The following is a 115,343-nucleotide window of genomic DNA, read 5'->3' on the forward strand; positions in this document are numbered from 1 at the left end:
TAACATGTTCAAATTCTTCTCGAATACGAACCATTGCCGCTTCAATCTGCACACGACAAGAGTGCTCAGAGTCCACGCCCAACAAGTAACTGAGTCGCGACCATCCAAGCTCATCCACTGGAAGTTGCTGGGTTTGCTCGTCATTAAAGATTTGCAGGTACTGCTCCACTGTACGTAACAGCGCATAGTCTTGCCAAAGTTGCTGATACTGCGTCTGACTGAACACACCAAGATCTGTAAGCGCTATGAGTGCCGCATGCAAACCCTGCGTTTGTAATTTCGGCTCTCGTCCACCACGAATCAATTGCAGCGCCTGCACCACAAATTCAACTTCACGAATACCACCAGCACCGAGCTTGATATTATCAACTAGCCCTTTACGGCGAACTTCCTGTGCTATTAATGATTTCATTTTTCGTAGTGATTCAATCACAGAGAAATCAATATAGCGGCGGTACACAAAGGGACGTAACATCTGATAGAAGTCATCATGATGCTGGCTATGAGGACCGATTAAACGCCCTTTGAGCATGGCGCAGCGCTCCCACTCGCGCCCTTGCTCTTGGTAGTAATCCTCCATAGCGACGAAGCTCATCACCAACGGCCCACTGTCACCGAAAGGTCGTAACCGCATATCAACGCGAAACACACGACCGTCCACTGTGTGTTGGTCTAGCGCCGCTATCACTTTCTGCGCCACTTTAGTGTAAAACACCTGCGCTTCTACGCTGCGTCGCCCGCCCTGCGTTGAAACCATGCGCGGATAAGTAAAGATAAGGTCGATGTCTGAAGAATAATTAAGCTCAAAGCCTCCAAGCTTTCCCATACCCAGTATCATCATTGGCATCGGTGTACCTTGCTCGTCTAGAGGCTCACCATTAACCTTACTCACTTCGCTGTAGGCCCAGCAATTAGCGGCATCGATTAATGCGTCACTGAGCTGTGACACATAACGCATCGAGTCTGCAATCTCGTTATCACACACCAAATCCAAATAAGCGACGTGTAACCAATGCTTCTGTCGATAAAGGCGTAACTCGCGAAAACATGCTTTTTCATCGATTTCGGTGAGGGGAGCTGAAAATACCTGGCCAGGAGTATGTGACCGCTGTTGTGCGTTTTCTTGCAACCAATCTCCCCACTGGGGATGGGTACTCAATACCTTGTAGGCAAAGTCACTCAGAGCTAAAAGAGTTACTAAAGCCGCACTGTAATTTTGGTGTTTATAAATTTCTTGAAAACGTGTTTCACCAAGTTGTTGTAATGGAATGGGAATAATCTTTGATGCTGGCATGAATAGCTCTCTTTTAAGTTACGGCCAACCGTACTAGAATGAATACAAAAGTTACTCTAATGTTGCCAGTATGACGTATTTTTCCTTGTCAAACGAGTCCTTATACACCTTCGCTATTAGCTTTGTGGCTATTGCTTTGGTGCTTTTTACACTGCGCATATATACCCAAGTCAAAGCACGCCAAGCACTCGCTGTGGAATTAGCACATAGAGATAATTTTGCATTGGGGATCAGTTACGCCAGTTATCTTCTATCCTTGGTACTGATCATCGGTTATTTAATTGACGACTTTTCCTTGGCCCTAATGAAGCAAACCCCATGGAAAGTGCCACTTTTACTGGTGTTAATGTTGCTGTTTGTCAAAGTGGGCCAGGCAATTCATAGGAAATGGATACTTAGCCGCTTCAATGAAGAAAAAGCCATTTTAAAACAAAATGTCTGCGCCGCATTGGTCGATTCAGGCATGTTATTGGGAAATAGTATCGTTGTTATTGGTTTAGTTAACTGGTCACAAACCAATAGCCTATACTCATTATTAGTCGTCTTTGTTAACTTTTTAATGATTCAGGGAATATTTGCCCTAGACAGCAAAGTTCGTGAGGCACAATTTGCTAAATTTAACCAAGGCGCGTCCTTGCAGACCAATTTCACTTTAGAGAATACGTCCATCGGTATTCGCTATGCAGGCAAGTCATTAGGTTTAGCATTGGCCTTGTATGCAGGGCTCGCTAGCGCTGAGTATTACAGTGGCAAAATGGTGGAAAATGTCTTTACATTGGCAGTTCACTGCGGTTTCATGTGGCTAGCAGTAAAGGCCATGACTCGCATTGTGTTGATGATTGTACTTTACAAGGTGAACACAGGTGTAGAAGTCGACCAGCAAGACAATGTGGGCATTGCGGCTGTAGTTTTTTGTGTTTATTGCGCAATGGGCTACCTATTAATTCAATTTTTTACCTAGCAAAGAGGTAGTGAATGGACTTGAGCAACTTTCTCCTGATAGATAGCGATCCGCTGCTCAGCCGTGCCTTTTGCGCACAGGTGAACAGCGAAGAGTTGATTGTTGCTGGTGCTAATACCCGTCATATGGTGAAACTGATGTTTGATCACCAAGCCAAAGATTACTGCTACTGCGATTTTGAAAATGAAATCAGCGTTGCTGAACTTTCCAGCTATATGTCTCGTCACCACAAAATTGAAGGCGTGTTGATATTTGCTGAGATATACGAAGCAGCTGGTAACACCCTCAAATGGATTATCGACTCCCTGCATGAGAATCGCATTCTCATCGTCAAACACCCGACTCACTACGAATACAAAAAGTTAGACACTGTGTTTCGTAAGAACCACTTAAGCTGTAATCAAGACCCTGAGACACTTGCGCATTTAGGCGACTAGTTTAGACTGTCGGCAAAGCCCCGATAGAGCAAGTTTATGAGAATTCCACACATTTATGAGCCAATGCCATTGAGCTTAGGCACCGACGTTGAATTAGGTGACGATGCCGCCGGTCATGTTGGCCGCGTTCTGCGTATGCAAAGCGGCGATCAGGTGAGCTTATTTAATGGCGAAGGTGGTCAGTATCTTTGCGAAATAGTGCAGACGAGTAAAAAACAAGTCATTGTAAAGCCAATAGAATTCAGTGATTTCGAATGCGAGTCGCCACTATCAATTCACCTCGGCCAAGTCATTTCTCGTGGCGATAAAATGGATTTCACCATTCAAAAGTCAGTTGAATTGGGGGTGAGCGAAATCACTCCCCTTTTCAGTGAGCGTTGTGGGGTCAAACTCGCCGCAGACAGACTTGAGAAAAAACATCAACAGTGGCAAAAAATAGCCATCGCAGCAGCTGAACAGTGCGGTCGAAACCGAATTACCACTATTCATCCTCCCATTTCATTGGAACAGTGGCTCACTCAGCAAAGCGATGAAACCAAACTCACGTTGCACCCGCGTGCCGAACACAGCATCAAAACACTGGCGACACCCAGCACAGGCGTGCGCTTTTTGGTGGGCCCTGAAGGCGGTTTTACCGATGAAGAAATCGCAGCGAGTCACAACAATGGCTTTATTGATGTTCGTCTCGGTCCACGCGTACTGCGAACAGAAACAGCAGCATTAACGGTCTTAAGTGCATTGCAATTAGAGTTTGGTGATTTAGCCAATTGATTTTTTAACGCGCCAACCCCATAACAGAATTAGATATTTAGTAAGCGAGCACAGCAATGGCAATAAAACTCGGCATAATTAGTGACCCTATCTCAGGATTTAACATCAAAAAAGACACTGGCTTTGCCATGATGTTAGAAGCGCAAAAACGTAACTACGAACTGTATTACATTGAAATGGATGACTTGTTTTTACGCCAAGGGCAAGCCTATGCTCACGCCGCTCGCGCACAAGTATTTAACGACGTAAACAAGTGGTACGAGTTAGAGCCGCAGCAAGACATTGCTCTTGCAGACCTTGATATCATTTTGATGCGCAAAGACCCACCTTTTGACACCGAGTACATCTACGCGACGTATATGCTTGAGCGTGCTGAAATGGCTGGTACGCTTGTGGTGAATAAGCCACAAAGCTTGCGTGATGCAAACGAAAAGCTTTACACCGCGTGGTTCAGGGAATTTACACCTGACACATTAGTCACGCGCTCCGCGAAACAAATTCGTCAGTTTTTAGCAGAGCATGGCGACATTATTCTTAAACCACTCGATGGTATGGGCGGTGCGTCGATTTTCCGCGTGAAGGAAGATGACGCCAATATCGGTGTGATCATTGAAACACTTACTGAGCACGGCAGCCGCTATGCAATGGCACAAAATTACATTCCAGCGATCAAAGATGGCGACAAACGCGTATTGGTAGTTGACGGCGAAGTCATTCCTTATTGCCTTGCACGTATTCCGCAAAACGGTGAAACCCGCGGTAATTTGGCAGCTGGCGGGCGTGGCGAAGTTCGTCCGTTAACCGATGATGAGCGCCGAATCGCAGAAGCGCTGGCACCGACGCTGAAAGCCAAAGGTTTGTTGTTTGTGGGTCTAGATATCATTGGCGATAAACTGACAGAAGTGAATGTAACAGCGCCTACGTGCGTTAAAGAAATTGAAGCTGAGACCGATATTTCTATTACAGGCCAATTTTTTGATGCCTTGGAGCGTAAGCTCAAAGACGTTTAATGTGAGGTATATGCCTATGCAATCATTAACTAACCATTTTCTGGTGGCGATGCCATCACTACAAGAACCGTTTTTTAAGCATGCCGTGGCGTATATTTGTGAGCACAACGACGAAGGCGCGATGGCGCTGGTTATAAACCAGCCCATTGACGTTACCGTTGGTGAGCTGCTCGATAAGGTCGAAATCGACAACGATAAATCAGCGCAAGCGGCTGGAAATCAAGTGTTTGCCGGTGGCCCTGTAAAAACCGATCGCGGTTTCGTATTACATACGCCAAAACCTGGTTATACCTCGTCACAAAGCCTCAGCTCGGAGATTATGATCACCACCTCCAAGGATGTACTTGCAAGCCTCACCACCAGTGACGCTCCACAGGACTTTATCATCACCCTTGGTTATGCGGGCTGGTCAGAAGGTCAATTGGAGAAAGAGTTGCTCGAAAACTCTTGGCTTGTTATCGAAGCTGATCCAGCCATTATTTTTAATACCCCAGTCAGTGAACGATGGCACAAAGCTATGGCGCTGGTTGGTATAGATGCAGACAGGCTGAGCCTTGAAGCAGGACACGCATGAGCAATTCAACAAAAGAAGTCGGTCAACGCAGCGTAATGGGCTTTGACTTTGGCACCAAAAGTATTGGTGTGGCCATTGGTCAGGAACTCACAGGCACGGCCAATGCGCTAAAAGCAGTGAAAGCCCGTGATGGCATTCCCAATTGGGACGATATAAAAAACATGGTGCAAGAGTGGCAACCTGACCTATTGGTCGTGGGCTTACCCTTGAATATGGATGGCACCGAACAGGATTTAACCCACCGCGCTCGTAAGTTTGCGAATCGCCTGCACAACCAAACCGGGTTACAAGTGCAAACCCAGGATGAGCGTCTCACAACAGCAGCGGCAAAAGAGCAATTGTTCGCACAAGGCGGTTACCGTAATCTACGAAAAGACAATATCGACAACGCCTCAGCAGTGCTTATTCTTGAGAGCTTTTTTGCCCATACCCTTGGCTATTAATCACAGTTACTTTGGTTAAATCAGGGATAAAGCCTGCCTCTTTGTAGGCTTTACTTATTCTTCCTTGCTCACGCAATATCGCTAACCCCTTTTGCAAAGCGGCGAAAGCTTGTTGACCATGCGGGTGTTTTTTCGAAATAACAAAATGGCGACTGTCTTCGATAAGGACAACTAAATTTGCATTCGCTTTGAGTGCAATGTTCTCCAGTTGGTAATAGTTATTGTACTGAGGCATCATCGGCATCAACATAAAATCAACCCATTGCATCGACACCATACGCGCTTGAGCAAGCCACTCATCTTCTCTGACTAGCTTTTTCAGCGGCAATTGCTCAAGAGTCTGCCAATCACTGCGCCAACGCGGAGTAGAAACCGCACTGAGCGCAGCGAAGTCATTGATGTGCTTGCTCTGCTGAGCACCTAGATTGTCTGGGTGACTGTATACTCCAGCATAATACTCGCCAACGCGAATCACAGGGGCGGAAATATAAACATGCTCCTCAATTGCTTGCGCATCTTGCAACCAATAACTATCGAAGCTAATCAGCAATTGTCCTTGCTCAAGCATGCGGGTATTGCGAAAGTTGATCTTGCCACTGTGGTATTCGAATTGCGGCTCAAACCCACCTAACTTCAGCGCTTGTTGCGCCAAAATCATATCAACAACATCACGGCGTATACGTTTAGTGGAAAATTCAGAAATAGATAAAGGCGAGCGACCGTCTAAAAATGCCACATAATCTGTGAGCACATCGTCGCGAATATAGATATCAATCTTCGACTCAACGGCGTGAGTCATGGGCATACATAAAACAAAAATCAGCAGGCAGAGCACAACTCTGCCCACTAGATTAGAGGGTTTACTCGTCAATTTCGCTGTCGTTAAGACCATCAACAGTAACACCTTGCAAGAAACCTGAACCCTGCTGTTCGTTGTTGCGCAGTTTAATCATCAAGCGTAAGTCATTTGGCGAGTCTGCATGGTGCAGTGCATCCGCATAGTTAATACGCTTTTCTTGATAATGCTTAAACAAGGCTTGGTCGAAGGTTTGCATGCCCATCTCGGTTGATTTTGACATCACCTCTTTAATGGAACCTATCTCACCTTTCTTAATAAGTTCAGCCACCATAGGTGAGTTCAATAATACTTCGATGGCAGCAACACGACCTTCACCATCAGCCGTTGGGATCAATTGCTGAGCGATGATTGCGCGTAGGTTCAAGGCTAGATCGTATTTAAGCTTTTCATGTTTTTCTTTAGGCACAAGGTGCATGATACGGTCGATTGCTTGGTTGGCGTTGTTGGCGTGCAATGTCGCCACACACAAGTGACCTGTTTCTGCAAAGCTTAGTGCATATTCCATAGTCTCTTGCGAGCGGATCTCACCGATAAGAATCACGTCAGGAGCCTGACGCAATGAACTTTTAAGCGCCGCTTCAAAACTTTCTGTGTCTAACCCTACTTCACGCTGGGTAATAATACTCTTATTATGTTCATGGACGAATTCAATCGGGTCTTCAATCGTGAGGATGTGACCTTTTTGATGGCGGTTACGGTAACCCAATAAGGCCGCCAATGATGTCGATTTACCGGTACCTGTACCACCCACAAACAGTACTAAGCCACGCTTTTTCATGATCACATCAGTCAACACCGATGGTAAACCCAAGGCTTGAACATCTGGAATGGTCGTTACGATACGACGAATAACCATCCCGGCTTGGTCACGCTGCCAAAAAGCCGATATACGGAAACGGCCTTCCTCAGTCGAAATCGCAAAGTTACATTCTTTTGAATTGTGGAACTCATTGATTTGTTTGTCAGTCATTGCTGACTCAACCATGGTCAGAGCTTCGTCGTCACTTAAGACATAATCGTCAAGCGGCGTCAGTTCACCATTTATTTTTGCACTCACAGGCAGATGAGTGGAAACAAATAAGTCTGATGCCTCAAGGACAATCATCTGTTCTAGATAGTTTGATAACGGCTGTAACATCTTTAACCTATTCTACTGCTGGCTTGAAGCGCCAAATTGTGATTTATCATGTGCTTTTGCTTGTGCTGATTGCGTGCTAATAAGTCCGCGGTTTAGCAAGTTTTGTAAACATTGATCCATGGTTTGCATGCCGTGCGCAGCACCCGTTTGGATTGATGAATACATCTGAGCAATTTTATCTTCACGGATCAAGTTACGAATCGCTGGAATACCAATCATGATTTCATGCGCCGCAATACGGCCACCGGAAATCTTCTTCAATAGTGTTTGCGAGATAACCGCTCGTAGTGATTCTGAAAGCATAGAACGTACCATGTCTTTTTCTTCACCCGGGAATACGTCAATAATACGGTCAATGGTTTTTGGCGCTGACGTGGTGTGCAACGTACCAAATACAAGGTGACCGGTTTCTGCGGCAGTCATCGCAAGGCGGATTGTTTCCAAGTCACGAAGCTCACCCACTAGAATTACATCCGGGTCTTCACGCAGTGCGCTTCGCAGGGCTGCGTTAAAGCTGTGGGTATCGCGGTGCACTTCACGTTGGTTTATCAAGCTTTGCTTGTTTTGGTGCACGAATTCGATAGGGTCTTCAATGGTGAGGATATGGTCATGGCGCGTGTTGTTGATGTAATCAACCATGGCTGCCAAAGTTGTTGATTTACCAGAACCTGTTGGCCCAGTTACCAACACCAGACCACGCGGGTTATCAGAGATACTTTTGAAAATCTCTGGAGCGCCCAAATCTTCGAGTGTCAGTACTTCGTTCGGGATGGTACGAAATACAGCAGCTGGCCCACGGTTAGTATTAAATGCGTTAACACGAAAACGAGCAAGGTTCGGAACTTCGAACGAGAAATCCACTTCGAGGTTTTCTTCGTATTCTTTGCGCTGTTTATCGTTCATAATGTCGTAGACAAGCCCATTAACCTCTTTGGCTTCCAGCACAGGTATATTAATGCGGCGTACGTCACCATCGACACGGATCATCGGCGACACACCAGCAGAAAGGTGTAAATCCGAGGCCTTGTGTTGCACACTAAAGGCCAATAATTCGGTAATATCCATAATAGGACTCCACAACTAACTGATAACTTTATGGTTACAATAGCAGAACGACTCGATGCCGCCTATGACAGAATAGCCCAAGCGGCAAAAAAATGTGGGCGTGATTACAAAGACATCAATTTAATTGCTGTATCTAAGAAAAAACCCTTAGAAGATATTTTAGCGGCTTTTGCGCATGGTCACCGAGAATTTGCAGAATCCTATGTACAAGAGGGAGTTGAAAAAGTACTCCAACTTAAAGAACATAAGAATATAGTATGGCACTTTATCGGCCCGATTCAGAGTAACAAGACTAAGCTGATCGCCGAAAACTTTACTTGGGTGCAAAGTGTAGACCGTGAAAAAATCGCCAAACGCTTAAACGAGCAGCGTCCTAATAACCTAAAACCGCTCCAAGTGTTAATCCAGGTTAACATTGATAACGACGAAAATAAGTCAGGTTGCAGTGTTGAAGAACTTCCTAAACTCGCAGAATTTATTCATAACTGCCGCCAATTGGAGCTTCGTGGCTTGATGGCAATCCCCGCACAATCAATGAGTTTCGATACGCAATTGCAATCTTTTGCGCAATTACGTGCTTGCTTTGATAAACTAAAGACCCAATATCCACAACTGGATACCTTATCTATGGGTATGAGTGCAGATGTGGATGCGGCGATTGCCGCGGGCTCAACTATGGTTCGCGTTGGCACTGCTATCTTTGGCGAGCGTCAACAATAATTAAATTGAGTCGCACATTCGAATAACACAACAATTTGAGGGTTCTATGTCACAAAAAACCATCGCGTTTATCGGTACTGGAAATATGAGCTACGCCATCATCGGCGGTATGGTAAAAAGTGGGTTTGCGAAAGAGCAAATCATTGCCACCAATCGTAATCAGGAAAAACTCGCGAAGGTCGCTGCTGACTTTGGTGTACAAACCACCTCCGACAATATTGAAGCGTTGCAAAAAGCGGATGTTATTGTGCTGTCAGTGAAACCGCAAATGATGGCGGAGCTGGCGAAAACCTTCACCGATGCTGGCATCGACTTGGGCGACAAAGTATTTATCTCAGTAGCAGCCGGTATCACCGTCAAACGCTTACAAGAAATGCTCGCTCACCCAGTGAAGATGGTTCGCTGTATGCCAAATACACCTTCCCTTCTTGGTCGTGGCGTGTCGGGTCTATTCGCCCATGGGACAGATGAACAAGAAAACCAATTCATTGAAGAAGTGTTTAAATGCACAGGTATTGTCGTGTGGGTTGAGCAAGAGTCACAAATAAACGACATCATCGCGGTAACGGGTTCATCACCGGCATATTTCTTCTTGTTTATGGAAGCCATCGAGCAAAAAGCCATTGAGCTTGGCTTCAGCGCAGAACAAGCACGCACACTGGTTCAGCAAACCGCTCTCGGGGCTGCCGAAATGGCACTGTCACAAACCGATATCAGCATTGCTCAACTACGTGCAAACGTGACATCAAAAGGCGGCACGACACACGCAGCGGTTGAGCATTTAAAAGCTCAAGGTTTAGTGCAAGACGTAGCTGGTGCTATGGACGCGTGTATTGCACGCGCCCAAGAAATGGAAAAAGAAATTTAATTTTTTACTGAGGCTTACTAAATGAATGCCATGCATTTTCTAGTTGGAATAGTGTTTGACCTATTCCTAATGGTTGTATTACTGCGTTTTTGGTTACAAGCAGTGCGTGCTGACTTTTATAATCCATTGAGTCAGTTTGTCGTTAAGGCCACCAGCTTTGCAGTCAATCCTCTGCGCAAGGTTATCCCTGGTTTAGGCGGTTTAGACCTTGCTTCGCTAGTATTGGCATTCATCGTCGCCTTTGCCAAAGTAGCCACATTACTCCTGTTGTTTAGTAATGCGTTCAGCGTACAAGCAGTGTTAATTTCAGGCGTATTTACGCTGGTAAAAGAAGCGCTGCAATTGCTGTTTTGGGTGCTTATCATCCGCGCTATCTTGAGTTGGGTCAGTCAAGGTTACAACCCAGTTGAAGCGATTTTCCATCAACTTACAGAACCTATGCTACGCCCTATCAGAAAAATCATCCCGCCAATCGGTGGCTTGGACTTGTCTATTTTGGTGCTCATTATAGGTTTACAGTTCTTGCAATTTTTACTGATGGATTTAGTCGCATAATCATGTTGGGCAAGCACTCGCTTGCCCCACTTTCTGATACACTTAAAGAGTTCAATTCACAAAGGAGTAGCAGCTATGAAAGCTTTGCTAACCGGTCTTTTTTTAATTGCTCTGTGGGCATTGCCAAGCCACGCTGAACAGCCTAGCGAGCAAGGTGGTCAATATAAAAACCTGGGTAACTGGCAAGTGCACTACATTGCCTTCCCTTCAACCTCTATCCCAGCGCAAGTTGCACGCAGCTATAAGCTAGAGCGTGCTGGCGACAGAGCGCTGATAAATATTTCAGTTTTACAAGATGATAAAGCGCAGGCCGTTGAAATCAGCGGTGTCGCTAAGAACCTTGTTGGCCAAACAGAGGAACTCTCGTTTCAAGAGATCAAAGAAGGCGAAAGCATCTATTACATCGCGCAAATGCGCTTTGATAACGAAGAAGTATACCGCTTCGAAATTACCCTAACGCAAGGTAATACTGTTGAAGTGCTGCGCTTTCACCAAAAACTATACGAAGATTAAGGCGAATACATGACAACTTGGGTGCTTGCAACAGGCAACAAAGGCAAAGTTGCCGAGCTTAGCGCGCTTTTGAGCGACTTAGATATAACGATTAAACCGCAGAGCGACTTCAACGTTGGCGATGTAGCTGAAACAGGCACCACCTTTGTGGAAAATGCCATCATCAAAGCGCGTCATGCCAGTGCGCAAACGGGATTACCTGCAATTGCAGATGACTCAGGTTTGATTGTCGATGCACTCGATGGCGCACCAGGGGTGTACAGCGCCCGTTATGCAGGTGACGGTGCAACAGACGGTGACAATATCGATAAGCTATTACAGCAGATGCAAGGTCAGATGCACCGCAGCGCCCGTTTTTGCTGTGTACTCGTACTCATGCGCCATAAAGACGACCCATTGCCACTCATTTGCCAGGCGACTTGGGAAGGTGAGATCACTGAATCGCGAAGTGGCTTGGAAGGGTTTGGTTACGATCCTGTATTCAAAGTCGCAGGCATGAACAAAACCAGTGCTGAATTAACCAAGGAAGAAAAAAACGCCATCAGCCATCGTGGTCAGGCGTTACAACTGCTACTTTCGCAATTGCAGGGTTAACACGTGACCCTGCCTCCTCTTAGTCTTTATATTCACATCCCGTGGTGTGTACAAAAGTGCCCTTACTGTGACTTCAATAGCCATGGTCAAAAGGGCCAAAATATTCCCGAGCAAGAATACGTTCAACACCTGTTGAGTGATTTACGCAACGATGCGCACCTGAGCGCTGGTCGCCCTATTCACAGCATTTTCATCGGAGGCGGCACGCCTAGCCTACTTTCTGGCGACGCCATGCAAACCTTGCTCGACGGTGTGCGCAAACTAACACCACTCACAGATGATGCCGAAATCACCCTTGAAGCGAATCCAGGAACGGTAGAGACAGGCCGCTTTAGTGAATATGTGCGTGCTGGCGTCAATCGTATTTCCATTGGTGTGCAGTCAATGCAAGAGGATAAACTCAAAGCATTAGGGCGCATACACAGCAGTGATGAAGCAAAGAATGCCGCTCAACAAGCTCATGAAGTAGGCTTGCGCAGTTTCAACTTAGATTTAATGCACGGCTTACCCGGGCAAAGCATTGACGATGCGCTGAGCGACTTGCGCCAAGCCATTGCCTTAAATCCGCCGCATTTATCTTGGTATCAACTGACCATAGAACCCAACACCCAATTCTACTCTAAACCGCCTAAGTTGCCCGAAGACGACACCTTGTGGCAAATCCAAGAGCAAGGCCAAGCCATGCTGCGCGAGGCTGGCTACGCGCAATATGAAATATCTGGTTACGCAAAACCTGGCCATCAATGTCAACACAACTTGAATTATTGGCGTTTTGGCGATTATATAGGCATTGGCTGTGGTGCTCATGGCAAAATAACCAAACCGGATGGCACCATAATGCGTACCGAGAAGGTTAAACACCCGCGCGGCTATATGGATTTAACCAAGCCTTATTTATATCGCGATTGGACGGTTAGTGAAGAAGAGCGTCCGTTTGAGTTTATGATGAACCGTTTGCGCTTGGCGGAGCCATGCCCGATAGAGGATTTCCAAAAATACACAGGGCTGGCCTTAAGCCAAATCGAAGAGCAACTAGCAGACGCACAGCGACAAGGGTTACTGAGCCGTAATGACACCCATATTTGTGTCACAGAACGCGGTCATCGCTATCTGAATGAACTGTTGGAAATGTTTGTATAACATCCTAGGAATAACAATAATGAAAATGACAGGCTTGCTTCTTACTTTGGTTTTACTCTCTCCATTTGCACATAGCAAAGAAGCCAAGCCCGTCATTAATGGTTTTGGCAATTACTTTGATGTGCCAAAGCATGCCCCTATCACCGCTGACACCAAGTTCAAAATTGCCTTCGATGTTGCCCCTGCAGCAAAAGCCGGACAACAAAATAATTACATGAATTCCTTAGCGCGCTTTATCAATATGCACGTTGCGCATGGCGTTAAGCCAGAGAATATTGAGTTAGCCTTGGTGGTACACGGCGATGCATCGGTGGATGTACTTGCCAATGAGTACTACCAACAGCGCTTCGATGCTCAGAATAAGAATCAGGATTTAATCACCCAGTTATTGAAAAACAACACGGTGGTGTATGTGTGTGGCCAATCGGCGACATACCACAAAGTGAAGCCAGAGCAACTGATCCCTGGGGTACAAATGGCGCTTTCAGCCATGACGGCCCACGCTCAACTGCAACAACAAGGCTATACACTAAACCCATTTTAATAATGCGCGTGACTGCGCACAGAAATAATCCATTAATTTTGTGGTGCGTTTTGCACCACACAACTACAACAAGCGAAAGGATAGGTAATAAACTATGCGTAAGCTAACACTTATCGCGGCTACAATCAGTGCCGCACTTTTGGCAGGCTGTCAAAATACGCAAAGCACAAGCGCGGCAGCAGAAGCACCCGCACCGGTGCAGCAAGTTGCGCAAAGCGAAGTAGAAAAAGCCAATGCATTTTTCGAAGAAGTATTCATGCGCAACGTTATGCGCAGCCCGACTTACCAAACGTATATGGGCATTAAAAAAGATTACGATAAGTGGGATGACGAAAGCGAAGAGCGCGCATTAGAAGATCTTGCGCTTGCCAAAGCTGACCTTGAAACGCTAAAAACCATTAATCGCGCAGCGCTTGATGCAACGACACAAGTTAGCTACGACCTTATGCAGCAAAACCTTGAGCAAAGCATTGCGGATTTCCAATGGCGCTACCACAACTACCCTGTGAACCAAATGTTTGGTACTCACTCTATGGTTGCCGCGTTCTTAATCAACCAACACACAATCACCAATGTTGAAGAAGCAAACGCCTACATTTCACGTTTAAATGGCGTGCCTAAGCTTTTCGCTCAACTTGAGAAAAACTTAGAAACTCGCGCGGACAAAGGCATCATTGCACCTAAGTTTGTTTTCCCTCACGTAATTGAAGCAAGCCAAAACATCATCAAAGGCGCACCTTTCGGTGGTGAAAAAGACTCAACGCTTCTTGCTGATTTCAAACGTAAAGTGAACAAACTAGAAATCGCTGACGAGCAAAAACAAGCGCTGATTGGCGAAGCTACAGAAGCACTGAAAGTGTCAGTTAAACCAGCTTACAACAGCTTGATCAGCTACTTACAGCAGCTAGAAAAGCGTGCTGATGACCGTGATGGAGCGTGGAAATTCCCAGAAGGCAAAACTTTCTACAACACCATGCTTGAGCGCACAACAACAACCGATTTAACAGCCGATCAAATCCACGCGATTGGTCTTGCAGAAGTCGCACGTATTCACGATGAAATGCGTGAAATTAAAGACAAGGTTGGCTTTAAAGGTGATCTGAAAGCGTTCATGGAATTCATGAAAACTGACAAACAGTTCTACTACCCAGACACTGAAGCAGGTCGTGACGCATATCTTGCAGAAGCTGTGCGTGTGATTGACGATATGAAAGGCCGCCTAGACGAGCTGTTTATCGTTAAACCTAAAGCGGACCTTAACGTGAAACGTGTTGAAGCGTTCCGTGAAAAGTCAGCAGGTAAAGCATTTTATCAACAGCCTGCGCCTGATGGCTCACGCCCAGGTATTTACTACGCAAACCTCTACGATATGGAGGCAATGCCAACATACCAGCTAGAAGCACTTGCATACCACGAAGGTATTCCAGGTCACCACATGCAGTTAGCTATCTCACAAGAACTTGAAGGTATTCCAAGTTTCCGTAAATTTGGTCGCTTCACAGCCTACACCGAGGGTTGGGGACTTTACTCTGAGCTACTACCGAAAGAAATGGGCCTTTACCAAGACCCGTACTCTGATTTTGGTCGTCTAGCCATGGAGCTATGGCGCGCATGTCGTCTTGTAGTTGATACCGGCATCCATGCTAAGCGTTGGACCCGCCAACAAGGTATCGATTTCTATGTAAACAACACGCCTAACGCAACATCTGACGCCGTGAAAATGGTTGAGCGTCACGTGGTGATGCCTTCACAAGCAACCGCCTACAAAATCGGTATGCTGAAAATTGTTGAGCTGCGTGAAGAAGCGAAAAAAGCACTAGGTGATAAGTTCGATATTCGTGAGTATCACGATGTAGTTCTTAAAAATGGTCCTGTGCCATTGAACCTACTAGAAGAAATGGTTGCCCAGTGGGTTGCTAAAAAACAAGCTGCGTAATAGCGCATTGAGTTAAATTAAAACGCCGGTCCAAGACCGGCGTTTTTGTTACTTTTTTAACACCGCGTTGGCCCGCGTTATTTTCTACCGCGCCACATCACAATACCTGATACTACAAACAGCACTGGCATTAGGCTTAGCAACAACCAGACAAACTGCACTATCGGCCCAGCAAAATCACCGATATGAAACTTGTATTTGAAATTCCATACCTGAGTAGCCGCATTGGCATTCGCGCCGTCGTAGGAATTAATGATCTCAGCACTATACGGGTTTACCCACACCCAACTAAAAGCATGACTCTCTGAGGGCTGCTGTAGGCGCAGCGCCATTGGCTTATTTTCTTCCTTAGGGAAATAAATACGCTGCAAATGCGCATCGGGAAATACTGTTAAGCCCACTTCAATTGCTTGTTGTAACTGCCATTGTCCCGCTGCTTCAATGTCATCAATGCGCGGACGAGACTCTACTTCTCCGGGCGTAAAAGCACTGACCACGGCTTGAGTGGGCGTTTTCCAATTAAAGGCGATGCCTGAAAACGCAATCAACAGCAAAGGTAAAGTTGTATACACCCCCAGCACGTGGTGCACTTGGCGGTTAATGACCCTGGCCTTGGCACGCTTATTAATTTTCAAACGTTTGAGTCTGTGTTTGGGTTTCACCCACATGTAAAAGCCAACTAACATTACCAGCATAAAGCCCAAAGCCATGGTAGACACCCAATTGCGCAAGGGCATATTGCCTTTATCAGTGCGCCACAGCAGCCAGCGATGCAAGCCCATGCTAAAGCCATACAAGGTGCTGTAATAATCGTACTGATAGAGCACCTGAGCACTACTTGGGTCTATGCTTGCGTAGCTGCCATCAGATAACTGTGCCTGCCATGCCCAGCGAGGATCTTTTTCCATGCTTACTAAGTTGAGGTCATGTCCAGTTTGCTCCTTCACACGACTTCTTAATGTGTCGACATCCACTGTTTGCTCAGCAGCTGAGGCGCGCCATAGCTGCGGGTTAACTGCCAGTTGAATATCCTTGGCATAAATAAGTAGCGCACCAGTGACAGACATAATCACAAGGAAAACACTGATCACCAGCGCTAAGGTCAGATGTATTTTTCGAGATAGGCGCTTCACACTACGAATCCATTAGCGAACAAGCGGACAATACTAAATGATAATCAGTATCATTTAAACATTTTAAGATGGAATTTTATTTCTATCTTTTACAATAAGAATTGGCTGACCAAGATTTAAAGGTTTTGCTATCAGCACCTTATATGACAATAATGAGGATGAAGCGCTGTTCACCGAAATAACCGCTGCACTCTTGTGTCTCTCATAGGTCGCTGGTGCTCTGGTCTTTGAGCAGTAAGGCTGCGTGTCATTTTACGAAAAGAAGACAAGGTAAAATTCATAGGTAGGTTAATTATGAGCAAACACATTACAGGCGGTTGCTGTTGCGGTGACGTCACCTTTAAGGTTGAAGACGATTTTAAAATGTTTTTCTTTTGCCATTGTGAACAATGCCGAAAGCTTACCGGCTCAGCCCATGCATCCAACCTATTTACCGCACCCAACAATATCGAATGGACCAAGGGGCAGGAAAAAACCAAACGTTACGAGCACCCTACTCGCGCTTTTGCTCGTGTTTTTTGCACCAATTGTGGCTCAGGACTGCCCTTTTTGACTCAAAACGGAAAATTTCTTATCGTTCCAGCGGGTAGTTTAGATGAAGAACCTACCAAGTCGCCTGACGCGCAAATCTTTTGTGATGAACAAACACACTGGCACCAAAGTGGACTTGCTGCGAACAAGGTAGCTGGATTTCCAAAGTAACCGTTTAGGTCAGAAATATTAATCCTCTTAATTATGCGCTCAGATATAGCCCGCTAGGGTGATTGGCTATGCAAGTGCATTGGTATTACATCGCAAGAGCAAACAGGAAAAGACATTGAGATTTCAAGGAAAGCTAAGTAATTGGCAAGATGATAAGGGCTTCGGTTTTGTAGAGCCCAATGGTGGCGGTCAGCGCTGTTTTGTACACATAAAATCCTTTAAGCAGCGCAGCCGCAGACCAATAGACGGCGACATTATTACCTATGAGCAAATCAAAGAAAATAACGGCAAATTTAAAGCCGTAAATATCACTCTACCCAGTGATAGAAAGCGACAAACAAAGACAAAAAGCAGCCATAAATCGGTTAGTTTTGCTGGCGTTGTGGCTGCCATATTTTGGCTATCGCTAGGTGCCTTGATGTTTTTGAACTGGCTACCGATTGAGATTGCATATCTTTATGTTGGCGCCAGTGTTATCACCTTTTTTATGTATGTTTTCGACAAATCAGCGGCACAAAAAGGCCGATGGCGCACACCTGAAAGCCAGCTACATTTTTGGAGCGTGATAGGCGGATGGCCCGGCGCGCATTTTGCCCAAAGCAGACTTCGCCATAAATCCAGCAAAAAGGAATTTAGACAAGTGTATTGGGCAACCATAGTGATCAATCTGTGCGCATTTTCCTGGCTATTAACGGACCAAGGCCAAGCGCTGCTCGGCACCTTATTAATCCACTAAGTAATATTCAATGGTGCTCACCACCCGCACTTTTTTCAGGTGCGGGGAATTGGAGTCTCTGTCAACAATACTGAATTGGCCCTGACGGGCTGATTTAATCTTGCCTAGTGTGGAATCCGAGTCTGATGCGAACTTTTGTGCTACTTCGCGGGCATTATGTGTTGCTTGCTCTATCATTTGCGGCTTGATGTCGTTCAGACCTGTGAACAAGTATTCGATGCGGTTAGTATAGCGGTCACCGCCAACAGCGATGCCCTGCTTGGCCAATTCACTGATTTGGCTGCTGGCGTGGCGCACCTTTGTTGGGTCATCACTGTACACCGACATATTCGCACTCACTAAATAGCGCAGACCAATCTGCTCGGGGCCATATTGCTGAGCCTTTTTATCAATCACGGTGACTTGACCAACGGATATTTCATCGTCACTGAAACCGTGCAACTTCAAAAAGGCCACCACAGCACTTTGCTTTTCTTCCAACGCACCGGTTACTTCATCAAGTTGATTGCCCGCCTCAGTAAACACGATGGGCCAAATTGCCGTGTCTGCTTCGACTTGAATTTCTGCTAAGCCTTTTACCTCAACCGTCCTGTCCATGGCTTTAAATTCAATGATAGCGTTGTTAATCAAAATGCCGATTGAGGCAAGCCCCAACGCCAGTAAAAATGCAGGTAAAATATTGATGTGCGTTATACTTTTGTGCATTGGTGCTTCCTTTTTGCAACAAGTGTGAGACTATGATTCGGTATTCAGTGTACCAAAAAGAGTGAGCTATGAGCGTAAAACGCATTAGTCAGTTCTTCAACCCTAAATCTATCGCCGTTGTTGGCGCATCAAATAATGCATCCCGCCCGGGCTATATTGTCATGCGGAATTTGCTTCAAGGGGGCTTTAATGGGCCAATTATGCCCGTTACCCCAAAATACAATGCTGTACACGGGGTACTCGCCTACCCAGACATTGCTTCATTACCGCAAACACCCGATATCGCGATTATCTGCACCAACAAATCGACCATTTTGCCACTTATTACCGCCCTTGCTGAGCAAGGTTGTAAAAATATCATTGTCATAGCAGCAGGTTTAAGCGAACAACAAAAAGACGCACTTTCTTCGCACTGTAAAACACACAAAGTAAACTTATTAGGCCCCAACTGTTTGGGTTTGATGATCCCCCATTTAGGCGTCAATGCCAGCTTTTCCCATACAGTAACACGCCCTGGTAAAGTGGCTTTTATCTCCCAGTCAGCGGCGGTATGTTCCACCATTTTGGACTGGGCACAGCACAAAGACATTGGCTTCTCTTATTTTATTTCCGTGGGCGATTGCGTCGATATTGATTTTGGTGAGCTACTGGACTTTTTAGGCCGTGATTCGAAAACCAAAGCCGTACTGCTATACATAGATAACCTCAAAGACATTCGAGGCTTTATTTCCGCGGCGCGCGCTGCTGCCTTCTCTAAACCTGTAATTGTAATTAAAACTGGTCGTACAGAAGCCGGTGCAAAAGCGGCACATGCCCACACTGGCGGCGCCAGTAGTTCGGACGCTGTGTATGATGCCTTGATTCAACGCGCAGGGATGCTTCGCGTAAACGACTTACGCGAGCTTTTCGCCGCCACGCAAACGCTGGCCTTACACCCCAAGCTACTCAAAGTTGAGCCCCTGTGTATTCTCACCAATGGCGGTGGCCCTGCGGTTATGGCGGTTGATAGCCTAGTGCAAAGTTCGGGCAAACTGTGTGAGTTAAGTGAGCACACGCTCACAGCACTTAACCATGTTATTCCACAATCGGATAGCACGGATAACCCCGTTGATATCTTTGGCGACTCCGCGCCCGAGCGCTACCAAAAAGCGCTCAAGATTTTGCTGAATGCACCAGAAGTTGAGAACTTATTGATCATCCATACGCCCTCCGCTTTAGCACCAAGCACTGAATACGCCCGAATCATCGTCGACACCTTGTCGAAAATAGACGCGCGCAAGCGCCCGTTTGTGATGACCAACTTTATGGGCGAGGAAGCGGCGTATGAAGCGCGAAAGATTTGTGCCCAAGGTGGTATTCCAACGTATCGCACCCCTGAGGGCGCGGTGGGTGCGTACATGCACCTTATTAACTATCGCCGTAACCAAAAACACCTGACTCAAACACCGGAATCAATTGTTGATGAACTCAACATTGACCACAAGGCAGCCCAAGCCACTATTGCAGCTCATTTAAGTCGTAAAGAAAATTACTTGAGCACTCACCAAGCGGCACCCATTTTGGCTCATTACGGCATCGAAACCGTTACAACTTATATCGCCACTACGCCAAGTGAGGCTGCGGAAGTCGCCGCAGAGTGCGGCTTTCCTGTGGTGTTAAAGCTTATTAGCCCTGACATTGCCAGTAAATCGGAAGTGGGTGGTGTCGTACTTAATCTCAGCGACGAGCACGAGGTAGAGCAAGCGGCATTTGCCATTTTACTGCGTATCAATAAGGTCTATCCTGACGCTCGTATCGATGGCTTTTCAATCCAACCCATGGCTCCTCGTGCGGGCGCACACGAGCTAAGAATTGCGATTAAAACCGACCCACAATTTGGGCCGGTTATTTTACTCGGTGAAGCTGGCAGCGCACTTGATTACTCTCAAGCAGCAGTGGCATTACCGCCTTTGAACATGAACTTGGCGAAGTACCTGATTGCCAACGCCCAAGACAAAGGCGTGCTCAAAGAGCGCACCTTGCCGGAAAAAGTCGACAAATACCGGTTATGCGCGCTGTTGACGCGTGTTTCGCAACTGATTGTCGACCAACCTGACATTTCTAGCTTGGAGCTCAACCCTCTGCTGGCAACACAAGGACAATTCTTGGTGCTCGATGCCTGTATTGAAATCACGCCTTATCAACGCCTCTCTCATCGCAAACGTTTAGCTATTCGCCCTTACCCGAAAGAATGGGAAAAGACCATCACCCTCAAAGATGGTACCCACGCATTATTGCGCCCTATTCGCCCAGAGGATGAACAAGCCCATAAAAAGTTTGATGAATCACTGAGCAAAGAAGACAGATACAGCCGCTTTTTTGGTGAAATGCCACAATTTACGCATGACCAACTCGCGAAGATGACGCAAATTGATTACGACCGCGAAATGGCGTTCATCGTTAGCAAAAAAGTGGATGGTGAGGATGTCACGCTCGGCGTATCGCGGGTATTGATGGACCCAGATAACCTCGTAGCCGAGTTTGCGATTGTTGTTGGCTCCAACCAACAAGGATTGGGACTTGGCCGTATTTTGATGAATGCAGCGATAGATTATTGCCAGCGCCAAGGGGTGAGCAGTATTGAGGGGATGACGCTGTTTGAGAACTCAGGCATGATAGAGTTGGCACGTAAGTTAGGGTTTACTATCAAGCGTGACTTTGAGGAAGGAACCATTCATATGAGCAAAGCGCTAAACTAATAAAACTATGAACACATTAAGACTAAAACTAGCTGATATATTCGAGGCGCGCGGTAAATCACGGCGCTGGGGGTATTTATTCGACGGCTTTTTAATGACCCTTATTTTCGCCAACGTGATTGCCATAGTGATTGAGTCAGTACCGCACATCGCGCAGAATCACATGCGCTTTTTCGTGTATTTTGAACTCATCTCCGTGGCGATTTTCAGTGTCGAGTACTTAGCAAGGTTATGGACCAGTGTTGATTTAGACCGCTTCAAGGACACTCATTACAGCAACACCCAAAGACGTTTACGTTATATTGCATCGCCACTGGCACTTATCGACTTATTAGCGATTTTACCGTCCTTATTAACCTTCTTTGTGTCTTTCGATTTACGTTTCTTACGCGTGCTGCGACTGCTGCGTATTTTCAAGCTCACTCGCTATTCACGCGCCATGCAAATGATGTTGAACACCATTCGTGAGGAAGCAAGCTCGTTGACTGCGGCGTTTTTTATCATGACAGTGATCTTGATTATCGCCGCCAGTGGCATTTATTTACTTGAACACGATATACAGCCAGACAAGTTTGGCTCTATCCCAGCAGCCATGTGGTGGGCGCTAATTACGCTAACCACAGTCGGTTACGGCGATGTGGTGCCAGTGACCATGTTAGGGAAAATATTCGGCGGCATCATCACTATTTTAAGTATGGGCATGGTTGCTATTCCCACAGGTATTCTCGCATCAAGCTTTTCCGATCAATTAAGACAAAGGCGCAGAACCTACAGTGAAACTGTGTATCAGCTTATGGAAGATGGGGTGATCTGCCATGATGACCGCACGCACCTCGAAGAGTTAAGGCTGGAATTAGGATTAAGCTCCCAAGAAGCAGTGCAAATTGAAAAACAAGTGCGCACTACGCACCCTGTCTTAAAGCGTTTTTGCCCACAGTGTGGTCATCACTTAGAGTAAAGTGCTACCAAATAAAATCTAGCCGTTTATGCTTGCACCAGCAACTGCGCGACGTTGTCACCATGACATGGCGCATGAACGGCTTCCCCCTGCATCAAATTGCAACCAAGACTCAACAATTTACGCTGCTGAGTTGCGTTTTCAACTCCTACGGCAATAACGTCTATGCCCATCGCAGAGAAAATTGCCATATAACGTCGCACCTTTTGATTAACGGTGTTCTGTGCGCAAATGTCTTTAATAATGGTTTCTCCAAGCTTAACTTGCCCAAACAGTTCCTCGGCAAATTCCGGGATACACAAGTCGGCAATTTCTTCGATATGCAGCGACACCCGTACCCCTTCACTCACTAAATCCTGCAAAGTCTTCTTGCAGCGAGCTTCCATGCGCTGCCAATCCTTCACTGTTATTTCCAAGGTCAGATAAGGTAGTGGGAAGTCATAGCTATGCAACAAGTGAATAATGTCGCCCAAACTGCCGGGTTGAGAAAATTCGCGGCCGCTAATATTCAAACACAACCCCAACATCGGCTGCTGACGATGCCAAACTCGACATTCCATCACCGCTCGTTCAAGCGTTTGCATGAGCAATTTTGCCCATAACTCCGGTTGGCGAATATGCGGTAGGAACTCTTCAGGTGGCACAAGATTGTCACCTTGTTGCCAATACAACAGCACAGAGAACGCACTTAAATGCGAGCCATGCATGCCGTATACGCCTTGATAAAGATTAATAAAATCGAGTTGCTCGCAGGCTTTTCTGACATCACGCTCTGTATCTATGCTGCGTTGCACCGCGGCGTTGATCTCGCCTTGGAAGAAGTGACACTGATTCACCCCCGCACGCTTAGCATGATAAATAGCGAGATCTGCGCATTTGAGCAATTCTTCACTAACGCGCGCATCTTGCGGAAACAAAGAAACCCCTAAACCCACCCTCACACTAGGCTCTGTCATACGTTGTTTAAAGGGTTGCACCAGTACATCACGCACCTTTGTGCACACTGTAATAACCTGCTCAACGTCATCAATGTCCTCTAGCAACAGAGCAAATTCATCACCATGTACACGCCCGAGACTGTCTTGCGCGCGCACCGTTCTTTGTAAGCGATAAGCCAAGCTCAGTAACAGTTGATCACCACTATCAAAGCCTTTTTTATCGTTAATTGCGGTCAAGTTCGTCAGGTTAATTAAGATCAATGCACAACCGCTTCGATTGCGCGTAGCTTGTTCTAAAGCATGTTCCACACGGTCCATAAACAAGGCGCGGTTTGGGAAACCTGTGAGGCTGTCGTAATGAGCGCGCTCTCGCTTGCTCAGTAATGCACTTTTAGGCTCACTGATATCTGTCATCATCACAATAAAGCTGGTTGCATGCTGCTCGTTGTCGGCCACGGCACTCATTTTTAGTAACACGGGAACATGCTCACCATTTTTAATCACCACGACTTCTTCGCACTGATAGTGTTCCCCTACACGCAAGCCACTGAGAATACGTAAGTAATTAATGCGAGTGTTTTTCGATAAACCTAATGTAAGGCGACGCGATGAGCGACAACTCGGTGTATAGTTAAAGTGCTGACGCAGCGCCTTGTTCGTCGCGGTGATCCGTAACTTGTGATCGAGAATAATGACCCAATCACTGGTTTGCTCAAACGCAGCACCAAACAAACGTGCATTTTCTTCAAACACCAGCTCTCGCGTCATATTGGTGTAAGTACCCGCCACCTTAGTTGGGTGTGCGCCGTCCCATTCCATCACCTTGCCGAAGTCTTTATACCAACGCCACAAGCCAGAGCGATGGCGCAGACGATATACACAGTTAAAATAGCCCTTATCTGTGGAGAGAAATTCCAACCATTCTATTCTGAACTTTTGCCGCTCATCGGGATGGATCAAGGCAAGATAGTCATCCAGCTGGCAATGCTCGTAATCATAACCCAGCTCCTCACGCAGTCGGGGTTGGTAGATTTTGCTATCGAAACAATGCCAATCCCACACCCCTGAATGGCTTCCCTCTAAGGCAAGCTTTAGGCGTGCGGCAGACTCTTGGCTTTGTTTGTGTGCCGCCATCAGCATACGTTGCATGTAATTACGACGATATAGCCAAGCCGCAAACAGACTCACCATGATAATAATGTAAAGGGTAATATAGCCAGGCGAACTCCATGGCGGATACGCTACATGAATTGCCAGTCTTGCCGGTGTGGTTAATTCACCCGTAAGTGGGTCTTGCGCCCAAACCTTAAGTAAATGCTCACCAGGATTGAGCTTTGAAAAAACCACTCGGTTATTGTCTCGCGTAAAGCTCTTTTGTGAACCATCCAATTGATATTCATAGATAATTCGGTCTTGGTAATTAAATGCCATGGCACTAAAGGAAATTTCCAAACCGACGTCATCGTGTGCTAAATATACCTGCTTCAACGGACCTAGTACTGGTCTTTGTAAGTCACGATACATCAGCTCTGCAGCTGTAAAATTAACTTGTTGGAGTAATGGATGGGTGGGTTTGTTTTGTTCCGGGTAAAACAATGTGGCCCCTTGAACAGAACCAAACAACAAGCGTCCATCAGGTAAGTAACTTACTGAGCCAGGATTAAACTCATCCGTTGCGAGCCCCTCTCCTTGGGTGTAATGCATGAAGTGTTCAGTCTCAGGGTTAAACCGCCACAACCCAGTGTGACTGCTCATCCATATTTGACCTTGCTGATCACGAACCAAATCATACATCAGATTACTCAATCCACGGCGTTGCAAATCGAGATGTTTAATAACTTCAAATGTATGGGTGTTGAGGGCCACCAGCCCATAATTAGAGAAGGACATCCACAGTATATTGTTGTTATCCAAAGCATAACCATTAAGGTTAATCGCGAGGTTCTCATTGATTTTAGACACTTCAAACAACAGCTCTAAACTTTGCTGGCTTGGGTCAAAGCGCATTAGACGACCGTTAGCGAAAAATAATGGCGAGCTTGGTTGGTCAGGCAAAGGGGCACTAAAACCTAACGCTGAGAATGGCGCATAGGCTTTTAAATCCCCTTCTAATGGGGTCAGCTTAGTAGATTGGATGTCATATAAAAAATACCCATGGTTTTGATTCACACCATACAAGGCACCGTCGTCACTCACATACAAACCATGCAACCATCCTTCCAAAAAGCCCTGATGCTCTGGGTTACGGGTTACAAGTTTATTCAACTGTTGCGATTGTAAATCATAAATAAATAAGCCACGCGTGGTGTTCATAATCAATTGCTGATGGTGCAGGAGCAACGTAAATATACTGAAGACATTATCAAGCTCATCGCTTAAGAAGTTTTTAAACTTTACTTCGCTGGTCATAGTCGCGACGTCCACCAGCGTTAAACCATTATGAGTGCCTAAAAATACGGTATTGGCATTTTGCGCCGTACTCCACACATTCGCGTGAGACAGCCCTTCGCCTTTAAGTGTTTGTGGCGATAAGTTACGAAAAGCGAACTGCTTGTTGGGTAAAAAGAATGCACCATCGCGTTTGGTCCCGACCCATAAATCACCTTGTGGTGTTTGCGTGACACTGGTGACACTGGCATCAGATAAACTAAATGGGCTGTCGTCTAGCTGGCGATGACGCACTAAAGCGTGGGTGTTGATATCGTAAACAAACAAGCCCTTGTCTGTTGCCAATAATAGCGAAGATGGATCTCTGTGGGTCATTTGCCAAATATTGAGATCTGCAAGTAAAGTGCGTGATGAGAACGCCTTGTTAGGCGTTGCAAAGAACTGCTCAATGTCGCCAATATCAACTTGATAAAGGCCTTTTACCGTGCCCACAAGCAGGGTGTTGTCATCAGCCAAAGCAAAGGACTTTACGTTATCTTGGTGTATGCCACTGACTTCATCTGGAAGATGTTGCAAGCGCCTCACTGACTCACTTTTTAAATCATAAACATAAGCACCACGACTGGTACCAACAAATACGTAATCTTGATGTCGAAACAGTGAGCGCACAAGCGCTCGATTTTGTTCATTACTCACTTTAAATAAGCTAGTCACTCGGCCATTAAGGGGATTGAGTAAGGCTACGTCTTCACCTCGTCCGAGTAACATTTTATTTGGCGCAACTGACAACATTGAAAAAATAGCGGTGGCGAAACTGCTGTCAGATTCATCTTCTGGCACCAACACTTGCTCAAGCAAACCGGCTTCAACTCGGTATCTGAATAATCCATTGAGGATGGATGACACCCAAATATCACCGCTTTTATCAATGTATAAGGTGTCAATCATCGCCTCATCAAGGCGTACCTTGTCATTCGATACGGGCGTTATGGTGTAGCCATCGTATTTATTTAGCCCCCTTTCAGTGGCCACCCACAAAAAGCCTTGCTTATCGATGACAAAATTACTGATGGTATTGTGTGAAAGTCCCTCGCTGACTGACAGCCGCTGCACTTTTGCCCACGCATTGCTATGCATAAATAAGACGCAGAACAGCGTGACTAACAGCCTAACCATGTGCCTCTCCAACGAAGCAATAAGGAAGAATTTTCCGCCCTTGATTTTGATATGCATGCAACCTACTTAACAAAGGCGCTGGCAATTCTTGCTGCACTGGGATAAACCCTAACTGCAAATAGAAGTCTTCAAGATGCTGATAGATAAAGGTATAAATAGGAGCATCCAGTTCAGCACAGATTTGCCTAATTAAGTTACTTGCTTGACCTTGGTTACGATGCTCAGGTGCGACATAGACACCACATATAAAGGCATGTTCGTCGATATTTGCGACTCTAGCAGCCGCACTTATGTTGTTGTCACAGCGAATGACCCAGACTTGGTCTTGCTTCGTCGCTCTACCTCTGGCGCCTACTTCATCATAAAACTTGTTGACTAGTGGCGTAGCGAGTGGCGTCAAGCGCTGTGCCAACACTGTTGTCATCGCGCCGCACTCATCATCGCTAGATAGTGTTCAAATTGTTGTTTCAAATAGCTTTGTTCTGATACAGGGCGAGTATTGATAGTCTCATACACCTTATCTCGCGCATTCTTACCGCGCATAATTTGATACGCCCAAAATGACGCTTCGTAATCAAGCTGAATACGGTATTTCTCTTCTCTTGGAAGGTGGCACAAATTGAAACTCATGGCTTACACACTAATTATTTTTCGAATACACCCCATACTATACCAGATGCGCTTTTGATTGAATGCACACAAAGTGCGTATGATAAAGATAGTATTTCATCAATTATTTTCCTAGAATGGGAAACAATGTAGACTCACTTATAAGTGTTTTTATTAACCTTAAAGTCGCATCGCACATACTCAAGGTATAGTGCTTAATAAGGACATAACAATAACTTACAGGTAGTTATGCAACAGTCAGTCAGCCGCGTAGTGCTGTGCTTCATCGCATTCATATTAATGTTAACTTCATCCACTCAGGCGCAAGGCCATGAGCGCACAACCGTGTCTTTCAATAAGCCAATGGACACCGCACAAGCGAGGTATGTGATTGAGTTAATGTCCCGCGTCTATGATCAACTCGGTTACACCCTTGATATAGTTGATTACTCACATGCACAAGCATTAGCTGCCGCTGATCAAGGCGTGTTTGATGGCCAATTAGCGCGTATAGCCAATATCGAATCCCAATACGAAAACCTACTTAGAGTGAATTACCCGCTATTCAACTTTGAGCTATTTATGCTCACTCGTTGCCAAGATTGTGACCTCAACGCTCTAAGCAGTATTGCGATGCGTAATGGCTACCCAGTTACTGAGCAATACTTGGATGAGCATAACTACCAAGGGCAGCGGATAAAAATTGAAAATGTCTCTGCGCAACTAAATCTGCTCGCGCAGCAACAAGTCGACGGCGTTGTTTTGTTGGATTTTCACCTGCAAAGTGAAATGAATGCGGGCATAGATGAGCGTTTTCAGCGCCACCATTTAGCCAATTACCACAGTTATCACTATGTCCATAAACGACATCAACAAAGGATCCCAAAAATACTGGCAGCTTTAAAAGAGTTGGAGGAGCAAGGTGTGGTCAGTGAATTGAAGGAAAAATATGGCTTATAGGTCAAGTTCGCCCTGCTGCGAAAGTGGCGCAGGTGCAGCTTGCTCTTGCTGTTGTTTTTGCAAAAAGCGTTTATAGCGTTGGTGGCAAAGCATATTGACGTGACGCTTTTGCTCATCTGAAAACTGATTCCAGCCAAAGCGCTCTTCGCGAGAGCGGTAACACCCCCGACAATAACCACGATTGTTGACTTCACATACCCCTTTGCAGGGGCTATCAATTGAAAATATCTCTAGCTGCTGCATAGGCACTTCTCGCATAACCCTCTATTAACGTTAATGCGAGTCGCGCCGAATTGCCAGCTAAATATTGACCTTAACGGTCCATCTCTTCTTTACGCAGCACAGGTTTAGCGTAAATCGCCATCACTAAATCGCGCAGATGATCTGGAATTGCGCTCATGCGCTTATCGAACTCTTTTACATCGTTTGATTCAGAGTCAACAATGGCATCTGCATGCTGAGCCGCGATGTAGTTACCAGGGTGCAAATAGAAAGACTCGAGGATTTGTTTGTCGATGGTCTTTGCCAAGTCTTCTGGAGTATCACAATCGTGACTAATGGGCTGCCCAAAGGCTAAATGCACATGACCTTTGTCAGAGGTGAAACCATCAACAATGCTCTCTATGTCTTCACCCGCTTGTTTCACATATTCACCGTGGTGCTTCTTGTGATAAAGCTCTTTGGCTTTTGACACTGCACAAGGCTCATACTGATAAGAAATTGAAACAGGAACGATTTTTAACTCACGTACGTAGTCTGCAAATTCTTTCTTTTGCTTACGACCATTTAACTGCAACATTTTCAACAGCGCCGGATCGGTTTGGTCAAAACCATCCTTAGTACGCCCTTCTCGCTGTGCGATCCAAATACTATGGCCTTCAGTGAGTGAGTCATAAATGTAAGCGGACAGTTGTGTCAATGCACGCAGCATTTCTTTTGGCGCCTTAGCCGAGCGTTTCACGATGAAGCTTTTGTTTAAGCGCATCAATTCAGTGATATAGGGGATCTGCAACAGGTTATCGCCAATAGCAATACGTACAGTGTTCATGTCAAATTGATGCAAACCAAAGTTTACTAAGGCAGGGTCAAGTACGATATCTCGGTGGTTAGAAATAAACAGGTAAGCCCCATTCTTGTCTAATTCATCTAAACCGGAAAATGTCACTTGCGATGTAGTGTTGTTAATGATCTGCTCAAGGTAGTGCACAACTTCTAACTGCACTTGGCGTACAGATTTCACTGAGCCCCATTTGCGCTTGAGCCCAGAACGCACAAGCGGGCGCGATAAAAATGGTACTTTCGCCAACCAACTCGGCAAATTGCGCTTAGCAATCAAGTCCACAAATGCATTATCGGCAATGAGCCGAGCAACAGCATCTGCCACTTCATCATCATTGTAAGGTCTTATATCTGCATACTTATCCACGGCGTTCACCTTTTTACTGCAGGCAAAAAAACGGCGCTTATTGTATCGCGCCGCTGAATGATTCGCTAAGTTTATCAACTCTTACCAGTGGAAGGTACCCAATTTGGCTGAAATTTGAGCCAAACTAAACGCAACAATAATAACGTCAGAACAATTGCACAACCTTGCGACAACCATTGCGGCAACACTTCATCGTGATGGCCCCCCAAGGGAATAATCTCAATAGCGTACGTGTGCACTAGAAAATCAGTCAAAAAGCCGAACAGTAGCGCCACCCCAATTACACCGCCAAGATAAGCAACAATGGCACGACGGCCGAGCTCTTTGCCCACAACTCCCAAAGTTGCAATATTAGTCGCAGGGCCTGCGAGCATAAACACTAATACAGCTCCCGGTGATACACCTGCTAACAACAGACCTGCAGCGATGGGTGTTGAAGCAGTGGCACAGATATACATAGGAATACTGACCAGCACCATCACCGTCATCGCCAGTAAGCCACTGCCCCACTGACTAAGGTAGGAGGCGGGCACATAGGTTTGTACCAAGGCTGCGAAAAACAGGCCTATCAGCAGCCATACTGCAGTATCACTTAGCAACTTAGTCGCGCTAAAGTGCAGTGCTCGCTTTAATTTAGCAACCGCCGTTTCTACAGGCTCTGGGGTTACTTTGGTGCTACAGCAACTGCTTTTTTCTGCTTCAACCTTAGGTGTACAACAGCTCGAATTCGGCTCCATAGTATGTGTTGGCTGATCGAATTGGTCAGTGGCTATGTCATCTTTTATGTCACTTTGACAACACGATGACAGCACGGACGTTTGAGCCTCACTGGTGCTATTGTCGGAGCGCTTTTGTGATGAGCAACAGCTTGACTGTTCTTGGCTGAGTGCTTGAGCTGAATTTTTAAGGGGCAACTCGCTTTCTTTGCCTACCAATAAACCTGCAGTAATCGCACTGCAGATAGCAGCTATAGGCCTTATCACCGCCATAAAAGGCCCAAGTAGCACATATGAAACTGACACCGAATCAACGCCTGTTTCTGGAGTCGACACTAGAAAAGAAGTAGTTGCACTTTTTGACGCACCCGCCCTTCGAAGTCCAACTGCCGCGGGGATCACCCCACAAGAACACAGTGGCATTGGTGCTCCAATCAATGCTGCTTTAACCGTGGTCCACAAGCCCTCCTTACCTAGGTGTCGATGCAAGAAGTTTGCAGGCAAATAAACATTCAGTAATCCAGCAATTGCGAGACCTAACATCAGCCAAGGTGCAGAAAGCACAAACAATTGCCAAAAATTAGTGATTAAGTCCATCGATGTCCTCCAAAGCGGTCAATATTGAACAATGCTCAGCGGGGGCTGATGTTCCGCAGCAATCTTTTGCTAATTGCGACAAAGACGCATGGAAGCGTTGTAATTCTGCAATTCTCTCAGCCACCAAATCACGCTTACGTAGAGTTAACTCCTTCACCTCATGGCAGCTATGTTGTTCTTTTTCAAAATTAATTTTCAACAGTTCAGCGACCTCTTCAAGGCTAAAGCCAACATCCTTAGCGCGACGAATAAAATTAAGCTGCGCCACATGCCTATCTGAGTACTGACGATAGCCACTTTGATTACGCTGTGGTTTGCTGAGCAACCCTTGCTGTTCGTAATAGCGCAAAGCATCAGTACTCATGGATACTTTTTTAGCTAATTCACCAATTCGCATATTCCATCCTTAAGGCATTTTGTTGCTTCGATACAGTGATTATAAACCTTGGAGTGAACACTAAGGTCAAGGATTAATTTTGCGCTCAAACGCAGTCCATGAAAAACTAAGCGCAAATTAGAATATTGGAGAACGCCATGAAAATAGTCATGCTCGACAAGGACACGCTAGGAAATAACTCTCTCGCCCCCATCGAATCTCTTGGCGAGTTCATCGCATACCCTCTTACCGATTCGCAAGAAGTGGTTCCGCGCCTCAACAATGCGCAAGTTGTGATCACCAACAAAGCAAAAATTAATCGTGACCATATGTTGGCATTACCCGAATTAAAGCTCATTTGCGTAGCAGCAACAGGCACCAATAATATCGACATCGCAGCAGCGAATGAGCTCGGTATAGCCGTTTGCAATGTTGCCGGATATTCGACATCGAGTTTAATTCAACACACCTTTACTATGATGTCTTTGCTTTTGGGTAACATGCACCGCTACATTCAAGATACCGCACAGGGTGCATGGCAACGTAGCGAGATGTTTTGTCGCTTGGACTACCCTATCAACGAACTGGCAGGAAAAACACTGAGCATTATCGGTTTTGGCGAGCTAGGACAAGGAGTTGCCAAAGTAGCCAGCGCATTCAGTATGGAGGTACTCATCGCTGAACGTCAAGGCGAAGTACCACGAGCTGGACGCGTTAGTTTTGAAGATGCACTGCAGCGTGGCGATATTGTTTCTATCCATTGCCCTTTAACAGCCCACACCACAGCGCTTATCAATAAACAGACACTGGCGATGATGAAACCTTCTGCGGTACTCATCAATACCGCTCGAGGACCAATCATTAATGAAGCGGATTTGGCTGATGCACTGGCAAACGGTGTAATAGCAGGTGCCGCCCTCGATGTATTAAGTGAAGAGCCTCCTCAGGCGAGCAACCCACTGATTAAATATCAAGGTGACAACCTACTGTTAACGCCACACACTGCTTGGGCTTCTTCGCAAGCAAGAGATAGGCTCATTGCGCAATTAGCGTTAAACATTAGTGCTTTCGAAGGTGGTAAAATACGCAATCAAGTTAGTTAAATAGACCACTATTTTTAGAAAACAACCAAAGTTAAAACTTAAATTATTTATTAACCATATGAATATATTGGATTTTTAACTATTGGCATCGAACTTGATAGATACTTTGTAAATAGACCAAACAACAAAAACGGAATCTAAAATGAAAAAAGTATTACTCTGCGCTCTTGTTGCCCTGCCAATGCTAGGTGGCTGTGTGATTTCAGTAAACGATGGCGAGGCTGATGCTCAGTGGGGCTCAAGTGATTGGCAAAAACAACAACGCGAGAACCGTGAATACATTACCAACCTGGATTTAAACAGCGCTGCCATGACAGTAAAAGACGCGCTTGGCACGCCGGACTTCAGCGAGTCTTTCAGCCATCAAGGTGAAACATACCAAGTATTGTTTTACGCCACACAAAGCGTGAAATCTGACGGCAAGATCAGCAAAAACGAATGCACACCTTTGGTATTTAAATCAGGCCGTTTGGTGAGTATTGGCGACAGCGCATACCAAGCTCTGGTAAGCAACCTTTAACAACAGCATATTGAAAAACAGCGCCTAAAGGCGCTGTTTTTTATTCATAAGATGCAAAGCCGTTGCGGCCTTGTTGTTTTGCTTTATACATCGCTTTATCTGCTTGCTCCACCAGCTCCATCTCACAGCTATCATCACAGCCGTCAATGAAAGTAGTGGCACCGATACTTACGGTAATACGGTCGGCAACAGGTGAGTCAATGTGGGTAATATTCAAATCGCGCACTACGTTACACAACTTATTCGCAAGTGCCATAGCAGTATCACCTTCACTGCCAGGTAGCACGGCAACAAATTCTTCACCGCCGTAACGGGCAACAAAGTCACTACCGCGTTGACAGTTGTTCACCAAGGCTTGAGCCACGCGTTTAAGGCACTCGTCGCCTTTTTGATGGCCATAATGATCGTTGTATCGTTTAAAGAAGTCGATATCAATCATCAACACAGACAAAGGCAATCCTGCACGCGCACTGCGGCGCCATTCGCGCGCAAAATGTTCGTCAAAGTATCGTCTGTTCGGTATTTCAGTAAGACCGTCAATACTTGCCAACATTTCCAGCAAGTCATTTTTTTGCTTGATGGTCAATTGGTTCTTCACCCGTGCGCGGACAATGGCACTACCAAATGGCTTGGTGATGTAATCCATCGCCCCAAGCTCTAAACCCTTAGCTTCGTCTTCATTAGAGTCATTCGCGGAAATAATAATCACCGGAATGGCTTGTGTGCGCTCTCCGTGTTTCAACAGCTTGAGCGCCTCGTAGCCGTTCATTTGCGGCATGATAATATCGAGGAGAATAAGGTCGACCGTATTTTCTTCAAGCCATGCGAACATCTCTGCGGCACTGCTCACGCAGTGAACCTGATATTTAGGAGTGAGGGTTTTCGTTAAAATTACTTGATTTAATTCATCATCATCCACGACGAGAATTTTCGCTGACTTCATGAGCCTTCCTGTATGCTATACCTTGTTCAACATTCACTTCTAAAGAGCGTGATGTTGACATGTATTATTCAATTATTTAATCCGCTACTGACATCAGTTTAGACTGACCTGCCTGCATTTACGTTATATTTTTCAGCAGTTTTAAGCGAGTCGCTGCAAAGGGAACCTTTGCAGCATAAGAGTGCACAATGAGTCTAACCTGAATACATCAGGGTCAAATTATGTACACACCCATCTTTGATAAATAATACGCAAAATATCTGCTTACACCAACTGTGTTGTTGCTGTGGTAGCAAGTATTTTGACTTGTTCGTGCGCCGCGAGGTGCACGAACAAGCATCCCTGTTAAAGATTTTCTTCTGCGAACGATGCTAGGCGGCTACGCACAACACCATTGAGGTTGACCGTCGCACTGCCTTCAAAGTGTTTGAAGCGCTCGACAATGTAAGTTAAACCAGAGGTCACAGGTGTTAAATAGCTACTATCAATCTGCGCCAAGTTACCTGAACAAATTAATTTCGTGCCTGTACCACAGCGCGTAATGATGGTCTTCAATTGAGACGCCGTTAAATTTTGGCTTTCATCGAGGAGCACTACGGCATTTTGAATACTACGTCCACGCATAAAGTTCACAGACTTAAATTGGATATTGGCTTTTTCCATGATGTAGTTGCGGCTTGAAATCGGGTTTTCATCACCTTTATGTAATACCTCTAAGGAATCAGTAATAGCAGCTAACCAAGGCGCCATTTTCTCCTCTTCCGTACCCGGTAAGAAACCAATAGATTCGGCTATTTCAGGCGTGTTTCGCGTGACGATAAGCTTATCGTAGGTTTTCTTTTCGATAATCATCTCCAACGCACATGCCAATGCCAATATAGTTTTACCGCACCCAGCTGGCCCGGTAAGCAGCACCAGTTCCACATCAGGGTCGAGTAAGGCATCCATCGCCATCCCTTGATACACATTCTTTGGTTTGATACCCCACGCACTGCGAGACATCAGCCTTTCAACCCCTAAATCTTTGAGCGTAATATGCTCTTCATCATAGCCGACTACGCGAGCCGCAAAATGGCCACTGTCATCAAGTAAATATTCATTGGCAAATACATCGGGCACCAGTTTGCGTGAGACATGATGCAGCGCATCACGACCTTGCTGCTCGGTTTCACACTCGCCGACATGTTGCCAAAAATCACCCTCTACTTTTTTGTAACCCGACGTCAGTAATGCAATGTCATCAATCAATTGGTCAGTGCGATAATCTTCAACATAATGCAGCCCCGCGCCTTTGGCTTTGAGTCGCATATTGATGTCTTTGGTGACTAACACCACTTTCGCCGTGCTATATTGCTTTTGCAAGTACACCGCACAATTGATGATACGGTGGTCATTTTCATTGCCTGGTAAACCCGAAATGCTGTCGGCAAACAGATGATCATTGACGATGATCAGCTTGCCTCGTGTCTGGTCTGGCGTGCGTTTATTACTTGGCAATGTCACCCCCTGAAGCATTTGTTCAGGGCTTGCATCACGTAGCACCTCATCCAAAGAGCGAATCGCCACTCGCGCATCACGACTAACGTCACGTTTGCGGTCTTTGATGTGGTCGAGTTCTTCGAGTACTGTCATCGGGATAATGACGTCGTGTTCTTGGAAGGAGAGGAATGCAAGGGGTTCGTGGAGCAATACGTTGGTGTCCAGGACGTACATCTTACTACTGTTGGCGTGGCGGTCTTTATCCATAGCGCAATCCTATTTGTCTTTATTATATCTGCACCTTTACGACTACAATGACAAGGTGGTGATGCCTTAAGGCATATTTCAAGTTTAGTCTATGGGCAAGAAAAGACGCTTTTATGACAGTAAAAAATGTAAGAAAAAGTGCAAATTTACATTTGCAAAAATGACCGTCTTTTGCTGCTGTATATAATCTAAACAAGCGTTGCACTATTTATCAGTTTTAAGGTGATTATCGTAAATTAGCACGCTAATATAGCCGCCTTTTTTTGCTCGGGCCCACGCGCCCTAGTTTTGGTATTCAAAAAGTCGAGATTGAGCACGCAATGAATTTTTCCTTAGGCCAACGTTGGATCAGTGACACCGAATCAGATTTAGGATTAGGTACCGTAGTTGCATTGGAAGGACGCCAAGTAAACATATTGTTCCCCGCAAGTGGCGAAAGCCGCGTTTACGCGCAGGCAGAAGCGCCCGTGACCCGCGTGTTGTTTAATCCCGGAGATGTGATCCGCAGTGCTGATGAGTGGGAACTCACTGTTAGCCAAGTGATAGAAGAAAACGGCTTGTATACCTACGTGGGTACGCGTGTTGATAATGATGAGCCAACGGAGTTGAAAGAAACTTTTCTTGATCACTTTATCAAGTTCAACAAACCTCAAGACCGACTTTTTGCAGGCCAAATTGACCGCTTCGACCGTTACACTTTGCGTTATAACACTTGGCAACACAGATTTAATCGCGATCAATCACCACTAAAAGGCCTGATTGGTCAACGAGCGAGCTTGATTGAGCACCAGCTGCACATCGCCAGAGAAGTCGGTCAACGTTTTGCGCCGCGCGTGTTACTAAGTGATGAAGTAGGTCTGGGTAAAACCATCGAAGCCGGCATGATTTTGCACCAACAACTACTGACGGGAAGAGCTTCTCGTGTCCTTGTGGTAGTTCCGGAAAACTTGCAACATCAATGGCTTGTAGAAATGCTGCGCCGCTTCAATCTAAAGTTTGCTATCTTCGACGAAGAACGTTGTGCTGAAGCATTTGCAGACAGCCCGAACGTGTTTGAAACAGAACAGTTAGTGCTTACTAGCCTAGAGTTTTTAACCAAGAAAAAACGCTGGTTTGAACAAGCAACAATGGCGGATTGGGACCTCCTCGTGGTGGACGAAGCCCATCACTTAAGCTGGTCTGTCGATAAGCCAAGTACCGAGTATTTGCGCATTGAGGAATTAAGCCGAGACATCGCAGGCCTTATTCTCCTGACAGCAACGCCGGATCAATTAGGCCATCAAAGCCACTTTGCACGCCTAAAACTACTCGATCCAGATAGGTTCTATGACTACGACGCTTTTGTTGAACAAGAGCGTCACTACAATGACATTGCCGATGCAGCCAATAGCATCATGCAAGAACAGGCATTAACAGAGCAGCAAGCTCAGGTTTTGACAAACTTACTCGGAGCCCAAGGCGAAGCCTTGCTGGCCGATTTTAATGCCGGTGAGCAGCACGCCAAAGAACAGATCCTGGAGCAACTACTTGATCGCCACGGCACTGGGCGAATTCTCTTTCGCAACAGCCGCAGTGGTATCAGCGGCTACCCGCAGCGAATTTTGCATGCCTATCCAATGACCATGCCGAGCCAGTACAAAACGGCGATGAGTGTAATGGGTAACTTAGGCGGTTCAGCGCCAGTCGAACTCAGCGCTGTTCGCGCCCTATTCCCAGAAAAAATCTTCCAAGAATTTGAAGGCAAAGACGCAAGCTGGACGCAGTTCGACCCGCGTGTGCAGTGGTTAATCGACACCCTCAATGCGAATAAGCCCCAGAAGATGTTGGTGATCTGCGCCAAAGCAGAAACAGCCTTGAGCTTAGAGCAAGCCTTGCGTGAGCGTGAGGGTATTAAAGCCGCAGTATTCCACGAAGGCATGAGCATTATCGAGCGTGACCGAGCTGCCGCATTCTTCGCTGATTTGGAAGACAGTGCCCAAGTACTGATTTGCTCTGAAATTGGTTCAGAAGGTCGTAACTTCCAGTTTGCTCATCATATGGCCTTATTCGACCTGCCGCTAAACCCAGATTTGTTAGAACAGCGAATCGGTCGACTTGACCGTATTGGCCAAACACAAGACATTAAAATACATGTGCCCTATTTCGAAGACAGCGCGCAGCAAACCCTGTTGCGTTGGTACCACGAAGGTCTAAATGCGTTCGAGCACACGTCAACCACGGGCCATATGCTCAATCAGGAGTTTGGCGATGAGTTATTGCAATTATTGGCAGCAAAAGAATACCAAGATGAGTCATTAAGTGAGCTCCTAGAGCGCGTTAGTACTCGCTATCAAGCACTTAAGGCACAGATGGAATCAGGCCGTGACCGCCTGCTTGAACTGCACTCAAGTGGCCAAGGTAAGTCAGAGCACTTGGTGCAAGACATCAGCGCAATGGACGACGACTTCACCCTTCCTACATACATGATCAACGTGTTTGATACATGGGGGGTGAACCAAGAAGACAAAGGTGAAAATAGCATCATCTTAAAGCCAACAGAACACATGTTAGGTGCTAATTTCCCGTTCTTAAAAGACGAAGGGATCAGTGTCACATTTGACCGTGACACAGCACTGGCACAAGAAGATTTGCACTTTCTAAGTTGGGACCATCCTATGGTCGAAGGTGCCATGGACATGATCTGCGATGAAGATTTCGGTACCGCTTCAGTAGCCTTGTTGAAAAACAAAAAGCTACCTGCAGGCACCTATTTTGTAGAGCTCATTTATATCGCTGAAGCTATGGCACCGAAGGCATTGCAGTTAGGCCGTTACTTGCCACCAACACCGATTCGCGTGTTGCTAGATAAAGGCGGTAATAACCTCGGCGAGAACGTGGCTTTTGATGCCTTCAACCAACAACTTAACGCTGTTGGTCGCCAAACTGCGTCTAAACTCGTGAATGCGTTGCAAAGTGCCATTCACCCACTGATTGAACAAGGTAATGAGCTGGCGCAAACAACCATGGAAACCTTACGCGTCAATGCCAAAACAGCCATGCATCATGCTGTAGACAGTGAGCTTGAGCGTTTGACGAGCTTGAAGGAAATCAATCCAAACATTCGTGATGAAGAGCTGACTCACTTCCAGAAAAGTCGCACGCAAATGGATGAATACATTGATAAAGCCAAAGTAAAGCTCGACGCTATCCGCTTAATCGTTGTCAGCCACTAGGCATTTCATTAAAATGGCCAGCCTTAATTGATGAGGCTGGTCATGCTGTTAAACTACAATCCCCCGCGATTTCCTTACCTGAATATTATTTATCAAGACGATGATCTGCTGATCCTTGATAAACCAAGCGGATTGCTGACCGTCCCAGGTAAAGACCCGAAACACGCAGACTGCTTAATCCGTCGCGCCAACTTAGTATTTCCGACTGCGAAAATTGTGCATCGCCTAGATATGGCCACATCTGGGGTTATCTGTTTAGCCCTAAACAAAGAAGCACATCGCAATTTGAGTATGCAGTTTCAAGAGCGCCACACAGCCAAAGAATACATAGCTATCGTCGAAGGTTACCTCGAGCCGAAGCAAGGGTCGGTTGATTTACCGCTGATTTGTGATTGGCCAAACCGCCCAAAGCAGATAGTGGATATGGAAAACGGTAAGCCCTCTCTCACCCATTACCAAGTATTAAGCACCACGGATAACGCCTCTCGTGTGCGCTTAACTCCTGTAACTGGGCGCAGCCATCAACTTAGAGTACATATGTTGTCATTGGGACATGTAATTTTAGGAGACAGGTTGTATGCGCACCCAGAGGCTAAAGCTCGCGCAGAACGCTTACAGCTGCACGCTCATTGGTTGAGCATTTCGCATCCGAGCACGGGCGAGTCGCTTACTTTTACAGCTGAGTGTCCATTCTAAAGAGCATACAAACTTAGGCCAATAACAGCTAAACTTTTACTTGTATTGGCCGATATAAACCCATGATATTTATAATTACACTTTGGGTTCGTTGTGAGCTTGTATATGCGTAAATGGGTCCTCGCCATGAGTCTTTTGGCCGCTGCGTCTGGTGTTTCGTACACAAAATGCGTGCAGGCAATGAGTCTAGATGAGCCGATGAGTTTGCTCGCGCAAGGGGATGAGTTTGAAGTTATTCATCGCCCGCATATGGCTCCTGTGCACCGTGGAACCTTGATCTTTTTCGCTCCTCTTCTTGACCCTGTGGGGGCAAAAACAGGGTTTACCCAGTTACGCAGCGCTTTGAGTCGCAAAGGTTATGACAGTTACTTGGTGATAAACCATACCAGTTTTAGCAACTCTGAATCCGAGAAAGACGCAGCATCACCTGCATCAACTCCCGAGACCCCAGCAACACCAGCAGATGAAAATTCAGCATCAGCAGAATCAACCGCCCCCTCAGATGAAGCAACAGGTCAAAAAAACGAGCAGAGCTATGTACCACCATTTCAACCGCCCGTCCTAATTGTCGAATTAGATAAATACAAAAGCCAGCTATTGGCCCAACTTGAGTCAGTGGTGGAAAAAGCAAACGTGACACAAAAACCCATTAGTATTTTTGCCGTCGGGCAAAGTGCCGGCTTACTCAGTGAGTATTTCACCGAATATCCTGATTTGCCTTTGCAGGCGATTGTGGCGTTCAACACTTACTTGCCTGATCCTGAGCGTAATCGACACATTAGCGCCAATTTCTCAATTATCGCTCCCGCCGTGTTTGATATTAGAGATGTACATGCCTCTAGTTGGTCAAAGGCGTTAGTGGAACAAAGTACTTTGTGGGCGCAGAAGAATCAGAAATTCGACTATCGTCAAATCAACTTGATAGATGAACTTGATAACCCGCAGCAAACCGCGCAAATATCGCAAGAAATAGACGGCTTTCTACGCCGCCTTTTTTAAGTACTCGTAAGCGGCTTGAATATCTTGGCTCTTTTTTTGAGCCAATTTCATCATGTGTTCGGGTAAACCTTGAGAAACCAATTTATCTGGATGGTGCTGCGACATCAGTTTACGGTAGGCTTTTTTAACTGTGCGTTCGTCCGCCCCCTCTTCTAAGCCAAGAATATTCAAAGCCTGTGCACGGCTCATACCACTACTTGCAGTGCTTCGCGAACCGCGGCTGTGGCTATCTTGTCGGTCGAAGCGCTGCTGTTGTTGGCGAAACGCAAACTCCGCTTGGTAACGTTTTAAAATAAAACTGAAATGGGTTTTACTCACCCCCAAGCCCTTAGCGACTTGCTCTAAAAGCGTCTTTTCTTGAGGAGCCAAATGTCCGTCACTAAAGGCCATTTGAATTTGAATTTCAAGGAACAGCTGAATGAGGTCGAAACGCCCCGCAAAGTGTTCTCTGAACTCTCTTAGGGTGCTGTTCATAGAAAAATCGGCTTCTTTTCCGGCACGAAAGGCAAGTTGCGCCTCTTTTTTATCCTCACCGGTTAAGCCCATTTCATCCATAAACTGTGTTGCTGCTCGGATATGTAGCTCGTTTACTCGACCATTGGACTTAGCAATATGCCCCATGACAGCAAAGCAACTGGAGAAAAACAATGCTTGTCTTTGCGAGATTGATTCATTATCAAAAAAGCCACGAAAGCCACCCGCTTTATCGAAATCTTGTTTCAAACTTTTATCGAACATGTGGCCGATAAATAAGCCCAACAAGGCACCAAAAACCTTGCCGAACATAAAACCGAAACAAGCACCGAGAATTTTACCCCACATTACTGCGTTTTCCTTGATCTAACCGAGCCCTTTCATAGTGACCAAAAACACGCTAAGTAACAAGGGCTTTAGTAGCGCTTTAAGATATTAATACTGAGATGAAAATGGCCAATTTGTCAGCATATGGCAGATGTAATTAATACAAAATTGCTTTATTATGTCATGCTTAGTTGCAAGGGCCATTCCCCCCTTGATGTAAGGATTTTTATTGTTACCAAGGCGCTCGCACTCACAAATAACAGATATGACAAACACAGTGGGTACAGCGAAACAAAGCACTGCGGTTTTGTTTGGTAACACAATAAGGGCAGCGAAAGATATTAACGCTGCGAATAAATTCAGCAAAGGTCTGCCAAACCTCATGCTATTGGCAAGTAAGCTAAGGTGAGTCGATGAATAAATTATGGGGCATGATAGCGATAGCCCTATATGGAACCCAAGCCAGTGCCGCGTCTTCGGCGACTGAGCAGCAAGCGGATGCCAACAACCAAGTCAATCCAGCGGTGAATGCCGTTGCTTTCCCTAATGACGCAAGCAATGCTTCACATTGCCTTGATGTATCTCGCCAAGCCAAGTGGCTAGCACCAGACTTGCCATTCGGGACAATTGAAATTGTGGCCGACGATGTCGAGCTTATTGGCCAAGACAGCGCGCAATTTGTGGGTGATGTGGACATCAGTACCCGCACCATGAGCTTGTCAGCGCAATCTGCCCTCATTGATAAACAGCAGGGGCTGTTAAATGCGAAGGGGCCACTGACCTATCAAGATGGTAGTGCGATTATTACCAGCCGTGGCTTAAAGGCGAATTTAGACGATTCCAACATCAATTTACTCGGCGCTGATTATAAATTAACGCAGCAGCAAGGCCGTGGTGGCGCAGAGCAACTCCAGGTATCCGAAGAGGGATTGTTTTTAACTAACGCTAGTTTCACAACCTGTCCTGTCGACAACGAAACATGGTCCATTAGTGCCAACAAAATTATTCTTTCTCAAGAAGAAGGATGGGGTGAAACTTACGGTACAACATTACGTATTTACAATACGCCAGTGTTGTATTTGCCCTACTTTACATTCCCAATTAACGACCAAAGAAAAACTGGCTTTTTAGCGCCGCAGCTATCAAGCTCAAACCGTTTTGGTTTGGAAACAATCACCCCTTACTACATTAACCTTGCGCCTAACTATGACTTAACGCTAACGCCGCGTTATATGTCAGAAAAAGGATTGCAGTTGCAATCAGAGTTTCGCTATTTAACGCAAACTAGCCAAGGCTTATTAGGGCTGGAATACTTAGATTCTGATGACTCAGACCCAGAGCTGGGGAGTCGTTATTTGTATCACTGGAAACAGCAAAGTTATTTTAGTGACACGTGGCGCGCGGGTGTCGATATCACTAATGTCAGTGATGACAACTACCTCACTGACCTGAACTCGAATTACGCTACAAAAACGGATACGCATTTAGCACGCTCAGCGATATTAACGCATCTAGGCGAGCGTTGGCGAACCGACATCCAAGTACAAGATTATGAAGTACTCGGTGATCACCTAGAATCTTACACCGCCTTACCGCGAGTGCAATTTTCGCAAACCTTGCCGTATCAACTAGGATGGTTCGACGCCTCTATTAACGGTGAATTCAGTCATTTCCGTAATAGTACTCGCACCATAGATGAAGCGACGCGTATTCACTTGGAGCCTAAGCTACGCTTCAGTGAAGAGCGTTATGCGTGGTCATTTTTGTCTGAGTTGAGTGTGTTACACACTTACTACGACCAACAAGGTGATTTAAGCGGCACGACCTATGAAGACTCTGTTAGCCGTACTTTGCCGAAGCTGCGTTTGTATAGCCAATTAAACTTCGAACGCGACACCAGCTTGTTTGTTGACGACGGTATTCAAACTCTCGAACCACAGATCCAGTATTTATATACGCCAAATAAAGACCAAAACAACATAGGTCTTTACGATACAACCAAGTTGCAAGATGACTTCTTTGGCTTATTCCGGGACCGTCGCTTCTCAGGCGTAGACCGTATTGCAGCCGCTAACCAAATCACCCTAGGTGCCACAACACGGGTGTTCGATAGCGCTAATGAGGAAGTCTTCAACTTAAGTGCTGGTCAGATTTTCTATCTCTCTGAGTCAGCAAAACCAACAGCGCAAGACTTCGCAACAGAAACAACCTATAACTCTTTGTTTGCCAGTGAAGCAATGTGGCATTGGCATCGCCGTTGGTACCTCTCAGGGGGTATCCAATATGACATCGATGGTAGTCAAATGATCCAATCTCATCTGACACTCGATTATAAAGGTGACAATAACGAGCTAGTCCAATTGAACCATCGCTATGCAAACGATGTCTCAGGGAATACAATTGAGCAAGTCGGTATGTTTACCAGTGTGCCCATTAACGATAACTGGCAATTTGTTGCGAGCTACCACCGCGACATCGAGTCAGGTCGTAGTATCGAGGTCATCTCTGGGGTACAGTACGAATCATGCTGTTGGGCCGTTCAAGTAACTGGCCGCAGACAAATTGAAACGGACTTGAATCAAAGTATTAACCAAGAACAAGCGGTCTTCGACTCGGGGATCGGCATCAAATTTGTCCTAAAAGGGCTTGGAGGCAAAAGCAGTTATGATGCACAACAGATACTCAAAGAAGGCATTTTTGGCTATCGTCGCCCCTATTTCCTTACCAATTAAAGCAATAAGAAATATGAATTTAAAACAGATTTTAGCTACCAGTTTACTTGCCCTTGGCCTAAGCCAAGGCGCGATCGCAAAGCCGCAAATGATCGACCAAGTTGTAGGTATTGTGAACGAAGGTGTCATTCTACAAAGCGAAGTAGACACCATTATCAACCGCGTTAAAGCGCAAGCACAGATGAGCGGCCAAGAGTTACCTAGCGACAGCGCTCTTCGCGTGCAAGCAATTGAACGCCTAATTGAACAAACCTTACTGCTGCAAATGGCAGAGCGCATGGGTATGGACATTTCAGATGGTCAATTGGATAGTACCTTGGCCAACATGGCCCGAGAGCAAGGCGGCACAATTGCCGATATGCGTCGCTCTGTGGAGGCATCGGGTGAGAACTTCCAGCAGTTCCGTGAGGACATGCGCCGAGAAATAACCACTCAGCAAGTATTGCGCGCGAATGTTGACCGTCGTATTTACATCAGCCTTCAAGAAATTGATAACCTGTTGAAAATCATGGACCAACAAGGCGGCAACAGCGAAGAATATGACATCGGTCATATCCTTATCGACATCCCAAGCGGTGCAACTGCTGAAGAGATTGCGAGTGCACAATCACGTGCAACCAAGGTTATTGAAATGTTAGGTGAAGGCGAAGAATTTAAACGTATCGCCATTGCTTCTTCAAGCGGTTCTAAAGCACTAGACGGTGGACAACTAGGCTGGATGAGCACTAACGAGATGCCTTCTCTTTTTGCCGAAGCGGTAAAGGGTAAGAAAAAAGACGACATCATTGGCCCGCTGCGCAGTGGCGCTGGCTTCCATATCATCAAGGTACAAGATGTACGTGGTCGCCAAGTAGTTGAAACAGTAGAAGTACGCTCTCGCCATATCCTACTTAAGCCGTCGATCATTCTAAGTGAAGACAAAGCACGCTCAATGTTAGAAGGCTTTGTAAAAGATTTAAGAGCTGGAACAGCCGATTTTGCTGAGCTTGCTAAAGAGTACTCAGAAGACCCAGGCTCAGCACTTAAAGGTGGTGAATACGACTGGACTGATCCAACAACCTATGTGCCTACCTTCCGCGACACTCTGATGTCACTAGAGAAAGATGAGATTAGTGAACCGTTTCGTTCAACATTCGGCTGGCACATCGTACAGTTACTGGACAAACGTGTTGCTGATAAAACTGACTTAGCGAAAAGAAACCGCGCACAACAGATGTTGTATAACCGTAAGTTCAAAGAAGAAAGCTTTGCGTTCCAGCAGGAAATACGTGAGCAAGCGCACATCGATATTTTCGCTGAGGAATAGTAGTTATGACCTTGCGTATCGCAGTGACACCGGGTGAACCCGCAGGCGTTGGCCCTGATTTACTTATCGAGTTGGCACAATCTGGCTGGGACGCCCAATTGGTGGCTATTGCCGATGCGCAATTACTACGTCAACGCGCATCGGTGCTAGGGTTAGATTTAACGCTTGTTCCTTTCGATGAGCAAGCGCCTGCCCAGCGCACCGCCCCAGGCACCTTATATTTGCATCAAGTTGATCTAGCCACCGAAGTGGTTGCTGGGGAGTTGAACGAGCAAAATGGTGAGTATGTGCTCGACACTTTGCGTATCGCCTGTGAAAAGAATATGGATGGTACCTTTGATGCTGTGGTCACAGGCCCAGTACACAAGGGGATCATCAATAAAGCAGGGATTTCCTTCAGCGGTCACACAGAGTATTTTGCTCAGCAATCAAATACCCCAGATGTGGTGATGCTGCTTGCTACTGAAGGCTTGCGCGTGGCACTGGTCACTACGCACATTCCACTGGCATACGTAGCTAAAGCTATTACGCCTGAGCGTCTTGAAAAAGTCATTGGTATTTTAGATCACGACCTACGCACCAAATTTGGTTTGGCCTCTCCACGTATTTTAGTCTGTGGTTTGAATCCACATGCTGGTGAAGGTGGCCATTTAGGCCGTGAAGAAATCGATGTGATCACGCCGACACTTGACGCGCTGAATGCACAAGGCATGAATTTAGTGGGCCCACTGCCTGCAGACACCCTATTCCAAGATAAATACCTCAATGAAGCAGATGCCGTGCTCGCAATGTATCACGATCAAGGCTTACCTGTGTTAAAATATAAGGGTTTTGGTAATTCAGTTAATATCACCCTTGGCCTTCCATTCATCCGGACCTCCGTTGATCACGGTACAGCACTCGATCTAGCGGCAACGGGCCAAGCTGATGCTGGCAGTTTCAGAGTCGCCTTAACCGAGGCGATTAAACTGGCAAGCAAAAAAGCGCAGAGACAATGACAGATAAAGTACATTTAGGGCACCGAGCGCGTAAGCGCTTCGGGCAAAACTTCCTCAATGATGACACCATTATTGACAAAATCGTAACCGCAATCGACCCACGTGTGGGCGATAACTTGGTTGAAATCGGCCCGGGCTTGGGTGCAATCACTGAGCCTGTTACAGAGCTTACTGACCATCTGACGGTGGTTGAGCTTGATAAAGACCTCGCCGAGCGATTGATCCATCACCCATTTATGGCACCAAAGCTCACGGTGCATCAGGGCGATGCCATGAAGTTCGATTTTTCGAGCTTACTCACAGGTGACAAGAAGCTAAAGATTTTTGGTAACTTGCCCTACAACGTCTCGACGCCCTTATTGTTCCACTTGTTTGACTATGTAGATGATGTTGAACACATGCACTTTATGCTGCAAAAAGAAGTGGTTAACCGTATGGTCGCCTCTCCAGGCAGTAAAGCATTTGGTCGCTTAAGCGTAATGACGCAGTATTATTGTCATGCTATTCCGGTGATTGAAGTACCGCCTACATGCTTTAAGCCTGCGCCTAAGGTTGATTCAGCGGTAGTCAGGTTAGTACCTAAGAGCCCTGATCAACGCACAGCAAAAAGTACAAAGCTATTAAACACAGTATGTTTAGAGGCTTTCAATCAGCGTCGCAAGACCTTGAGAAATAGCTTGGCAAATCTACTGGATGCAACACAATTAGAAGCATTGGGCATCGACCCTAGCGTGCGCGCAGAAAGCTTAACGCTAAAACAGTTTATCGATATCGCGAATTGGTTATATGACAACAAGCAGTAGTTCAGACTCAGCCATCAAGGTGATGGTTGAGACGTTTTATGTTGAAGGCCAGTCTGAGCCAGAAAAAGATAAATACGTATTTGCATACAACATTACGATTAAAAACCATAGCTTGAGCAGCGCGAAATTGCTCAGTCGCTATTGGTTAATCACAGATGCAAATGGCAAAGAAGTGGAAGTTGAAGGCGAAGGCGTTGTCGGCGAACAACCCATTATTGGTCCTGGCGAAAGTTACAGTTATACCAGTGGTGCGGTGTTAGACACCCCGGTAGGCACGATGCAAGGTTACTATGTAATGCGTAGTGAATTTGGCAACGAGTTTCAAGCACCTATCGATGTGTTTCGCTTAAGCTGCCCCAACATTCTGCACTAAAACGCCATGGCTAAATATGCGATTGGCGACCTCCAAGGTTGCTATCAGGAATTCGATGCGCTGCTCCAGCGCATTGATTTCAATCCCAGCAAAGATCACCTTTACTGCGTTGGCGACATAGTTGCTCGCGGTCCAGACTCATTATCTTGTTTACGTCGTCTTCACAGCATGGCACATGCCGTAACTATTACGCTGGGCAATCATGACCTACATTTACTGGCAACAGCCCATTTAAATAAGCACCCCAATCCAAAAGACAGGCTTGGGCCCATTTTCGCTGCTCAAGATAAAGAGCAACTGTTGCAATTCCTACAGCAACAACCACTGGCCGTGTGGTTAGAGAAGCACAACACACTGATAAGCCACGCTGGATTGTCACCACAATGGTCTTTGAAGCAAGGTCTAAAATGGGCAAAAAAAGCGCAAAAATGCTACCAAGGTGAAGACGCGCACTACTATTTTGCCAACATGTATCAAAATACTCCTGCGTTGTGGCACGAAAGCGACAGCGAAATGGATAAATTTATCTATACTATCAATAGTTTTACTAGAATGCGTTTTGTAGACGCACAAGGTAAATTGAATTTAAAGGAAAAAGGGACCCCAAGCCAGTGCACCACTTTACAGCCCTGGTTTACGCACCCCCTGCGTGCGAATGATGATTTCGACATCGTTTTCGGACACTGGGCGGCATTAGAAGGACAAACAGGAAGAAAGCGACTTTATGCATTAGATACTGGATGCGTTTGGGGAGGTGCCATGACTTGCATGAACCTCAAAACCAAGAATAAAGTATTAGAGCCCAGCAGAATTACAACGTAATAAGCTGCGCACGTTGCAAAAAGTTGTTACATTTTATCAATAGATGCCTTAACTTTTTCGGCCACTGGTCGATAAGTTACGTAATTATAAGTAGTTAGGAAACTCTATGAAGCTTACTGTGAGTCAACGTATCTGGGGTGGATTTATATTCATCACCCTACTGCTGTTAGCGATTGGCGGCAATTCACTGATCCGTATCGCCAACATCGATAACTCCACCCAAAGCGTAAATCAATTATCGTTACCTGCATTAGAGAAAAGCTCGGAATTGCAGATCGAATTTACATTGATGAGCAAGGCTGCGATAGGAGCATATTACAGCGATGACGCAGCAGAGCTTGCAGAGCTAGAGCAAAGATATCGCAAAGAACAAAAATCGTTCGACAAGTCGATGTCTGAGCTACGCACTGTGGTACAAAATGAAGCTAAGCTGGCAAATATGGCCAGTAGCGTTGAGAAAGCGTACACCGAGTTTGAGCCCCAAGTTGATCAACTCTTTAGTAATAAGAGCCGCGCGCTGACGCTGAGAAAAACACTTCGTGAACAATTCGACACCATAGATTTGAATGTCGAAGATGCAGTGTCGGTAGTGCTTGATATTTCCGACCTTGATGGCCTTGAGCAAGACGATGCACGCGCTTACCAAGCGGTTACACAACTTGAGAATAACCTCACTTCTTTGGCTACAACCAGTAACGACATCCTGACCGTAAACAATGCCCAGACGCTAGACATTATTAAAAACGACCAGCTGTTTTATTTAGGTGAACTAGAGCGCTCTATGACCTTGATTGGCCCTGCGGTCGCTGCGAAAGACTCAGGCTTGTTGGATGACCTTAGCAATTATGTGGGTACGATTACTAACACGGTGAAAGGTTCTGCGTCTTTGGCTAACAACAAAGCTGAATTGCTAGCAACCATCGAGAAAACAAAAGCGAACTTATCAAGTTCTGAGGCTACTAATGACAAAGCTCTGGCCTCATTAACAACACTAGTTTCGCAAGTGAAAGATATGGCGTTTGCGCAGCAACAAGGCGTGCGCAAGGATGTACGTAAAGCAAATCTTTGGACTTGGCTGGGTATGATTTTGGCGACCATTATCGCCATTATCGTGGCCTACTTTACGGTAAGCCGAATTACCAAACCGCTTAGCGAAGTAAATCGCGTGCTCAATATTGTAGCTTCAGGCGACATGACGCAACGTCTAGACGACAGCGCACAAGATGAATTTGGCGAGTTGGCGAAAAGCTGTAATACCCTAATCGACAGTCTACGTCAGTTGATTCAAGGCATTATTTCCCGCTCTACCCAACTTGCGGCAGCTTCTGAACAAACGTCTACTATCACAACTGAGTCAAGCCAAGCTATTCAGTCTCAGCGTGCGCAAGTAGAGCAAGCGGCCACAGCAACGACCGAAATGAGCAGTACCTCGCAAGCGGTCAATGAGAGCGCGCAACTGGCCTTGAACGAAATCAAAAATGCGGATAGCGAAGCAAATCGCGTCAAAGGTATTTCAAACCAAAACAAAGCGACGATTGAGCAGTTGGCCATTGAAGTCGACAACGCATCACAAGTTATCAACCAGTTACATCAAGACAGCGCCTCTATCGGTGGCATTCTCGATGTTATTCGTGGCATCGCTGAGCAGACCAACCTACTTGCACTAAACGCAGCAATTGAAGCCGCTCGTGCGGGTGAACAAGGCCGTGGCTTCGCTGTGGTAGCAGATGAGGTGCGTTCACTGGCAAGCAAGACACAAGAATCGACACAAGAGATTCAAAATATGATTCAGTCGTTGCAAAATGGCGCCCAAGCAGCTGTTGAGGCTATGTCAAAAGGTCGCCAGCAAGCGGAATCATGTGTGGAACAAAGCGAACATGCAAGCGCAGCGCTTGATTCAATTACCAATGCAGTTGCCGCAGCTAATGACGTCAGTGAGCAGATTTCATCTGCGGCGATGGAGCAGCAACAAGTGTCGCAAGAGATCAGTGAACGTTTGGAGCAAATCGTTTCTATCGCCGAACAAACTGCTGAAGGGGCAAATCAAACCTCTGAATCTAGCTCTGAGGTGGCCAAACTGGCCGAGGAGTTACGCCAATCAGTTGATCGCTTTAAGGTGTAATAGACACAGCAACAGTAAAGGCCGCATCACGCGGCCTTTTTCTTTCTCAAAATCAATACCAAATTAGCTTATTGAAAGGCTCTATGCGGCAAGAAAACTTTTCGGTTGCTGTGTTAGGTTTAGTCCCTTAAACGGCTCAAGTATTATTGCTTGTTGGTATAACTACAAAGTCAACTACAGACGTATCGCCTGTCCCGTTTGCTCTATCTCAATTGACTGCTCTGTCTCACTTTTAATCAGCAACCCACAACGCACGTTAGCTTCAGTTTGCGTGATGGCATAGCGGTTCTCACTGACCTTTGGCACATCAAGAACACCATACCGGCACCTCAGCTGAGCCTTGGTTAATGGTTCTTGTGTCTTGATTTGAACACTGTAGCGACTAAGCCCCAATAGCTTTGGTTTATTAGGCTCTAACGTATAGCTATAGTGCAGTTCAGGGTTTGCATTCAATTCTTTGGCGAGCTGCTTTTTAGCTTTAAGAAATATTGCTGCATCCATATTAACATCTCCTAGGCCATAGAATGAGTTAATCGCCGTATTTGCACTCAGGTATTCACGGGTGTACATAAACCAGTGTAGGGTGTTTTGATGTAACTTAATGCGGTATTCGGTAGGTAACTCTTTACTCAAAGCATAAGCACTCTGCAGGTGATGCCCATATTGATGCCAATCTTCTACAAAATAATAATATTGAGCTTTAAACCAATGATTTAAAGCCTGTTCGGCATTGTTCTTAGTATGCTCATCGAGCTTATTCAACAGTGTTCGTACCAAGTCGAAATTTTTATCTGCAAGTGCAGCTTGAATCTGCTCCCCTGTAGATAAAAATCCCCTTTTAATGGTGCCATTATCAACGCCATCAAACATCTTCTTGCTTTGTACGGTGTACAACCACGAAGCGTCGATAGGTTCCCCATTCAATATCGCGGGCTCAAATTGCCACATTTTGATTAATCGCTTGAAGTCATCTTCGTCAAATCTCACCTCAGAATGAGACAACACTTCGACATCGGTGACATCTCCTTGTGTATCAATAACAAAAGACAGATTTGCCCAGCTCTCGGTACGAGAACGATCAGTTCCATCGAATGGCTTTATTGGCCACGCCTTAATCAGTTTTGCAGGTGTACTTTCGTTTGCAGCGAGCACAGTTGTACAGCCAACAAGTAGAGCAATTACGGGGAGTGTGGTAACAATTTTACTTCTATTCATCCTTGACCTTTGTCGATTTGAGTTTGTCCTACAGCCCAGTTCTTTGCTACAGTCATTTGAGCTTGCTAATAAGGAAAATAATATGAAAAACAAGCTCTTTGCATTAGTTATGGCAACAGCCCTCACGCCATTATCAATCTGGGCTAATACTACTGTAGTGCATAATATAAATGGGTACACGCCAACAAACAACGGAGATTTAGCGAATTTTCAAACTCTGGTGTTTAAAGATGGACGGGTGATCAACCGCGGTAACGAGTCACTTGTTAGCAGCTATCCAGATGCAACGGTTATCGACGGCCAAGGTAAAGTGTTACTACCGGGTTTAATCGATGCCCACGGTCATATCATCGGCCTAGGACAAAATTTAATGCGTCTAGACCTGCGCGATACCACATCCATTGAAGAAATGGGTGAGAAACTCAAAGCATTCGCATCGCAATCGGAGCAAGACTGGATTATTGGCCGCGGCTGGAACCAAGAAAATTGGCCAGTAAAAGAATTTGCTAGCGCAAAGGATTTAGACAAGTACGTGAGCGATAAGCCTGTCGTGTTATCGCGTATCGATGGTCATGCCGTGTGGGTGAACACTAAAGCCATGGAACTTGCCGGGCTCAAAGCTGATGCGAAGAGCCCTGCTGGCGGCGAAATTATTCGACACGAAGATGGCTCGCCCACGGGCGTATTTATCGATAAAGCGGAAAACTTAATTACCTCAGCCATTCCTAAGACGTCCATGAAGAGCTTGTCCAGTGCTTTGGATAAAGCGGGTGAGCATCTATTGAGTTTAGGCATTACCAGTGCTCATGATGCAGGCATTGATAAAGACACTTGGCAGCTATACAAAGACCGAGCCGAAAATCACACCTTGCCTATTCGCATTTACGCCATGCTCAGTGCCGCAGATCCGCAACTGGAATCGATGCTAAAAGCTGGCAAAGTTCACGATAACCAAGACATGTTGTCGATACGCAGTGTCAAAGTGTATGCAGACGGCGCTCTAGGCTCACGTGGAGCTGCCTTGTTGGCAGATTATGCCGACCGCAAAGGTCATAAAGGACTCATGTTAGAAAGCCAAGAACAGCTTCAAGAGATTTATAAGCTTTGTTTCACCCATGGTTTTGCCGCGCACACACATGCAATTGGCGATCGCGCTAACAGAGAGGTACTTGATGCCTATGAAGCGGTCTTCAAAAGCACTGGAGGAAAGTTACTGCGTAATCGCATAGAGCATGCACAAATTGTTGAACCCAGTGATATTGGCCGCTTTAAAGAACTGAAGATCATTCCATCAATGCAACCCGTGCATGCGACATCAGATATGCACATGGCAGAGCAACGCCTAACGGATAATCAATTACAAGGCGCATATGCATGGCAAACATTTTTAGCACAGGGCTCTAGAGTGGCTGCAGGTTCAGATTTCCCTGTTGAGCTTGCTAACCCATTCCATGGTCTGTACAGCGCGATTACCCGCCAAGACCATCAAGGTCAGCCAGAAGCGGGATGGCGACCAGAAGAATTGCTAACACGCGAACAAGCACTTCGTGCATTTACGCTTGATGCCGCTTACAGTGCGCAACAGGAGTTTAAATTAGGCAGTCTTGAAAAAGGTAAGTGGGCAGACTTTATCTTGGTGGACACAGATATTATCAGCGCGCCCGTTCAAGATATTTGGCAAACACAGGTACTACAAACTTGGCTTGGCGGGACTAAGCGTTATGAACGTGACGCCCCTGCTTTGCAGTGAGTAAGCTTTAATTTGTGTAAGTGGTATAAGTTAACCAACGCCAGCAAGGCGTTGGTTAACGCCACTGGCCAAGCTTCAATTGCTAACCCATAAAACGTAAACGCAATACACCCTGCCAAATTAAACCAACGCAGTTTGTGTACATCGCTCATCGCCAGAGAAGTAACTAATAAAGCTGAGGCGAAATAGCCTAAATATTCCCAACTCATTTGTCCTCTCCTTCGCTTTCAGTTAGCATTAATAAACCGCTGTAAATATCCAGTTAGATTCTGGATTTATGCGGACTATGATAATAAAAAAGCCAATTCACACCGCAAGGCAATAAACCGACACAGTAAACACGGGAAAGTTACCCTTTAGGAAAGCCCTGCATTTATGTGCGAATTGACGTAAAAACACGCTAGAGTGTCATGCTAGCGTCATGTAGTTGTAACAAAAAGGACAATTGTCCCAGCAGGCTTTGACAATGTTTCAGTATCATTTTTCGACCGATCTCGTTGAGCAACTTCTCAAGTTCACTGGAAACCATTACCAACAAGAAAAAAAAGAGGTTCTACTTCATCAAGATCAGCCATTGCAAAAGCTTGTATTAGTGCGCAGCGGTACTGTGTCATTCAGCTATGACGTCGGTAATGGACGTCGGCTCTTACTCGGTCAATTGGACTGCAACAATACCCTGATTGGCGAAATCGAAGCGCTCAATAACCAACCTTGTATTTATACGGTGACGTGTTTTAGTGATGTCAGCTATGACTTAATTGAATTAAAGCACTGGCGCCAAGTACTATTGGAAAATCCGCAACTGAGTTTATACACAGCGCAGACAATCGCTGCAAAATTTCAGGAAAATCAGAAAGTAAACTTAGACAAATTACTACTACCACTGAGTTACAACATAGCCAAAGATTGTTTAATGCGCGCCCAGAACACCAATCCAACCCTACTTCGGGCCTACCCGACAGTCAGTGCTGAAGCGGAGCGCTTTGCGACAACTGAGCGTGCCTATCGCCGTGTGGTGACTGAATTAGTTGATAAAGGATTAATTGTACGCTCTAAAGATGGGCTACAGACCATAGATGAAGCAGCATTGAGTGAGTTTGTCGATAGCTTTATCTAAACGTAGCTATCCACGAAACATAAAAAAAGCAGCGAACGCTGCTTTTTTTATGTTGAATCCGTTATACAAACAAATCCTTGATGTTTGCGAGGTCCGATTTACCCTCTTGCAGCTCTTCTGGTGTTAAACCCGACAGCTCATGTGGGAATACCAACCACTCATCCGAATTGTGAATGTAGTAATCAGGCTTCATCGGTACCTTAGTGTTCTTTGGCTTGTAGTATGGACACGCTACACGCACATCTTTTGGCATATTTAGACGCATCAGTTCCGAGAGTTTCTCTTTTAATGCGTAAATACTGCGACCTGAATCAAACACGTCGTCAACAATCAATAACGAGTTGTCGGCATTGGCGTTTTCAATGATGTAATGCAAACCGTGCACTTTGATTTCTTTCGACTGCTGGCCAATGCCATAGTAAGAAGAAGTACGAACCGCGATATGGTCAGTTTCGATACCTTTAAAATCATAGTACTCTTGTACTGCGATGCCGATCGGTGCACCACCACGCCAAATACCAATAATGAAGTCTGGACGGAAGCCGTCTTCGTAAACTTGAGCCGCAACGCGGAATGAGTCTTCAAGTAATTGTTGTGCGGTAATATAACGCTTATCTGACATAGGATTGCCCCTAATATTTAAACGGCTGAATGCCTCAGTGATCGGTGCCGCCATCTCATGATGGTCGAAGGCGGCCGATCTTACCTTATTTCTGGACTAATTGCTCTAATGTCTTTTTGAAAATTGAATGTCGAGCATCCAAAGACTTTAGAGTTCACTATTTAATTCTGCGATTCTGACTGTGCAGGCGGAAGAATGAGATTCAGCAAAATACCAAAAATAGCACAAAGGCTAACACCTTGGAGTGCAAACTCATTACCGCCAATTTGCATGCCACCGATACCGAGCACCAGAATCAAGGCAATAATCACAAGATTGCGTGGCTCGCTGACATCAATATGCGCTTTGAACAATGTCTTCAAGCCCACTACTGCAATCGAGCCAAATAATAAAATCATGATGCCGCCCATTACCGGAACAGGAATAGTTTGCAACACAGCGCCCATTTTACCAATGAATGCCAGCACCACAGCAATAATTGCCGTCCACGTCATCACGCGTGGATTGAAGTTCTTGGTCAACATTACAGCGCCGGTTACCTCTGAATAAGTAGTATTCGGTGGGCCACCCACACTGGCCGCAAGCGTGGTAGCAACACCGTCGCCCATCAAGGTGCGGTGTAGACCAGGCTTTTTCAGAAAGTCCTTGCCTGTTACATGGCTAATAGCCATCATATCGCCGATATGCTCAATAGCCGGGGCAATCGCCACGGGGATCATAAATGCAATAGCTTGCCACTTGAACTCAGGTGCTGTGAATGCTGGAGCAGCAACCCAAGATGCTTGCTGTACGGCACTAAACTCCACTACACCCAAAAACAATGCGCACATATAACCTACAAATACACCGGCAAGGATAGGCACCAGTCGCCAAATTCCTTTACCGAAAACCGCGGTTAATAATGTCGCACACAACGCTAACATAGAGATCCAAATAGCATGGTCATATGCTACTAACTGCGCAGAGCCATCTCCGCTTTTGCCCATCGCCATATTGACCGCGACCGGCGCCAGTGCTAAACCGATCACCATGATCACGGGGCCAACAACAACCGGTGGGAGTACGCGGTGCAGCATGTCCGTTCCTTTGAGTCGTACTAAAACGCTCAAAATCATGTAGGCACCACCGGCAGCCATCAATGCCCCCATGGTCGCCGCTGTACCGTATAGCTGATTACATGCAATGATTGGCGCAATAAACGCAAATGAAGATGCAAGAAATACAGGGACTTGGCCACGGGTAATCCACTGAAAAGCTAAAGTACCTGCACCTGCTGTGAACAGTGCAACATTGGCATCTAATCCAGTAAGCAACGGCACTAACACCAACGCACCAAATGCTACGAATAGCATCTGGGCACCCGTCAGAATAGTTTTAGGTGAAAACGCAGCGCTCATTAAACAGTACCGAAGATTTTGTCACCTGCATCGCCTAATCCTGGCACTATGTATCCTTTCTCATTCAAGTGGCTGTCTAGAGAAGCTGTGTAAATATCGATATCAGGGTGAGCAGCTAAGGTTTTGTCTACGCCCTCTGGCGCAGCAACCAGCACGATCACTTTAATGTGCTTGCATCCAGCCTTTTTCAACATATCTAAAGTGGCAATCATTGAACCACCTGTCGCAAGCATAGGATCAATCACTAGACTCAAGCGCTCGTCAATTTTACCTACCAGTTTTTCAAAGTAAGGGATTGGCTCAAGAGTTTCTTCGTTACGTTCCAAACCAACGACACTCACTTTTGCGCCGGGAACGAGGTGCAACACACCATCAAGCATACCTAAACCAGCTCGTAAAATTGGCACAACTGTAATCTTTTTCCCTTTGATACTCTTCACTGTTAGCTCATTTCCTTGCCAACCTGTAATTGTTGTATCGGCGAGCTCTAGGTTTTTTGTCGCCTCATAAGTTAGCAATGTGCCAACCTCAGATGAGAGCTCACGAAAACTTTTTGTGCTGATACCTTGTTGGCGCATAAGGCCAAGTTTGTGCTGTACGAGAGGATGATCGATTACGTGGATTGCCATAGAGAGACCTAGTTAAAAAATTTGCGCTATTTTAACTAGTATAGGGCGGGAACTGAATTAGAAATAAAGCAAAAACAAAAAAACCACGGCAATTACCGTGGTTTTTACGTATAAATCGCGGTTATAGGCCCGCACGCTCTTTGATAACAGCCACAAGCGGAGAGTCGCCGTAACCATTACTGGTGGCCCAATTAAGGTCCGCACCATCTTCTAGGGAGCTTTTTGGTAAGCTTTTAATAATATACTCACCTGTATCCACTGCTTGGCTAGCCAGAGCATGACGTACAAGATTGTTACCATTACACTTTACGCTGTCGGAAATGTCACGCAATTTAATACGCGCGTCACCCAACGTTTTACGTAAACGGTTTTTATCATTAGCAGCAATATACTCGCAAATACTGACCGCTAAGCGGTCATTTGCACTCGCTGGTGCAGTGTACAAAACACTGCCTGCCAATACCGCTGAAGCGATAGCCACGGATAATAATTTCATTAGTTGCACCCTTTAATACTTTTTTATTACAAAGTAGACTAACAGTTTACCAACTAGATCAAAAATTATCAAATAACTCACACTTCCTTACTAAGCGTGACAAATTCGTAATCATGCGGGTTTTTATCATCTTTTTGATGCGCCACGTGTGATTCGCAGTGCCATGGCCCCATGGATTCATAATCGGGAAAACGAGTATCCCCATCCACTTCAAGGTCAATAAAAGTTAAGTATAAAGTACTAGAAATGGGTAAACATTGTTCATAAATATTACCGCCGCCAATGATCATTACCTCATCGACTTCCCCCACGCATTCAAGTGCTTCTTGTACTGAAGTCACCGTTTGTGCACCTTCAAATTGGTAATCTGAATTGCGACTAATGACAATATTCTTGCGACCAGGCAAAGCTCTACCGATGGATTCTAACGTTTTTCGACCCATGATGACGGGTTTGCCTAGGGTAACTTCTTTAAAGTGCTTAAGATCAGCGGGTAAATGCCATGGCATGTCGTTATCTTTACCAATAACTCTGTTATGCGCCATCGCAGCGATCATTGAAACTTTCACTTCGGATCCTTATTCACAAAAAAAGGGCGCAAGCGCCCTTAACATTTTTCTTAACGTTCGTAGATGATCTCAACGTCGTAGTCGTCATCATCCCAATCTTCCCAATCGTCGTCATCTTCTTTTTCTTTCGTTGCGTGACGATGATAAGTATCCCATTTAAATTCGACTTCCTCTTCTACCTGATGCTGTTCGAATTTATCTTTAGGCATAGACTCAAGTAACTGCATAATATCCTGACACAATTCTTGCGTATTCAATTTACTTGCAGCACTGATTTTATAAATATCCTGCTCTACACCCAACTCTTCTGCGATGCGTGCACAAATTTCTTCGACTTCATCTTGTGGTAACAAGTCAATCTTGTTGAAAACTAGCCAGCGCGGCTTATCAGCAAGTTTTGGACTGTACTGGTGTAGCTCGTTAATAATTGCATACGCATTGTCTACTGGATCTGAACCGTCAACTGGAAGTACATCAATGATGTGCAATAACACACGACAACGCTCAAGGTGTTTCAAGAAGCGAATACCTAAGCCTGCGCCATCAGATGCACCTTCAATCAAACCAGGAATATCAGCAATAACAAACGACTGGCCTGATGCAGGGCGTACAACCCCCAAGTTAGGCACAAGCGTCGTAAACGGATAATCTGCCACTTTAGGCTTTGCTGCTGACACGCTACGAATGAAGGTTGATTTACCCGCGTTTGGTAAACCTAATAGACCTACATCAGCAAGTAGCATCAATTCTAATTTAAGGTTACGTACTTCACCTGGCGTGCCTAGCGTTTTCTGACGAGGCGCTCGGTTTGTACTCGATTTAAAGCGCGTGTTACCTAAACCGTGGAAACCACCTTTGGCTACCACCAACTTTTGACCATGTTTAGTCAGGTCACCTAGGCTCTCCTGAGTATCAACGTCAGTTACACGTGTTCCCACAGGTACTTTAAGAACTAAGTCGGTCCCTTTCTTACCAGTACAGTTACGACTTTGGCCGTTCGTACCGCGCTCTGCGCGATGGAAACGCTCAAACTGATAATCGATAAGGGTATTTAAGTTATCGTCTGCTTCTAAGTAGACACTGCCGCCGTCACCGCCGTCGCCGCCATCCGGGCCACCGTCTGGTACGTATTTTTCGCGTCGGAAAGAGACAACACCACTGCCGCCATCTCCCGCTTCTGCGCGGATTTCGACTTCATCAACAAATTTCATGTTTATTCACTTAGCGGATCTGCGATTGAATGTTTCTATTATATCAATTGCTTCGCATTAATGCTCACGATCAATGCGAATTGATTTGAGCAATTGAAAACAAAAAACCCCGCAAGTGCGGGGTTTTTCAGTAAGTCTGTTAACTGATTACTCAGCTACGATGCTCACGTATTTACGGTTTAAAGGACCTTTTTGTTCGAACTGAACTTTACCAGTTGCAGTTGCGAATAGAGTGTGGTCTTTACCCATACCTACGTTTGAACCTGCGTGGAACTTAGTACCACGTTGACGTACGATGATGCTACCCGCTAGAACTGATTCACCGCCAAAACGCTTAACACCTAGGCGTTTGCTTTCTGAATCACGACCGTTACGAGTACTACCAGCTGCCTTCTTATGTGCCATCTTTCTGTACCTCTAAATTAAGCGCTAATGCCAGTGATTTTAACTTCAGTGAACCACTGACGGTGGCCCATCTGCTTACGAGAATGCTTACGACGTCTAAATTTAACAATCTTAACTTTCTCGCCACGACCGTGAGAAACAACTTCAGCTGTCACTTTACCACCGTTTACGAACGGTGTACCGATCTCGATTTTCTCACCATTAGCAACTAAAAGTACTGTGTCAAATTCAACTGCTGCACCAGTCTCAACGTCTAGTTTCTCTAGACGAATCGTTTGACCTTCAGTCACACGGTGCTGTTTACCACCACTTTGGAAAACCGCGTACATAATTAACTCCGTCTGTGCGCCCTCAAATCGACGCAACTAAATATTCTTCAATAGGGCGCGAAGTCTACGCTAAAACACCCTTATTGACAAGCGTATTTTTTCAATTATTTGTGAGAAAAAATGGCGCCGACGAGGACATAAAAAAATTTTCCTTATTTTATCTTTTTTTAACCGCTTGCCAAGGGCATTACGCACTTTTTAGGCAATTAATTTGCCTTTAGTTAATTTTTTACTTTGAAACCAATAAAAACGTTCGTTTCGTGCGAAAGAGTCGAGCAATGCTGAAAATTCATGTACAATTCACCGCGCAATTCCCCGAACAATCGACGTGGCACGGAACGGAGTTAAATGGATATAAAAGCTATCCAGACGCTTATCGATGATGATATGAACAGCGTCAACAAGTTAATATATGCACAAATGCAATCTGACGTTGCACTGGTCAATCAGCTAGGGCTATATATAGTCAATAGTGGCGGTAAGCGTGTTCGTCCTATGCTTGCACTGCTAGCTGCCCGCGCGTTGGGATACCAAGGCGATAAACACATCACTTTAGCAACGATCGTTGAGTTTATACATACTGCCACCTTGCTTCATGACGACGTAGTCGATGAGTCAGCGCTTCGCCGAGGCGAGCCAACCGCAAACGCCGAGTTCGGCAATGCAGCTAGCGTTCTTGTCGGTGACTTTATTTATACTCGCTCTTTCCAACTGATGGTTGGACTTGGGCAAATGCGCATCATGGACATCTTAGCCGACGCCACGAACGTGATTGCAGAAGGCGAAGTGTTACAGCTGATGAACTGCAATGACCCTGACACCAGCGAACAAAGCTACATGCAGGTAATTTATTCGAAAACTGCAAAGTTGTTCGAAGCAGCTACTCAACTCGCAGCAGTGATCACCGAGCAAGATAATGACATCGAAGAAGCCATGCGATTATACGGTATGCATTTAGGTACCGCATTCCAGTTGGTTGATGATGTATTAGACTACAGCGCCGATGCTGAAACTCTGGGTAAGAATATTGGTGATGATTTGGCTGAAGGAAAACCTACTCTACCGCTTATCTATGCCATGACTAAAGCGCAGCCTGAACAAGTAGCTCAGATCCGCACAGCAATTGAGCAAGGCAACGGCCTTGAACATCTCGATGATATTCTTGAGACACTCAAGCAAACAAAGGCGCTGGAAATCACGATGGAGCGCGCCCAGCAAGAAGCCGACAAAGCCATTGCGGCGCTATCTTTTCTTGCCCCTAGTGCTGAGAAAGACGCGTTAATCGCACTTGCGAATATCGCAGTTAAGCGTGATCACTAAGTTTCACGGATAAGTGAGCACAAAAAAGGCCAGCTGTTGCTGGCCTTTTTTCGTTACTGTCTTTTCACTCATTACGCCATCGCGTTCTGAAGCTTTTTCATTGCGCTTTTCTCTAGCTGACGTACACGCTCGGCTGACACATCATATTTCTGCGCCAATTCCTGTAGTGTCGCTTTTTCATCTGCCAACCAACGAGAAGTCACGATATCTTGTGAGCGTTCGTCTAGTGTTTTCAGAGCAGAGAATAAACGGGTGTGCGATTGCTCTTGCCACTGTTCTTGTTCGACCGACTCTGCCAAGTCTGAGCTATTGTCAGTTAAGTACTGCACCGGTGAGTATGTTGTACTAACGCCGCTATCATCGTCATCGTTAGTTAAGTCGAAGCCCATGTCTTGGCCGCTCATGCGCGATTCCATTTCACGTACTTCCTTTTCACTTACACCAAGCTCATTAGCTACGGTTGTTACTTCTTCTTGGTTAAACCAACCAAGACGCTTTTTGTTCTTACGCAGGTTGAAGAATAGCTTGCGCTGCGCTTTGGTAGTTGCAACTTTAACAATACGCCAATTTTTTAACACGTACTCATGGATCTCAGCTTTAATCCAATGAACTGCGAAAGATACCAGACGCACACCGACGCTAGGGTCAAAGCGTTTCACCGCTTTCATCAGACCGATATTACCTTCTTGAATTAAATCAGCTTGAGGTAAACCATATCCACTGTAACTTTTAGCAATGTGTGCAACAAAACGTAGGTGCGACATAATCAACTGCTTTGCAGCGCTTAAGTCACCCTCTTCTTGAAGCCTAGTAGCCAAACGGCGTTCTTCCTCGGCCTCGAGCATAGGAATGGTGCTAACCGCTTGCAAGTACCCTTCGATGCTCGCGCTTTGCTGGCCAACCGGAAATGCTAGTGCATTTAAATTTGTGCTCATTATTCACCTCGGATGATTTAATCTTCATCAAAATTTAGCACTCTAAAACCGAGAGTGCTAAAGCATTGTAACCTTTGACTGCATGCATATCAAGAAGTTCTCAATACTTGAAAATTAACACTTAACACCTTGTTTCTATTGTAAATAATATCAATATGAAACATTTAGAAATATTAAAGTTTAATTAAATTAGGTGTTATATAAGAGACAAGCTGGCATCGTGCACCGAATATTTAGTGTACTTTAGCAGCCGATAATGAGCATAGCAGCTCATTATCATAGCCGCTTAAATTTACACCTTATCCGGTTCGATTTCTTTGATATAACGACGCACAGATAAGTACGAGCCACTGAAGCCTAAGATCACCGCAAGCGAGATTAAGATTAAAAACTCTTGTGCATTAAGGCCTTGGAGAATAAAGCTTGATTGATAGATACCTGTGACCGTTTCTACCGCTGATTCCAACCACCACATCATGAGCAGATTACAAATCAAGGCGACAAAGCCACCAACCACACCATACCAAATACCCGTCCACAAAAATGGCGACTGGATAAAGCCGTTGGTTGCGCCAACAAGCTTCATGACTTGGATTTCAGTACGCTTATCCATAATAGATAAACGAATAGTGTTGCCAATGATTAAAATTACTGAGCTTAACAATAGAATGGCGATAGTAATAACGCTCTCTTTGAGTAAATTAAGAATCGCATTAAGGCGCTCTAACCACTCAATATCGATTTTACCAAAGTCGACCTCACGCTCTTGCTGCAGCTTATTGAGCAAGGCCTTAGCCGCTTGTGGGTTACGGTGTCGCTCGGTCGGTGTAACCAATACCACATCAGGTAAAGGATTTTCATCAAGATAATCTAAGGCATTGGCAAAGCCAGATACTTGCTTAAATTCTTCTAGCGCGCTGCTTTTACTTATATAACGAACGTCTTCCACTTCGCTAAACAATGCGAGGCGCTTAACCAGGGATTGCGTTTGCTGCTCACTCATACCTTGTTTTACAAACAAAGAGATTTCAGCTGCATTGTCAAATCCACTACTGACTTTTTGGACATTTTTAACGACCAAATATAACGTGGACGGCAAGGTTAAACTCAACCCCAATACTAAAATAGTCATCAATGATGCAGCTGGCGTTCGCCACATTTCACCTAGACTTTGAACTCCTTGACGGATTGTATTGAAAACCGCGAAGTAAATACGCGCAAAAAAACCATGCCCTTTGCGTTGGAACTCTGTTTCTCGGCCTTTGAATAACAAACTCATAATGCAGACTCCTGAGCAAGTGGATCCGTCAATAAACGGCCATTTTTCAATGTCAGACTGCGATACTTCATTCTCGCTATCAAGCCCAAATCGTGAGTTGCAATCAACACAGAGGTACCGTGTTTATTAAAGTCTTCGAACAGTCGCAAGATCTCCATCGACAGCTCGGGGTCAAGGTTACCCGTTGGTTCGTCCGCGAGTAAGATAGGCGGTGAATTGACAATAGCTCTGGCGATTCCGACGCGTTGCTGCTCACCACCAGATAATATTTGCGGGCTGCAACGCGCTTTATCAGCTAGGCCGACTTTTTCTAGCGCCGCAGATACACGTTTCTCTATTTGTTTGCGATGCGCCCCTTCGATGATCAGTGGCAAGGCCACGTTGTCGAATACAGAGTATCTATCGAGAAGCCGGTGATTCTGGAAAATAATACCAATATCACGGCGCACATAAGGAATTTGACTTTGCTTGATAGCACTCAAGTCCACACCATTGATTGCAACACTGCCCGCGGACGGGCGTTCCATCAAACTGATTAACTTGAGCAGCGTACTCTTACCAGCGCCACTGTGGCCTGTTAAAAAAGCCAATTCACCTTTACCTATATGAAAGCTGACTTTTTCTAACGCCATGTGGCCGCCGGGGTAGGTTTTGCTCACCTCTTGGAATTTTATCATTATTGTTATTTCCCAATTTGAAGTGCTAGTTATTGTTCACCACTAAATAGCGCTTCAATAAAGTCATCGCTTTTGAAAGTGCGCAAATCATCGATACCTTCACCTACACCAATATAACGAATTGGTGTTTTAAACTTGTCGGCAATGGCAAATATAACTCCACCTTTGGCCGTGCCGTCTAGCTTAGTCAAAGTGATACCTGTCAAACCAACCGCTTTATCAAACAAGTTTACTTGACTAATTGCATTCTGACCTGTTCCTGCATCAATGGTCAACATCACTTCGTGAGGCGCTTGTGGATCGAGTTTTTTCATTACACGTGCAATTTTCTCTAGCTCTTGCATCAAGTTATCTTTGTTCTGTAATCGCCCTGCTGTATCTGCAATAAGTACGTCAACATTACGAGCTTTCGCAGCTTGGAATGCGTCAAATACGACCGAAGCACTGTCTGCACCGGTATGCTGTGCTATCACAGGAATATTGTTACGCTCACCCCAAACTTGTAATTGTTCAACAGCCGCAGCTCGGAACGTATCGCCCGCAGCGAGCATTACAGACTTACCTTCTTGTTGGTACTGCTTTGCAAGTTTGCCTATGGTGGTTGTTTTGCCCACACCATTTACGCCAACCATTAGAATTACAAATGGCCCGTCCTTTTTATTAATTTCAAGCGGCTGTTCAGCGCTCGCTAGCATGTCTGCCATTTCTTGCTTCAACAGATCATACAAAGCATCGCCGTCTTTTAGTTGCTTCCTATCCGCCGCGTCCGTGAGACTATCAATTAGTTTTACGGTGGTATCTACACCAACGTCGGCAGTTAATAGTTGCGTTTCTAGCTCTTCAAAAAGTTCATCGTCGATTTTCTTGCCAACAAACAATGAAGCAAAACCAGATCCGATATTTGATTTAGTCTTAAGTAAGCCTTGTTTTAGTCGTGAGAAGAAGCCAGATTTTTTCGGAGCTTCTTGTTTCTCTTCACTTTGGGCAACCTCAGCTTCTTGTGCTTGGCGCTCAGCTTCAATACGCGCTGCTTCAGCCGCTTGCTCTTGTGCGTGACGCTCTGCCTCTAAACGTGCTTCTTCTGCGGCTTGTTCTTGGGCTTGACGCTCTGCCTCTAAACGCGCTGCTTCTGCCGCTTGCTCTTGCGCCTGACGTTCGGCTTCAATACGTGCTGCTTCAGCCGCTTGCTCTTGTGCCTTGCGCTCAGCTTCAATACGCGCTGCTTCAGCCGCTTGCTCTTGAGCCTGACGCTCTGCTTCAATACGCGCTGCTTCTGCCGCTTGCTCTTGAGCCTGACGCTCAGCTTCAATACGCGCTGCTTCTGCCGCTTGCTCTTGCGCCTGACGTTCGGCTTCAATATGTGCTGCTTCAGCCGCTTGCTCTTGAGCCTGACGCTCAGCTTCAATACGTGCTGCTTCAGCCGCTTGCTCTTGGGCCTGACGCTCTGCTTCAATACGTGCTGCTTCAGCTGCTTGCTCTTGTGCCTGACGCTGGCCCTCTAAACGTGCTTCTTCAGCCGCTTGCTCTTGAGCCTGACGTTCGGCTTCTAATCGCGCTTCTTCTTCGACTACTTGCTCTTGGGCTTGACGCGCTGCTTCTGCCGCTTGTTCTTGGGCCTGACGTTCGGCTTCAATACGTGCTGCTTCAGCTGCTTGCTCTTGAGCCTTACGTTCGGCTTCTAATCGCGCTTCTTCTGCCGTTTGCTCTTGGGCCTTACGTTCGGCTTCAATACGTGCTGCTTCAGCCGCTTGCTCTTGAGCCTGACGCTCTGCTTCTAATTGCGCTTGCTGTTCTTGTTGTTTCGCTTGCTCGTCTTTTTTCCCTAAGCCAAACCACGATAAAAACTTACTTTTCTTAGCCATAATTTAAAACCGTAAAACTCACCTAACTTGCGCACTGAAACTGAAAAGGAGCGTTTAGCTCCGTTAAATAGCACCACCGTAACGATGATAGCTGTTGCTAGCCGCGAATATTATTTATAATTGCGCGTTATATTATCATTTTCCCAGCATATGGAAAAAGCATAAGTGAGTAAAACCATGCGCGGTAGAAAAAAACCAACAAAAAGTGCCAACAAAGGCGCCGCACCCTCTGGCCAAATCAGGATTATTAGTGGCCAACACAGAGGAAGAAAGCTACCAGTGCATGACGTTGTTGGTTTACGCCCTACAACCGATAGAGTCAAAGAAACTGTGTTCAATTGGCTTATGATGGACGTACGCGATGCTAAGGTACTTGATTGCTTTGCCGGTGCAGGAAGTCTTAGCTTTGAAGCCTTATCTCGCTTTGCTTCACATGCCACCATGGTTGAACTCGACAACAAAGCAGCTCAGCAACTCACAGCCAATGCCGAGTTACTTAAATTGGACAACGCATCCATAATCAACACGGACGCACTGTCTTTAGTTGGCGCCGCAGCGACCACTCAATATGACTTGGTTTTTGTTGACCCGCCTTTTAATAAGGGTCTGGCGAGTGTGTGCTGTGAAAAGCTAGAAGCAAATGCTTGGCTCGAGAGTAATGCGCTTATTTATGTTGAGGTAGAAAGTGATAATCAAGACTTTAGCGCCCCAAATAACTGGCAGGTCTTAAAAGAGAAAAAAGCAGGTCAGGTGTGGTGCCGACTGTATCAACGTAAATAACCATGGCAGCTCCTATAGAGCTGCGCTATAGCCACAGTTATGCGATTTCAACACCGATATTAGTTTGCCCATCAGCAACCGCTAGTTTGCGAAGTGCTTTAGCATTATCTTTATCTAATCTGCCCATCGCTTCTACAAAATCAATCAGCTCAGATAACACACTAATTTCATATTCCATTAAAGGATGCTGATTCACATCTTTGGATGTATACGTTTGTTCTTCGAGTTCGAATTGATATTCAACTAAACGAGCAACGGTGCCCTGCGCAATTTTGCATACATTAACAAACTCTTGATCTTCCTTGCTTTGTAACCCCTGCAGTAAAGTTAGTAAAGCCGTTGCCGCATCGATTGCTGGGTAAACTCCAAAAACGTCAAAATCATTGACCTCTGGCACATTTGGCTCAACCTTTTCGACTAACTTTTCGATGCTGATTTTGCTCTTCGGTAGAAGAATTTTCTCCCAACACAACGCCAAGGCATTGTTTAGTACCTCGGCATCGCCAAATTCCAATGCTTCGCTGAACAACGCATAGTTTGGCAGCATACGCTCAAGTAGTGCAGCCGCAAGCGAGGCTTTCTGCACGGTATTTAAGTCTCTGATACGTTGAAAGTTATTAGGCTTGTTCATCATGCTCTTTCATACAAGACCAGCACAAATCAAACGTCGCAGGGTTCCACTGTTTACAGGAATCGCACTGCCATTTTTGCGCTGATGATTTCGATTGACGGTATTCTAGCAAGATTTCTTGGGCTGCGGGCAGTTTTATATTATAAACCCAGACACTCACAGAGGCTTCGATGAAGGGGATTTCACCAAGTGCGCCTTGCAGCGCTTCGCCTTTGAGCTGACATTGTATACCCGCATGTTCTAGCATGCCTTTTACAATGTTGGCCTCGACGCTGTGTGCAGCGTCAAAGGCCTTCACCCATGTAAAGCTCATTAAGAATCGCTTTGTAGTTGCTTCTGGGCGTAGTCAAACTTCAATTTGTATTCCATCATTTTTTCTTGTGCTTGCTCGAGCTCATCTTTTAACTCTAGATGCTCTGAACGTAAGCTATCGAATGCCTGACGGGCTTGTTTCGAGTCGTTATCGATACGAGAACGCAGACTCTCGTTACGCTGCTGTTCGTCACGATGACGGGCAACCAGCTCCTCAATTTTTTCTTTTAAGCTTTCGATCTCTTGAGCTTCATCGGCACAGCGTGCCTGAGCTTGTTCAAGACTTGAACTCAACGATGCTTTGTCATCATCCAGCTCCTGATTTTGCTGTGTTAGCTCATCAAGACGCTTTTCAAGGTCAGCATGTTGCTGTTGCCACTTCTGTTGCTCTTTCAAGAACTCGTTCTGTTGCTTTTTACCCTGTTCAACCAAGGCTTTTTGATGTTGCTCAGTCTGTTGAGTCAATTGTTCTTGCAACTCGTCAATCTTCGCTAGCTGCTGCTGCAAAGAGGCCACCTCTTGTTGAGAATGTTTGTATTGCTGCTCAATATCCTCTTGATGGATATGATAAGAGGCAACTTTCTCTTCGAGTGTCGAGTTTGCTTGTTTCTGCTGTTCAAGTTCAGATTGAGTATCAGCAAGTTGTGTACGCAAATCTTCACCCATTTGCTTCAAACGCTGAACCATCATCTGCTGATTCTCACCTTGCTCAGATGACTCATTTAATTGCGCTGAAAGATCTGAGAGTTGTTGATTTTGACGACTCACCAATTGCTCATAATGAGCAAGCTGCTCAGCAAAAGCTTCGTTTTCTTTTTGCAACTCATCAAGCTGTTGCATTGCTTGTTCGCTGCCCTGCTGTTGCTGTGACATCTCTTTGAGTTTTTCTTGCCACGCAGCATTGCTTTGTCTTTGTTTTTCTAGCGCTTGTTTTAAAGATTGATTCTCTTTATCCAACGCATTTTTTGCATCACGTAACTCAGTAACCGTTGAGTGTAACTCTTCGTGTTCACCTTGAGAGTTGAAGTGATCGCTCTCTAACTCAGTAATGCGATGCTTTAGTGCAGCTAGCTCGTGTTGTTTTTGTTTTAATTGAACATGCTCGTCAGCATACTGAGCATTTTCTTGTTGTGCTTCGAGTAGCTGCCTATTCTGTTTGGCATAACGTTCTTTTAAGGCCGCTAGCTCTCCCTGAAGCTCTTCAACTTGGGCACTGTGCTGAGGTTGCTCTTGATTGCTCCCCAATTGTGCAGCTATGAGCGCAACACTCAACTGCTGACTAAGCTGTGACACCAATTGACCCAACTGAGAATTGCCAGAAGAATTAGCCAGGGCTTTCGTTAACTGCTCCGGCTCAACATGGAATAAATCTGCACAACGTTGCGCGAACTCGTGCGCCAATTTATCTGGTGCCTCATCATGGTGAGGTTTACCATTGTTGATAGCCATTGTTCCCCCTATTGCATAAGCGCTATGCTTTATTGTTTTGTTTTAACACTGCGCTTATAGGCATATACATATGCTTGATTAATCTCGTCTTTTACCTTAATTTTTAAGTTGACGAGCCAAATTGTTAATATTAAGCCTGTAATTTGTAAAAATGTCTAGCTCATAGTTAACAATCTATAAGTATATACCTAAATAATGGAAAAAAGATGACATTAACGACCCCCGCACTGCTTTTTCCCGCCATATCTCTACTACTTTTAGCGTATACAAATCGTTTTTTGGTGTTAGCGCAGTTAATCAGGGAATTGAACGCCCGAGAAGGTGAACAAGTCAGGCCGTTTGTCATAAAACAAATTGATAACCTAAGAAAGCGCATTCGGCTTATACGCACCATGCAAGGCTGGGGCGTTGCTTCTTTTCTACTGTGTACGCTCGCCATGTTCGCATTATTTATAAATGTCACCTTAGTCGGCACCATTTTGTTTGGTGCCAGCCTAATTGCGCTAATCATTTCATTGCTGACTTCTTTATACGAAATACATATTTCATGCGATGCCATTGCAATAGAGTTAGAATCGATTGGGCAAAAGAATAAATAAGCAAAATTAGTACTTATATTAGGTACAAATGGTGGTTATATAAAATAAAATGTATAAAAATAGCCACTCTCCCCACTCTAAAATAACCTTCAAAAACTCATTTAACCCTTATAAACAGCGGCACGTAACGTTAACAACCATCTAAGACGAATAGCTCATAAGCCATTTAACGACTTTTTCTATATATTTTGGGAACAATGTAATAGTATTAGCAACGCATTTATAATACGACCGATATACTTACTTTAAGGGAATTAAAAGTGAGATTTGAACAATTAAAACAATTCTTAGCACTGGGCTCATTACGCCATTTCCGTCAAGCTGCAGAGCAAACAAACATTAGTACGTCTGCTTTAACTCGAAGTATTCAAACGTTAGAAGAAGAAGTTGGACACCAATTAGTCAAACGCTCGACCCGTTCCGTTGTATTAACGCTTGAAGGTGAAATGTTCCTGCAGTTTTGCCACACCACCTTGGAAGATTATCAAAAGACTAAAAAGCAATTAGATAAAGCGAGCGGCAAGTCCAATAACCTACTGGTTGTTGGTTATACCAATTACGCCAGCGCAATCGTTCCTATTTCCTGTGGTCAGTTTATGGCTCGCCATCCAGAAATAAAGATAGAAATGCAAATGCAAGATAGCGATGCGTTACACTCAATGCTCAAACGCGGTGAAATTGACGTTTTTGTGAGTGAGTACCCTTCTAGTGCGAATAACGTCGATGTACAGCTTCCTGATCAACTGCTGCTTTTTGCCAGAAGTGACCATCCGCTTGCCAATAAAAGCCACATTACCATGACCGACCTTGCACCTTACTCTCTACTGGGGTGTTTTTCTCAGAGTTTACATCTACAAGCAATGATGGGTGAAGCCGCACAATCAATGCATAAATCGAGTGATATTCGGCTTGGCAGTATTGATGAGGTGATTAACATAGTGCGTCAAGGTCACAATATTGCTTTAGCGGCGATTGAGCATACGGGGCAGATCAACAACCATTCCGATTTAGTGCAAATCGCCACCAACTTCCAACAGCCGAGTAATGAACGCCTGGTCGTCAAAACCCATGCGCAAACCGCTAATCAAAGTCATGTTGATGAGCTACTTAATGTGATAACTCAGACGGCAAAAAGTCAGGGGCTCAACGCGTAATATAGACTTTGAACTGCTTATTTACAGCGTTTACATAAGCAGTTCAAAGCTCCTTTTAGGTACAACTAATTTGTACCAAATGACCTATTCTATTTCTTTGCTCATCCGTTGAAAAAGTACTCACTGCTTTGCAGTTTCAACGGTATACTTGGCCACCCTTAATCACCGATCAATCTATGTGAACACAGAATTGTTATTCGGGCGTATTCTTGATGATATTTATCAACAAGGTTATGCCGTTATCGAGAATGCTTTATCACCTTCGACTATTGAGCAGCTATATCTGAGCGCTACACAACAACTTTGCCATTTTTCACCCGCTGCAATTGGTCGCCAAGCAGAGCTTCAACTTAATGAAGAGATCCGCAAAGATAAAACTCTTTGGTTCAGTGGCGAATCTACCTCTGAAAGAGACTATCTCGGTATTATGGAAGCACTACGCACGCAAATTAACAGGCATTTTTATCTCGGGCTGTTTGATTATGAATGCCACTTTGCTTACTACCAAGTGGGTGACTTTTATAAGAAGCATTACGATGCGTTTAAAGGGCGTTCAAATCGGGTGATGACAACCGTTTTGTATCTGAATACACCGTCCCAAGGCGGTGAACTTGTTATATACAAACCGCGCTCGAAGGAAGTAGCACAATGCGTAGCACCAAAAGCTGGCACTCTAGTGGTTTTTGAGAGCGAACGCTTCATGCACGAAGTATTACCAGCGAAAGAAGAGCGCTTTTCTATAGCGGGATGGTTTAGAAAAAACGCCTCTATCGGTGGGGTTATCGACCCACCAAAGTAAGCTGTAGCGCCAAGTGGATTGGCGCCATTTATCAAAGCAAGCTGATAGCCAATCCGACGAAAATGACTAAACCGACATAATGATTGTTTAAAAACGCGTTAAAGCAAGCATCTCTATCGCGCTTACGTGAGAGGTAAAGTTGCCTCACTAACAAACAGACAGCCAGAGCTAGGCCGAGCCAATATGGCCAGAACAACGCCATCGACACGCCAATATAGGCCAAAATAGCAATAAATAAGGCATCAAGTAGTGCAATGATCGCTAAATCGTAGCGGCCAAACAGAATCGCTGTCGATTTCACACCTATTTTCAAATCATCGTCTCTATCGACCATGGCATACAAAGTGTCATAAGCAACTGTCCACACTAGGTTAGCAAAAAACAACAGCCAAGCTTGCAGCGGCACTGTTTCTAATATTGCCATATAGGCCATGGGAATGGCCCAACTAAACGCCGCCCCCAACACCACTTGGGGTAAATGAGTGTAGCGTTTCATGAAGGGATAGCACGCCGCTAAGCCAAGCGCAGCGAAAGACAAAGCAATGGTTTGCCAATTAAGCAGTAACACTAATAGAAAAGCGATGACGATGAGCAACGTAAATAAGCTCAACGCCTCTCCTGCACTTACCTTTCCTGCGGCTAATGGTCGCGATTGAGTGCGCTTTACTGCACCATCTACTTTTCTATCCGCAAAATCATTGATAACACAGCCTGCGCTACGCATTACAAACACGCCTGCGGTGAAAATCAAAACCAATTCAATTGCTGGCCAATCCGCACCTGCGAGCCATAATGCCCAAAACGTTGGCCACAGTAATAAGTAGGTGCCAATGGGCTTGTCCATGCGCATCAGCTGCTCATAGTGAGGCCAGTGCTGCCAGTGCAGAGCTGCGAGTTTCATAGGTAAGAATAGGCTCCGGGTAAAAACACTTCACATACCATGATGTGTTGGTCAGTTAAGTCAAAACGACTGCGGCGCCCCCACAAAGGTTGCTGCGGCAAGTTAAAGCTATCACATAAATCGGTAATATCTTGATTAGTGCTAAAATCAGCGACCTGCAGTTGTTGACGACATAGATGAGGGTCTTGAAATATCACTTCTCCCAAAGGCTGGGAACCCAAGTGAGATAAATCGACATTAGCATGTGGCTGCGTGTATTCAGGGATCCAGCTTTGAGCATAAACCATAGGCTGATTGTCGCAGAACAAAATCACTTCGCGCACTCGAACTTGTTTCGATTGTTGCTCAAACAGTTCGTTTTGATACGCAGTAACAGGCAGAACCTGTTCACTTATCACTTCAACGGCGAAATGTTTGCAGTGAGACTTTAGTCTTTTGGTTAATGAGTTAGGCTCTACAAGCCAATCTAAAAGGGCACTCGGCAATGTCACGTTATCAACGTTTTGCCAATTTGCTTCTAGCGACAAAGGATAGGTAGGCAAAAGAACGACTCAATAATTTAATAAACACGGCGCGATCATACCACTGCTCCCCTCCGCGCTAAAGTCATCTCCTAAAAGTAGTAACAACACAAGAGTTTTCTTGGGTAATAAATCCAATTTAGGTGCATATTCGAGCGTATTTACAATAAACCTAGACGATAAATCATCAAGCAGGCTAAGATAGAAATAACACTACTCATTTGAATTCATTATCACTATGTCTTTAGCTTTTAAATCATTGCTCGCATTGATGGTATTGCTCGTTACCTTTGCTCCACAAAAAGCCGCTGCTGATGTGGGTTACTATGGGTTTGAACCCGATATCGTCGCTAACTACATCAGTCAGTCTAGCCGTAAGTTGGGTTATGTTCGTGTAACCGTTGATTTGATGTTAGAGGACGTAAATAACATTACAGTCGTCGAGCACCATATGCCGCTATTACGTGACGCTATTGTTGAGATCTTGTCACAAGAGCCCGAGGAAAAAATTAAAAGCTTAACTGGCCGCGAAGAAATTCGTCAAAAGTGCAATGAGCGTATCAAGAGCCTACTGCAACAAGAAACGGGCAAAGACATCGTGCGCGATGTACTATTTACTAAATACCTGTACCACTAATCGCGTTTTGCACAGAAATAGTCTGTAAATCTAGCATAAAAAAACCAGCTCATTGAGCTGGTTTTTTTGGCTTACTTTCAACGAATTCTAAGGTTATTCCGTTTCTTCTTCAGCAAGTGACGCTACTTCACCTTCTTCAGGTTTGATAGTTGCTTTTAGTAGCAACATGTCTCGTAGCTTACCTTCAATTTCATTTGCAATTTCAACATTTTCCTTGAGGAACTTGATTGAGTTTGACTTACCTTGACCCACTTTAGAGCCATTGTAGCTGTACCATGCACCTGACTTTTCTATCAGCTTGTGCTTCACACCTAGGTCAATGAGCTCACCTTCTTTAGAAATACCTTCACCATACATAATGATGAACTCGGCCTGTTTGAATGGCGGCGCCACTTTGTTTTTAGCAACTTTAACTCGAGTCTCGTTGCCTATTACTTCATCACCATCTTTTACTGAACCAATGCGGCGAATATCTAGACGTACCGATGAATAGAATTTAAGTGCGTTACCACCTGTGGTCGTTTCAGGGTTACCAAACATCACACCAATTTTCATACGAATTTGGTTAATGAAAATACACAATGTGTTTGAACGTTTGATATTACCCGTTAGTTTACGCAGTGCTTGTGACATCAAACGTGCTTGTAGACCGACGTGGCTATCACCCATGTCGCCTTCGATTTCAGCTTTAGGTGTCAATGCCGCAACTGAGTCCACAATCACCACATCTACTGCACTAGAGCGCACTAGCATGTCACAGATTTCAAGCGCTTGCTCCCCCGTATCGGGTTGAGATATTAAAAGTTCATCAATATTAACCCCTAGCTTACTAGCATAAACTGGATCAAGGGCGTGTTCGGCATCGATAAACGCACACGTTTTACCTTGGCGCTGCGCTTGTGCAATCACTTGCAGTGTTAGCGTCGTTTTACCTGATGATTCAGGACCATAAATCTCAACTACACGACCCGTTGGCAAACCACCAATACCAAGTGCGATATCGATACCAAGTGAACCAGTAGAAATTGCTTCAACGTCCAAAGCTTGACTATCGCCTAGCTTCATAATCGAACCTTTACCAAACTGGCGCTCGATTTGTGAAAGGGCTGCACTCAAAGCTTTTTGTTTGTTATCGTTCATTATTCTCTCCAAAATCATTGACCGCTAAGTTCGGCTGTTGCTCGGTTAAAGACTTAGCTTAATGACAACTAGTATACTGTATGAAATTACAGTATCAAGCAGATTCTAAAATTTTTAATGTCATCGTCAAGGCATAATCAATTGCCTGCTCACGGACATCGGCTCTACTGCCGCTGAACACCTGCTTTTGCACTACTAGCTGCTGGTCAAAATACACAGCAAACCACACCAGCCCTACTGGTTTTTCTGGCGTGCCACCGTCTGGGCCAGCGATCCCTGAGGTCACAATGGCTACATCTGCCGCCGCAACTTTAGCCGCACCAGTAGCCATTTCCCTTACAGTTTGCTCGCTAACGGCGCCATATTGTTTCAGAGTTTGTGTACTCACCCCTAGCAAAGATTTCTTAACTTCATTACTGTATGTAACCGCGCCTTGCGCAAAATAACGAGAGCTACCAGGCGTATCTGTGAGTGCATAGGCAATACCACCGCCCGTACATGATTCAGCGGTAGTGATCATCATCTGCTTATCCGTTAAAATAGCCCCTAGTTGCGCAGCAAGGGTTTGCGTGTTCGCAGCTAACTTCTGTTTTGAATTCATAACCATCCTTAATCGAGTGAGTGCATGTCAGCTAGTCTCTACAGTGAAGATAATATAAAACAACAAACACCTATGATGCAGCAATACCTGCGCATAAAAGCGCAGCATCCCGATATTTTATTGTTTTATCGCATGGGTGACTTCTATGAAGTGTTTTTTGATGATGCCATTCGCGCAGCGGAATTACTCGATATCTCACAAACATTTCGCGGCAAAGCTGGGGGAGATCCCATCCCTATGGCTGGAGTGCCATATCACGCTGTAGAAAATTACCTCGCACGCCTGGTACAGCTCGGTGAATCAGTCGCTATTTGTGAGCAAATTGGTGACCCAGCAACCAGCAAAGGGCCTGTTGAGCGCAAAGTTGTGCGTATTGTGACACCAGGTACCATCACTGACGAAGCCTTACTCAAAGAGCGCCAAGATAATTTATTAGTCAGTGTCTACGAAGGTAAGAACGACCATTTCGGCGTGGCCTACCTAGATATTAACTCTGGACGCTTCAATATCGTTGAATGTGCTGATGTCGATGCGTTTAAATCGACATTACAACGCCTCAACCCGGCTGAGCTACTTTATCCGGAAACCTTCGCGAATATGGCGCTTATTGAGCACCAAAACGGAACTCGCCGTCGCCCTGAATGGGAGTTTGATCTCGACACAGCGGTCACTTCGTTGTGTCAGCAATTTGGAACGCAAGATTTAATTGGCTTTGGTGTCCACGAAGCCAAATTAGGGCTTGTGGCTGCTGGTTGTTTGTTGCAGTACGTAAAGGACACCCAACGCACCGCTTTACCGCATTTAAAAGCGATTAGCTTAGAGCAAGACTCCCAAGCTGTGGTCCTCGACAGTGCAACGCGTAAAAATTTGGAACTCACGCAAAATCTCAGTGGCGGCATTGAAAACACTCTCGCTGCGGTATTGGATAAAACGGCAACGCCCATGGGTTCACGCTTGCTCAAGCGCCGTATTCACAACCCAATTCGCTGTCGTGAAGAATTGAACCTGAGATTGTCAGCCATCAGTGAGGTGATTGAAAATAACTGGCATATGGAGTTACAACCGATATTACGCAATGTCGGTGATGTTGAACGTATCGTTGCTCGCTTAGCCTTAGGGAATGCACGCCCTCGAGACTTATCTCGCCTTCGCTCTGCCTTACAAGTATTACCTGAACTACAGGATATCATCGGCACCAGTGCACAAAGACGCATGACGCAAATTAGCACAGCCTGCCAACCGATAGACGAACTCCTAGAATTGCTAGAGCGTGCCATCATAGATAATCCACCTGTGCTGATTCGTGACGGTGGCGTGATTGCACAAGGTTACAATGAAGAGCTGGATCATTGGCGTAACCTCTCACAAGGGGCAACCAATATCCTTAGCGAATTAGAAGAGCGCGAACGTGAAGCAACCGGTATCAGCACCCTTAAAATTGGTTACAACAAGGTGCATGGTTTTTATATTGATATCAGCCGCGCCAACTCGCATCTGGTGCCAGAGCATTATATTCGCCGCCAAACACTTAAGAATAATGAGCGCTATATCATTGCCGAGCTTAAAGAGCATGAAGACAAAGTGCTGAAAAGCCAGTCTCAAGCACTGGCACTTGAAAAGCAGCTGTATGAAGAGCTATTCACGTTAATCTCGCCATACCTAGAGCAGTTACAGCTACTAGCTGCTGCATTGAGTGAGCTTGATGTATTGAACAACTTAGCCGAACGCGCGCTGACGCTGAACTACTGTAAACCAGAGCTCAGCGAAGACGACACCATAAACATCAGTGAAGGTCGTCACCCTGTTGTTGAACAAGTGATGAAAGACCCTTTCATTGCCAACCCAGTAGAGCTAAATGCTCAACGCCGCATGCTCATGATCACCGGTCCAAACATGGGCGGTAAATCTACCTATATGCGCCAAACCGCTTTGATAGTGTTAATGGCACACATTGGTAGTTTTGTGCCTGCTGCGCAAGCACACATTGGCCTTGTTGATCGTATTTTCACCCGTATCGGGGCGAGTGACGACTTAGCATCTGGTCGTTCAACCTTTATGGTGGAAATGACTGAAACCGCGACCATTTTGAACAACGCCACTGAGCATTCGTTGGTGCTGATGGACGAAATTGGCCGTGGCACCAGTACTTATGATGGCCTATCTCTGGCGTACGCAACAGCTGATTATTTGGCGCACAAAATTAACGCCAAAACCTTGTTCGCAACACATTATTTCGAATTAACGGAATCAGCAGAGCAAGAGTCAGGATTGGTCAACGTGCACCTCGATGCTATTGAGCACAACGATACCATCGCCTTTATGCACAAGGTATTGGAAGGACCTGCAAGCAAGAGTTTCGGTTTACAAGTTGCAGCCCTTGCAGGTGTGCCAAAAACGGTGATCAGCAACGCTAAACGTAAGTTGAAGCAACTAGAACAGCAGCCGGCTATCGGCAATGCAGCAACGAATGGACAACTTGACTTACTGGCTGTTGAAGCACAACCCAGCGCCATTGAATTAGAGCTGGAGCATATCAATCCTGACGACTTATCACCTCGCGAAGCACTTGATATCTTATATAAGCTCAAAGCCTTAGCGGACTAAATAAAATGCCGCTCAAGTGGGCGGCATTTTTGTGTAATCTTTGTTGATTTACAGCTGTTCGAATAAGCTTTCAGTATTAAGGCCTTCGTGTTGCAGCATATCTTTTAGTCTGCGTAGGGCTTCTACTTGAATTTGTCTCACTCGTTCACGTGTGAGGCCAATTTCGCGGCCTACGTCTTCAAGCGTTGAAGGTTCATAGCCTAGCAAACCGAAGCGACGAGCCAGTACTTCACGCTGTTTTGGGTTAAGCTCATCTAACCAGTGCACAATATGGCTGTTGATGTCGTTATTTTGCACTTCACCTTCAGGGCCGCGACCTTTTTCATCAGCGATAATATCCAATAATGCTTTATCGTTGTCGCCACCAATTGGCGTGTCCACTGAGGAAATCTTCTCGTTTAGTCGTAGCATTTTTGAAACGTCTTCCACTGGCTTATCAAGACGTTCTGCAATTTCTTCTGCGGTTGGTTCATGGTCAAGTTGCTGCGTCAATTCACGCGCGGTGCGTAAATACACATTCAGCTCTTTTACAACATGGATAGGTAAGCGAATAGTGCGCGTCTGATTCATAATCGCACGCTCTATTGTTTGACGGATCCACCAAGTGGCATAGGTTGAGAAGCGGAAACCTCTTTCCGGATCGAACTTTTCAACAGCTCGAATAAGGCCTAAATTCCCTTCTTCGATTAAATCCAGTAAGGCTAATCCGCGGTTGTTATATCGTCGTGCAATCTTAACGACAAGTCTAAGGTTACTTTCAATCATGCGCTTACGGGATGCTTCACAGCCTCGTAGCGCCTTACGTGCAAAGTATACTTCTTCTTCTGCACTTAAAAGTGGTGAGAAACCAATTTCACCAAGGTAAAGCTGTGTGGCGTCAAGATTCTTGACGTTATCATCTTTGGCGAAGATTTCATCCTCCGCACTATCATCCTCAACTTCTTCTAAAAGCTCTTCTTTTGGTTCATCCAAGACTTCTAGGTCATTGCTGTTGTCATGCGTGGTTTCAAGTTTTGCGGTTCGACCCATCCGAGTACCCTCCGATGTAATTTGGCATAATTCCATGTAACCAAATTACTGCTGTTGCCCGTCTCGCTAAGGTAAAAAATTGGCAGGGTTTACTGCTTTCCCCCTATAACGTATCTCAAACCGAAGAGCCGTTATAGAAGACTCTGTATTACCCATTTCCGCTATTTTTTGCCCAGCTTTGACATCCTGTTTTTCTTTCACTAGTAAACGCGAGTTGTGCGCGTATGCACTTAGGTAATCATCGTTGTGTTTCACAATGATTAAATTACCGTATCCCCTTAGTGCATCCCCGGCATAAACAACCACACCATCTGCCGCTGCCAAAACTGACGTTCCTGTTTTATTCGCTATTTGCAATCCTTTGTAGCCGTTTTCACGGTTGGAAAAACCTTGCGTAATTTTCCCCTTGGTGGGCCATTTCCAGGTTATTTTGTTAGCACCGCCTACTGATTTGCTAACATTTTTTTTACTAGCTTGTTTCTGAACATACTCCCGTTGTATCGGCTTAGCAACTTCTTTCTTTACATTTTTATAAGGTTTTTGCTCTATTTTTCTAGGCTTTTTACTCGAATTGGTGTATTGTTCGCGCTTTTTCTTTTTTAGCCACTGAGATTCTAAGTAAATGAGTTGGTTAGGATAGATAGTGTATGGCGGCTTGATACCGTTGATTTGCGCGACTTCACGAACATCTTTTTTGGCACTAAAGGCGATTGCATATAAGGTGTCACCTTTTTGCACGCGATAATGCTCACCTTGAATATTAATTTTTCGTGAAACTTTGGCCCGTTCGGTATCAAGTGATGACACAGGCGCTGGAGCATTTCTTGAAGAGCAGGCGCTGAGAACACATGTAGCCAGTAAAATGATACTGGTATATTTCAGATGCATGCAGCGCCCTTCCATTAGCTAGCGATAGATTAAATATAAAACGATTGCTAGGCCAACTACAAGCCAGCCCAGTACCTCAACATATTGACGTAGTTTTTCTTCCATTCTGGCACCGCCAAATTTCATCAGTGCAGCAACTAAGAAGAAACGCGCTCCACGCCCTACCGCCGAGGCCAGCAAAAAGGGTAAAAATGCCATGTGCAGCAAACCTGCACCAATGGTAAATACCTTATATGGAATCGGTGAAAAGCCAGCCAGAAAAACAATCCACACGCCATAGTCTTTGAACCAACTAAGTGCGTGATCGAATTTATCTTGCCATCCCATTGACGCAATCAACGGCTCGACAACGGGTTCGAATAGCCAAAAGCCAAGGGCGTAACCTAAAATGCCACCAATCACGGAGGCTAACGTCGTCAATAAGGCAAAGTACCATGCTTTATTCGTATTCGCTAGACACATAGGTGCTAACATAACATCCGGGGGAACTGGGAAAATAACCGATTCAGCGAAACTCATGCCAGCGAGGTATCGCTGTGCATGGCGATGCCGTGCCCAACGCAATGCTGCATCGTACAAAGGGGTAAATAAACGCAAAGGATTTCCTTAAATTATGTCGCCTGGGACCAAAGGCACAAAACGTACATCGGCCATGACTTGTTGTTTAAACTCATTTTTTTCGCGAGTATACAGCATCAGTTTCTGTTCTACATCTCCGATAGGGACAATCATCACTCCGCCATCATCAAGTTGTTCGAGCAGCTGTTGCGGTACGGATGAAGCCGCAGCGGTGACGATAATCCCTTGGAATGGCGCCTGTGAAGCCCACCCTTGCCAGCCATCGCCGTGCTTCATCGTCACATTGTACAAATCTAATTGGTGTAAACGCCTTTTCGCTTGCCACTGCAAGGCTTTAATACGCTCTACTGAATAAACTTTATCGAACAACTGCGCCAAAATTGCACTTTGGTAGCCTGAACCTGTGCCAATTTCTAACACTTTAGAGGTCACACCGTACGCACGTAAAATGGCAGTCATATGCGCAACTATATAAGGTTGGGAAATGGTTTGCCCTTGCCCAATAGGTAAAGCCGTATTTTGATAGGCTTTGTGCTTGAGAACTTCATCGATGAATAAATGACGTGGTGTCTTCGCCATGACCTCAAGTACGCGTTGATCGGTGATCCCTTCTTGAGCTAGTAACTGGGTTAATGAACCTGCGCTGCGCTGGAAGTTACTGATCATTATCTACTCCGCTAACCATTTTTGTAGGGGTTCAATGCTCTCTTTTGCGGTCATGTCGACACTCAATGGCGTAACCGATGCGTACCCCTCGCGAATGGCTGCAAAGTCAGTACCTTCGCCCGCGTCTAATTCGGGCCCTAGTGAGCCGTACCAATACACCTCACGGCCCCAAGGGTCACGCTGCGCGGTCATAGTCTCAGCTTTATGACGAGCCCCTAAACGCGTTACTTTAATTCCTCTGAGCTCGCTATACGGAATATCCGGGACATTGATATTGAGAATCTGGTCTTTTGGTAGCGGGTGGCTTTTGAGTTTATTGATGATATCCACAGTGACCTGCGCGGCGGTTTCAAAGTGGTTGCACTCCCTGCCAGCCAACGACACTGCAATGGCGGGAAGCCCCATGTGTCGCCCTTCAGTCGCCGCAGCGACAGTGCCTGAATATAAAGTATCATCACCTAGATTGGCACCATGGTTGATGCCCGCGACGACTAAATCAGGTTGATGCGAAAACAACGCATTCAAAGCGACATGCACGCAATCTGTTGGCGTACCACTTACACTGAAGAAATCATTTTCAAGTTTTTGAGCGCGCAATGGATTCATAAGCGTCAATGAGTTACTGGCGCCGCTGCAGTTTCTATCAGGTGCAACGACATCGACAGTGGCTATTTTTTTCAACGCATCATGCAAAACCGCAATGCCTTTGGCATGCACGCCATCGTCATTACTCAGCAGTATCTTCATCATCACTCCTTGCAATACTTTTATCACCTGTGCGGTAATCCACCAGCTCGCGCAACAACGCCGTTGCGAAGCAGCCTTTTTTTAATGAAAAACTTAACTCAATGGTATCTTCTTGAGGCATACTCACAGTTAAATTTTCTGGGTAAAGACGAAGCATTCGTCGCTCCGTTTTCAGACCGATGTCCGCTAACCCTTCGCACCATTCGCTATAAGGTTCAAGCCAGTTTAGTTCTTCTTCTACTAACCCTTTTTCACCTTTACCTACCATAGGGGCCGAGAGCTCTATGTCTCCTTCCACCAATCGGGTAATATTCTCAGGTGTAATAGCGTCAGTAAAAAACGCATTACTGCCGCTTAACATAAACACTTCATGTTTCAATGTTTTTGCAAGCCCATGCTCAGCGACACGCAAGCTCACTAATTGGTTAAAAATATAAGAGCGAGCAGCAGAAATCACCATAGACCTTAGTTTACGGTCACGAATAGCTTCGCCATTGAACATGCGTTGTGCCATCTCGAGGTTATGTCCATCATGACCAAATCGCTGTTCACCAAAGTAATTGGGGACCCCTTGGCGCACGGCGTTAATACGGCTCAACACCTCTAATGGCTCACTGACTTGGCGCAGCACAATAGTAAAGCGATTACCTTTGTGGCAACCAATGCGGAGCTTGCGGCCATGACGTACTTGCTGAGAAACAAAAATAAAATCGTCGTTTAATGCGCTAAAATCGACATCTTTCTTAATTGGAACTGGCACACTAAACCACTGTGAACACACACCTTGGCGGTCTTTTTGACCAGCATAGCTGACATCTCGAGGGGCTACATTGGCGAGCTTCGCGATGGCTTTGGCTACCGCAACCGTGTTGATGCCGCGTTTGATGATGTGTAAACACACATGCTCACCACTGCCGTCAAGCTCGAACCCTAGTTCTTCATCAACAATGAAATCTTCTGGGTTTTGCTTGAATACAGCAGTCGCGCTTGGCTGACCATAGAGATAATTAAGTGATGCTAGCGGGTCTACCTTGGCATTCATGATTGCTGAACCAACACCGCTACCGCATGTGCAGCGATCCCTTCTTTTCGGCCAGTGTAACCGAGCTGTTCCGTTGTTGTGGCTTTCACGTTTACCTGATCTATCGCAACCTGTAAATCCTCAGCCAAGCACGCACGCATGGCATCTATGTGTGGGCGCATCTTCGGTGCCTGAGCAACAATGGTTAAATCCACATTACCGACAACGTAGTTTTTCGCTTGCACTTGAGTCATGACACGACGTAACAAGATGCGGCTGTCGATTCCTGCAAAATCGGCGCTGGTATCGGGAAAGTGCTTACCGATATCACCGAGTGCTAACGCGCCAAGGAGCGCATCACATAGAGCATGAATTGCCACATCACCATCTGAGTGCGCAATAAAGCCTTGGTCATATTCAATCTTAACACCACCTATGGTCAGCGGCCCTTGGCCGCCGAAACGGTGCACATCAAAACCATGGCCAATTCTAATCATAAAAGCTCCGTAACTTGTTGTGCTAATAAGAAATTAGCCAATTGCAAATCTTCAGGTGTGGTTATTTTAAAGTTATCGCTACGCCCACATACCAAACGCACTTTGTGCTGAGCCCACTCCATCGCAGAAGCTTCATCGGTAATGGCGACTCCTTCTGCGAGCGCTTGCATTAGCGCTTGGCGTAATGCCTGATATGGAAAAAACTGTGGCGTGAGCGCTTGAAACAACTGGTCGCGAGGCACAGTTTCATGCACGTAGTCATCGCCGCGTTTGATGGTGTCACGCACTTTAGCGGCAAGAATACCGCCCTCACCACTTTGCAGGCACTGCTTAACAAGATTGTTGATATCCGTAACATCAACCAGTGGTCGTGCTGCGTCGTGCACTAAGACCCACTGTGGAGGATTGTCTGCAAGCGCATCCAATGCCGCCAATACGGAGTCTGCGCGCTCTTTGCCACCGATTACCGTTTTCACAATATCGGTGTTTAGCTCCAGGGAATGAAAATAATCATCGGTTGCGCTAATTGCCACCAAGATATGATGCACACCATCAACTCGAGAAAGTTTATTTAGGCTGTGCTCTAAAACTGTTTTACCCTGCAATTCAATATATTGCTTAGGCAGCTGCGATTGCATCCGAGAGCCCACACCGGCGGCTGGGACAATGGCTACAATGCTATTTGGGTTAGTCATATAACTTCTTTATATCGTTATTTTGATTCTTTTTGCTTACTTGGCAGCACCCGATAAAACACTTCATCAGGCTTTATCATGCCTAGCTCAAGGCGAGCACGCTCTTCAACCCCTTCGAGATCCAGCTTAAGGTCTTGAATATCGGCTTCAAGTAACTTGTTTCGCTTACTCAATTGCTGATTAGTTTGCTGGTGAGACTCAACAGCCTTGCTTAGCCGAGTGTAATCTTCCACCCCATTGTGCCCAAACCACAGCAAATACTGCAGATAGGCGAGTAAGACAAACAAGCCGAGTTGAAATAAACGCATTAGCTATCCTTCATTGGCAGCGGTTGCTTAAAGTTTTTCCAATTAATCCGCGTCGTCAACAACATCTCTCTGAGGCTTAGCGTACGTGGGGAACTTACTTTATTTTGCTGCCATCTATGCCCACAACACGCAGGCGTAAAATTCTTCTTATTTGGCACCAGTAACTGCGCATGTTGCGCACCACTTAGGCGCGAATCTTTATAATACCCATCCAAATCAAACCAACCAGCTTGGTTACAATGCACGCGGTTGCTGCTGACTTGGTCAAGCGTATCAATAGTCACAAACTGCAAATGCCCTTGCGTTACCAGTAATGGAACAAGAATACCGACATGAGCATTCGCACTATAAAACGCGTGATTGGTTTGGCTATCTATGCTGGGCGGCTTTGTTGATTGCTTGGCAATCCAACTGCCATTTTGCCCATCTAAGGTTAACGGGCAATGACCATGGACGATATGAAACGCGGCACGTTCAACGTAATACGGCAAACTATCTAACAAGCGGGAAACACGCTTTGGGTCGGGCTGAGTCGCGCATTGCTGACTCAAACGATGCAATTCACGAGCATAAAACGCATTGCACAACTCGGCATACAGCACCCGCTGTTGGTCGAGTGCAAATAAGTCTGCTTGCTGCGATGATTGTTGCCGCACGTTGCCTCCCAATGGTTGTGCTTAAGTTTATACCATAGTTGCACAAATTTTGAGAAGCGACGCACTACACAAATAGCGCTATTGTGGCTGCACTCCTAAACGAGCAAATCCTGATTCCAAAAATTGCACAACTTGCTTACGCTTTTTGCCCACCAAAAAGCTCCCATCAGCCAAAAACATAAAGTTTTGCCAATGCGCTTTAAACACATCGAAGCGAGTTTCAATCACATCATCTTTGCTCAAACAAAAATACACAGTGGTGTTATCTTGCCAGTCTAAATGCGCGAGGATTGCTTCAGGGATAGCATCACCATTTTCAAACGCACGCTCCCAAAATACATCTTCTGCAGTAAAGTTTTGCGCCTGCTTCACCCAATCAGCGTCAGTGAAAAAATCCGGGTGGTCTTTGTCACGGCTAATAAAAGTCGTCCATAGCACGGCCGAACGCACAGGCGTCATTGGTTTAATATGCGCCAATTGCTCCGTTGGGATTGTTAATTCTTGGTGTCTAAACACCCATGCCTTTGCGTATTTATCCAAAGATAAGTAATTCATTCGTGCTTATGCCTGCTGCATCGCCATTTATGGCGCATAGTATACCTATCTAGAACCTTGCTGTCACAAGGCTAACTTGGTCAATACATGTAAATATGGCAGACTGGGGTCAGACCAGTATTAGGAGCAGTATCGTGCACTTTGATTCAACCCAAAATTACATCGCCAGCGCAGCCCTAAAGCAAGCGGTTAATGCCGCAATAGCGCTTCAAAAGCCTCTACTTATCAAAGGCGAACCAGGCACAGGTAAAACTTTACTTGCCGAAGAACTCGCTAACAGTATTGGCAGTGAACTCATCCAGTGGCATATCAAGTCGACCACCAAAGCGCAGCAGGGTCTTTATGAATACGACGCGGTGTCTCGCTTACGTGACTCGCAACTCGGCGATGCCCGAGTCCATGATATCGGTAACTACATCGTCAAAGGGAAATTATGGCAAGCCTTTATGAGCGATGAAAATGCACCGCGCCCTGTACTTTTAATAGATGAAATAGACAAAGCGGATATTGAGTTTCCCAATGACTTGTTGCTGGAACTCGATAAGATGGAGTTCTTCGTTTATGAAACCGGTGAACGTATCAAGGCCACGCAACGCCCGATCGTGATCATCACCTCAAACAACGAAAAAGAACTGCCGGATGCGTTTTTGCGTCGATGCTTCTTCCATTATATCGACTTCCCCAGTGCACAAGAGATGCAACAAATCGTTGACGTGCATTACCCAGACATCAAACAAGATCTATTGAGGCAAGCACTGGATGTATTCTTTGGCTTGCGCCAAGTAGACGGCTTGAAGAAAAAGCCTTCCACTAGCGAATTATTAGATTGGTTAAAGCTACTGATGGCTGAGGACATCGACCCTAAAGTGCTGCATAACAGCGCGGAAAAAGGCGGTTTGATGCCACTATTTGGTGCGTTATTGAAGAACGAGCAAGACGTGTCGCTTATTGAAAAACTTGCGTTTATGAGTCGTCGATAATGCTCATTGAGTTCTTTTTCACCCTCCGTAAATACCGACTCCCCGTGAGCATTAGGGAGTTACTGGATTTACTTGGTGCCCTCAATGCAGGAGTTGTATTCGCTGATACCGAGGCGTTTTACCACCTTGCCCGCACGGTTATGATAAAGGATGAAACTCATTTTGATCGGTTCGATAAAGCCTTTGCCGATTATTTCCAAGGCATCGAAGACATTGACTTGCTAGAAGCATTAAAAAATGAGTATCAGTTACCCTCTGATTGGCTGCGCAAGGAATTCGAGAAACACCTTAGCGCCGAAGAAAAAGCCCAATTAGAAGCCATGGGTGGTCTAGAAAAGCTAATGGAAGAACTGCGCAAGCGTTTTGAAGAACAGCAAAAGCGCCATGCCGGCGGTAACAAGTGGATTGGTACGGGCGGTACCTCACCCTTTGGCGCTTTTGGCTACAACCCAGAAGGGGTGCGTATAGGCCAGCCTGACTCTCGTCAACGTCGCGCCGTTAAAGTCTGGGATAAGCGTCAATACCGTAACCTCGATAGCGATGCCGATATTAGTTCTCGAACCATGAAGCTCGCGCTTAAAAAGCTGCGTAAGTTTGCTCGTTCGGGTGCCAGCGATACCCTTGATCTAGCAGAAACAATTCGCGCTACCGCCAAGCAAGGTGGCATGTTGGATGTAAAGATGGCGCCAGAGCGCCATAATGCAGTCAATGTGATCATGCTGTTTGATATAGGTGGCTCTATGGATGACCACATTCAGCTTTGCGAACAATTATTCAGTGCTGCCCATAGTGAGTTTAAACACCTAGAGTTTTTCTATTTCCATAACTGCGTATATGAGCACCTGTGGCAAGACAACGCGCGCCGCTGGGACAAAGTTATTGATACCTATAGCTTGATGCAGCGTTTTGGCCGTGATTACAAAATTATTTTTGTTGGTGATGCCACCATGGGGCCTTATGAAATTGCCTACCCAGGCGGCAGCGTGGAGCATTGGAATGAAGAAGCCGGCGCCGTGTGGTTACAACGCCTCACCCATCACTTTGACAAGGTAGTATGGCTTAACCCACAGCCTAAGTCTCATTGGCGTTACTATCACTCCATTGAAATGATTGACCAACTCATGGCGAAGTCAGAACGAAGCCGAATGTTCCCGCTAACGCTTGATGGTATCAGTGCCGCCATCAAAGAACTCAGTTAACAAAACTTACAAGTGGGCCTCTATCACGGGCCCACTGTTCCACTTACCAAAGCTGCAAGACAATAAACGCAACGCTGAATCCAACCAGATAGATTAAGCCGACCCAAGTCAGCACCTTTAACCACATCGGGTGCTGAATTTGCGCGTGCTTTACCAAACGCATATTTAGCCAAGCGAACACAGGTGTAGTAAGAAATGCCAAGGTCATAGCAAACGTCAGCATATCTTTTAAATTACTTTTGAAAAATAAAATCACCGCCATCCCAGAGAGCGCTTGTAGCAATAACCAAACACTTAGCTTTTTGGGAAATGGTAAATTGGGTAATAAGTTTGAACTGGCGGTCAAGGTTCGGGCGTAACCGTCAAGCACGGTTAATGTTGTTCCTAGCATACATAAAAACGCCACGGTTGCTATCAGCCAACGAGACCACTCACCAATTGTGAAGGCGTACATGTCAATTAATTGCTGCGCAAAGGCAACACCAGCCAAGGCAATTTCAGTGGTTTTTCCATGTTGGATCATGACTCCCAACGCAAAGAATATCAGGGCCAACACCGCGGTCATGACATAACCAAAATTAAAATCAAACAGACCCGCTTTTTGTGATACATCGACCGTTTTTTGCTTGGCTTGCAGCCATAACGAATTCAGTACCGAGATTTCTATCGGGGCTGGCATCCAGCCCATCATCACAATTACAAAGCTCAAACCTGCGAGGGTCATAATGTCTGGCGTCTGATAATTATTGTGCGCAAGAATGGGATCATGTCCTGTTTGCACCAATACAATAAAAAAGGCAGCTAGAGTGCTAATAGCGAGTATGGCCATAATCCATTTTGATGCCTTGTCTAAAGCACGATAATGACCGAATAAAAGCAGTACCGAGCAGGCAGTTAGCAGCAATACGCATAACGCGGTAAGGCCCAATGCACCACCAATAATGTAATGCAGCAAGGCAGCAGTTAGAAGTAAGACCCCCGCAGTGTTAACAACACCGGCAATCATGCTCAACACAAAGAACCCATAAAAGTAAACTGGCCCTTGTTTTTTGTAGCCGTCGACTAAATTTTCACCCGTCGCCAAGGTGTACTCCACGCCACAACGAAAGAATGGGTATTTACACAGGTTTACCGCAATGATTAACCAACCCAATTGCCAACCGTATAATGCTCCTGCCTGCGTTGCAGCGACTAAATGAGACCCGCCAATAGCTGCGGTGGCCATGAGTATACCGGGGCCTAACGCCTTTAAATACTGCGAATACTGCACGATTAAGATGCTCTTATTATTATAAAATTCAGCTCTCGAGAGTAAGTTAGATACCTTTTATTTTCAACTGGATAGTTACTACTTCTAAACTACAATTAGACATGAATGCTCTAGCTTAGATATTTGTATTGATACTTTGCTTGTACCTATTTATAATCATTTTTCGATAGCAAGGAGCCCGATAATACAGGCTCCTTTTTTTGTTTGTGTGGGAATCCAATGCTTTTAAAAAAATCGCTTTGCGCAATGACCCTAGTACCTTTGTTAAGCTTTAGTGCGCATGCCGCACCGACTCAGGTAAGCGGTTTTGTCACCCTTGGTGCCACCTACACAGACTCAGACCAACTTGCTTTTCGCAGTGACGTATCGATTGACGATGGAAAGGCTGAAGGCATCGACTTTGGCTCACTGTCTCGACTGGGGATTCAGCTAGATAAACAGTTCAATGAGCATTGGCAAGCTACAGGACAATTCGTGTTAAAACGCCATGTGGACTACAGCTTCGATCAGCTCACTCAACTTGCCTTCATTAGCTACTCTCCATCACCAAATTGGCGCATAAAAATAGGCCGAACTGGATTAGACCTATTCATGATGACGCCCTATCGCAATATTGGTTACGCATACACGGAAACCCATGCTCCTGTAGAGTTTTACGGACTCGTTCCTCATCAAAATATAGACGGCGCTGAACTGTCTACGACACATGCGACGGCAAATGGCACTATCACCACTCGATGGTATGTGGGCAGATCAAAAGACTTTCTGTCCAATTTTGAATATGAATGGGAATTGGTTTTGGACGACATCATGGGACTGACTCTTGCCTATGAGTATGACAGTTGGTTATTTAGACTAAATCACAGTCGTGCTGAGATTGGTGGTGAAGAAATAGATCACTACGCTGAGTTGAGCCAGGCAGTTCAGCGTATTCCCAAAGCTATATGGCCCCAAGCTATTAGTCTGGTCGAAGATGTCACTGCTGTTGGTAGTAAAATAAGCTACTCAACCTTGGGAGCTAAATATGATAACGGCGAGTATTACACGCAGTCAGAAATAGCCTATATCGATGCCTCTACGGACGTTTTAAATGACCTCACTAATGGCTATATCCATTTTGGTAAAAGGTGGGACCAATACAGTGCTCAGCTAGGGTACTCATTTACCGAAGGGAATGAATTTGAGACACCTGCCCCTGTGGTAAGCAACCCGCTTTTGAACCAATTGTTTGTTGCTTTAGACAGAGGGTTTAATTATTACGTGAACGACCAATCGACGGTGTCATTGAGCGGTCGTTATGATTTTCGCCCCGATATGGCGATGAAGCTGCAGTTCGACTACGTGAACTTAAAACGTGATGATAACCAGTTTATGCTTCGCTTGCAGAGTAATGCGGACAAAGAAAAGCTGTGGGTTATTAGCGCGACATTGGATTGGGTGTTCTAACTATGAAGTTAATACCCGTTTTCGCAGCAATCATGATAATGAGCAGTCATCCACTTAAAGCCGAGGGTGAGATTGCCGTCATTGTGAATGTGAATAATCCCACCAATGAGTTGACGACCAAGCAACTTGTTGACTTATATATGGGCAAACTTATCGCCTTTCCAAATGGCGATCGCGCTTCACCTATCGATTTGCCTCAAGAGTCTGAACTGCGAGAAGACTTTTATCAAACACTGACAAAGAAGCCGATCAGTAGCATTAATGCGTATTGGTCTAGAGTGAAGTTCAGTGGTCATGCGCAATCACCACTGAGCCTTCAAAATAGCGCCGAGGTGTTGCAGCGAGTGAAAGACATTGACAATGCTATTGGCTATGTAAAGCTTAAAGACGTCACAGACGATGTGAAGGTGGTGTACACTCTTGCTAAATAAGCATAGTTTGATTTTGCGCCTTGCTATGGTGTTGGTTTTAACCTCACTGATAGCCGGCGTAGTAGCTGTAAGGTATTACTATCAAAGCATTTATCAACAAGAAGTTGATAAAGCACAGCTCGCCATTGACCAACTCCATAAAACGGTCTCTAGCACCGCATCCATTGCCGCGTATTTAAAAGACAAAGATCTGGCATTAGAGGTCGTCAGTGGTCTCATAAAGAACGATGTTATTCTCGGTGCACAAATTAGCAGTGAAGACACAATGCTCGCGGAGCAAGGTGCAAATGATGTTGTATACAGCCTCAGTTATGAACTCTTTAATCCTTTTTTTGAGAATGAAGTAGCTGGCAAAATAACGCTCACACCCGCACAGAACTTGATTGAATACAACGCTCGAAACATAGCCCAAAATAGTGCGCTGCTGTTGGTTGTGCACACCGTCGTCGTGCTGCTGATGTTTATCGTGATTGCCTATTTTATTGTGACTAAGCCCATGGGTTTGTTAAGCAAAGACCTAATGCAAATTGTCCCCGGCACTGACAACCGAATCGACATTCCATTTGCTCACAACGACAGTGAAATTGGTGAAATAGCCAAGAGCATTAATGGCATGCTGCAAGATGCAGAGTCTCATTTCAACCAAGAAAGAGAACTTAGAAAAGAGGTGCAAGAGTTAGGTAATCGCCTACAGCTGCTCTTTGAACATGCATCCTCGGCGATGATTCTAGCTCAGCGAAGCGGCAAAATAATGCTCTTCAACGCCTCGACTGCGGAATTATTAAAACGCCTCAACCTTACAATAAGTAGTGACTTGTATGAGTTAGTAGACCGTGCATTTATGGATGGTAATGCGCTCAAACAACACATTGCTGACAATCTCAACAAAAACGATGTTGCCAGAGGTGAATACCAGCTGATCAACGATGCAAACGGTGACGAGATGTGGGTGCATATATTGGTTACCCGCAGTTATGCGCAAGACAACACCTCTTATTTGCAGATTTTTATTAACGACATCACCTCGCACAAAAATGAGCTTGCGCACTTGAGCCACAAAGCCAGCACCGACAAACTCACAGGCTTACTTAACCGAGCTGGCGCTGAACGTGAAATCGAGGCTCGGTTGTCAGCACAGCAAGCACTCACTCTCATGCTTATCGACCTCGATGGTTTTAAACCAATTAACGACATTCATGGTCACGATGCCGGAGATATCATCTTGTGTCATGTTGCAAAGCAATTACAAATGTCACTGCGCAAAGGAGATTTATGTATTCGTTGGGGAGGCGATGAGTTTGTTGTGGTAGTTGAGTCAAAAGGTGAAGAATCAGCGATACAACTCGCAGAAAAGCTCAGAGCCGCTCTGAGCACACCGATAACACTTGATAATGGTGAGCAAGTCGCAGTAGGTGCCAGTATCGGGGTGGCGATGTCGCCACTACACGGCGTTAACATTAAAGATCTAGTCAGTGCAGCGGACAAAGCGATGTATAGCGTTAAGCATAAAGATAAAAATGCTACCGCACTGGCACCAATTTAACCCTTATTCAAAGCTCTTTTAGAAACTCAGGTTGATATAACGCCGCATCTGCGACGACATTAAACTTGTTCGCTAATACATCGAGCTTTGCTTGCTCAATGGCCAACTCTTCCATGGTAATAGTGTTGTCATCCAACTGCCATAACTGCCTGCAACCACTGTAGTTAAACTGCAAGGTATGAAATGCCATCACATTACCCTGCTCGGCAGCTGCTTTCACTTTAGCAAGCTTACGGGTGATCAAATTCAACGCCTGTTTAAGACGCCAAACATACACTACCTCAGTCATAAACTCATGATTTTGATAACGCTTTAACACAAAGCCAATTATAACTGTGGTGACGATAACCCCAAAGAGGTTCCAATAAAAATGACTGCCACTTTCGTTCGGCCAAGCGATGATCAAAACCCGAGCTATACCTAAACTACCAACAATCAGCGCCACAATACACGCAACTATCACGACATTGAGGTGTTTTCTATATCGGTCTTTATCTATTTGTTCTAACTTCATAACCCGTTACCGTAACCTGAAAACGAAAAAGCGAGGGCATTATACCCTCGCTTCCACAAAGAAAGTAGCACTCGTTAGAGCCCAAACCTTGCGTTAAATCATCACTAAACTCACTAGGAAGTAAGCGATGAATGTCAGTACGCCACCAAATAATGCGTATGGCATTTGCGTTTTCACGTGCGTTAATAAATCACACCCAGAAGCAATCGCAGACACCGCACTGGTATCTGAAATAGGCGAACAGTGGTCACCAAATACACCGCCACCCAAGATGGCCGCAAGAACCAATGACGGAGGTAATCCGAGCGCTTGAATCAAAGGCACCCCAATTGGGATGAGGATTGCGAACGTTCCCCATGATGTACCGGTAGTAAAAGAAATTACCGCACCAGTTAAGAATAACATCGGCACAACAAGCACCAGAGGTAAGTAATCACCCACTAAGGAAGCAACGAACACACCAGTACCTAGCTCTTTTAAGCTGGACCCGAGCGCCATTGACAGCAACACGATGGCCACTAGAGGAAGTAACTCTCCCATCCCCTTGAACCCCATATCCACAAGTTCATGATGGCTAAAAAGCTTACTGAATGTCAGTAATAGGTATGCAACAACACACGATAAAATCGTAGCGTAAAGGACTGACTGAGAGCCGCTACCTTGGGCAATATCGCCATTACCGGTCCAGTACATAAAACCTACCATAGACGTGATCAGCGTAAACAATGGTACCAACATAAAGCGAGCTTTGGTGCCTTTGTCAGCTTCTGCATGTTCGGTTACATCTATTTTCTCAAGCTTTCGTTCCGCTTCTTTCATCGGCCCGTGGACTTTGTCTGAGATAATGGTGTAGGCAACTAACAACAGCGCAATGAGGGCGTAGAAGTTATAGCCAATACTGCCCCATAAAATAGAGACTGATGACTCTTCCAATTCATAGTTATCTAGCAAGCCTAAAATGTATGCTCCCCATCCGTTTAGAAGAATAAGAATACACACAGGTGCGCTGGTACTGTCGATAATATAAGCCAAGCGTGCTCGGCTCATTTTAAATTTGTCGAATAATCCGCGAGATAGAATACCCGAGGTGAGTACGCTGAGATTTGACTCAATAAATACAGCAATACCAGAGAACATGGTCAAAAATCCAACTTGGCGCTTTGACTTAGCAACCCCTTTACCAATCAGTAAATTCACCGTTGCGGCCACACCACCGGACTCGCGAATGTAGGCAAGCAAGGCACCGATTAGCACACTAAAGAGTAGAACTCGGCTGTTTCCTGGCGACGATGCAGTCTCAACAACACGCTCTATGGTATTGATAAAAGTGAAGAATAAGGTATTACCTTCGCCACTCAAAGCCAGTAAGAATTCAGATGATGCCACTGCTACCAGCAGGGCCATAATCACCTCTTTACGCCAGAAGACAATTGCAATTGCAATGATCGGCGGCAGTATGGAATACCACGACATGTTGTTATCCTTGTTATTATAAAGCTTGAATAGTCTTGCAAATGAGCATAGATTATTCAATTAATTTTCATTTATCTGTAATTTTTTAGTTATGCATCCACTCCCCTACTTTCCCTACGTGGGCCAGCAAATGCACGTTGAGGACTTGGCAATTAGTGATATCGCCAAGCGTATCCCCACCCCATTTTATTGTTATTCTAGCGCTGCTATCGCAAGTAATTACAAGCGTTACAGTGACGCTTTTTCAGGGTTGGATAGCTTAATTTGTTATGCCGTAAAAGCCAACTCAAATCAGGCAATTTTGGCAACCCTTGCGCAGTTAGGCGCAGGTGCAGACACAGTTTCAGAAGGTGAAATTCGCCGCGCCTTAGCCGCAGGTATCGCCCCTGAGAAAATCGTATTTGCTGGTGTGGGTAAAAGCGAGCAAGAAATTCAATATGCGCTAGAGCAAGGCATTTTACAGTTTAACGTTGAGTCTGAACCTGAGCTTGAGCGTATCAGCCGACTTGCAGAGCAAAGTAACACTACCGCTCGCATCTCTATTCGTGTGAACCCTGATGTTGAAGCCAAAACACACGCAAAAATCACTACAGGTAAAGCGGAAAATAAATTCGGTATCAATATTGATTTAGCCCCTGCTTTATATGCAAAAGCGGCTAGCTTGCCGGGCATTGAAGTAACCGGTGTGGATGTTCATATCGGTTCACAGCTTGTTGACTTGGAACCGTTTTCCCATGCTTTTGCTAAAGTTGCGCAGCTTGTGCGTGATTTAAAAGACCAAGGCATACTCATCAGCGTCATTGATATTGGCGGTGGCCTGGGCATTAACTACGGTGAGCAAAGCAGCGAACCAGATATTGTTGCCTATGCTGAGCATGCGCAAACACATCTTGCTGAACTTGGGTGTAAAATCATTATCGAACCGGGGCGCTCTATGGTGGGCAATGCCGGCGTGTTAGTGACTAAGGTTGAGTATGTAAAAGTAGGTCAAGTACGCACCTTCGTTATTCTTGATGCAGCGATGAACGATTTGATTCGCCCCAGCATGTATGACGCTTACCATCACATAGCGACTGTCGAACAAAAGCAAGCAACTGCCACCTACGATATCGTCGGCCCTGTGTGTGAAACGGGTGACACCTTTGCCAAAAATCGTGAAATTGGCGAATGTGCTGAAGGTGACTTGATTGCCATCATGGGCGCGGGTGCATATGGCGCAGTAATGGCATCCCATTACAATTCACGTTTGAATGCCCCTGAAGTCTTAGTGAAAGGTCAGGAATACAGTATTATTCGTGAGCGCATCGACTTTGATGCACTACTGTCGATGGACTCCCTACCTAACTGGCTGTAACCCAGTGGCCAAGCACACTTGGCCATTATCTAACCTTTTTTCATATATATAGATGAATAAATAGCCGAGAGTAAGATTTACTCTCGGTCGTACCTTTACACCCATTAACATATATTTTATTTTTAATTTAAGGAATAATTAGAAAAAATTATTCTTGATTAATATCCGCAACACTTGTTTAATAGATGTACAACAATGGAAGTAGACACAGTGTTAACAGGGTACAGGGTAATAGTCCAACCAATAAATAATTTATTATAAGGATGGGGATACGATGAAACGAAGCAAACCAAGCTTTACTATGAGCTCACTTGCGCAGGCAACATACCGCGCAGTTCGCTCACCAAAAGCAGCAATTACGTCTACGTTAATTGCTGCTGCATTTGTTAGTGGTCCGGCGCTAGCAGCACTCACAGGTAGCATCAAGGGTACGGTTATCGCGCAACAGACTGACAAGTCGATGGCTGGCGTAACGGTGACCGCAACCAGTAACGTGATGCCAAAAGCACGTACTACAGTTACACGCGCCGACGGTAGCTATGACTTACCACAACTAAAGCCTGGCACGTATGAACTCACATTCACTAACAAAGATGGTGCGAGTCAGACAATGACTGTACAAGTCTTGCTTGAGCAAACATCTAAAGTGGATGTTGAGCTTAGTATGGTGGGTGACAAAACTGAGATCATTGAAGTATCAGGAAGCCGCCTTTATCGCCAAGGTAATTCTTCACTGACAAACTCGTTGGGTGAAGACGCGGTTAAGAATATCCCTATCGGTCAGGACTATCGTGACCTACTCAAACTCGTTCCGGGTGTTGAGCTGTCAGAAAACGCAACACTAGGCCCATCTGCAGGTGGTTCAGGTGTTGATAACTCTTATGGCTTTGATGGTGTTAACGTATCACTGCCGATGTTCGGTAACTTAGCATCAGAGCCATCTACTCACGATGTTGAGTTCGTAACTATGGACCGTGGTGGTGCGAAAGCTGTCGACTTTAACCGCTCAGGTGGTTTCGCCATCAATACAGTATCTAAATCTGGTACAGATGAGTTCGAAGGGGGTATTGAGTATAAAGTACAACCAAAAAGTCTCGTAGCCTCGCCAATCGGCGCTGAAAGTTATGAGCTAGATAAGAGCTGGTTAACTGCCAACCTAGGCGGCCCTCTTATTGAAGATACCTTGTACTTCTACACCTCGTACTATCGCCCAGAAGTGGAGCGAACGAACAAAGACACTGCTTATGGCGATGTCAAAGATTACAAAAGTGTGCGTGATGAATATTTTGGTAAGCTAACTTGGGCTCCGACAGACGATTTACTCTTTAACATTTCGCAACGTACATCAGATAAAACCATTGAAGGTCGCTCAATAGGTGCCTATGGAGCCGATTCAGTTTCTGCTGGTGATAAAGCTGACCAAGATATCTTTACTTTAGATGGTTCATGGTTGATTACTGGTGCTACTACACTGTCATTCCAATACAGTACATTTGATTTAGAGACTGGCACAATACCTGACACTATTTTATCTGTAGAGCCGTCTATTACAGGTCAACTTAATCTAAGTGACTTAACACAAATGGGCTACTTTTCAGTTCCATCTTTGCTAGACGCAGATTCTGGCTATACAGCCGAACAGATTGCTGCATTTAATGCAGGCGCGGCGGACTTAATAGCGCAATATGGTTACACAGAAAATGGGCAGAAAGTAGGTGGTGGTCAAGTTGGTGCATATCACCAGTTCGATAACAGTGATTTTTCACGAGAATCTTTCGAATTCGAAATTGATCATGAAATGAACTGGGGCGATGCCTTCCACTCATTGCATTTCGGTGCGCAGTGGTCATCAGGAAAAGAAATCCTAACTCGTCTCTCCAATGGTTGGGGCAGAATAAGCTATGTTGGCGGTTTAGATGAAAGTAAAGAGGCGGGCAGCGATGCGCCAGTTATTTACCGTGCTTACATCCAACAGATGAGTCTTGTCGGTGGCGGTGGTGCAGCAGTACCTGCAATCGTCTCTGAAAATGAGTCTATCAACATCGAATTTAATGACACCATTGAAATCGGCGATTGGACATACAACCTGGGTTTATTGGTGAGCCGCGATACCTATTATGGCCAAGGTTTAAAACCTAAATCTGGCACTGTTTCAGGCTATGAAGTCGCACCGGGTCACAAGTATGAGATGTATCAAACTGATTGGACTGACATGCTGCAACCACGTTTGGGTGTGAAGTGGAACTACGAAGGTGAAAACGATGTTTTCGCAAACTTCGCCATCTACAACCCAGCAACAAGCTCACTCGCTCGTGCGGCCTCTTGGGACCGAAATACACGCTCTGAACTTGATGTTGAATTCGACGCAAACGGCAACGTAATTTACGCTGAACCACGTGAAGGTTCATCAGGTAAATTCTTCCAAGAAGGTATGAAGCCTCGCCGTATCAATGAGTTGACGTTAGGTACGACCAAGTATGTTGGCCAAGACCTAATCTTCCGCGCGCACGTACGTCACCGTAAAGGCATGCACTTTTGGGAAGATATGCCTAACACAGCTCGTTTAACCGATTACACAGGCTTAGACGTACCAGGTGTGCCTGCTGATATCGCCGCTAAAGGCTTGTATATCGACAACTTGGACGAAGTACGTGCTGAAATCGGCGGTTCATCTTATGTTATCGCTGAAGTTGACGGTGGTGAAACCAAGTATTGGGAAGCAAGCTTAGAAGCAGAATACTTGGGTGACAACACCTACCTAAATGCTTCGTATGTATGGAGCCACTACTACGGTAACTTCGACCAAGACAACACAACAGCAACCAATGACGCGAATACTTTCGTTGGTTCGTCTTGGTACGGTGATGGTCGCGGTCGTTACCCTTGGGATTACCGTTACGGTACGCTTTCAGGTGACAAACCACATAAGTTAAAAGTGTATGGTTACTACACCACGCCTTGGGAAGCGAACATTGGTGCCTACTTTGTGTTCCAGTCTGGTCGCCCTTGGGAGAAATGGCACGGTACGCCTTATGGTTACTCAAGCGACACCAGCCGCTATGCAGAACCTGCAGGCAGCCGTCGCAGTGCAAGCCACTGGCAGCTAGATTTGAACTACACGCAGGATATCAATATCTACGGCGACTTCGCTATGCAGTTCCGTGCCGATATCTTCAACGTGTTTGACCGTCAAACAGGGTATAACAACAACCCATACTTTGACGATGAGACCTTCGGTGAAGCGCGCAGCCGTTATAGCCCGCGCCGCGTGCAGTTGTCTTTCAACTTCGAGTTCTAAGCACCCCCAGACTAGCGCCCGTAAGGGCGCTTTTCTTTGACCTTCATATTTCCTCACATTTCCGCAGCCAACAACTCACAGCCCTGTTTAACTCACCGAAATAGTGTTAGTCGTAACAGCTAGAACAAAATCCAAATTGGTTTGTATTAGCACGCCTAGGGTCTGTTGACCTTTGAAGTATGAATTTTATTCAAATCAAAGGCTTTCAATGCGAGGAATGGGTTATGTTGCATAGTGAGCTATGTTAATAGCCCATGACAACGCATCAAAGGTCAACAGACCCTAATTAATTCTTACGTCTTTGATTAGCCTATAACGAAGATCTGAAAGGTATCCAATTGTAAAGAGCAGCAAACTTGAGTTGAAGTGGCCATCTACCATAAGCATCCACATGCTTTCATCTTTTGTGACGTATACATATACGAATATCCATGTAGCCATGAACCAACAGACTTTTATGGTCCATGAGTACTCTCCTAAAAACCACTTTGATACCGATGACTTCTTAACACTTTTTTCCAAAATAAAACTTCCTTATTGTGAATTTTAGACCCGCAGTAATTAACGTTTTTAATGATTATTGACGATCCAATTGTACCCACAAAAGAGAAAACATTCACCATCTCCATAGCTATATTCAGTGCTAGTTTCAAGTAACGTCAGCACTGAAATAAATAATTAATTTCCTGTAAGGGAGGTCGTTATTACGAGCAAAAAAAACGGCATCAAATGATGCCGTTTTGGATGAATACCCAGGCAGGGGTATCCTGTGTTAGCTGTTGCTATGGCGATGTTGAAGAATCGCCTCATAAACGCGGGTGACAACTGAGCCATATTTCCCCGTTTCAAATTCTTTGCCTTTAAACTCAAACCGTGTTTCACTGCCCACCACTTCACTATGGCGAGCGTTAGTGAACAAGATAACTGCCAAGTCATATTCTGGGTCAATCACTGTGACCGTCCCTGTCCAGCCGGTATGACCATAGGCACGCGGGCTTGCGTATGGGCCAAAGTGCCAGGTGCGTGCACCATTTCCAGCGCGACGCCACCCTAAACCGTAGCTTTCATCGGTTGCCGTCGGCTTAATAAATTGATCAATCACATTTGGTGAGACAAGTTGCACTTCACCATAACTTCCCGAATTTAGCAACATTTGTGTTAGTTTTGCGACACTTTCCACGTTCGCAAACAAACCCGCGTGACCTGCCACGCCCTCTAATGAATAAAAGGCTTTTTCGTCATGAACTTCCCCTTGCAACACATAATTGCGCACACCATCAAACTCGATACGCCCGCCTCGGGTATTGCCGTGAATCTCAGTCGCTGCTATTTGCGCTGGCGTGAAGCCTTTTTGCAAAGGATTAAAGGCCATCGTGTTAATGCCAAGAGGCCCATATAATTGCGTTTCCACGTAGGCATCAAGCGGCATACCGGTGATTCGCTCTACCAGCATACCCAGTAACATGTAATCCACGTCACTGTATACGTGGCGCTGCCCGCGCATCATTTCGAACGGCACAGCATGGGTGATTAAGTACTTAGTCCATTCACTGTTGAGTGAGTAATATGCTTGCCCAAGGTGATTATCAACACGGTGAAAGTCCACAACCGCAGGATAGCCTGCTGTGTGAGTTAATAAGTCTTCCACCAAGCGCACATCACGCCCTTGCCCTGTATACTCTTTGATGTAATGACTGATGGGCTTACTGACATCGAGTAAGCCTCGTGACACAAGGTGCATCAACGCTAGATTCGTTGCAAACATCTTGGTGTTGGAAGCAATATCAAACAAAGTATCAGTCTGCATGGGTTGAGGGCTTGCCAGGGTTTTGCCACCATTCTCATATTTGCGTGCATGCCCGTACGCACTCAGTTTCACCATGCGGCCTTTGTAGACTACCCCGAGCACCGCACCAGGGAACCCTGCGGCCACTTCTTGTTCAATCAACTCATCTACTGAGGAGAAATCGATGCGCTCCTTATCAGTACTGACGAGCGTGGGTGCAGGTATGCGAATTCGTAACTGTGCATCTTCTGGATAAACTGACTTCACATACAAGGTATTGGTGCCATCGTGCGTGCGCCTTGCTAGCGAATAACGGTAAGTGTGCTCGGCTAACAAAGGCTCTGCAATATTAATGGTTTCACCGTTAACGATAATTTCAGCGCGCTGCGCGTTAATGTTTTCAATAATGATTTCGCCTCGGCCTTGGTAAGACTTAAAGCGGTATTTATTATTCACATCGATGCGGGAACTTGGATTTTGCTGTGGATACTCAACAAGCAACTGCTCATTACCAAGCACCAAAATATGTGGCTTTGCCTTACCTAATTCTTGATACTGAGCGAACAGCTTTTCTGCCTTTTTAGGTTTGTAGCGTTTTAGCAGCGCAAACAAGACAGACGCAGTTTTGCCATCCGCTTGAGCATTCATTTGCCAGGGCAAGAAATGCGCTTGAAACGCGCTAAGCGTGTCCAAGGTTTGTTTATCAATCTGTGCGGTGACATCGATGCCATAACCATAGTCCGCCAGTGCTTGTTGCATCAAAGCGATTGAGGGCGGTGCCACGCTAAAATATTGCCAGTAAAAATCGACATCCTGCTGCTCATACCAAGCACCTATTCCCGCCTGATATAACTGATACCAAGGAAAGCGCGGACCTGGGTCACTTTTTCGCCCTGGCGCTATATCAGCGTGTCCCACAACCTGTGTTGGACCAATATCTGGATTACGAGCAAGGATATCTTGGCTGAGCTTTATCAGCAGCTCTATTTGCTTAGGATCGTAATCAGGGAATACGCAAAAGCGCTGGCTACTGTTCGCCCCCATCTGCTCTTTAGGTTGCGAATAGCTGCACGTAGGCACATTGACGATTTCAATGCCGATGGAATGGTCGTTTAAGTCTGTTCTTCCCTGCCAATAACTGCTGCCCGCATGCCAGGCTCTGTCTTGTTCATGGACAAGCTGAATAACTTCGAGCTCTTTGTCACCATAGCTAGGATCATTACTTTCAGGCACCAAATAATGAGAACTTAAGCCACCTTCATCTACCAGCACTCGTTCAGACTTTTCATAATCGATAGCGGTGTAGTGCATCACTAAAAATTTGATGCGCTTTGAATAGTTTTGCGATTGCTTAAACGTGTAGCCCGAACTACAACTGCTCAGCACGACCACCAAAAAGGCGAACAATGTGGTCTTATAAAAGAAATGCAAAAGATCCTTGTTCATATCAACCTGTAGTAAATTTACGTTCAACGTCACGCGAACAACGCGGTGTACCTACTTAAACCAGAATTTTCTATGCACTTACATGGGCAAACATGCCACATGATGCAATTCATTACAGCTTTTTTGGTACAAGCTCGATAATTGTACCAACACAGTACAATAATATTTTATTTCATTCAAACTTATATCGATAAAATATATATTCCAAAGTTTGTATTTATTCCCTCTACAGAATAGACTGTTAGCATTACTCAAATCGTTGCCTTTACACCAATGTACCGATTTTAATGCTTTCGAGACGTACGGTTAGCTAAAATTTTTTATTCCTTTAGATTGGAATATCGGGTTAAACTGTGATTATTACGTCGTGTTAACATGTGTACCATTTACCACTGTACCCATGTGACAAAGAAACCTAACAAAAATTAAGTAACTTCTTATGTCGACATTTGTAAAAATTAAGGCACTGCGCCAATCATTCTCCAGTAGCGAGGCCAAACTCGCTGAATTCACTTTGAACTCAGCCAATGCTATCCGTGACTTATCGTCAATTGAGTTAGCTAAAGTCGTCGGTGTCAGCCAATCAAGCGTCGTTAAGTTTGCTCAAAAGCTTGGCTACAAAGGCTTCCCTGCGTTCAAACTTGCGGTAATCGATGCCTTAAATTCAGAATCTCCCGCGCCTAAGCTGCATGGTAAAATCACTCTTAATGATAGTTTAGAGCAAATTGCGGAAAAGCTGTTGAGCAGTAAGATGGCTGTGCTCAGTGAAACCAAAAATCTTAACGAGGCCCACAGTGTTGAACTCGCTGTAACTTTGCTTAAAAACGCGCGCCGCGTGGCGATTTGCGGATTAGGTGGCTCAGCTTTAGTAGCCAAAGATTTTGCCTACAAGTTGCAAAAGCTAGGGATCGCAGCCATCGCTGAAGCGGACGGTCATGCGCAACTGGCATACGTATCAACCTTGGGCAAAGATGACTTGGTTATCGCCATCAGTGAATCAGGTAAAACCCGCGAAGTGGCAGAGGCGGTTCATCAAGCCCATGAAAATAATTGCCCTGTGATAACCGTGACCAAGTTTGGTTCGAGCCCTGTAGCTGATGGTGCTACGGTCAACTTGTATTCAGTGGCAGAAGAAGAGTCAATTCGTTTGTCATCAATTCTTGCCAGAACGGCGCAAGACTTTGTCATTGATATTCTGTTCATTGCGCTAACCCAAGCTACGCGCCCTGGGCGCAAGCTCCTTGAGCATTCCAATGACGTGGTTAAAGCGTTCCGCGAGAATTAAAAAAGGCCCGATTCGGGCCTTTTTAATGATGAGAGATAACATTTAAATTACTGATATAGCAGGTATTTTTTTCGCTTTGCTATAAATTCCTCAAGTCCTGTTTGCCATGTTTGCTTAATCTCAGCTTCCGATTTACCCGCTTCAATGGCCTTGCGTAACTCGTCTGTGCCCGCAAGCTTATCCATAAAGTTAGCGCTGGTAAAAAATTCAGTATCTTGTTGTTTAAATTTATCGTGCGCGCTAATTAACCAACCTAAATCAAGTCCTCGTACTGGGCTTTGACGCAAGTCTAAGCCCTTGGCAATCTTGTCTTTAAGTTTAGGGTTACTGGCAGCTCCAGCAATAGAACGAGGGGAAAACTCAAACTCACCCAGTGCGATTTCATCAAAACCTAACACTTGAAATGGAAAGTCCGTACCACGACCAATACTCACTGGCGTTGCCTCAAAGAAACACAGTGAGGGATACAAACCAATAGCTTGGTCATTAGGTAAATTCGGGCTGGGTTTAATCGGTAATGAGTACGCCATATCACGAGCATAATTAGCCACCGGCACCACTGTGAGTTTGGGTGCAACCCCATCATCAAGCCATTTTTCACCAACAATCATGTGTGCCAGCTCACCCACTGTCATGCCATGAAGCACAGGGATTGGATGCATGCCCACAAAAGAGCGAAACTGAGCGTCTAGAATTGGCCCGTCTACATAAGCAATGTTAGGGTTCGGGCGGTCGAGTACAATAAACTCGACCCCTGCTAAAGCACTAGCCTGCATCATATAATGCATGGAACTAATATAAGTATAAAAACGTACGCCAACATCTTGGATATCAAAAATAACGACATCTACTTGGCCCATTACATCCAAGTTAGGCTGTTTATTCTTGCCATAGATAGAGACAATCGGTAAACCGGTTTTGCTGTCAACGCCGGAGTTTACATGCGCACCTGCATCATGGTCGCCACGAAAGCCATGCTCAGGCGCAAAAATAGTGGTGACCTGTACTTGTTTACTCAACAACGCATCGACGAGGTGACTCTCTCCCACCATAGAGGTTTGGTTCACAACCAAACCAACGCGCTTACCTTTTAATTGCGCTAGGTACTTATCAAACTGGCTGGCACCAACTTGAATATCCGCCTGCTGCGCGTTGCAAGCGACTGTCATTAATAGCATAAGCGCACTAACAATTAAGGTTGAAGCGCGTTTAAGCATCGCCTTCGACCTCTTCGACTGCGGCACGAAGGAAACCTTTGTTGTGAACTAGCAGTTCTTTCCCTTGCTCAGCTGTTTTGCCTGTCAGTAGCATCAGAATTGCGAGCTTAGCACTTTGTTCGCTTTGTGCTAGAGCATCAACGGCCTCTTGTTCACTACACTCTGTGGCTTGCATAACAATACGTACCGCACGTGCTTTAAGCTTGTCATTACTGGCGTTCACATCAACCATAAGGTTGCGATATACCTTGCCTGAGCGGATCATACTCGCCGTTGTAAGCATATTCAGGACCAGCTTCTGTGCCGTGCCCGACTTCAACCGCGTTGAGCCTGTTAGGGCCTCGGGGCCGACCACTGCAGCCAGTTGAATATCCGCAGCATTGAGCACTGCAGAGTTTGGCGAGCAGCTAATACCCACGGTGATACACCCTTGCTCACGTGCATAGTTCAGAGCCGAAACCACATAAGGAGTTCGGCCACTGGCGGCAATCCCGACCACCACATCGTCCGCGCACAGGTTATGATGTTGTAAGTCTGCAATGGCTAATTCGGTGTTATCTTCAGCACCTTCTACCGCAGTTTGAATCGCCTTTTTGCCACCAGCGATAATGCCCACCACTTGGTTTGGGTCAACACTGAAAGTTGGCGGACACTCCGCAGCATCGAGCACGCCTAAACGCCCACTGGTGCCCGCACCAATGTAAATCAAGCGCGCGCCTTTGCTAAATGCCTCAACAATCGCATCCACTGCTTTTGCTACTTCGGGAATAATCTCGCGCAATGCGGGAGCAACCTTTTGGTCTTCATCGTTGAGCTTACGAAGAATCGCTTCGGTAGGCAGGAGATCGATGTCTAAGGTTTCTGGGTTCTGCCCTTCTGAAACAATAGTGTTTAACTCCCGCAGAAGTTTTGAACGACGCTCATTTTGTAAACTCATTGAATTAATTCCACTTATTCTTACTTTTCGCCAATATATAGGCACCGTCTAGTGATGAGCCTTTTGCTGGCTGCACGAACTGCTGACACCTAGGTGCCAATAATGGGGCCGTATTGTGCGCTAAACCGCCCAACAATACCACCGGCAAGTCATAATCTGACCGCGTATCCAAGATTAAGCGCTCAACCGCTTGGCGGTGGCGCATTAAAATATCACTTGCGAGGTCGCAACTGCTCTGGAATTGCCAAATAATTTGACTGAGCTGCGCATACTCTTTTATCTGTGCCTTACTGATCCATTCGCTTAACAGTGCACGATTGTCACCTGTTTCAATCGCAACACTTTCTAGCAATTTAGGAAAGACAGTTTGCGTATCAATGGCATGCATCAAGGCTTGCACTAACATGGCACCAAGACGTGCACCACTGCCTTCATCACCAAGCATAAAGCCCCAACCACCCACAAGGTGCGTGCTGCCATCAGCCATCAAGCGCATGCCCACAGAGCCGGTACCTAAAGCCACACAGGCAACAGGTTCGCCTAAGTTTGCACCCAATGCAGAGGTTAAGGCATCACTCACCACCTTAGGTTGATTAAAACCTCCGTTTTGCAGCGCTTCGATTAGGGCTTGTTTACCGTGTGTATTACCTGCACCAGCTACACCAACCGCAATATCAGTATGCAGCGCCAGCATATCGTTAGCTGCTAACATGTCGCGAGCATGCTCCACAATACTGTGGCAACTGCTTTGCAAATCATGGCTTAACGACGCCCCAGCGCCGACGCTCTCGGATACGATTAAACCGTCGGGATCGTACAAGCGCAGCGCTGTTTTGGTACCACCTGCGTCAATGGCAAGCACCCAATTATTCATAACTCACCTGCTGCATCGGCTGTGATCCGTGGCTAGAAGCCGATAGTCCCTCGACCACAGGTTTACGCCCCAGAGCACATACCAGCGTCGCTAATGCGGTACCGATACATAATTGCCATGTAAAACCGAGGTTAAATTGCCAGTGTTGGGGAAGCACCACGCTTTGCACATACGGCTGCATCATTAAAGTAGCCATAAAGCCCACTATGAGAGCCGCTAAAACCGAAGCTTCACTACCACGCTTGAGGAATAAAGTAGTGAAGTACACGCCAAGAAGCCCAGAGTATGAAAACACCATTACGCTGAGCGCAAACTTAAGCAACGGCATTTGCGAATATTGCTGCCAGAAGTAACATAAAATCGCCATCGCTCCCAAAGCAAAAGACACGCCTAGCATGGCAAAACGCCCTACCACCACGTAATGATGGTCGTCTTGCTCCGGCTTACGCTTTTCATGCCAAGGTTTATAAATATCTTGCACCACCACTGACGCCATTGAGCTAAGCCCAGAATTCAGCGTTGAAATAGCAGCCGCAATAATGCCTATGGTCACCAGACCTTTTACCCCTGCGGGAATTTCATTGAGCACATAGTGCATAAATACCGTAATTTTCTCGCCTTGGAATTGCCCAACATTAGAGCCATCGACAGCGCCCATCATGATGTCTGGGCGTTGATAAAACACAAACAACAGCAAGCCAATCACAATGAATAAAAACATCACGGGGATCACCATGGCAATACTCAGCATGATGGCACGACTGCCAGAGCGTGCGTCTTTACACGTCAAAACGCGCTGCGTCATATCTTGGTCCAAACCGAACGCTGCAATATTCAAAAGCACAAAGCCAGTCAACACCGACCACATATTGAATACCCCAGAGGCCGAAAAGTCCCAATCAAATTTGAACAATGCCAGCTTTGAGCCCTGATCGGGTGCAGGGCTTTGCAGCGCATTCACAACGGTTGAGAAATCCGCTGGAATCGCCAACCACAGGCTCACTATCACGCATACTGCGGCGCCTGTGTAGACCACGCATTGAATCACATCAGAATAAATCACTGTGCGGATACCACCGAAAATGGTGTACGCAATACCCACCACAACTAATACCACCGTTGCCATGATCACACTGCTCGCGGCAATATTGCCATAGAGGATCATCGCCACAGCAATCGCCGCCATATACAAGCGCGCGCCACTTGCAAACACCCGCCCAAACAAATACATCAACCCTGCGCGGCGTTTGGCTTTAGGGCCAACCTGCTGTTCTAGTAATTCATAAACGGTATACACTTTGTACTGGTAAAAGCGTGGGATCAGCACTTGCGCCACAATTAAGGCGGCAATAAACGCACCGATATTCGTTGCCAAATACGATAAATCGCCTTGGTAGCCTTGATCTGGGCCACCTATAAAGGTCGCTGCCGATTGCGACGTAGCCAGGACAGATATCGCCACCATCCACGTAGGCATCGCATTGCCACCAAGAAAGTACTCCGCTGACGTGTTGGCTTTTTTACGGTTAAACCACCATGCGGTAAAGGCGATGAGTAAGGCATAGGCGCCAAACACTAGCCAATCTAGGGGTTCATAATGTGCGTTCATATGTGATTCGTCTTCTTATTATTATTCTTGCGCTGGCAAGCTAGGCAGCAGCCAATCACTTTGTTTAAGTACATATTCCATACGCGGCAAAATCACCATTAGCGGCTGCTTGTCTTTATCTAACCACGCTAGTAAGGCATCCATATCAGTTTCAGCCATGGCCGTACACCCAGCCGTAGGTTTGTCATCTGCGCGCCACAAGTGCATGAAGATACAACTGCCTGCACCGTCAATATTATCTGGATTATGGGCCACGATAATGCCTTTTTTGTATAGGTCGTCTTGACTGTGAATATCGCGGCGCATGGCTTCCGATGAGCCCTCAACAGCCTTTTCGCCTACATCTTTGGTATTCACCATTTGATTGTAATAAGGAGACCCTTTGACATCGATGCAGTAATCCCCTGCATCCATCGCTTGGTAGTCAAGACCGGTTTTCACTGACTGCAAATAGCCAAAGGCATCACCTAAAGCAAATACCCCTGCCGGTGCTTTGCCATCGCCTTCCACTTTTTGTTGACCCTGCTGCGCTTGATGCAAACCAATCCCCCAAGCTAAACCTGTGCGGCCAATTACCACTGCGCTTGGGTCACTTACGGCTTGCCATCGATTGTCTTCATCGCGTTCGAATAAGGTCATTTCACCTTGAATATCAGTCCACGAGTCTGTCACAACAACAGCAAGCTGTTGATTATTTAATGAAATTGGCTGTGTGTTTGCAACAACTGAGCAAGTCAAAAATGCGCTCATCAGTAACATAAGGCTTTTTAGTTTGTTATTCATTGCCATACTCCGTTGGTAAGGTCGACAAGGCCATCAATATGCGTGATACCTAAACCTGGGCTGTTATTAAGATTGATTGTTGGGCCACAAAAAGTCGCGCCGCCCTGAACTGGGTCGTATTGCCCTAGTGCCGGGCCATCTAAATCGATTAAACTAATTTGCTGTGCTTTTGCCGCCGCCAAATGGGCCGCAGCTGAAACAGCAATACTGCCTTCTAACATACAGCCAATCATGCAGGGGCAATCATAGGTCGCAGCGATATCGGCGATTCGAATCGCGCGACTCAAGCCACCGCTTTTCATCAACTTGATGTTGATAATATCGACGGCACCGCGCTCCAATAGGGTCACCACTTGTTTCGGAGAAAAGGCACTTTCATCAGCCATGATTTTTGACTGCACCTGTGCACTGATGTATTGCAATCCATCAATGTCGTGAGCCTTCACGGGTTGTTCAACCAATTCAAGTGCGATGCCTTCGCTTTCAATAGCTTGCAAAGCGCGCACAGTTTGCTTGGCATCCCAGCCTTGGTTTACGTCTAGTCGTAACGATGCCTTATTGCCAACATGAGCTGCAATGGCTCGCACTCGTTGAATATCTTGCTCAAGGTCGTTGCCGATTTTGATTTTGAGTACGTCAAACCCTTTCGCCAAGGCGATGTCACAGTCTGCAAGCATCTTATCAATACTGTCCACGCTGATAGTGACATCCGTTTTCAGTTCATTTTGGAAACCACCCAATGCCTGATACAAGGGCACGCCTAAATCTTGGCTCCACAAATCATAAAGGGCGATTTCTAACGCAGCTTTAGCGCTGCTATTGGCGACTACCGCAACGGCCAAACGATTACACAAGGCATTGATATTGCGCACATCCTGATCGATTAGTTGTGGTGCCAATACAGAATTAATAATGCTGATCATCGATTGATGTGTATCACCGGTAATAACTGGCGTGCTCGGTGCACTCCCATAGCCCGTTTTGCCGCAATGGGTGTCGATCATCACCACTAAATCTTCAATACTAGAGACGGTGCGTAGCGCTGTTTTAAACGGCGTGTGCAGAGGCACCGACATACGAGCAAAACGTACTGATTTTATAATCATTGAACACCACCCGATGCGGTGTCGGTCGCAGCGCCGTTGGCTATACGTTTAATTGCATAAGTGCGGTCGAGGTACGAAGTTTTGCTGTTTAAATATAGGGGCAGCAAAGGTGTGACCGACACGCCATTGAGCTCGCCATCATAAAAATCGCCATCACCTTTGATATAACCTAGCCCTTTTACATCGTGAATCACATAAGGCTGGCCTTCATAGTCACCGATGTACATCATCACGTGGCCTGGGATATAAATGAGATCGCCGACCTTCATTTGACTAAGAACTTGGTGTTTTTCTTCTAACGTGGCGGTTTTATCAAAGCGCCAATTTTGACCATACTCGCCGGCGCCTTGCCATGACGAGTTACGCGGCATTAATACGCCAAAGGTCTTGTATATTTCACCGACAAAGCCGGTACAGTCACGGGCGTTGTAATCATGCCCCCAACCGTAACGCTCACCCAAAAACTTAAAGCCTTGGGCAATAAGGTTGTAGCTCGTCAACGGCAGGTAACCGACATTCACATCACTGGAACGCGGCAACAATGCAGCTTTAAAATCTAGACTGCCATCATCATTGCGCACAGGCAGTTTCACGATGTAACTAGCAAAGCTATTCTGCCCATGGGTTAGATGCGCAATTTTATCTTTAGGCATTAAAGGTAAGCGTACGCCCATATCCAGCTGAACTTCAGAAACTCTCGGCTTATTCGGCACAAAGGTGGTATCGACCTTGTCACCTGTTACCACGATAAAGTCTTTTGCTTGCATGTAGTTACTGATAGTGCCTTTGTCACCAATGGCGATGGCTGATTTCTTCACCCACGCTGTATAGTTATAGGCTGCTACTAAATACCATTGCTTATCTGCGCTTTCGTGCAATATCGCTACAGCTTCGCCCGGAAAGGCGCCGCTTTCTTGAAAGCGATCCAAATCCGCATCCATTTCTGCGTTGAGCACTCGGTCATCGGTTGGAAAAGTGCGTAAAGATGTGCGCGTTACGACCATACCGAAACGAACGGCATTAGTTGGCTTTACAGCTTCTTTATTCGTGTTTGCATGATAGCGCTCGAAATCAGCTTGAGTAAGTGCAGTGCCATCAACATAAAAACGTGGGCTGGAAGGTGTTGAACTAGTATTTTTTATTTGTTTTATTAGCTCTGCCTCGGGCAATTCATCTACATAAGCCAAAGGGTCAAACACATGCTTATCCGTGGCGACAAGTTCACGGTTAAATGCCTGAATTTGTGCACTGCTCATCAGCGGTTTGTGGTCGGCGTGTTGTTCTAACCAAAATGCAGGCGACAGCATGACTTGCTGTACCTGGGGCACATCACTAACAAAAGGGGCAATATTCTGCGTCTGCACAGATTGCGCTAAGCTTGGCGTTGCGCCGAATAATGCGCTAAATACTAAAACTGATAATAAAGATTTACGGCTGTTATTCATTCTTGGTCTCCGAGCGTGCCTCATATCTGAGTGGGTGAAGCGTTTCTAAGTTCCACCCTAGGGCCACTTAATTGCTCTATCCTAGCAAACTATTACGAAAACAAACACCTCAAAGGAATAGTTTATTCTTTTAATTTTGACAATGTTCGAATTAACAATGATTCCAGTTTACGCCCGGCATTAACAACATTGCTTTGGGTTGCACCTTCAACACCGACCTGCGCCGCAATAGTAAAAGCACGCTGCCCTGTTTTACTCGGTAAGCACACCTGCGCTAAAAGCACTTGCTCGCTTTGGCCACGGGTTTCACTTGGACCCCAGCCAATCTTTTGCCATATCCGCCACTTACCATCTGTACTGCTATCGAGCCAACCTAGCGCCTCACTCGCTTGTTTATCAGCAAAAACGTGCGCCAGTGCTTGGTGCAAGGACACACCAATACCTTTACTCATGCCACCAATAGACTCAGGTAAGCCATAAAACAACACTTCGATATCCTGTGCAGTCAGATTTGGGTGCGCAGTTGCTGAATCACGCTGATGCATGCTTAAACGCTTGAGCCACTCCGCTTGTGCGAGGGTCGTCATCGGCTTATTACCGGTAAGCCCACAACTTTCACAGCGATATGTTTGATAGTCAGGATCATCGCTGGCCTTGATGTAATAAGGAGCGGCCACTGTTTTATCTCCGAGATGCCAATTTGGGTCGCTAGGCGTGAACACTTCATTGGCATAAGCACCACTGAAGTGAATACGAGAATCATCCAGTTTCAGCCACTTTTCATGAAATAGCTCAGTGAGATAACCGCGTGTCGCGAGATTGACAAAGTAAGTAGCGATGGCATTAGAGTTACCGTCTGCACCGCCTTCTTTTTGGTAACTATGCACACTGGTGATGAGATCGGCAACAGCCGTATTTCCTGCGCTGGCCGTTGCGCCAATATTACCCTTAGCACGCATTTGGCTCAGGGCTCCTGTGATTGCCATCACCTTAGAACTACTCCAAGGTTCATAAACTTGCGTATGTGTGAGATTGGCGAAATATTTGTAATGCGGCACCCCATTGATATCTTGCGCTGTTTCAATCACCAACACCCGACCATCCTTCGGGTCAATATCAAAGTAATCCCACTGTGCATCAAGGCGTTCAAGCCACCCAGTCTTGTGGTATTCAATTTGCTCAGCACTTTTACCAAAACCCTGTTTCGTTGGCAGAGCACAACTAATATTTCGCTCACTTAAGTCCGAAGGTATTGGCGGCATCGCCAGCATCACCGTATCCATGTAAGCTTTATCAACAGGTGGAAGTTCTTCCTGGGCGTGCAGCTCTTGCGCCAAAAGGAGCGGAATTGCTAAAAACAGCGGCAACAAATATTTCATATTATTTCTTATTTTGGAATATTTTATTTAAATGTATCACAACTTTAAATTTGCGCAAATACAGATAAAGGATGAATATATTGATGTGACTGATCGCCTACAAGGCGTTGCAAAAAGCTCGTAGCGCTGTGAGCAATAACAAAGCCCCATTCATCGCTTACCAAACACTGTTAACGGTAAGAGTTCTCGCTGACTGTAAAACAGATTCACTTAACGAGAAAAAGCCACCCATTTGCCCTTCGGTGGCTTTATAATTTAGGATCCATTTTATCTTTGAATTTATCTTGCTGTGTCAATTATCAAACAGCTATTTGGATTGATTGCGCCAGCGAAAGCATACAGCTTAAGCCGACAGTACCACTCGCTTTAACCACCTGTACTTGCCGTCGCTGTAGCATTTGCGGATGCTTGAGAGCAATCCAATGAGAGGCTACCAACTCCTGTTATTTCCATTAAATCATCATTGCCGGGCAGGTTCTCATAATAGACCATCATTCCCATATCGACGAAGGCGCCTCCTAGAGCGCTTGCAGAGGAAGAAGCTGCAGCTTCTGCAGATAATGCAATATCATGAGCAGCATTTACTATTTGTTGCGCGGCATCTGCAGCTGAATCATAAGTCGTCACGATAGGTAGTGACCCTGAGCCTATAATTGGCAAATCCCACTCAAATGTTAATTGGCCAGACGCTTCTGCAGCTGCAGATGCTTCCGCCATTGCAACGGCCAGAGATGTTGCCATCGCATCAGCATATACCTGCGCCAATGCTGAGGTTTGAACATCAAATACAATACCACTTGCGGCTGTCATATGCGTAGTAAACTCCTCAATATTCGCACCATGTACGTAGAACGAAGAGCCGCTAGACGATAAGCCGCCGCCGTTAGCCCCCGCAGAGCCAGAGCCGCTGCCATCTGAACCACTTTCTGACCCTGAACTCGACCCACTCACCGCTGACCCGTCCACACCAGCAATGGCCGCAGCTGTCGCTTCTGTACCAATTTTGACTGTAATGTCAGTGACAACCAGATCGATATCAAAATCTATACCTTGAAATACACTCATGAAAGCTTGCGCAATCATTGCCGCGGCGGCTTGCGCTTCCGCGCTGGAATATGACCAAGCGTCCGAGTTACCCTGTGCGTCACTAGACGCTACTTGCGCAAAAAGCATGCCACTTCCCATACTGGCATTTAGCTCGACCTGATGCACAGCCCCATTATTACCGTGCCTTGTCATATCTAGTGTTACATCTCCGGCGTAGCTTATGTCTATGTAAGAGGAAGCTTCAGATATTGCAAATGCTAAAGCATCGACTGAAACATCGCTCGTCGAATCATTCGCGGTGTCCATAGCGTTATTCAAGCAAGAATCTGCTCCAATAACACTATCAGATACCGAAATCGTTGTACTACCATTCGTATTTTGCCCTGGCGGACCTGCCCATACGCCTGCGCTCAACATTGAACTTACTAACACAAAAATCATTGATTTATTCATTGTGGCTTTTCCTTGTTTGTTCGTGGTGACAAAAATGGCTCGAGATTGAGCCACCTTAGTTATCAATTTTTTGTAACTTAAAGGTAAAATATTTGTGAAAGTATAGTCCTCTTTAACGCACACCTAAGAT

General features: G+C 45.6%; 109 protein-coding genes (1 of these 109 only partly in view). 48 read left to right on the forward strand and 61 right to left on the reverse strand.

What is annotated here, in order from left to right:
- Positions 1-1,294, reverse strand: the 5' end (the start) of a protein-coding gene (gene glnE, locus V1358_RS13310; RefSeq protein WP_347393831.1) for a bifunctional [glutamate--ammonia ligase]-adenylyl-L-tyrosine phosphorylase/[glutamate--ammonia-ligase] adenylyltransferase. Its footprint begins 1,520 nt before the window's first position; only the first 1,294 of its 2,814 coding nucleotides appear in the window; the start codon lies at positions 1,292-1,294; its stop codon lies beyond the left edge, outside the window.
- Positions 1,295-1,364: 70 nt separating this feature from the next.
- Here glnE and V1358_RS13315 point away from each other — a divergent pair, with 70 nt between their 5' ends.
- From V1358_RS13315 to ruvX, 6 genes are read left to right on the forward strand one after another with little or no spacing between them, the layout of a single operon-like run.
- Positions 1,365-2,255, forward strand: coding sequence for a DUF350 domain-containing protein (locus V1358_RS13315; RefSeq protein ID WP_347393832.1), 891 nt, complete (start codon positions 1,365-1,367; stop codon positions 2,253-2,255).
- A 14-nt stretch (positions 2,256-2,269) separates the two neighbouring features.
- Positions 2,270-2,692, forward strand: coding sequence for a hypothetical protein (locus V1358_RS13320; RefSeq protein WP_347390557.1), 423 nt, complete (start codon positions 2,270-2,272; stop codon positions 2,690-2,692).
- 36 nt (positions 2,693-2,728) lie between these two features.
- Positions 2,729-3,463, forward strand: a complete 735-nt coding sequence (gene rsmE / locus V1358_RS13325) for a 16S rRNA (uracil(1498)-N(3))-methyltransferase (protein ID WP_347390556.1) — start codon at positions 2,729-2,731, stop codon at positions 3,461-3,463.
- Between the two features lie 56 nt (positions 3,464-3,519).
- Complete coding sequence (gshB, locus tag V1358_RS13330) at positions 3,520-4,473, forward strand: glutathione synthase (RefSeq protein WP_347393833.1); 954 nt, start codon at positions 3,520-3,522, stop codon at positions 4,471-4,473.
- 16 nt (positions 4,474-4,489) lie between these two features.
- Positions 4,490-5,047, forward strand: coding sequence for a YqgE/AlgH family protein (locus V1358_RS13335; protein WP_347390554.1), 558 nt, complete (start codon positions 4,490-4,492; stop codon positions 5,045-5,047).
- Positions 5,044-5,490, forward strand: coding sequence for a Holliday junction resolvase RuvX (gene ruvX, locus V1358_RS13340; protein ID WP_347390553.1), 447 nt, complete (start codon positions 5,044-5,046; stop codon positions 5,488-5,490). The genes V1358_RS13335 and ruvX overlap by 4 nt, the downstream gene beginning before the upstream one ends.
- Here ruvX and V1358_RS13345 read toward each other — a convergent pair.
- The 3 genes from V1358_RS13345 to V1358_RS13355 all read right to left on the reverse strand — a co-directional run bounded on the left by V1358_RS13345 (position 5,450) and on the right by V1358_RS13355 (position 8,552).
- A complete protein-coding gene (locus V1358_RS13345) occupies positions 5,450-6,289 on the reverse strand; it encodes a hypothetical protein (protein WP_347393834.1) in 840 nt (279 codons plus the stop codon). The two genes, ruvX and V1358_RS13345, sit on opposite strands and share 41 nt — an antisense overlap.
- Positions 6,290-6,350: 61 nt before the next feature.
- Positions 6,351-7,487 (reverse strand): PilT/PilU family type 4a pilus ATPase, encoded by a 1,137-nt coding sequence (locus V1358_RS13350; RefSeq protein ID WP_347390551.1) that lies wholly within the window; start codon positions 7,485-7,487, stop codon positions 6,351-6,353.
- Positions 7,488-7,499: 12 nt separating this feature from the next.
- The gene (locus V1358_RS13355; RefSeq protein ID WP_347390550.1) at positions 7,500-8,552 is read right to left on the reverse strand and encodes a type IV pilus twitching motility protein PilT; all 1,053 of its coding nucleotides are present in this window, start codon (positions 8,550-8,552) and stop codon (positions 7,500-7,502) included.
- A gap of 30 nt (positions 8,553-8,582) precedes the next feature.
- Here V1358_RS13355 and V1358_RS13360 point away from each other — a divergent pair, with 30 nt between their 5' ends.
- The 8 genes from V1358_RS13360 to V1358_RS13395 all read left to right on the forward strand — a co-directional run bounded on the left by V1358_RS13360 (position 8,583) and on the right by V1358_RS13395 (position 15,422).
- Positions 8,583-9,272 (forward strand): YggS family pyridoxal phosphate-dependent enzyme, encoded by a 690-nt coding sequence (locus tag V1358_RS13360; RefSeq protein WP_347390549.1) that lies wholly within the window; start codon positions 8,583-8,585, stop codon positions 9,270-9,272.
- Positions 9,273-9,294: 22 nt separating this feature from the next.
- Positions 9,295-10,140, forward strand: coding sequence for a pyrroline-5-carboxylate reductase (gene proC / locus V1358_RS13365; RefSeq protein WP_347393916.1), 846 nt, complete (start codon positions 9,295-9,297; stop codon positions 10,138-10,140).
- A gap of 21 nt (positions 10,141-10,161) precedes the next feature.
- Entirely contained in the window at positions 10,162-10,695 is a 534-nt protein-coding gene (locus V1358_RS13370) for a YggT family protein (protein WP_347390548.1), read from the forward strand.
- A 75-nt stretch (positions 10,696-10,770) separates the two neighbouring features.
- Positions 10,771-11,208 carry a DUF4426 domain-containing protein gene (locus V1358_RS13375; RefSeq protein ID WP_347390547.1) on the forward strand — a complete coding sequence of 146 codons (438 nt, stop codon included), beginning with the start codon at positions 10,771-10,773 and terminating at the stop codon, positions 11,206-11,208.
- Positions 11,209-11,217: 9 nt separating this feature from the next.
- Positions 11,218-11,802, forward strand: coding sequence for an XTP/dITP diphosphatase (locus V1358_RS13380; protein ID WP_347390546.1), 585 nt, complete (start codon positions 11,218-11,220; stop codon positions 11,800-11,802).
- Between the two features lie 3 nt (positions 11,803-11,805).
- Positions 11,806-12,942, forward strand: a complete 1,137-nt coding sequence (gene hemW / locus V1358_RS13385; RefSeq protein ID WP_347393835.1) for a radical SAM family heme chaperone HemW — start codon at positions 11,806-11,808, stop codon at positions 12,940-12,942.
- A 19-nt stretch (positions 12,943-12,961) separates the two neighbouring features.
- The gene (locus V1358_RS13390) at positions 12,962-13,486 is read left to right on the forward strand and encodes a DsrE family protein (RefSeq protein WP_347393836.1); all 525 of its coding nucleotides are present in this window, start codon (positions 12,962-12,964) and stop codon (positions 13,484-13,486) included.
- A gap of 94 nt (positions 13,487-13,580) precedes the next feature.
- A complete protein-coding gene (locus tag V1358_RS13395; RefSeq protein ID WP_347393837.1) occupies positions 13,581-15,422 on the forward strand; it encodes a DUF885 domain-containing protein in 1,842 nt (613 codons plus the stop codon).
- Positions 15,423-15,499: 77 nt separating this feature from the next.
- On the opposite strand, the gene V1358_RS13400 is transcribed toward V1358_RS13395, so the two are convergent.
- Positions 15,500-16,555, reverse strand: a complete 1,056-nt coding sequence (locus V1358_RS13400) for a PepSY-associated TM helix domain-containing protein (RefSeq protein ID WP_347393838.1) — start codon at positions 16,553-16,555, stop codon at positions 15,500-15,502.
- 294 nt (positions 16,556-16,849) lie between these two features.
- On the opposite strand from V1358_RS13400, the gene V1358_RS13405 reads away from it, so the two are divergent.
- Both V1358_RS13405 and V1358_RS13410 read left to right on the forward strand, forming a co-directional pair.
- Positions 16,850-17,257, forward strand: coding sequence for a GFA family protein (locus tag V1358_RS13405; protein WP_347390541.1), 408 nt, complete (start codon positions 16,850-16,852; stop codon positions 17,255-17,257).
- A gap of 115 nt (positions 17,258-17,372) precedes the next feature.
- Positions 17,373-17,993, forward strand: coding sequence for a DUF1294 domain-containing protein (locus V1358_RS13410; RefSeq protein WP_347393839.1), 621 nt, complete (start codon positions 17,373-17,375; stop codon positions 17,991-17,993).
- Here the strand turns inward: V1358_RS13410 and V1358_RS13415 are convergent.
- Positions 17,982-18,698, reverse strand: coding sequence for an SIMPL domain-containing protein (locus V1358_RS13415; RefSeq protein WP_347390539.1), 717 nt, complete (start codon positions 18,696-18,698; stop codon positions 17,982-17,984). The genes V1358_RS13410 and V1358_RS13415 overlap by 12 nt on opposite strands.
- A 68-nt stretch (positions 18,699-18,766) precedes the next feature.
- Between V1358_RS13415 and V1358_RS13420 the strand changes: the two genes are divergently transcribed.
- The gene (locus V1358_RS13420) at positions 18,767-21,436 is read left to right on the forward strand and encodes a bifunctional acetate--CoA ligase family protein/GNAT family N-acetyltransferase (protein ID WP_347393840.1); all 2,670 of its coding nucleotides are present in this window, start codon (positions 18,767-18,769) and stop codon (positions 21,434-21,436) included.
- A gap of 7 nt (positions 21,437-21,443) precedes the next feature.
- Positions 21,444-22,394 carry an ion transporter gene (locus V1358_RS13425; protein WP_347393841.1) on the forward strand — a complete coding sequence of 317 codons (951 nt, stop codon included), beginning with the start codon at positions 21,444-21,446 and terminating at the stop codon, positions 22,392-22,394.
- A gap of 26 nt (positions 22,395-22,420) precedes the next feature.
- On the opposite strand, the gene V1358_RS13430 is transcribed toward V1358_RS13425, so the two are convergent.
- The 3 genes from V1358_RS13430 to V1358_RS13440 are packed head-to-tail and all read right to left on the reverse strand — an operon-like array spanning position 22,421 to position 27,526.
- Complete coding sequence (locus V1358_RS13430) at positions 22,421-26,896, reverse strand: diguanylate cyclase domain-containing protein (protein ID WP_347393842.1); 4,476 nt, start codon at positions 26,894-26,896, stop codon at positions 22,421-22,423.
- Positions 26,889-27,320: a GNAT family N-acetyltransferase gene (locus V1358_RS13435; protein WP_347393843.1), complete on the reverse strand. Its 432-nt coding sequence runs from the start codon at positions 27,318-27,320 to the stop codon at positions 26,889-26,891. The genes V1358_RS13430 and V1358_RS13435 overlap by 8 nt, the downstream gene beginning before the upstream one ends.
- Positions 27,317-27,526 (reverse strand): DUF3283 family protein, encoded by a 210-nt coding sequence (locus tag V1358_RS13440; RefSeq protein ID WP_347390534.1) that lies wholly within the window; start codon positions 27,524-27,526, stop codon positions 27,317-27,319. Before V1358_RS13440 ends, V1358_RS13435 begins: the two co-directional genes overlap by 4 nt.
- A gap of 228 nt (positions 27,527-27,754) precedes the next feature.
- Here V1358_RS13440 and V1358_RS13445 point away from each other — a divergent pair, with 228 nt between their 5' ends.
- Positions 27,755-28,465: a transporter substrate-binding domain-containing protein gene (locus V1358_RS13445; RefSeq protein ID WP_347393844.1), complete on the forward strand. Its 711-nt coding sequence runs from the start codon at positions 27,755-27,757 to the stop codon at positions 28,463-28,465.
- Here V1358_RS13445 and V1358_RS13450 read toward each other — a convergent pair.
- The 4 genes from V1358_RS13450 to zntR form a co-directional block, all read right to left on the reverse strand.
- Positions 28,460-28,708, reverse strand: coding sequence for a DUF1289 domain-containing protein (locus V1358_RS13450; protein ID WP_347393917.1), 249 nt, complete (start codon positions 28,706-28,708; stop codon positions 28,460-28,462). The genes V1358_RS13445 and V1358_RS13450 overlap by 6 nt on opposite strands.
- 70 nt (positions 28,709-28,778) lie before the next feature.
- On the reverse strand, positions 28,779-29,891 hold the full coding sequence (locus V1358_RS13455) for a lysophospholipid acyltransferase family protein (protein WP_347390532.1): 1,113 nt from the start codon (positions 29,889-29,891) through the stop codon (positions 28,779-28,781).
- Between the two features lie 74 nt (positions 29,892-29,965).
- Positions 29,966-31,204: an SO_0444 family Cu/Zn efflux transporter gene (locus V1358_RS13460; protein WP_347393845.1), complete on the reverse strand. Its 1,239-nt coding sequence runs from the start codon at positions 31,202-31,204 to the stop codon at positions 29,966-29,968.
- Complete coding sequence (gene zntR, locus V1358_RS13465) at positions 31,188-31,601, reverse strand: Zn(2+)-responsive transcriptional regulator (RefSeq protein WP_347393846.1); 414 nt, start codon at positions 31,599-31,601, stop codon at positions 31,188-31,190. Before zntR ends, V1358_RS13460 begins: the two co-directional genes overlap by 17 nt.
- Positions 31,602-31,738: 137 nt before the next feature.
- On the opposite strand from zntR, the gene V1358_RS13470 reads away from it, so the two are divergent.
- A complete protein-coding gene (locus V1358_RS13470) occupies positions 31,739-32,683 on the forward strand; it encodes a D-2-hydroxyacid dehydrogenase (RefSeq protein ID WP_347393847.1) in 945 nt (314 codons plus the stop codon).
- A 142-nt stretch (positions 32,684-32,825) separates the two neighbouring features.
- Entirely contained in the window at positions 32,826-33,203 is a 378-nt protein-coding gene (locus V1358_RS13475) for a DUF3192 domain-containing protein (protein ID WP_347393848.1), read from the forward strand.
- A gap of 40 nt (positions 33,204-33,243) precedes the next feature.
- Here V1358_RS13475 and V1358_RS13480 read toward each other — a convergent pair whose 3' ends face one another.
- Positions 33,244-34,146 carry a diguanylate cyclase gene (locus tag V1358_RS13480; protein WP_347390527.1) on the reverse strand — a complete coding sequence of 301 codons (903 nt, stop codon included), beginning with the start codon at positions 34,144-34,146 and terminating at the stop codon, positions 33,244-33,246.
- Between the two features lie 345 nt (positions 34,147-34,491).
- Entirely contained in the window at positions 34,492-35,892 is a 1,401-nt protein-coding gene (locus V1358_RS13485; RefSeq protein ID WP_347393849.1) for a PhoH family protein, read from the reverse strand.
- A gap of 320 nt (positions 35,893-36,212) precedes the next feature.
- Here V1358_RS13485 and rapA point away from each other — a divergent pair, with 320 nt between their 5' ends.
- From rapA to V1358_RS13500, 3 genes are all read left to right on the forward strand, one after another.
- Positions 36,213-39,104 (forward strand): RNA polymerase-associated protein RapA, encoded by a 2,892-nt coding sequence (gene rapA, locus V1358_RS13490; RefSeq protein ID WP_347393850.1) that lies wholly within the window; start codon positions 36,213-36,215, stop codon positions 39,102-39,104.
- 42 nt (positions 39,105-39,146) lie between these two features.
- On the forward strand, positions 39,147-39,800 hold the full coding sequence (gene rluA / locus V1358_RS13495) for a bifunctional tRNA pseudouridine(32) synthase/23S rRNA pseudouridine(746) synthase RluA (RefSeq protein WP_347393851.1): 654 nt from the start codon (positions 39,147-39,149) through the stop codon (positions 39,798-39,800).
- Between the two features lie 105 nt (positions 39,801-39,905).
- Positions 39,906-40,799, forward strand: coding sequence for a DUF3530 family protein (locus tag V1358_RS13500; RefSeq protein ID WP_347393852.1), 894 nt, complete (start codon positions 39,906-39,908; stop codon positions 40,797-40,799).
- Here V1358_RS13500 and djlA read toward each other — a convergent pair.
- Positions 40,782-41,621 (reverse strand): co-chaperone DjlA, encoded by an 840-nt coding sequence (gene djlA, locus V1358_RS13505; RefSeq protein WP_347390522.1) that lies wholly within the window; start codon positions 41,619-41,621, stop codon positions 40,782-40,784. The genes V1358_RS13500 and djlA overlap by 18 nt on opposite strands.
- Before the next feature lie 392 nt (positions 41,622-42,013).
- Between djlA and lptD the strand changes: the two genes are divergently transcribed.
- From lptD to V1358_RS13540, 7 genes are all read left to right on the forward strand, one after another.
- Entirely contained in the window at positions 42,014-44,332 is a 2,319-nt protein-coding gene (gene lptD / locus V1358_RS13510) for an LPS assembly protein LptD (RefSeq protein ID WP_347390521.1), read from the forward strand.
- Between the two features lie 13 nt (positions 44,333-44,345).
- Entirely contained in the window at positions 44,346-45,638 is a 1,293-nt protein-coding gene (gene surA / locus V1358_RS13515) for a peptidylprolyl isomerase SurA (protein WP_347393853.1), read from the forward strand.
- A 5-nt stretch (positions 45,639-45,643) separates the two neighbouring features.
- Positions 45,644-46,636 carry a 4-hydroxythreonine-4-phosphate dehydrogenase PdxA gene (gene pdxA / locus V1358_RS13520; protein WP_347390519.1) on the forward strand — a complete coding sequence of 331 codons (993 nt, stop codon included), beginning with the start codon at positions 45,644-45,646 and terminating at the stop codon, positions 46,634-46,636.
- Entirely contained in the window at positions 46,633-47,439 is an 807-nt protein-coding gene (rsmA, locus tag V1358_RS13525; RefSeq protein WP_347390518.1) for a 16S rRNA (adenine(1518)-N(6)/adenine(1519)-N(6))-dimethyltransferase RsmA, read from the forward strand. The genes pdxA and rsmA overlap by 4 nt, the downstream gene beginning before the upstream one ends.
- Positions 47,423-47,812, forward strand: coding sequence for a Co2+/Mg2+ efflux facilitator ApaG/CorD (gene apaG / locus V1358_RS13530; RefSeq protein ID WP_347393854.1), 390 nt, complete (start codon positions 47,423-47,425; stop codon positions 47,810-47,812). The genes rsmA and apaG overlap by 17 nt, the downstream gene beginning before the upstream one ends.
- Before the next feature lie 6 nt (positions 47,813-47,818).
- Positions 47,819-48,634: a symmetrical bis(5'-nucleosyl)-tetraphosphatase gene (locus tag V1358_RS13535; RefSeq protein ID WP_347393855.1), complete on the forward strand. Its 816-nt coding sequence runs from the start codon at positions 47,819-47,821 to the stop codon at positions 48,632-48,634.
- A 106-nt stretch (positions 48,635-48,740) separates the two neighbouring features.
- Positions 48,741-50,756 carry a HAMP domain-containing methyl-accepting chemotaxis protein gene (locus tag V1358_RS13540; protein WP_347393856.1) on the forward strand — a complete coding sequence of 672 codons (2,016 nt, stop codon included), beginning with the start codon at positions 48,741-48,743 and terminating at the stop codon, positions 50,754-50,756.
- A 174-nt stretch (positions 50,757-50,930) separates the two neighbouring features.
- Here V1358_RS13540 and V1358_RS13545 read toward each other — a convergent pair whose 3' ends face one another.
- The gene (locus tag V1358_RS13545) at positions 50,931-51,971 is read right to left on the reverse strand and encodes an energy transducer TonB (protein WP_347393857.1); all 1,041 of its coding nucleotides are present in this window, start codon (positions 51,969-51,971) and stop codon (positions 50,931-50,933) included.
- Between the two features lie 82 nt (positions 51,972-52,053).
- Between V1358_RS13545 and V1358_RS13550 the strand changes: the two genes are divergently transcribed.
- On the forward strand, positions 52,054-53,721 hold the full coding sequence (locus V1358_RS13550) for an amidohydrolase (protein WP_347393858.1): 1,668 nt from the start codon (positions 52,054-52,056) through the stop codon (positions 53,719-53,721).
- On the opposite strand, the gene V1358_RS13555 is transcribed toward V1358_RS13550, so the two are convergent.
- Positions 53,691-53,930: a uroporphyrinogen decarboxylase gene (locus V1358_RS13555; protein ID WP_347390512.1), complete on the reverse strand. Its 240-nt coding sequence runs from the start codon at positions 53,928-53,930 to the stop codon at positions 53,691-53,693. The genes V1358_RS13550 and V1358_RS13555 overlap by 31 nt on opposite strands.
- 257 nt (positions 53,931-54,187) lie before the next feature.
- Here V1358_RS13555 and V1358_RS13560 point away from each other — a divergent pair, with 257 nt between their 5' ends.
- Entirely contained in the window at positions 54,188-54,838 is a 651-nt protein-coding gene (locus V1358_RS13560) for a Crp/Fnr family transcriptional regulator (protein WP_347390511.1), read from the forward strand.
- Positions 54,839-54,899: 61 nt separating this feature from the next.
- On the opposite strand, the gene V1358_RS13565 is transcribed toward V1358_RS13560, so the two are convergent.
- From V1358_RS13565 to rplU, 8 genes are all read right to left on the reverse strand, one after another.
- Positions 54,900-55,460, reverse strand: coding sequence for a phosphoribosyltransferase (locus V1358_RS13565; protein WP_347390510.1), 561 nt, complete (start codon positions 55,458-55,460; stop codon positions 54,900-54,902).
- 161 nt (positions 55,461-55,621) lie between these two features.
- The gene (locus V1358_RS13570; RefSeq protein ID WP_347393859.1) at positions 55,622-56,857 is read right to left on the reverse strand and encodes a uracil-xanthine permease family protein; all 1,236 of its coding nucleotides are present in this window, start codon (positions 56,855-56,857) and stop codon (positions 55,622-55,624) included.
- Positions 56,857-57,486 (reverse strand): uracil phosphoribosyltransferase, encoded by a 630-nt coding sequence (upp, locus tag V1358_RS13575; protein ID WP_347393860.1) that lies wholly within the window; start codon positions 57,484-57,486, stop codon positions 56,857-56,859. The genes V1358_RS13570 and upp overlap by 1 nt, the downstream gene beginning before the upstream one ends.
- Before the next feature lie 121 nt (positions 57,487-57,607).
- A complete protein-coding gene (locus tag V1358_RS13580) occupies positions 57,608-57,982 on the reverse strand; it encodes a DUF3718 domain-containing protein (RefSeq protein ID WP_347390507.1) in 375 nt (124 codons plus the stop codon).
- 77 nt (positions 57,983-58,059) lie between these two features.
- Positions 58,060-58,539 (reverse strand): type 3 dihydrofolate reductase, encoded by a 480-nt coding sequence (gene folA / locus V1358_RS13585; RefSeq protein ID WP_440589727.1) that lies wholly within the window; start codon positions 58,537-58,539, stop codon positions 58,060-58,062.
- 62 nt (positions 58,540-58,601) lie between these two features.
- The gene (cgtA, locus tag V1358_RS13590) at positions 58,602-59,762 is read right to left on the reverse strand and encodes an Obg family GTPase CgtA (RefSeq protein WP_347390505.1); all 1,161 of its coding nucleotides are present in this window, start codon (positions 59,760-59,762) and stop codon (positions 58,602-58,604) included.
- 147 nt (positions 59,763-59,909) lie between these two features.
- Positions 59,910-60,167, reverse strand: a complete 258-nt coding sequence (gene rpmA / locus V1358_RS13595) for a 50S ribosomal protein L27 (RefSeq protein ID WP_347390504.1) — start codon at positions 60,165-60,167, stop codon at positions 59,910-59,912.
- A gap of 17 nt (positions 60,168-60,184) precedes the next feature.
- Positions 60,185-60,496: a 50S ribosomal protein L21 gene (rplU, locus tag V1358_RS13600; RefSeq protein WP_105199571.1), complete on the reverse strand. Its 312-nt coding sequence runs from the start codon at positions 60,494-60,496 to the stop codon at positions 60,185-60,187.
- 348 nt (positions 60,497-60,844) lie between these two features.
- Here rplU and ispB point away from each other — a divergent pair, with 348 nt between their 5' ends.
- Positions 60,845-61,816, forward strand: coding sequence for an octaprenyl diphosphate synthase (ispB, locus tag V1358_RS13605; RefSeq protein ID WP_347390503.1), 972 nt, complete (start codon positions 60,845-60,847; stop codon positions 61,814-61,816).
- Positions 61,817-61,887: 71 nt separating this feature from the next.
- Here ispB and rpoH read toward each other — a convergent pair whose 3' ends face one another.
- From rpoH to ftsY, 4 genes are all read right to left on the reverse strand, one after another.
- Entirely contained in the window at positions 61,888-62,751 is an 864-nt protein-coding gene (gene rpoH / locus V1358_RS13610; RefSeq protein WP_347390502.1) for an RNA polymerase sigma factor RpoH, read from the reverse strand.
- Between the two features lie 292 nt (positions 62,752-63,043).
- On the reverse strand, positions 63,044-64,030 hold the full coding sequence (gene ftsX / locus V1358_RS13615; RefSeq protein ID WP_347390501.1) for a permease-like cell division protein FtsX: 987 nt from the start codon (positions 64,028-64,030) through the stop codon (positions 63,044-63,046).
- On the reverse strand, positions 64,027-64,707 hold the full coding sequence (ftsE, locus tag V1358_RS13620) for a cell division ATP-binding protein FtsE (RefSeq protein ID WP_347390500.1): 681 nt from the start codon (positions 64,705-64,707) through the stop codon (positions 64,027-64,029). The genes ftsX and ftsE overlap by 4 nt, the downstream gene beginning before the upstream one ends.
- 29 nt (positions 64,708-64,736) lie before the next feature.
- Positions 64,737-66,569 (reverse strand): signal recognition particle-docking protein FtsY, encoded by a 1,833-nt coding sequence (gene ftsY / locus V1358_RS13625; protein WP_347393861.1) that lies wholly within the window; start codon positions 66,567-66,569, stop codon positions 64,737-64,739.
- 177 nt (positions 66,570-66,746) lie between these two features.
- On the opposite strand from ftsY, the gene rsmD reads away from it, so the two are divergent.
- Positions 66,747-67,349 carry a 16S rRNA (guanine(966)-N(2))-methyltransferase RsmD gene (gene rsmD, locus V1358_RS13630; protein WP_347393862.1) on the forward strand — a complete coding sequence of 201 codons (603 nt, stop codon included), beginning with the start codon at positions 66,747-66,749 and terminating at the stop codon, positions 67,347-67,349.
- Between the two features lie 37 nt (positions 67,350-67,386).
- Here the strand turns inward: rsmD and V1358_RS13635 are convergent, their stop codons facing one another.
- The 3 genes from V1358_RS13635 to V1358_RS13645 are packed head-to-tail and all read right to left on the reverse strand — an operon-like array spanning position 67,387 to position 69,741.
- The gene (locus V1358_RS13635; protein ID WP_347393918.1) at positions 67,387-67,980 is read right to left on the reverse strand and encodes a YjaG family protein; all 594 of its coding nucleotides are present in this window, start codon (positions 67,978-67,980) and stop codon (positions 67,387-67,389) included.
- Positions 67,967-68,293, reverse strand: a complete 327-nt coding sequence (locus V1358_RS13640; protein ID WP_347390497.1) for a putative signal transducing protein — start codon at positions 68,291-68,293, stop codon at positions 67,967-67,969. The genes V1358_RS13635 and V1358_RS13640 overlap by 14 nt, the downstream gene beginning before the upstream one ends.
- Positions 68,293-69,741, reverse strand: a complete 1,449-nt coding sequence (locus tag V1358_RS13645; RefSeq protein WP_347393863.1) for a hypothetical protein — start codon at positions 69,739-69,741, stop codon at positions 68,293-68,295. The genes V1358_RS13640 and V1358_RS13645 overlap by 1 nt, the downstream gene beginning before the upstream one ends.
- A 206-nt stretch (positions 69,742-69,947) precedes the next feature.
- On the opposite strand from V1358_RS13645, the gene V1358_RS13650 reads away from it, so the two are divergent.
- The 3 genes from V1358_RS13650 (at position 69,948) to V1358_RS13660 (ending at position 72,293) form a co-directional block, all read left to right on the forward strand.
- On the forward strand, positions 69,948-70,340 hold the full coding sequence (locus tag V1358_RS13650; RefSeq protein ID WP_347390495.1) for a DUF2721 domain-containing protein: 393 nt from the start codon (positions 69,948-69,950) through the stop codon (positions 70,338-70,340).
- A 260-nt stretch (positions 70,341-70,600) separates the two neighbouring features.
- Positions 70,601-71,494 (forward strand): LysR family transcriptional regulator, encoded by an 894-nt coding sequence (locus V1358_RS13655; RefSeq protein ID WP_347393864.1) that lies wholly within the window; start codon positions 70,601-70,603, stop codon positions 71,492-71,494.
- A gap of 178 nt (positions 71,495-71,672) precedes the next feature.
- Complete coding sequence (locus V1358_RS13660; protein WP_347390493.1) at positions 71,673-72,293, forward strand: 2OG-Fe(II) oxygenase; 621 nt, start codon at positions 71,673-71,675, stop codon at positions 72,291-72,293.
- A gap of 31 nt (positions 72,294-72,324) precedes the next feature.
- Here the strand turns inward: V1358_RS13660 and ubiA are convergent, their stop codons facing one another.
- Both ubiA and V1358_RS13670 read right to left on the reverse strand, forming a co-directional pair.
- Entirely contained in the window at positions 72,325-73,194 is an 870-nt protein-coding gene (ubiA, locus tag V1358_RS13665; RefSeq protein ID WP_347393865.1) for a 4-hydroxybenzoate octaprenyltransferase, read from the reverse strand.
- Positions 73,191-73,736: a chorismate--pyruvate lyase family protein gene (locus V1358_RS13670; RefSeq protein WP_347390491.1), complete on the reverse strand. Its 546-nt coding sequence runs from the start codon at positions 73,734-73,736 to the stop codon at positions 73,191-73,193. The genes ubiA and V1358_RS13670 overlap by 4 nt, the downstream gene beginning before the upstream one ends.
- Before the next feature lie 250 nt (positions 73,737-73,986).
- On the opposite strand from V1358_RS13670, the gene V1358_RS13675 reads away from it, so the two are divergent.
- On the forward strand, positions 73,987-74,352 hold the full coding sequence (locus tag V1358_RS13675) for a flagellar basal body-associated protein FliL (protein WP_440589902.1): 366 nt from the start codon (positions 73,987-73,989) through the stop codon (positions 74,350-74,352).
- 93 nt (positions 74,353-74,445) lie between these two features.
- Here the strand turns inward: V1358_RS13675 and recA are convergent, their stop codons facing one another.
- Entirely contained in the window at positions 74,446-75,492 is a 1,047-nt protein-coding gene (recA, locus tag V1358_RS13680) for a recombinase RecA (protein ID WP_347393867.1), read from the reverse strand.
- A 94-nt stretch (positions 75,493-75,586) separates the two neighbouring features.
- Complete coding sequence (locus V1358_RS13685) at positions 75,587-76,093, reverse strand: CinA family protein (protein ID WP_347390488.1); 507 nt, start codon at positions 76,091-76,093, stop codon at positions 75,587-75,589.
- Positions 76,094-76,117: 24 nt separating this feature from the next.
- On the opposite strand from V1358_RS13685, the gene mutS reads away from it, so the two are divergent.
- Positions 76,118-78,697: a DNA mismatch repair protein MutS gene (gene mutS, locus V1358_RS13690; RefSeq protein WP_347393868.1), complete on the forward strand. Its 2,580-nt coding sequence runs from the start codon at positions 76,118-76,120 to the stop codon at positions 78,695-78,697.
- A 48-nt stretch (positions 78,698-78,745) separates the two neighbouring features.
- On the opposite strand, the gene rpoS is transcribed toward mutS, so the two are convergent.
- The 11 genes from rpoS to V1358_RS13745 form a co-directional block, all read right to left on the reverse strand.
- The gene (gene rpoS, locus V1358_RS13695) at positions 78,746-79,726 is read right to left on the reverse strand and encodes an RNA polymerase sigma factor RpoS (RefSeq protein WP_347390486.1); all 981 of its coding nucleotides are present in this window, start codon (positions 79,724-79,726) and stop codon (positions 78,746-78,748) included.
- Between the two features lie 66 nt (positions 79,727-79,792).
- Positions 79,793-80,614 carry a peptidoglycan DD-metalloendopeptidase family protein gene (locus V1358_RS13700; protein WP_347393869.1) on the reverse strand — a complete coding sequence of 274 codons (822 nt, stop codon included), beginning with the start codon at positions 80,612-80,614 and terminating at the stop codon, positions 79,793-79,795.
- A gap of 18 nt (positions 80,615-80,632) precedes the next feature.
- Positions 80,633-81,211: a YqaA family protein gene (locus V1358_RS13705; RefSeq protein WP_347390484.1), complete on the reverse strand. Its 579-nt coding sequence runs from the start codon at positions 81,209-81,211 to the stop codon at positions 80,633-80,635.
- Positions 81,212-81,220: 9 nt separating this feature from the next.
- A complete protein-coding gene (locus tag V1358_RS13710; RefSeq protein WP_347390483.1) occupies positions 81,221-81,859 on the reverse strand; it encodes a protein-L-isoaspartate(D-aspartate) O-methyltransferase in 639 nt (212 codons plus the stop codon).
- A 3-nt stretch (positions 81,860-81,862) separates the two neighbouring features.
- Positions 81,863-82,606: a 5'/3'-nucleotidase SurE gene (surE, locus tag V1358_RS13715; RefSeq protein ID WP_347390482.1), complete on the reverse strand. Its 744-nt coding sequence runs from the start codon at positions 82,604-82,606 to the stop codon at positions 81,863-81,865.
- Positions 82,587-83,648 (reverse strand): tRNA pseudouridine(13) synthase TruD, encoded by a 1,062-nt coding sequence (gene truD / locus V1358_RS13720; protein WP_347393870.1) that lies wholly within the window; start codon positions 83,646-83,648, stop codon positions 82,587-82,589. Before truD ends, surE begins: the two co-directional genes overlap by 20 nt.
- A complete protein-coding gene (gene ispF / locus V1358_RS13725; RefSeq protein ID WP_347393871.1) occupies positions 83,645-84,124 on the reverse strand; it encodes a 2-C-methyl-D-erythritol 2,4-cyclodiphosphate synthase in 480 nt (159 codons plus the stop codon). Before ispF ends, truD begins: the two co-directional genes overlap by 4 nt.
- Positions 84,121-84,819, reverse strand: coding sequence for a 2-C-methyl-D-erythritol 4-phosphate cytidylyltransferase (gene ispD / locus V1358_RS13730; RefSeq protein WP_347393872.1), 699 nt, complete (start codon positions 84,817-84,819; stop codon positions 84,121-84,123). The genes ispF and ispD overlap by 4 nt, the downstream gene beginning before the upstream one ends.
- 17 nt (positions 84,820-84,836) lie before the next feature.
- Positions 84,837-85,127, reverse strand: coding sequence for a cell division protein FtsB (gene ftsB, locus V1358_RS13735; protein WP_347390478.1), 291 nt, complete (start codon positions 85,125-85,127; stop codon positions 84,837-84,839).
- Positions 85,127-85,783, reverse strand: coding sequence for a hypothetical protein (locus V1358_RS13740; RefSeq protein WP_347393873.1), 657 nt, complete (start codon positions 85,781-85,783; stop codon positions 85,127-85,129). Before V1358_RS13740 ends, ftsB begins: the two co-directional genes overlap by 1 nt.
- Before the next feature lie 78 nt (positions 85,784-85,861).
- Positions 85,862-86,338, reverse strand: a complete 477-nt coding sequence (locus V1358_RS13745) for a DUF2947 family protein (protein ID WP_347393874.1) — start codon at positions 86,336-86,338, stop codon at positions 85,862-85,864.
- A 134-nt stretch (positions 86,339-86,472) separates the two neighbouring features.
- On the opposite strand from V1358_RS13745, the gene V1358_RS13750 reads away from it, so the two are divergent.
- Both V1358_RS13750 and V1358_RS13755 read left to right on the forward strand, forming a co-directional pair.
- Positions 86,473-87,318: an AAA family ATPase gene (locus V1358_RS13750; RefSeq protein WP_347393875.1), complete on the forward strand. Its 846-nt coding sequence runs from the start codon at positions 86,473-86,475 to the stop codon at positions 87,316-87,318.
- Positions 87,318-88,517 carry a vWA domain-containing protein gene (locus tag V1358_RS13755; RefSeq protein ID WP_347393876.1) on the forward strand — a complete coding sequence of 400 codons (1,200 nt, stop codon included), beginning with the start codon at positions 87,318-87,320 and terminating at the stop codon, positions 88,515-88,517. The genes V1358_RS13750 and V1358_RS13755 overlap by 1 nt, the downstream gene beginning before the upstream one ends.
- A 43-nt stretch (positions 88,518-88,560) precedes the next feature.
- Here V1358_RS13755 and V1358_RS13760 read toward each other — a convergent pair whose 3' ends face one another.
- Positions 88,561-89,742, reverse strand: a complete 1,182-nt coding sequence (locus V1358_RS13760; protein WP_347393877.1) for an NRAMP family divalent metal transporter — start codon at positions 89,740-89,742, stop codon at positions 88,561-88,563.
- Positions 89,743-90,006: 264 nt separating this feature from the next.
- On the opposite strand from V1358_RS13760, the gene V1358_RS13765 reads away from it, so the two are divergent.
- From V1358_RS13765 to V1358_RS13775, 3 genes are read left to right on the forward strand one after another with little or no spacing between them, the layout of a single operon-like run.
- A complete protein-coding gene (locus V1358_RS13765; protein WP_347393878.1) occupies positions 90,007-91,233 on the forward strand; it encodes a hypothetical protein in 1,227 nt (408 codons plus the stop codon).
- A 2-nt stretch (positions 91,234-91,235) separates the two neighbouring features.
- Entirely contained in the window at positions 91,236-91,664 is a 429-nt protein-coding gene (locus V1358_RS13770; RefSeq protein ID WP_347390471.1) for a type 2 periplasmic-binding domain-containing protein, read from the forward strand.
- On the forward strand, positions 91,654-93,207 hold the full coding sequence (locus V1358_RS13775; protein WP_347393879.1) for a sensor domain-containing diguanylate cyclase: 1,554 nt from the start codon (positions 91,654-91,656) through the stop codon (positions 93,205-93,207). The genes V1358_RS13770 and V1358_RS13775 overlap by 11 nt, the downstream gene beginning before the upstream one ends.
- Before the next feature lie 7 nt (positions 93,208-93,214).
- On the opposite strand, the gene V1358_RS13780 is transcribed toward V1358_RS13775, so the two are convergent.
- Both V1358_RS13780 and V1358_RS13785 read right to left on the reverse strand, forming a co-directional pair.
- The gene (locus tag V1358_RS13780) at positions 93,215-93,721 is read right to left on the reverse strand and encodes a DUF3087 domain-containing protein (RefSeq protein WP_347393880.1); all 507 of its coding nucleotides are present in this window, start codon (positions 93,719-93,721) and stop codon (positions 93,215-93,217) included.
- A gap of 93 nt (positions 93,722-93,814) precedes the next feature.
- On the reverse strand, positions 93,815-95,194 hold the full coding sequence (locus V1358_RS13785) for a Na+/H+ antiporter NhaC family protein (RefSeq protein WP_347393881.1): 1,380 nt from the start codon (positions 95,192-95,194) through the stop codon (positions 93,815-93,817).
- Between the two features lie 130 nt (positions 95,195-95,324).
- On the opposite strand from V1358_RS13785, the gene lysA reads away from it, so the two are divergent.
- On the forward strand, positions 95,325-96,548 hold the full coding sequence (gene lysA, locus V1358_RS13790) for a diaminopimelate decarboxylase (RefSeq protein WP_347393882.1): 1,224 nt from the start codon (positions 95,325-95,327) through the stop codon (positions 96,546-96,548).
- Between the two features lie 274 nt (positions 96,549-96,822).
- On the forward strand, positions 96,823-99,846 hold the full coding sequence (locus tag V1358_RS13795; protein ID WP_347393883.1) for a carboxypeptidase regulatory-like domain-containing protein: 3,024 nt from the start codon (positions 96,823-96,825) through the stop codon (positions 99,844-99,846).
- 772 nt (positions 99,847-100,618) lie between these two features.
- Here V1358_RS13795 and pbp4b read toward each other — a convergent pair.
- Positions 100,619-103,078, reverse strand: a complete 2,460-nt coding sequence (pbp4b, locus tag V1358_RS13800; protein ID WP_347390465.1) for a penicillin binding protein PBP4B — start codon at positions 103,076-103,078, stop codon at positions 100,619-100,621.
- A gap of 439 nt (positions 103,079-103,517) precedes the next feature.
- Between pbp4b and V1358_RS13805 the strand changes: the two genes are divergently transcribed.
- Positions 103,518-104,363, forward strand: coding sequence for a MurR/RpiR family transcriptional regulator (locus V1358_RS13805; RefSeq protein WP_347390464.1), 846 nt, complete (start codon positions 103,518-103,520; stop codon positions 104,361-104,363).
- A 47-nt stretch (positions 104,364-104,410) separates the two neighbouring features.
- Here the strand turns inward: V1358_RS13805 and V1358_RS13810 are convergent, their stop codons facing one another.
- From V1358_RS13810 to V1358_RS13850, 9 genes are all read right to left on the reverse strand, one after another.
- On the reverse strand, positions 104,411-105,580 hold the full coding sequence (locus V1358_RS13810; RefSeq protein ID WP_440589897.1) for an exo-beta-N-acetylmuramidase NamZ family protein: 1,170 nt from the start codon (positions 105,578-105,580) through the stop codon (positions 104,411-104,413).
- Positions 105,573-106,517, reverse strand: a complete 945-nt coding sequence (gene murQ / locus V1358_RS13815; protein WP_347390462.1) for an N-acetylmuramic acid 6-phosphate etherase — start codon at positions 106,515-106,517, stop codon at positions 105,573-105,575. The genes V1358_RS13810 and murQ overlap by 8 nt, the downstream gene beginning before the upstream one ends.
- Before the next feature lie 4 nt (positions 106,518-106,521).
- Positions 106,522-107,391, reverse strand: coding sequence for a glucosamine kinase nucleotide-binding domain-containing protein (locus V1358_RS13820; protein WP_347393884.1), 870 nt, complete (start codon positions 107,389-107,391; stop codon positions 106,522-106,524).
- Positions 107,384-109,000: a sodium:solute symporter gene (locus tag V1358_RS13825; RefSeq protein WP_347393885.1), complete on the reverse strand. Its 1,617-nt coding sequence runs from the start codon at positions 108,998-109,000 to the stop codon at positions 107,384-107,386. The genes V1358_RS13820 and V1358_RS13825 overlap by 8 nt, the downstream gene beginning before the upstream one ends.
- Positions 109,001-109,021: 21 nt before the next feature.
- Positions 109,022-109,783 carry a L,D-transpeptidase family protein gene (locus V1358_RS13830; RefSeq protein WP_347393886.1) on the reverse strand — a complete coding sequence of 254 codons (762 nt, stop codon included), beginning with the start codon at positions 109,781-109,783 and terminating at the stop codon, positions 109,022-109,024.
- A complete protein-coding gene (locus V1358_RS13835; protein WP_347393887.1) occupies positions 109,780-110,889 on the reverse strand; it encodes a dipeptide epimerase in 1,110 nt (369 codons plus the stop codon). Before V1358_RS13835 ends, V1358_RS13830 begins: the two co-directional genes overlap by 4 nt.
- Positions 110,886-112,334 carry an SH3 domain-containing protein gene (locus tag V1358_RS13840; protein ID WP_347393888.1) on the reverse strand — a complete coding sequence of 483 codons (1,449 nt, stop codon included), beginning with the start codon at positions 112,332-112,334 and terminating at the stop codon, positions 110,886-110,888. The genes V1358_RS13835 and V1358_RS13840 overlap by 4 nt, the downstream gene beginning before the upstream one ends.
- Before the next feature lie 122 nt (positions 112,335-112,456).
- Positions 112,457-113,713 (reverse strand): hypothetical protein, encoded by a 1,257-nt coding sequence (locus V1358_RS13845; protein WP_347393889.1) that lies wholly within the window; start codon positions 113,711-113,713, stop codon positions 112,457-112,459.
- Between the two features lie 366 nt (positions 113,714-114,079).
- Positions 114,080-115,201 (reverse strand): hypothetical protein, encoded by a 1,122-nt coding sequence (locus V1358_RS13850; RefSeq protein WP_347393890.1) that lies wholly within the window; start codon positions 115,199-115,201, stop codon positions 114,080-114,082.
- Positions 115,202-115,343 lie beyond the last annotated feature (142 nt).

The organism is Pseudoalteromonas pernae (assembly GCF_039831865.1).
GTDB classification, from domain to species: Bacteria; Pseudomonadota; Gammaproteobacteria; order Enterobacterales; family Alteromonadaceae; genus Pseudoalteromonas; species Pseudoalteromonas pernae.

Coding starts and splice junctions, on each gene's coding strand:
- V1358_RS13315 (WP_347393832.1), top strand. CDS start 1,365: ATGACGTATTTTTCCTTGTCAAACGAGTCCTTATACACCTTCGCTATT.
- V1358_RS13320 (WP_347390557.1), top strand. CDS start 2,270: ATGGACTTGAGCAACTTTCTCCTGATAGATAGCGATCCGCTGCTCAGC.
- rsmE (WP_347390556.1), top strand. CDS start 2,729: ATGAGAATTCCACACATTTATGAGCCAATGCCATTGAGCTTAGGCACC.
- gshB (WP_347393833.1), top strand. CDS start 3,520: ATGGCAATAAAACTCGGCATAATTAGTGACCCTATCTCAGGATTTAAC.
- V1358_RS13335 (WP_347390554.1), top strand. CDS start 4,490: ATGCAATCATTAACTAACCATTTTCTGGTGGCGATGCCATCACTACAA.
- ruvX (WP_347390553.1), top strand. CDS start 5,044: ATGAGCAATTCAACAAAAGAAGTCGGTCAACGCAGCGTAATGGGCTTT.
- V1358_RS13345 (WP_347393834.1), bottom strand. CDS start 6,289: ATGACTCACGCCGTTGAGTCGAAGATTGATATCTATATTCGCGACGAT.
- V1358_RS13350 (WP_347390551.1), bottom strand. CDS start 7,487: ATGTTACAGCCGTTATCAAACTATCTAGAACAGATGATTGTCCTTGAG.
- V1358_RS13355 (WP_347390550.1), bottom strand. CDS start 8,552: ATGGATATTACCGAATTATTGGCCTTTAGTGTGCAACACAAGGCCTCG.
- V1358_RS13360 (WP_347390549.1), top strand. CDS start 8,583: ATGGTTACAATAGCAGAACGACTCGATGCCGCCTATGACAGAATAGCC.
- V1358_RS13370 (WP_347390548.1), top strand. CDS start 10,162: ATGAATGCCATGCATTTTCTAGTTGGAATAGTGTTTGACCTATTCCTA.
- V1358_RS13375 (WP_347390547.1), top strand. CDS start 10,771: ATGAAAGCTTTGCTAACCGGTCTTTTTTTAATTGCTCTGTGGGCATTG.
- V1358_RS13380 (WP_347390546.1), top strand. CDS start 11,218: ATGACAACTTGGGTGCTTGCAACAGGCAACAAAGGCAAAGTTGCCGAG.
- V1358_RS13390 (WP_347393836.1), top strand. CDS start 12,962: ATGAAAATGACAGGCTTGCTTCTTACTTTGGTTTTACTCTCTCCATTT.
- V1358_RS13395 (WP_347393837.1), top strand. CDS start 13,581: ATGCGTAAGCTAACACTTATCGCGGCTACAATCAGTGCCGCACTTTTG.
- V1358_RS13405 (WP_347390541.1), top strand. CDS start 16,850: ATGAGCAAACACATTACAGGCGGTTGCTGTTGCGGTGACGTCACCTTT.
- V1358_RS13415 (WP_347390539.1), bottom strand. CDS start 18,698: ATGCACAAAAGTATAACGCACATCAATATTTTACCTGCATTTTTACTG.
- V1358_RS13420 (WP_347393840.1), top strand. CDS start 18,767: ATGAGCGTAAAACGCATTAGTCAGTTCTTCAACCCTAAATCTATCGCC.
- V1358_RS13425 (WP_347393841.1), top strand. CDS start 21,444: ATGAACACATTAAGACTAAAACTAGCTGATATATTCGAGGCGCGCGGT.
- V1358_RS13430 (WP_347393842.1), bottom strand. CDS start 26,896: ATGGTTAGGCTGTTAGTCACGCTGTTCTGCGTCTTATTTATGCATAGC.
- V1358_RS13435 (WP_347393843.1), bottom strand. CDS start 27,320: ATGACAACAGTGTTGGCACAGCGCTTGACGCCACTCGCTACGCCACTA.
- V1358_RS13440 (WP_347390534.1), bottom strand. CDS start 27,526: ATGAGTTTCAATTTGTGCCACCTTCCAAGAGAAGAGAAATACCGTATT.
- V1358_RS13445 (WP_347393844.1), top strand. CDS start 27,755: ATGCAACAGTCAGTCAGCCGCGTAGTGCTGTGCTTCATCGCATTCATA.
- V1358_RS13450 (WP_347393917.1), bottom strand. CDS start 28,708: ATGCAGCAGCTAGAGATATTTTCAATTGATAGCCCCTGCAAAGGGGTA.
- V1358_RS13460 (WP_347393845.1), bottom strand. CDS start 31,204: ATGGACTTAATCACTAATTTTTGGCAATTGTTTGTGCTTTCTGCACCT.
- zntR (WP_347393846.1), bottom strand. CDS start 31,601: ATGCGAATTGGTGAATTAGCTAAAAAAGTATCCATGAGTACTGATGCT.
- V1358_RS13470 (WP_347393847.1), top strand. CDS start 31,739: ATGAAAATAGTCATGCTCGACAAGGACACGCTAGGAAATAACTCTCTC.
- V1358_RS13475 (WP_347393848.1), top strand. CDS start 32,826: ATGAAAAAAGTATTACTCTGCGCTCTTGTTGCCCTGCCAATGCTAGGT.
- V1358_RS13480 (WP_347390527.1), bottom strand. CDS start 34,146: ATGAAGTCAGCGAAAATTCTCGTCGTGGATGATGATGAATTAAATCAA.
- V1358_RS13485 (WP_347393849.1), bottom strand. CDS start 35,892: ATGGATAAAGACCGCCACGCCAACAGTAGTAAGATGTACGTCCTGGAC.
- rapA (WP_347393850.1), top strand. CDS start 36,213: ATGAATTTTTCCTTAGGCCAACGTTGGATCAGTGACACCGAATCAGAT.
- rluA (WP_347393851.1), top strand. CDS start 39,147: ATGCTGTTAAACTACAATCCCCCGCGATTTCCTTACCTGAATATTATT.
- V1358_RS13500 (WP_347393852.1), top strand. CDS start 39,906: ATGCGTAAATGGGTCCTCGCCATGAGTCTTTTGGCCGCTGCGTCTGGT.
- djlA (WP_347390522.1), bottom strand. CDS start 41,621: ATGTGGGGTAAAATTCTCGGTGCTTGTTTCGGTTTTATGTTCGGCAAG.
- lptD (WP_347390521.1), top strand. CDS start 42,014: ATGAATAAATTATGGGGCATGATAGCGATAGCCCTATATGGAACCCAA.
- surA (WP_347393853.1), top strand. CDS start 44,346: ATGAATTTAAAACAGATTTTAGCTACCAGTTTACTTGCCCTTGGCCTA.
- pdxA (WP_347390519.1), top strand. CDS start 45,644: ATGACCTTGCGTATCGCAGTGACACCGGGTGAACCCGCAGGCGTTGGC.
- rsmA (WP_347390518.1), top strand. CDS start 46,633: ATGACAGATAAAGTACATTTAGGGCACCGAGCGCGTAAGCGCTTCGGG.
- apaG (WP_347393854.1), top strand. CDS start 47,423: ATGACAACAAGCAGTAGTTCAGACTCAGCCATCAAGGTGATGGTTGAG.
- V1358_RS13535 (WP_347393855.1), top strand. CDS start 47,819: ATGGCTAAATATGCGATTGGCGACCTCCAAGGTTGCTATCAGGAATTC.
- V1358_RS13540 (WP_347393856.1), top strand. CDS start 48,741: ATGAAGCTTACTGTGAGTCAACGTATCTGGGGTGGATTTATATTCATC.
- V1358_RS13545 (WP_347393857.1), bottom strand. CDS start 51,971: ATGAATAGAAGTAAAATTGTTACCACACTCCCCGTAATTGCTCTACTT.
- V1358_RS13550 (WP_347393858.1), top strand. CDS start 52,054: ATGAAAAACAAGCTCTTTGCATTAGTTATGGCAACAGCCCTCACGCCA.
- V1358_RS13555 (WP_347390512.1), bottom strand. CDS start 53,930: ATGAGTTGGGAATATTTAGGCTATTTCGCCTCAGCTTTATTAGTTACT.
- V1358_RS13560 (WP_347390511.1), top strand. CDS start 54,188: ATGTTTCAGTATCATTTTTCGACCGATCTCGTTGAGCAACTTCTCAAG.
- V1358_RS13565 (WP_347390510.1), bottom strand. CDS start 55,460: ATGTCAGATAAGCGTTATATTACCGCACAACAATTACTTGAAGACTCA.
- V1358_RS13570 (WP_347393859.1), bottom strand. CDS start 56,857: ATGAGCGCTGCGTTTTCACCTAAAACTATTCTGACGGGTGCCCAGATG.
- upp (WP_347393860.1), bottom strand. CDS start 57,486: ATGGCAATCCACGTAATCGATCATCCTCTCGTACAGCACAAACTTGGC.
- V1358_RS13580 (WP_347390507.1), bottom strand. CDS start 57,982: ATGAAATTATTATCCGTGGCTATCGCTTCAGCGGTATTGGCAGGCAGT.
- folA (WP_440589727.1), bottom strand. CDS start 58,539: ATGATCGCTGCGATGGCGCATAACAGAGTTATTGGTAAAGATAACGAC.
- cgtA (WP_347390505.1), bottom strand. CDS start 59,762: ATGAAATTTGTTGATGAAGTCGAAATCCGCGCAGAAGCGGGAGATGGC.
- rpmA (WP_347390504.1), bottom strand. CDS start 60,167: ATGGCACATAAGAAGGCAGCTGGTAGTACTCGTAACGGTCGTGATTCA.
- rplU (WP_105199571.1), bottom strand. CDS start 60,496: ATGTACGCGGTTTTCCAAAGTGGTGGTAAACAGCACCGTGTGACTGAA.
- ispB (WP_347390503.1), top strand. CDS start 60,845: ATGGATATAAAAGCTATCCAGACGCTTATCGATGATGATATGAACAGC.
- rpoH (WP_347390502.1), bottom strand. CDS start 62,751: ATGAGCACAAATTTAAATGCACTAGCATTTCCGGTTGGCCAGCAAAGC.
- ftsX (WP_347390501.1), bottom strand. CDS start 64,030: ATGAGTTTGTTATTCAAAGGCCGAGAAACAGAGTTCCAACGCAAAGGG.
- ftsE (WP_347390500.1), bottom strand. CDS start 64,707: ATGATAAAATTCCAAGAGGTGAGCAAAACCTACCCCGGCGGCCACATG.
- ftsY (WP_347393861.1), bottom strand. CDS start 66,569: ATGGCTAAGAAAAGTAAGTTTTTATCGTGGTTTGGCTTAGGGAAAAAA.
- rsmD (WP_347393862.1), top strand. CDS start 66,747: ATGCGCGGTAGAAAAAAACCAACAAAAAGTGCCAACAAAGGCGCCGCA.
- V1358_RS13635 (WP_347393918.1), bottom strand. CDS start 67,980: ATGAACAAGCCTAATAACTTTCAACGTATCAGAGACTTAAATACCGTG.
- V1358_RS13640 (WP_347390497.1), bottom strand. CDS start 68,293: ATGAGCTTTACATGGGTGAAGGCCTTTGACGCTGCACACAGCGTCGAG.
- V1358_RS13645 (WP_347393863.1), bottom strand. CDS start 69,741: ATGGCTATCAACAATGGTAAACCTCACCATGATGAGGCACCAGATAAA.
- V1358_RS13650 (WP_347390495.1), top strand. CDS start 69,948: ATGACATTAACGACCCCCGCACTGCTTTTTCCCGCCATATCTCTACTA.
- ubiA (WP_347393865.1), bottom strand. CDS start 73,194: ATGAAACTCGCAGCTCTGCACTGGCAGCACTGGCCTCACTATGAGCAG.
- V1358_RS13675 (WP_440589902.1), top strand. CDS start 73,987: ATGGTATTGCTCGTTACCTTTGCTCCACAAAAAGCCGCTGCTGATGTG.
- recA (WP_347393867.1), bottom strand. CDS start 75,492: ATGAACGATAACAAACAAAAAGCTTTGAGTGCAGCCCTTTCACAAATC.
- V1358_RS13685 (WP_347390488.1), bottom strand. CDS start 76,093: ATGAATTCAAAACAGAAGTTAGCTGCGAACACGCAAACCCTTGCTGCG.
- mutS (WP_347393868.1), top strand. CDS start 76,118: ATGTCAGCTAGTCTCTACAGTGAAGATAATATAAAACAACAAACACCT.
- rpoS (WP_347390486.1), bottom strand. CDS start 79,726: ATGGGTCGAACCGCAAAACTTGAAACCACGCATGACAACAGCAATGAC.
- V1358_RS13700 (WP_347393869.1), bottom strand. CDS start 80,614: ATGCATCTGAAATATACCAGTATCATTTTACTGGCTACATGTGTTCTC.
- V1358_RS13710 (WP_347390483.1), bottom strand. CDS start 81,859: ATGATCAGTAACTTCCAGCGCAGCGCAGGTTCATTAACCCAGTTACTA.
- surE (WP_347390482.1), bottom strand. CDS start 82,606: ATGAAGATACTGCTGAGTAATGACGATGGCGTGCATGCCAAAGGCATT.
- truD (WP_347393870.1), bottom strand. CDS start 83,648: ATGAATGCCAAGGTAGACCCGCTAGCATCACTTAATTATCTCTATGGT.
- ispF (WP_347393871.1), bottom strand. CDS start 84,124: ATGATTAGAATTGGCCATGGTTTTGATGTGCACCGTTTCGGCGGCCAA.
- ispD (WP_347393872.1), bottom strand. CDS start 84,819: ATGACTAACCCAAATAGCATTGTAGCCATTGTCCCAGCCGCCGGTGTG.
- ftsB (WP_347390478.1), bottom strand. CDS start 85,127: ATGCGTTTATTTCAACTCGGCTTGTTTGTCTTACTCGCCTATCTGCAG.
- V1358_RS13745 (WP_347393874.1), bottom strand. CDS start 86,338: ATGAATTACTTATCTTTGGATAAATACGCAAAGGCATGGGTGTTTAGA.
- V1358_RS13755 (WP_347393876.1), top strand. CDS start 87,318: ATGCTCATTGAGTTCTTTTTCACCCTCCGTAAATACCGACTCCCCGTG.
- V1358_RS13760 (WP_347393877.1), bottom strand. CDS start 89,742: ATGGCCACCGCAGCTATTGGCGGGTCTCATTTAGTCGCTGCAACGCAG.
- V1358_RS13765 (WP_347393878.1), top strand. CDS start 90,007: ATGCTTTTAAAAAAATCGCTTTGCGCAATGACCCTAGTACCTTTGTTA.
- V1358_RS13770 (WP_347390471.1), top strand. CDS start 91,236: ATGAAGTTAATACCCGTTTTCGCAGCAATCATGATAATGAGCAGTCAT.
- V1358_RS13780 (WP_347393880.1), bottom strand. CDS start 93,721: ATGAAGTTAGAACAAATAGATAAAGACCGATATAGAAAACACCTCAAT.
- V1358_RS13785 (WP_347393881.1), bottom strand. CDS start 95,194: ATGTCGTGGTATTCCATACTGCCGCCGATCATTGCAATTGCAATTGTC.
- lysA (WP_347393882.1), top strand. CDS start 95,325: ATGCACGTTGAGGACTTGGCAATTAGTGATATCGCCAAGCGTATCCCC.
- V1358_RS13795 (WP_347393883.1), top strand. CDS start 96,823: ATGAAACGAAGCAAACCAAGCTTTACTATGAGCTCACTTGCGCAGGCA.
- pbp4b (WP_347390465.1), bottom strand. CDS start 103,078: ATGAACAAGGATCTTTTGCATTTCTTTTATAAGACCACATTGTTCGCC.
- V1358_RS13805 (WP_347390464.1), top strand. CDS start 103,518: ATGTCGACATTTGTAAAAATTAAGGCACTGCGCCAATCATTCTCCAGT.
- V1358_RS13810 (WP_440589897.1), bottom strand. CDS start 105,580: ATGCTTAAACGCGCTTCAACCTTAATTGTTAGTGCGCTTATGCTATTA.
- murQ (WP_347390462.1), bottom strand. CDS start 106,517: ATGAGTTTACAAAATGAGCGTCGTTCAAAACTTCTGCGGGAGTTAAAC.
- V1358_RS13820 (WP_347393884.1), bottom strand. CDS start 107,391: ATGAATAATTGGGTGCTTGCCATTGACGCAGGTGGTACCAAAACAGCG.
- V1358_RS13825 (WP_347393885.1), bottom strand. CDS start 109,000: ATGAACGCACATTATGAACCCCTAGATTGGCTAGTGTTTGGCGCCTAT.
- V1358_RS13830 (WP_347393886.1), bottom strand. CDS start 109,783: ATGAATAACAAACTAAAAAGCCTTATGTTACTGATGAGCGCATTTTTG.
- V1358_RS13835 (WP_347393887.1), bottom strand. CDS start 110,889: ATGATTATAAAATCAGTACGTTTTGCTCGTATGTCGGTGCCTCTGCAC.
- V1358_RS13840 (WP_347393888.1), bottom strand. CDS start 112,334: ATGAATAACAGCCGTAAATCTTTATTATCAGTTTTAGTATTTAGCGCA.
- V1358_RS13845 (WP_347393889.1), bottom strand. CDS start 113,713: ATGAAATATTTGTTGCCGCTGTTTTTAGCAATTCCGCTCCTTTTGGCG.
- V1358_RS13850 (WP_347393890.1), bottom strand. CDS start 115,201: ATGATTTTTGTGTTAGTAAGTTCAATGTTGAGCGCAGGCGTATGGGCA.